We start from the raw sequence: 115,343 nt of genomic DNA, 5'->3' as shown, positions 1-115,343 counted from the left end.
AGTGCCGTAGCCATGCGTTTCCATGGCGCGAAGAGACCTTTATCAGCAACCAGGGCGAGCGGTTTCTCAACCTGCGGCTGGATGTCGAGGGCCAGATGGCCGCCTTTGCCATTACCCAGGTGGTGCTGGATGAAGCTTCGCTGTTTAATATCGCTGTCGATCCGGCGTATCAACGGCGCGGCTTCGGGCGGGCGCTGCTGCAGCATTTAATCGATCAACTGCTTGCACGCGATGTGATGACGCTGTGGCTGGAGGTGCGTGCGTCCAATGCACCGGCCATCGCGCTGTACGAACAGCTGGATTTCAACCAGGTCAGCCGCCGTCCCAACTATTACCCTTGCGCCAGTGGCCGTGAAGATGCCTTGATCATGGCGCTGACGCTGTAGCCGCTTGTAAGGAATGTCGATGTTAGATAACTGGGATTGCATTCTGTTTGATGCAGATGACACGCTGTTTCACTTTGATTCGTATGCCGGCCTGCAACGCCTGTTTGCCGGGTACGATGTCCGGTTTACCGACCAGGATTTTGCAGATTACCAGGCGGTCAACAAGCCGTTATGGGTGGAATACCAGAATGGCCAGTTATCCGCACTGGAGCTTCAGACTCGCCGCTTTGCCGGCTGGGGGCAAAAACTGAGCGTGGCGCCCGCCATTCTTAACGATGGCTTTCTGTCAGCGATGGCGGAAATTTGCCTGCCGCTGGAGGGCGCAGACAGCCTGATGACGCTGCTGCACGGCCGCGTCAAAATGGGCATCATTACCAACGGTTTTACCGCCCTGCAGCAGCGCCGTCTGGAGCGTACCGGCTTTCTTGATTACTTCTCTGCGCTGGTGGTGTCAGAAGAAGTGGGCGTGCCTAAGCCTGACGCCAGAATCTTTGACTATGCGCTCGCGCAGCTGGGAAACCCACCGCGCGATCGGGTGCTGATGGTCGGCGATACGCCGGAATCCGATATCCTCGGCGGCATGAATGCCGGTATTAAAACCTGTTGGGTTGACCATGGGACGCGCCCCTTGCCTGACGCAATTAAACCCGACTGGCGGGTGAACACGTTATCAGAGCTGGAAGCGCTGCTCAGAAGCTGACTCTCGCCCGAAGTGCAACGTCAGTAAGGCCCGTGAAACGGGCCTTTTACATTGGGCTAAGCGTTAAGCAAGGCAGGAGAGGGCTGTCAGACGTTGACCTGTAAACCCTTCCGTCACGCGGAGGGTTTCGCGGCGTCGTCTTTTTTCTCGTCCTCTTCGTCATCCTCTTTCACAGGCGTACTGGCCGTGAGCAGAAACGGAGACTGCTGCCAGCGCGTGCGACGGTCGCGCAGTAACGTGCGACTCAGGATGATGCCAATGGCCAGCGCCAGCAGCATCATCAGGCGCAGAATATTGGTGGTGTTATCCACCTGGCGTGATTCGGTGACCAGCACGTGCGTATCCAGCGTAACGCGCAGAAAGCCAGCAGGGCCATTGCTGCCGCTGAGCGGCTGGACAATTTGATGATTAAAGTAACTGCCCGCGCGCTTGCCATCCAGCGCCAGCCGATCGCGCACGTTGATATTTTCGCCGCTGTGCGCCACCAGGCTGCCATCGCCTGCATAGACAGACGCATCCAGAATACGGCTGTTGTCGGTCATCTGACTGATGATGGCCTCAATCTGGCTACGATTGTCTTCGCTGTTATCCATCAAGGGTTTCAGACTGAAAGCCACTTGCCGGGTCAGCGTCTGGGCCAGCTCTTCTGCCTGTTCAGAACGGGCCATTTGATGGCCAAGGCTAAACCAGGATGCGCCTTGCATAAGCACCACTAACAGCGCCAGTGAAATCAAAACAATCACCGTGCGATGTAAGCGAAATTTCAGTGCGGTTTTAGCCATTAATTATCCGAATCACGTGACGACAGAAAGCCTGGATATTATGTTGCCAGAAGCAGCGCAGACAAGGTAGCCTCTTGCGTGGTTTTGTTGTTCCTACAGGAGCCCTGATGTCAAATCATCTTACCTGGTGCGATCTGCCTGCTGATGTCTCTCTCTGGCCGGGGTTGCCCCTTTCACTGAGCGGTGATGAAGTCATGCCGCTGGATTACCGTGCTGGCCGAACCGGCTGGTTACTCTATGGTCGCGGTCTGGATAAACAGCGTCTGACCGATTACCAGCATCAGCTTGGAGCCGCCATGGTGATCGTCAGCGCCTGGAACGTTGACGACTATCAGGTCATCCGCCTGGCGGGCTCCCTGACGCCGTTTGCCAGCAAACTGGCGCACGAGCTGGCGCTGGACGTAGCGCCGCTGGGGAAAATCCCCCACCTGAAAACGCCGGGCCTGCTGGTTATGGACATGGATTCCACCGCCATCCAAATCGAATGTATTGATGAGATAGCCAAACTGGCGGGCTGCGGCGAGCAGGTGGCAGAAGTCACCGAGCGGGCGATGCGCGGCGAGCTGGATTTTACCGCCAGCCTGCGCCAGCGCGTGGCGACGCTGAAAGGGGCGGATGCCAATATTCTTAAGCAGGTGCGCGACGAACTGCCCTTAATGCCGGGTCTGACCACGCTGACCAAAAAATTACAGGCGCTGGGCTGGCAGGTCGCGATTGCCTCAGGTGGCTTCACCTATTTTGCCGAGTTCCTGCGCGATAAGCTGCATCTGGCGGCAATAGCCGCTAATGAACTGGAAATCCGGGACGGAAAACTCACCGGCGAGGTGCTGGGTCCTGTCGTTGACGCACAGTACAAAGCAGAGACGTTGAAAAAGCTGGCGAAGCGTTTTGAGATTGCGCCAGAGCAGACCGTGGCGATCGGCGACGGTGCCAATGATTTGCTGATGATAAAAGCGTCGGCGCTGGGCATTGCTTACCATGCCAAACCGAAAGTCAATGAGCAAACCGCCGTCACGATTCGCCATGCCGATTTGATGGGCGTGTTTTGCATCCTGACCGGTAGCCTGATTCACGAAGAGCGTTAACTGAGGAGTTGTTTTGGCCAAAGCGGCAAAACGCGCATTTGTCTGTAACGAGTGCGGCGCAGATTATCCACGCTGGCAGGGGCAGTGCAGCGCCTGTCACGCCTGGAACACGATTACCGAGGTCCGTATTGCGGCCTCACCGGCGGCGGCGCGCAATGAGCGCCTCAGCGGTTATGCAGGCAATGCCGGAACCAGTCGGGTGCAAAAGCTGTCCGAAATCAGTCTGGAAGCCTTGCCCCGTTTTTCGACCAGTTTTAAAGAGTTTGACCGCGTGCTGGGTGGCGGTGTGGTACCGGGCAGTGCCATTCTGATTGGCGGTAACCCCGGCGCCGGGAAATCGACGCTGCTGTTGCAGGTGATGTGCCGTTTAGCCGAGAGCATGAAAACCCTTTACGTCACCGGGGAGGAGTCATTACAGCAGGTCGCTATGCGCGCCCATCGTCTGGGATTGCCGAGTGACAATCTGAACATGCTGTCGGAAACCAGCATTGAGCAGATCTGCCTTATTGCGGAGCAGGAGCAGCCGCAAATCATGGTGATCGACTCGATTCAGGTGATGCACATGGCGGATATCCAGTCGTCGCCGGGCAGCGTGGCGCAGGTGCGTGAAACGGCCGCCTATCTGACGCGTTTCGCTAAAACCCGTGGCGTGGCAATTATCATGGTGGGCCATGTGACCAAAGACGGATCGCTGGCCGGGCCAAAAGTTCTGGAGCACTGCATTGACTGCTCCGTCCTGCTGGACGGCGATGCCGATTCCCGCTTCCGGACGTTACGTAGCCATAAAAACCGCTTTGGTGCCGTCAATGAACTTGGCGTATTTGCCATGACCGAGCAGGGCATGCGTGAGGTGAGCAACCCGTCCGCCATTTTCCTGTCGCGTGGTGAAGAGATCACGTCCGGCAGTTCGGTCATGGTGTTATGGGAAGGCACCCGTCCTTTACTGGTTGAGATTCAGGCGCTGGTGGATCATTCGATGATGGGCAATCCGCGTCGGGTTGCGGTCGGTCTGGAACAGAACCGCCTGGCCATTCTGCTGGCAGTGCTGCATCGTCATGGCGGTTTGCAAATGGCGGATCAGGATGTGTTCGTCAACGTGGTCGGCGGCGTGAAAGTCACGGAAACCAGTGCTGACCTGGCCCTGATGCTGTCGATGGTGTCCAGCCTGCGCGATCGCCCTTTGCCGCAGGATCTGGTTATCTTTGGCGAGGTCGGACTGGCCGGAGAGATTCGTCCGGTGCCCAGCGGACAGGAGCGCATTGCTGAAGCGGCTAAACATGGCTTTAAGCGGGCGATCGTGCCGGCGGGTAACGCACCGAAAAAGCCGATTGAGGGCATGCGCGTATACAGCGCGAAGAAGCTGGCGGATGCGTTGGCTATCCTTGATGATCTCTAAGCGAGTCCGTTTGTCCGGTGGCCGTATGGTCACCGGGCAGACGACAGGCTACGCTCTTCCCCTCGTTGAACATTGCTTGCAGGAGGCACCACATGTCGGCGTTTGATTATTTAAAAACGGCGATTCGCCAGCAGGGCCACACGCTTCAACAGGTGGCCGATGCCAGTGGCATGACCAAAGGGTATTTAAGCCAACTGCTTAACGCGAAAATTAAAAGCCCCAGCGCGCAAAAGCTGGAGGCACTGCACCGTTTTCTCGGCCTGGAATTCCCCCGTCGCGATAAAAAAATAGGGGTGATTTTTGGCAAGTTTTATCCGCTCCATACTGGCCATATCTATCTGATTCAGCGCGCCTGTAGTCAGGTCGATGAGCTGCATATCATCATGGGCTACGACGAGCCGCGCGATCTGAGCCTGTTTGAAAACAGCGCCATGTCGCAGCAGCCCACCGTCAGTGATCGTCTGCGTTGGTTACTGCAAACCTTTAAGTACCAGAAAAATATTCGCATTCACGCCTTCGATGAAGAGGGGATTGAGCCCTATCCTCATGGCTGGGATGTGTGGAGCGCAGGGGTAAAGATCTTTCTGGAAGAGCAGGGGATTGCGGCAGACTGCGTCTATACCAGTGAGGCACCTGATGCTGAGATGTATCAACAGCATCTGGGCATTCAAACCATACTGATCGATCCGAACCGATCGTTTATGAATATCAGCGGCGCGCAGATTCGTCAGGATCCTTTCCGCTTCTGGGATTACATCCCCACCGAAGTGAAGCCCTTCTTTGTGCGCACCGTGGCCATTCTGGGCGGTGAGTCGAGTGGGAAATCGATGCTGGTGAATAAGCTGGCGAACATCTTTAACACGTCCAGCGCCTGGGAATATGGCCGCGACTATGTCTTTTCACATCTGGGCGGCGATGAGATGGCGCTTCAGTATTCAGACTACGACAAGATCGCGCTGGGCCATGCACAGTACATCGATTTTGCGGTGAAATATGCTAATAAAGTGGCATTTATTGATACCGATTTCGTCACGACCCAGGCATTTTGTAAAAAGTATGAAGGCCGTGAGCATCCGTTTGTTCAGGCCATGATTGACGAGTATCGCTTCGATCTGGTGATCCTGCTGGAAAACAACGTACCCTGGGTAGCGGACGGGTTACGCAGCCTGGGCAGCTCTGTCGATCGCCGCGAGTTCCAGAGCATGTTGATAGCGATGTTAGGTGAAAACAACATCGACTTCGTTCATGTGCAGGAAGAAGATTATGACGCGCGCTTCCTGCGCTGTATTGAACTGGTGAAAGGTATGCTGGGCGAACAAAGCGCCCTTTGAGGTTTTTGCCTGCACGCCGGGGCGGTGAGGGGACACCCTGCCGCTCCTCACGTCCTGTTTTCTGCGCCTGTTATTTTCCCGCCTTTTTGATTACAAAAAATAATGCTTTGCGAAATACCGCGCCCTCCAAATAAGGTACGTAACATACACAAACAAAATAAAGAATTTTGAATTCCTGAGTAACATTATTTCGTATTTAAAGTCTGAAATTATTTTATTTCTTCTGTTTGTTTATGTTAAATGTAAGTTCAATATTATTTACTGGCTTATATTAAGGGAGCATTCATAAGACAGAAATAAGGATATATCCGGATTTAATAATATGAAAAAGATAAGTATTGGTAATGAAGTGGTTTTTTATCCTGGGAAAAGGGAAATTGTTGGTAATAATCAGGTGCTGAAGCTGCATTCTTCAGTCTCATATTGTTTTGAATTGCTGATCGCGCGGCAGGGCGAAATTGTCGATCATGAGGCGTTTTATCAGTATGCCTGGCGACGGTTTGGGATGGAGGTCAGTGCCAATGCGTTATATCAAAGTATTTCGCTCATCAGAAAAGCGCTGTTGGCATGCAATATCCGTCAGGATGTGATCAGGACCATTCCACGCCGTGGCTTCATGCTGGCAAATGCGATTCTTATTGAGGAGTCGACAATTGCGCCTGCTGATGAGGACGCTGGGGCAGGAAAAAACGACCAGAAAGACGAACAGAATATTCCGCCCTTCGCTACGTCCGGTGAAGAGACGAGTGCGTGCGATACAACGGAATCCGTTATTCAGGATGATGAGGATATTTCAGAAAACCTTATTAAGAACGCACCGTATTCTGAGCCAGAATCTCAACAGCCCATCAGCCGTCCTGATCCTGCTGAATTCACTGTCAGCAAAGGCGCTTATCGCTATGCTATTTCGACACGGCATCTTTTTATCACGGGACTGGCGGTGATGACGATACTGGTTTGTGGTTTTGCCATCATGACCTTTTCACTTCACCGCAACGAGATGATTTTTATTAAACGGTTTGATATGAATGGATGTGAAATATACGCCAATGAAAAAGCCGGTAATGGCCTGGTCGCGCGCATCGCCGTTGACAGTAAAGTCAGTTGTACAGAACGACGAAAGATTTATATCACGGCATTTACCAATGGTGAACGCATTTCGGTACTGCAATGTAAAAATGCACTCTCGTTTTTCGGTTCCCCCGACTGTATTTCGTATTATTATATAAGGAGTAAGTAGTGAAGTTAACCTTTCTGTTGGCTGTAATCGTGATGACAGCAGCAGGCATTGTCGTGTTTTTATTCAGACAGGATTCTGTCCATTGTATTGCAAACAGTAATTACATCAGAAATGGTGAGACATTTTCCGTCATCACCTCTCATGATATGCGAGAGGGTCACGGTGTTATCGCCATCACCGGTCGACTCACCGATCACGATAATAACGTTACCCGTCTGAGCAAAATTATCCGGTTTACTTATCAGCGCGAGGGCGATCTGTACCTTGCCCGGTCAACATTAATCGAATCGTCCCCGGATAATCAAATGTCCCAGCAGGAACAGCAAAAGTGGCTGCCGGCATTTTTTATTAACGTGGGGGCGACGTTTCCCTTTGTCATCAAAAGGACGGGTATTGACACCTGGACATTTTATTCGGGCCCTGTTCCGCTTTACCTCTGCGAAAAATAAGCCATAAAACGTGGCGATCGTTAATGTTCTTTGTGGGTTCCCGGCCTGTGGTTATCTTAAGGGGACTCTCATTTCAGTAACAGAGGATTAACACCATCTAATTGAATTTAAATATCTTTCTATTTGATGGTGCATTCCTTCACATAAGCTCAGAACACTTCACACACCGTTCCCCTGCCGTGCGCCTTATGATCCTCGCCGCCAATGCGCATCTTTATTCATCAAAAATCATAAGAGGGAATCAATGAAAGCCAGCTCTTTTTCACGCTGCATGACGCTTGTTGTTTGTAGTGCGAGTTTAATGTCTTGCCATGTTTTTGCAGCCTCAGAAAATACAATTCGCTTTCAGGGCGAGGTCAATGCACAAACCTGTAACGTTAATGTTAATGATGCAACCGGCAGCCCGATTATTTTGCTGCCGACCGTTTCAACGGCCGAGCTGAGTACAGCAAAATCAACCGCCGGTAAAACACCTTTTACGATTAACTTAACCGGTTGCGTCGCACCGGACGCCGGATCAACACAGGCAATGGCAATTAATCTGGCTGGCAATAATATTTCACCCACCGGCGATTTACTCAATACCGGCACCGCCGAAAACGTGGCGCTGCGTTTACTGGACAGTAATGACAACGCGATAGATTTGTCGGGTGGGACGGCCAGGGTCACCGGTATGACGCTGGAAAGCGGAAGCACCAGCGCATCGCAAAACTTTTCAGTCGTCTATTACAGCGACTCTGGAAAGGCGGGCGCCGGTACGGTTTTAAGTAGCGTTCAATATTCTGTCAGCTATCCCTAATCATCAGGCCCCCTTATTTTAAGGGGGCAGGAGAACCCTGTGTTGAAGTCTCTTGTTCTTCTTTTTCTGGCCTTTTCAGCCATGTTTTGTCAGGCAAGCGTCGTATTAAATGGCACGCGCGTCATTGTAGAGGGTGCGAAAAAAGAAAAAACGCTTCAGTTTACGAATACTGGCGATCAGCCAGCGCTGATTCAGATTCAGGCGATCAATCTCAATAATCATTCTGTCCCCCTTTTGTGGCGTTGCCGCAAATATTCAGGATTGCTCCTGAAGCCGGCCAAACGGTAAAGCTCAACGTGACGGAGAATAATCTTCCTCAGGACAGAGAGTCACTGTTTTATATGGATTACACCGAGATCCCCTCGTTAAAAAAAGGGCTGGAGGATAAGAATAAACTCTATTTGATTATTAAGAACAGAGTAAAGGTTATCGTTCGCCCAAATGGACTGAATTTTTCCATGGATAACCTGAAGAATGCGCTCTCATACCATATTCAGGGACATGACATCATCTTCCGCAATGCCTCGCCCTTTTACGCCAATATTCGATCTTTTGCGTTGGTTAAAGGAAATAACCGTGTTCCCTGGCATGAAGCCGTGACGCTGGCACCGTTTAGTGAGCAGCGTATTACGTTAAAAGGCCAGTCATCCCTTCAGGGATATACGCTTAACGCCGTTCTTATTAATGATTTTGGTGCCGACGAAAGAATAAACGTGAACGAAAAGTAACAGAAATGAATATAGTCTCATTATTCTTATTGTTCGCTTTGAGTCTGCTTTTCCTCCGGGGCGGTCAGGCGGCTGAAGGTCAGGATGACTATCTGTTTGATCCTGCTTTAGTGCGCGAAATGCTGCCTGGACAGATTGCGATGCCTGACAATGTGCAGGACGCCTGGTTCCAGCCCGGCCGCTATGATGTCGATCTTTATCTCAACGGTAAATTTCAACAGTCCACGTCGGTTGATATCGTTCGTGCGGGCAGAGCGCTTTCGGTATGCCTGCCGTTGTCCTTTTATCAGGCCTTTGGCGTCAAAGCCCACTATCTCACTGCGCTCAAGGCGAAAGACTGTGCCAGGCCCGATGCGCTTTTGACGGGCGCGTCAGTTAACGTGAATACGGGCAGCCTGCGTGTAGACGTTACCGTCCCACAGGCGATGCGGGTTCAGCGGCCCGTCGGCTATATCGCGCCCGAAAACCTGACGGCGGGCACGACCATGGGGTTCGTGAATTACAATCTGAACCAGTTCTATTCCGATTATAAAAATGCGCAGCGTTTCGAATCCACGTATCTGGGTATTAACAGTGGCATCAATGTCGGCATGTGGCGTTTTCGTCAACAGGGAAACTTTACGCATGACGAGGTCGGCAATCGCTGGCAAAGCGCCAGGGCCTGGGTACAACGTGCGCTGCCGTCATTACGAAGTGAGGCGGGCATAGGCGAGCTTTTCAGTAACGGCGATCTGTTTACGGCGGTCAGTTTCAACGGGGTCAGTCTGGACTCTGATGACCGTATGTTGCCGGATTCTGTTCGGGGTTATGCACCGCTGGTGCGCGGCGTGGCAAACAGCAATGCCCGCGTGACGGTCTGGCAGGGCAAGCAACGGATATATCAGACAACCGTGCCGCCAGGGCCGTTTACGATCAATGACCTGAGCCCGGTGAGCTATGGCGGCGATCTCAGCGTGGAGGTTCAGGAGTCTGACGGCAGCCTGCATCGTTTTAGCGTGCCGTATGCGGTCTTACCGCAGTCGCTGCGTCCAGGCCGGACAGACTACAACTTTGCCGCCGGTAAAGTCAGGGATTACAGCAAAGCCAACACCTTTACTGAGTTAACCGTCAGGCACGGCCTGAGCAATGCCATTACGCTGAACGGCGGCGTCAGGCTGGGCGAACGCTATCATGCCGTGCTGGCTGGCGGCGTCTGGGCTTCAGACATAGGGGCCGTGGGATTTAACAGCGCGTATTCCAGCGCGGTTCTGAACGGCGGTGAGTCGACCCAGGGATGGCGTTACGCACTGAGTTACAGCCGAACCTTTCAGCCCACGAATACCACTCTGACGTTTGCGGGCTACCAGTATTCCACCCAGGGTTACCGCGATCTCAACGACGTGATTGCACTGAATAATGCGGAAACACCGGGCCGCAACAGTATTACCAGCGAATATATGCAGCGTACCCGCCTGCAGATGACCCTGAATCAGACGCTGGGGCAGTGGGGCAACATCTATCTCTCCGGCTCGAAGCAAAATTACTATGACGGTCGCTCGCGGACGACACAGTTTCAGGTCGGTTATGGCACGGTGCTGCCCAAAAACATCGCACTGAATATTTCCCTGTCCCGCCAGTATTCGCGTAGAGCCTATGCCACCGATCCGCGCAGAGCTGTCATGGCTCAGTACGCAGACGAGACGTTTTATAAAGATACCCAGTTACAGGTCAGCGTCTCTGTGCCGCTGGGCACGGACGCCACTTCACCTTACCTGGCTCTGGGGGGATCCCGTGGAAGCCAGAACGGCAGTAATTACACAGCGTCGCTCAGCGGGCTGAGTGGTGAGAGCGGCACCAGCTACAGCCTGAATGTGAATCGCGATCAGCAGCAGCGTGACACGACAGTAAGCGGCAGCCTGGGCAAAACCTTTTCTGAGGCCAGCGTGACCGGTACTGCCTCGACCTCTTCACGGTTTAATCAGATGTCCGTTAACGCCATGGGGGCGGCGGTGCTCCACAGCGGTGGCGTGACGTTAGGCCATTATCTGGGCGATACCTTCGCTCTCGTCGAGGCGAAAGGGGCCAGGGGCGCACGCATCCTGAACAGCCAGGGCAGTGAAATCGATCGCTTTGGCTATGCGCTGGTTCCTTCGCTCAACCCGTATCACTACAACACCATTACGCTGGGTGCCAGCGGCAGCGACGGTCATGTGGAAATTCAGGACAGCGAAAAAAGTGTCGCGCCTTATGCCGGTGCGATGGTGAAGGTGTCGTTCAGAACCTTACGCGGTTATCCCCTGATGCTGAAAACCCGCACGAATCGCGATGCTATGGTGCCTGTGGGCTCGGATCTGCTGGATGAGACGGGCAAGCGCGTGGGCACGTTTGGCCAGGGCGGCAATGCCTGGTTACGTGTGGCGAAAACCCAGGGCCGACTGAAAGCCGTCTGGGGTGACGATGCGCAATCGTCCTGTGTGATGGATTACCACATTCCTCAACCTGAACCTGACGCGGTGATGACCTACGCGGATGCCGTCTGTCGTTTTTAGATTCTAAGGTGTTAATGATGAAACGCGTTTTAGCGGTAATGACATTCTTTTTTTTGACCGCATGGCTCCCGGCTTACGCGACCTGCACCCGGGTAAACCCGGTCGATCAGGGCTGTGATGCCTGCGGTGCGCCACTTAACTTCGGCAATATCGCATTAATGAATCTGCGTTATCAGCCGGCCGGCACGGTGCTGGCCCGCTCGGTGTTTCGGGTCGTACCGGCTGTCAATAACAGCAATCCCGACCGTGTGTTGTACCAGTGTGATCTTGCCGATAAAGATCAGCTGTATGAGGTCTTCGCCACCAATGGCGACAGTAACGTTGGCGGCGCCTGGGACATGGGGAACAGTTATTTCCAGACCTACTTTCCCTATACCGCGTTAAAACTGGTTCATGTGCGCAGTGGCAGGCCCTTTACCCGTATCTGGCAAAAAGTACCGCTCACCCAGTATGAAATACAGGGAAATAAAATCCTGATCCGGGGACGCGACTTCAGCCCCATCAGTGCGGAGCTCATTCGTACCGACAGAAACAACCGCACGCCGGGTTACGCGTCGTGGGGCTGCCTCTGGGCGGCGGCTGATAATTACACTGGCTCCTACAGTTGCAACCAGCCCAATGGCTATGTGGTGTTTATGGGGCCGGGGATGAATGTGCCCGAAGCGGGTCAGGACAGCTGGAACCATTTTGAAACCTGGGGAACCGGACGGTACATGGCCTTTGGGATGAATACCGCGCCGGTCGCCACTCTGACGCAAAATATGACCCAGGGCTGCCGGGTGGAGAATTATACCGCAAACGTCCTTTTCCCCGGCATCAGCATCAATGCGCTCAATGAGGGCCAGGCGGTGACGGCGCCGCTCAGCATTACGCTGGCCTGTGCGAACGGAACCGAAAACCTCTCTGGCGTTCAGTCGGGTCAGCTGTCTCTGGGGTTTCAACCGAGCTACGCCGCGTGGCTGCAGGCGCAGCAGTTGGGACTGACGACGGGAGACGGTCTTTCGCGCTACCTGGTGTCCGATCATTACGACAGTTTACCGTCGCTGGCGAAAGGCGTGGGCATTCAGCTGGAAACGTCAGGTGGCCAGCCCGTCTCCTTTTTAAGCTGGAGTAGCTTCAGCGGGAGTGCGGGCTGGCGACCGGTGCTGGAGGACGCGCAGGTGATCAGCGGCAGTCAGCAGAATGACGAGAAACTGTATCAGCGTACTTTCAACGCCCGTCTGGCAAAGCTCCCGGGTAAAACGGTGACGGCGGGCCATGTTGATGCAACCGCATCTATCCTCATTCGGCTGCAATAAGATGAAAACGTTTCTTTGGTTATGGATGTGTATCGTGATTAACGCCCAGGCCGCGGTAATTCCGCAGCAAAGCCGACTGATCTTCCATCCCGGCGAGGTGCAAATCCCGTTACTGCTGGTTAACAGCGGCGACACACCCGTGTTGATCCAGACCTGGGTCGACAGCGGCGCACCGGAAAAATCGCCGGGCAGTAAAGCCTTTCCTTTTGTCGCGCTTCCCGGCGTTTTTACGCTGAACAAAGATGAAAAAAAACAGATTACCGTTTTGCGCACTGAGCTGGCCGCAACGCTGCCACAGGATCGGGAATCCCTTTACTGGCTCAATCTGTACGAAATCAGCGCCGTAAAAAAAGGAACGATACAGCCGGGCAGCGATAAGATCAGCATGGCGCTGAATACCCAACTTAAAGTGATCAACAGACCGTTTAAGAAGGCGATACCGTTTACGGCACGGGTGAACGCCGTCACCTTTCAGGTCAGGAAAATGCAGGGGCAGGTTTTCATTCGTGCCACCAACCGTAGTGGCTACTTTTTCACGCCGGGCAAAATGACCGTGCGGGCAGGCGGAAAAGGCTACACCGTTTATCTGGACGGGGATAAAACGCTCGCGCCTTTTTCCAGCAAAGAGTATCCCCTGATGGGAAACGCGTCGCCTTCCGCGGCGAGCCAGATCCTTGTTGATTACACGGCGCTGGACGATGAGGGGAACCCGCAGGCTTTTACCGCGCCTGTGGCTCCCTCCGAGGAAGCCCCGTGAAACGGGGCGAGCGGATGCCGCACGGACCGGCATCCGCAGGTGATCAGTAAACCATGACCACTTTGCCGCGCATATGGCCTTCCAGTACACGCTGGTGGGCCGCTTCCAGGGTTTCCACACTTAACCCGTGCAGGGTTTCACTCAGGGTGGTTTGCAGCTTTCCGTCATCTAACAGGCGGGCAACGCTGTTCAGAATCTCACCCTGTTGCGCCATATCCGGCGTGGTGAACATGCTGCGAGTGTACATAAACTCAAAGTGCAGCGAGGCGCTCTTAAGCTTCAGTTGATCCATTGACAGCGGATGTTCGTTCTCGACGATGGTGCAGATATGACCCTGGGGCGCGATGAGCTGGCTCATGGTTTCCCAGTGGCCGTCAGTGTCGTTAAGGCAGAAAATGTAGTCGACCTGCTTAATGCCGTGCTTTTCCAGCTCAGCGGGCATGTCTTTATAGTTGATCACCAGGTCGGCCCCGCGATCGCGGCACCACTGGGCAGAGTCTTCCCGTGACGCGGTGGCAATCACTTTCGCCTTGCTGCGCATTTTCGCCAGCGGAATCGCCAGAGAGCCTACACCGCCAGCGCCGCCAACGATCAAAAGCGTTTGATCGTCACGCGCGGCTGCCATATCCAGTCGCTCGAACAAACCTTCCCAGGCGGTAAGCGCCGTTAAAGGAATCGCCGCAGAGGCCGCCCAGTCGAGCGTTTTCGGCTTATGGCCAGTGATACGGGAATCGACTAACTGTTCGGTGCTGTTACTGCCCGGGCGGGTAATATCACCCGCATAGTACACTTCATCCCCGGGCTTGAAGCCCGTGACTTTGCTGCCGGTTTCCAGCACCACGCCGCTGGCATCCCAGCCGAGGATACGCGGCACCTGCAAACCATTTTTGATCGCGCCTTTATGCACCTTGGTATCCACCGGGTTGACCGAGGCGGCTTTTACCTGGACACGCAGGTCATACTCGCCGGGTACAGGCGTTTCCGGGAAAATTTCGGTGAAGTTTTTTGGGTTTTCGGGATCAACAGCAATCGCGCGGACAGACATAATTTATTCTCCTGTAGTGTTTCTTCAAGTGTAGAACCCCACCGCCAGGCTGATAAGATGGACAATAGTTATTAGAGTGTTCGTCTGAGGTGAACAATGGCGTTTCGTGAGTGGCAGGATATGGCGCTGTTTGCGCTGGTGGCGGAGTGCGGCAGCTTTACCGCTGCGGCAGAGCGGGCAGGTTTGCCCAAATCCAGCGTCAGTCAACGTATCAGCCAGCTTGAGCAGCGGCTGGGCATCCGGCTGTTAAACCGGACGACGCGCCAGCTTAACCTGACCTTTGCCGGGGAGCGTTATCTGCTGCACTGTCAGGAGATGATGCAGGCCAGCGAACGCGCCGAACAGGCGATTGCCAACCTGCGGGAAAATCCCAGCGGTCGCCTGCGCATCACCAGTCCGGCGGGCATTGGGGCAACCCTACTGGCGCGCTGTAACGCCGCGTTTTTACGGCGTTATCCTGATGTCACGCTGGACATTTCCGTTTCAGACGAGATTCGCGACCTGGTACAGGATGGCTTTGATCTTGCCTTACGCACCGGCCAGCCACAGGAATCGTCTCTGATTGGGCGGCGTGTCGGCTACTGCGAGCGATTGCTGGTGGCCTCGCAGACTTATCTCGATCAGCATCCGCCGGTTACTCATCCGCAGCAGCTGGCTGAACATCGCTGTATCGCGCACCGCGCCTGGAACGAGTGGGTGCTTAAACGCGACAGTCAGTATCATCGCTGGCTGCTGCCGCCCGCGCACCTGACCGACAATTTGCTCTATGCCCGCGAATCGGCGCTGGGGCATGCCGGCATTACGCTACTGCCGCGTTTCTTAACGGACGGGGAGATGCGCGATGCGCGCCTGGTGCAGGTGTTACCCGAATGGACGGTTGAGGGAAACGAGCTGTGGCTGGTCTATCCCAGTCGTAAACTGAATTCGCCCGCGCTGATGAGGTTTATTGAATTTGCGTTGCAGTCGCCGGTGTTTCGCGACTTTTACCGCTGAGGAAAAGAAAAGGGCGGCATTGCTGCCGCCCCTGAATCATTTGGCAATACGCTTGTACTTGATGCGCTTCGGCTCCAGCGCATCCGCGCCCAGCGTGCGTTTCTTGTACTCTTCGTATTCGGTAAAGTTACCTTCGAAGAACTCGATCTTCCCTTCATCCTGGTAGTCCAGAATGTGCGTCGCGATGCGGTCAAGGAACCAACGGTCATGCGAGATCACCATGGCACAGCCAGGGAATTCAAGCAGGGCGTTTTCCAGCGCGCGCAGGGTTTCAATGTCCAGGTCGTTGGTCGGTTCATCGAGCAGCAGCATGTTGCCGCCAACCTGCAGCAGTTTTGCCAGATGCAGACGGCCCCGCTCACCACCGGATAACTCACCGACGCGTTTGCCCTGATCGACGCCTTTAAAGTTAAAGCGTCCGACATAGGCGCGGCTTGGCATTTCCGTGTTGCCGATACGCATGATGTCCTGGCCGCCGGAGACTTCTTCCCACACGGTTTTGGCGTTATCCATGCTGTCACGGAACTGATCGACAGAGGCCAGCTTCACGGTTTCACCCAGCACGATCTCACCGGAATCCGGTTGTTCCTGACCGGACATCATGCGGAACAGCGTGGATTTACCGGCCCCGTTCGGACCGATAATGCCGACGATGGCACCTTTCGGTACCGAGAACGACAGATCGTCAATCAGCACGCGGTCACCGTAGGATTTACGCAGGTGGCTGACTTCCAGCACCTTATCACCCAGGCGGGCACCCGGCGGAATAAACAGTTCGTTGGTTTCGTTACGTTTCTGGTAGTCGGTATTGTTCAGCTCTTCAAAGCGTGCCAGACGGGCTTTGCCTTTAGACTGCTGGCCTTTTGGCCCTTTACGTACCCACTCCAGCTCTTTCTCGATAGATTTACGACGGGCCGCTTCAGTCGAGGCTTCCTGTGCCAGACGGGCATCTTTCTGCTCCAGCCATGAAGAGTAGTTACCTTCCCACGGAATCCCCTCACCACGGTCGAGTTCCAGGATCCAGCCGGCAACGTTATCCAGGAAGTAACGGTCGTGGGTAATCGCGACCACGGTGCCTTCGAAGTCATGCAGGAAGCGCTCCAGCCAGGCGACCGATTCGGCGTCCAGGTGGTTCGTCGGTTCGTCCAGCAGCAGCATGTCTGGCTTTTCCAGCAGCAGGCGGCACAGCGCAACACGGCGGCGTTCACCACCGGACAGGTTCGCGATTTTGGCGTCCCAGTCTGGCAGGCGCAGCGCATCGGCTGCACGTTCCAGCTGTGTGTTCAGGTTATGACCATCGTGGGCCTGAATGATCTCTTCCAGACGTCCCTGCTCAGCTGCCAGCTTGTCAAAATCCGCATCTTCTTCGGCGTAAAGCGCATAAACCTCATCAAGGCGTTTCAGCGCGCCAACCACTTCCGACAGCGCTTCTTCAACGGATTCACGCACGGTGTGCTCAAGGTTGAGCTGCGGTTCCTGCGGCAGGTAACCAATTTTGATACCGGGCTGTGGACGGGCTTCCCCTTCGATGTCTTTATCGATGCCTGCCATGATGCGCAGCAGCGTCGATTTACCGGCACCGTTCAGGCCGAGTACGCCAATTTTCGCACCGGGGAAGAAGCTGAGGGAGATGTTTTTCAGAATATGACGCTTTGGCGGTACCACTTTGCCAACGCGATGCATGCTATAGACGAATTGAGCCACGTTGTATTGAGCCTCTGGGTCTGTTTGTCGTTTGGATGATGTCGAAGTTTAGCCTTTTTCGCCGCCTAATCACAGCCGAGGGGACGGGATTATTCGATGGCGGCCGCGGGTTCAGAATAACTGTTTGATTTATGTCCGTTGTCAGACCGACCCGGCACAGGGCAACGCGCATCAGAACGCCGGTGGACAGGCTGAAGTCAGGGCAGCCGCACGGGAATAGACTGTTGCGCTAACCACTGACTCAGCGTGGCATCTGGCGCGCTGTCGCTGACCAGCAGGTCGAAGCGTGAAAGTGCGCCAATCCGGGCCGGTAACACTTTCCCATATTTGCTGCTGTCCGCCACCAGAACTCGCTGGCGCGCGCGCCGCATGGCATGGTGTTTCATGGGCAGTTCATTAAGGTTATAACAGGTCGCGCCCTGATCGTGGCTGACGCCTGCCGCAGAAATAAAGGCCAGGTCAGGGCACAGGTCATCCAGAATGCACTGTCCGCCCACCGGCGTGAATAAGGCGTTATCCGCATGGAATTCACCGCCGCTCAGGATGACATGGCAGGCGGGCTTTTCTTTTAACGCCAGAAAAGTATTCATGGCACAGCAGATGGCGGTGAAGGGCAGGGCATCCGGAATGGCATCCACCACATAGGGCAAGGTCGTCCCGCAGTCGAAAAAGACGGTATCGTTCTCCCCGATCAGACCTGCCGCCGCCTGCGCCAGCTGCTGTTTGCGGGTGGCGTTTTGCCCGTGCTGATCGGAGACAAAATAGTGACCGGGCTGGCTTCTGGGATCGCTGACGATATAGCCGCCGAGCAGGACGACGCTGGACGTGGGTTCGCTCAGATCCCGGCGAATCGTCATCTCTGAGACGTCCAGCAACCGGGCGGCATCCTTCAGGTGAAGTTTATCGGTGCGCTTCAGTGCCAGAGCGAGTTTGCGCAGACGTTCGTCGCGGCGGGTTTCCATTGTCATCTCTGAACCTGTATTCCTTGAGGAGGACGTTATGCGTTTGAGCCTGTCACCGTATTATCGTACAGGAGGGAGAGTCTTAAACCGCAGCGTTTTTACCCGGGCCAGGACAAATTACAACAGAGTTAAGGCGTTGGAGGCTTCCTGAACACGATTTTTATCTTAACCCGCCTTGCTGTCATCCCGCAAACGTTGGCAGAGCGGCTGCCCGGGCGTTCATGATGTTGAGCCTGACCCGTATCATCTGACCTTTCCTGCCCCTTTACTTTGCCAATGCTGAACGGCTCAGACGTTTTTTTTGTGACAAGTATCACATTTTTGTTCATTAGCCTCATTTATGAGATGTATTACCATTCCATTGTTTGAATGATAATGATTATTATTAATAATCACATTATCGTTATAAGATGCTAACTAAAGCCTTATAAACCACACTAAATGTAATTTTTAACCTTTTAGGGGTCATAAGTTCTTAACCTTATTGATCACATGGGATAGCGGTCCTGCTGAAGGGTTAGTCAATCTGAACTGACACGTGCGGTCTGGCACGATCTGCTGCCCTTTTACCGGGGCGGCCAGGCGACTTACGTCTTAAACAAAGGAACAGGATATGGTGTTACGTAAGCAAACTTTGTCGGTCCCTCGCCGACATCTGTCTGAAGATATTCCTGCGGCTCAGGACGTCATCTTTAACGAGGCGCAGATTACGGCGTGGCAGCAGCAAACGCACGCGGCGCTGGCGCTGATCAGCAGCACGGTGCAGCGCGTGGAGAAGCCGTTCAGCGGAATCCTGCCCCATGAGCTGGCCCCGGCGTTCAGCGCCGTCGACCTTGATCAGCCTCTGGGCAGCAACGAAGCCGCGTTGGAAGAGCTGCGGTCACTTTACCTGCGCGATGCCGTCTGGTTCCACCACCCCAAATATGTCGCCCATCTTAACTGCCCGGTTGTGCTGCCCTCGCTGCTGGCAGAGCAGATCATGGCGGCGGTAAACAGCTCCGTCGATACCTGGGACCAAAGCGCGGGCGGCACGCTGATTGAGCAGAAGGTCATTGACTGGACGCTGGGCCGTATCGGCCTGCCTGCGAGCGCAGACGGCATCTTTACCAGTGGCGGTACGCAGTCCAATCTGATGGCGATGCTGCTGGCGCGGGACAGCTGGTGCGCCACGCACCATCCGGGTCACCTGATCAAGCATAAGGGGTTGCCGACGGAGGCCGCGAAATGGCGCGTGCTGACCTCCCGACTGAGTCATTTCAGTATTCAGAAGTCGATGGCGATTCTTGGCCTGGGCTACGATGCGGTGATTTCCGTGGATTACGACGAACACTACCGCATGGACAGCGTACAGCTTGAGCGCGAAATTGAGCACTGCCATGCGCAGGGCCTGATTCCCATCGCCGTCGTGGCCACCAGTGGCACCACCGATTTTGGCAGTATCGATCCGCTGAACGCTATCGCGGATCTGTGTCAGCAGCACGGCATCTGGATGCACGTCGATGCGGCTTACGGCTGTGGCCTGCTGGTATCTGAAACGCAGCGGCAGCGCCTCAGTGGTATCGAAAAAGCGGACTCGGTGACGGTGGATTATCACAAGTCATTCTTCCAGACCGTCAGTTGCGGGGCGTTTTTCGTGCGCGATAAACAGCACCTCAGCCATGTAACGCACCATGCCGATTACCTCAATCCGCTCAGCGCCCAGCAGGAAGGGACGCCAAACCTGGTCAACAAAAGTATTCAGACGACGCGCCGGTTTGACGCGCTGAAAATGTGGCTGACGTTGCGCATCATGGGCCCGGCGGCGCTGGGGGAAGCATTCGATACCATCCTGACGTTGACCGAGGCAACCCATCAGTTGCTGAAAGCCCATCCGTCCATTGAGGTGCTGCATGCGCCTGAACTGACCACACAAATCTTCCGTTTCGTACCCCGGCCTGACATGCGGGCCGCACAGCTGGATGCCATCAATGCCGGTATCCGCAAGGCGTTGTTCCGCTCGGGTAACGCGGTGATCGCCGGTACGAAAGTCGAGGGTCACCAGTACCTCAAATTTACCCTGCTGAATCCCACCACTACGGTGGCTGACATGGAAGACGTCATTGCCCTGATTGTCCATTACGGCCGGGAGCAGGCACGTGACCTGACTTTGCAAGCCGCTAACCAGTGAGAACGGTACGATGAACGACAACATTTATGACTTTATCGGAATTGGCATCGGTCCTTTCAATCTCAGCCTGGCCTGTCTGAGTGAACCTGTTGAAGGGCTGAATGGCCTCTTTCTGGATCAGAATCCGGGCTTTGACTGGCATACCGGCATGATGCTGGAAAGTGCGCATCTGCAAACGCCGTTTATGGCCGATTTGGTGACGCTGGCCGATCCCACCAGTCCTTACAGTCTGCTGAATTATATGAAGCAGAAAGGAAAACTGTATTCGTTCTATATCCGCGAAGACTTTTTCCTGATGCGTAAAGAGTACAACCAGTACTGTCAGTGGGCCTGTTCAAAGCTGAGTAACCTGCGCTGGAACACGCGCGTGGACTATGTGAGCTACGACGAAGCGTTGCAGTGCTACCGCGTGCGGGCAGTCGATACGGTCAGTGGGCAGCAGCAGGACTGGCTGACCCGCAGGCTGGTGTTGGGCACCGGTCCTGAAGCCTGGCTGCCTGCCTGCAGCCATCCATACCGGTCGCGTTTTACGCACTCCAGTCAGTATCTGGCGAATAAGGCGGATTTGCAGAAAAAACCGTCCATTACCGTACTGGGTAGCGGGCAGAGCGCGGCAGAGATCTATTACGATCTGCTTACGGAGATCGATCGGTTTGGCTATCAGCTGAACTGGATAACCCGTGCGCCACGCTTTTATCCGCTGGAATATACCAAACTGACGCTGGAGATGACTTCGCCAGAATGGGTGGACTATTTCCACGCGCTGCCGGGTGAGAAACGCGATGCGCTGAATGCGCGCCACAAAAATCTCTATAAAGGCATCAACAGCACGCTGATCAACGCTATCTACGACCTGATGTACGTTAAGCAACTGGATGGCGCGCTGAACGTTAACCTGTTCACCCATTCAGAACTGACCGGAATGCGCGCGTTACCCAACGGAGAGTTCGAGCTCGCGCTGCATCAGCAGGAGCAGGATTGTGCCTTTACCCGCCGTACGCACGGTCTGGTGATGGCAACGGGCTATCAGTATCGTCCGCCGATGTTTATTGAAGGCATCAGCCAGCGTCTGCGCTGGGACGAGAAGGGCCGTTACGACGTTCAGCGTAACTACAGCATTGATCGCCACAACCAGATCTTCGTGCAGAACGCGGAGCTGCACACGCACGGCTTCGTTACACCGGATCTGGGCATGGCCTGCTATCGCAATTCGGTGCTGCTGCGTGAAATCACCGGCAAAGAGATCTATCCCGTCGAACGGCAGATTGCCTTCCAGACTTTCCCGGCTCAATCGGAATCGTAATATGTCACAGTTAACGCTTTTCACTGCCGCCCGCCCGGCAGGCCAGTTTACCCTCCGCCCTATGCAGGCCGCTGACGCCACGCTGATTCATCGCTGGGTGACGCGCGACTATGCCCGCTTCTGGGGAATGCAGAATGACACACCAGAGCAGGTCGCCGACTTTTACCACCAGCTGACGGCCAGGGATCCGCATGCGGCGTTGATCGGCTGCTGCAATGGTGAACCGGCCTTCCTTGTCGAATGCTATCGCGCCCGCGAGGATGAAGTAGGTAAATACTATCCCGCTCAGCCGGACGACTACGGCATGCATATTCTGATCGCGCCCGCGGAAACCCCGGTCAGGGAATTTAGCTGGCAGGTCTTCAGCACCGTTATGGACTACCTGTTCAGCCGCCCCGAGGTCAGTCGCGTGGTGGTCGAACCGGATGTGCGCAACGACAAAATTCATCGCCTGAACAAACGTGCGGGTTTTCGCTACCAGCACACCATTGATATGGGCCACAAAACCGCCTGGCTCGCCTTCTGTCAGCGCGACGATTATCAACAGGCATTACTGCAGGACTCACGAATGAATCACGCCACCTCACTGTTAACCGGTGCCCATCTCACCGGACCTCACTGGCTGCAGGCTAACCGTTTACTGATTCGTAAAGCGATTGCCGAATTCGCGCATGAAAAGCTGATCGTCCCCGACGAAATGCACCCAGGACGTTATCGCCTGGCCGTGCCGGGTGCCGAGGCAGAGTACCATTTTTCCGCTCAGCGTCTGGCGCTGGACCACTGGGATATCGACGTTGCCTCACTGGAAAAGCAGGAGAATGGTCGGGCGTTACCGCTGGATGCGCTGCAGTTTATTGAGGAGTTTAATGCGCAGATCGGCATTCCTCAGGCGCTGTTAGCCACCTACATGGAAGAGATCAGCAGCACCTTATGCAGCAGCGTATTTAAGTTGCAGAAGCAGAATCCAGACAGCCAGGCGCTGGTAAAAGCGGACTTCCAGACCGTGGAATCCTCCATGACGGAAGGGCATCCCTGCTTCGTCGCCAATAACGGCCGCATCGGCTTCGATGCGCGGGATTACCTGGCTTATGCTCCAGAGGCCGCCGCGCCGGTAAATCTCATCTGGGTAGCCGTGCATCGTCGTCATGCCCATTTCTCCAGCCTCAGCGCGCTGAGCTATACGCAGTTGCTGCAGGAGGAGCTAGGGCAGTCCATTCTGGATCGGTTCGCGGCTCAGCTGACAAGCCACGGGGTGGAACCCGAGGACTATATCTTTATGCCCGTGCATCCGTGGCAGTGGCAGAACAAGCTGCTGACGGTGTTTGCGGCGGATATTGCCAGTCGGGACATTATTTATCTGGGCATCGGTGATGACCAGTATCAGGCGCAGCAGTCGATTCGTACCTTCTTTAACCGCAGCCAGCCCCACAAGCGTTATGTGAAAACTGCCCTGTCGGTGCTCAACATGGGCTTTATGCGCGGCTTGTCGCCGTACTATATGGCGACCACGCCTGCGATTAATGAATGGCTGGAAACGCTGGTGGCAAACGACAGCTGGCTTCAGCGCTGCAACTTCCGCATCCTGCGCGAGGTGGCCGCCGTGGGCTATCACAACCGCCATTACGAACGTGCCATTAAGGGCGATTCCGCCTATAAGAAAATGTTTGCGGCCCTGTGGCGCGATAATCCGGTTCCTGATTTGCAGCCCGGCCAGCGCTTGATGACCATGGCGGCGTTCCTGCATGTTGATCATCATCAGCAGCCGTTACTGCCCGCACTGATCGCCGACTCAGGCCTGCCCGCGGCACAGTGGGTTGAACGTTACCTTAACTGTTACCTCAGTCCGCTGCTGCACTGCTTCTATCAACACGATCTGGTGTTTATGCCCCACGGCGAAAATCTGATCCTGCTGCTGGAAAACAATGTGCCGGTCAGCGCCTACATGAAAGACATTGGCGAAGAAATCGCCGTCATGAACCCGGAGGCGGTACTGCCGGAGAACGTCCAGCGTCTGGCGGTAGACGTGCCTGAAGAACTGAAGCTGTTGTCGATTTTTACCGACGTCTTTGACTGTATCTTCCGCTTTATCAGCGCGATTTTGCACCAGTCAGGTACGCTGCCCGAGAGTCAGTTCTGGCAGTTGGTGGCACAGTGCGTGAAGGATTATCAGCAGGCGCATCCGCAGCTGGCCAGTAAATTTGCCCGCTACGATATGTTTGCGCCCACCTTTACCCGCTCCTGTCTGAACCGCCTGCAGCTGGCCAATAATCAGCAGATGATCAACCTGTCCGATCCTGCCGAAAACCTCAAGTTTGCCGGCACGCTGGAGAATCCTGTCGCCCGGTGGCGTTAACGGGATCATCATCGCCTTTCCCATCAGCGCGGTCGCCCTGGCGGCCGCGTTTTTCTCGTTTTACTGGATAATACTGACGATGGCTCGTTTTCAACCTGTCTCGCGCCTGACGCGACGACATCTGTTATTTCCTTTATCGCTGGTGCTGTTTGAGTTTGCCACCTATCTCGCGCATGACATGATTCAGCCCGGCATGCTGCGGGTCACACAGGCTTTTCACGTGGGCCCGGAGTGGGTGGCCACCTCGTTGACCGCCTATCTGATGGGCGGGATGCTGTTACAGTGGCTCCTGGGGCCGCTGTCCGACAAGATGGGCCGCCGTCCGGTCCTGCTGACCGGTGTTGCGTTTTTTATGCTGACCTGTCTGGCGACGCACTGGGTGCAGGGCATCGGGCCCTTTATCCTGCTGCGCTTTCTGCAGGGCATCAGCCTGTGCTTTATCGGTGCGGTGGGCTATGCCGCCATTCAGGAGGCTTTTGACGAGGCACTCAGCGTAAAGATGATGGCGCTGATGGCGAACGTTGCGCTGCTGGCTCCGCTGGCCGGGCCGCTGGCGGGTACGGCGTTTCTGGCCGTCGCAGACTGGCGCACACTGTTTCTGTTTTTCGCTGCTCTGGCCGCGCTGTCGCTCATTGGCCTGGGCCTGTCGATGCCGGAAACCGCAGGTGACAGACGCACCTCCGTATCGCTGCCGTCGCTGGCGGCGGGCTATTATGCGTTGCTAAAAGACCGCCAGGTGATGTGCGGTTCGCTGGCTATTGGCCTGGTGACGATTCCCTGCCTGACATGGGTCGCGCTTTCGCCTGTTATCCTGATTCACGGTCTGGGCCTGAGCCGACTGGATTACGCACTGCTTCAACTGCCGGTCTTTATGGCAATGATTGCCGGGAATCTCACGCTGGGACGACTGGCCAGCCGTCTCTCCGTCGAGCAGCCGTTACGGTTGGGGGCCTGGCCTGTGGTTACAGGGCTTTTGATCGCTGTGCTGAGCACGTTATGGCAGGCGGACAGCTACATTGGGCTCACGGCTGGCCTCAGCCTTTACGGCTTCGGCAGCGGAATGGTCAATGCCGGACTGTACCGACTGACGTTATTTTCCAGTCAGGCAGGGAAGGGCAGCGTGGCAGCGATGCTGGGCATGGTCAGTATGGTGGTCTTTGCTTTTGGGATTGAGGCAGGCAAAGCGGCCTATTTTCATGGCGGTACCGCAGGCTTCAGCCTGTTGAACCTGATCTGTGGTGTGCTGTGGCTGTGGTTAGTACGTGTTTTTCTGCGAGAAAAACAGCGGCGACATTACGCCGCTGTGGCATAAGCGGTGACAGGCGGCACGGATTGCCGCCCTGGCAGGGATCAGAAATCGTAGCCGACGGTCGCCACCACGGTGCGCTCTGCGCCCCAGTAGCAGAAGCCCGTGCCGTAGCAGGCAGAAACGTAGTCGCGATCGGTCAGGTTATTGGCATTAAGCTGCACAAACGCGCCTTTGAGGCTGCTGTTCCAGGCACCTAAATCAGCGCGGACCGAGGCGTCAAACAGCGTAGCGGAAGGCAGACGTGTGGTGTTCTCATTGTCTGCCCACTGCCGACCAATGTAACGCACGCCAGCACCGACGCTGATTCCCGCATCAAACTGGTATTTCGCCCAGGCAGACGCCATCGAGTCAGGCGTCACGTAAGGCGTGTGGCCGTTATTGCCGTCGATGGAATCTTTGAAGCGCACATGGTTCACCGTCACGCTCGCCAGCGTGCTCAGTCGCGGGGTGAGCTGATTATGCGCTTCCAGTTCGAGGCCCTGAGAGTGCACTTTGCCAGCCGGTTCATAATAGGAGCCCACTACCACGCGGTTACCGACATCATTCTGTGTCAGGTCGTAGATCGCGGCGGAGTAGAGATCGGACGTGCCCACGGGCTGGTACTTAATGCCGGTCTCATACTGCTCCGAGGTCGTTGGCTTCAGCAGGTTGCCATCCCGTCCGGAAAGGGATTGTGGCGTAATCGCCTGGCTATAGCTGACGTAGGGCGAAATCCCGTTATCGAAGGCATACAGCAGCGCCGCCCGGCCACTGACGTGATCATCCTGACGACGATATTGGGTATCGGTGCTGTACTGGCGGTTTTCAGACACGATGCGATCGTAGCGGCCTGAGAGATCCAGATGCCATTTGTCCCATTTCAGCTCATCCTGCAGGTACACGCCGGTTTGATAGTAACGACGCTGTGAATTTGTAAACACGTAAGCCGGATTCACGCCCATGGCCTGACCTGTCAGCGCATTGAGTGAACTGGCCGGGCCGCTGGCACCCCGTAAATCGTTCGTGTACTGATGGTATTCCGCACCCAGCACCACCTTGTGATCCACCGGACCGGTATCAAAGTCGGCTTCCAGCTGGTTATCAATCGCGTACGCCTGCAGCGACGAACGCGAGCCGGAATAGTTGCGATTGAGCAGTTCTGACTGCGGTGATGCCCAGCCAATCTGATAAACCTGATCCAGATCGACATTGGAATGGGAGTAGCTGGCATTCGAGCGAAACGCCCAGGTTTCATTAAAGCGGTGAGCGAATTCCGCGCTGTAAATTTGCTCCCGCCGCTTAAACTGATCCAGCGCGCTGTCGCCATCATAGAAACCGGTGCTGAGCTTACGCCCGTTATGTTCGGTGATGCTGCCGTCCCCTGGCACGGCACTGTGATAGCCGCCGGACGGATCTTTTTGCAGATAAGCGCGCAGCAGGAGTGACGTATCCTCATCAGGTTGCCACAGCAGTGAAGGCGAAATCGCATATTTTTCTTCGCGTGTGTGATCGTACTGTGTATCACTGTTGCGCGTTATGCCGGTCAGACGAAACGCCCACTGATCGTTGATGGCATTGGTGTAATCAAACGCAGCGCTGTTGGTGTTATGGTTGCCGGTAGACAAACGGAAATGTCCCTCAGGCGCATACTGCGGACGTCTGGAGCTTTCCATCACTAAGCCACCCGGCACCGTCTGTCCATACAGGGCAGAAGAGGGGCCTTTGATCACATCAATACGGTCGAGGAACCAGGGATCGACCTGCAGCACGTTATAGCTGCCGGGATCGCTCATCAGGCGCAGACCGTCCAGGAAAATGTTATCGACATCGCCGCCGTGGAAGCCGCGCAGAGAGACCGTGTCGTAGCGGGTGGCTGCGCCAGCGAAGTTCGTGAAGGCACCGGCGGTGTAGTTAAGCGCCTGATTCACATCCATTGCGCCCTGATCGGCCATTTGCTGGCGCGTCACGACCGAAACGGACTGACCGGTGGTGATCAAAGGACGATCGGTTTTGGTTGCCCCTTTACTGACGGTCGACGTGTAGCCTTCAGTGGGCGTGGTCGATGTTTCTTCCGGCTTTGCTGTCACCACCAGCGTATCGGCGGCAAAGGAGACCGCAGGGGCGGCAATGGCGATGGAACACAGTAGCGCTAACCGTTTCGGGCCAAAAGGCATTCTCATTGTTTATCCCTTACAAAGGCAAATACAACGCGCCCGGCAGAAGAAAGGCGCAGAAAGTCATGTGACAAAGGTGTTATGCACATTGAATGCAAATGAGAATTATTATACTTACTGTTATTTATTACAAGATGTCTTGTGCGTTATTACACAAGAATTTAACGACGGAAAAGAAACGGGCCGGTCACGGATGCGTACCGTGGGCGTGCATGGCTCAGGTGGGAAGAAAGCGCAGGGTGCCGCGATCCAGGCAGGTCAGCCTGCGCGCCGACCTGCCTGACAGGAGGAGAATCAGATGGCGACCAGGCTCCGCACGTTATCCGTTTCCATCTCTTCACCGCGCCCGCGCTGGATAATTTCACCGCGCGACATGACCAGATAGCGGTCGGCCAGGTCCGCGGCAAAATCATAAAACTGCTCGACCAGCAGAATCGCCATGTCGCCGCGCTGTGCCAGTTGGCGGATCACCAGGCCAATCTCTTTGATCACTGAAGGCTGAATCCCTTCGGTAGGCTCGTCGAGGATCAGCAACTGTGGACGGCTGGCCAGCGCCCGGCCAATGGCCAACTGCTGTTGCTGGCCGCCGGACAGATCGCCGCCCCGGCGGGATTTCATATCGAACAATACCGGAAACAGCTGGTAAATCTCTTCAGGCACCTGCTTTGCCTGCGAGGATGAAAAGCGTGACAGGCCCATCAGCAGATTTTCTTCAACCGTCAGACGCGGAAAAATCTCCCGCCCCTGCGGCACGTAAGCCATGCCGGCCTGCACGCGCTGGTGGGGCTTTCGCCCGTTGATAATATTGTCCTGCCAGCGCACCTCGCCCGATTTAGCCGGTATTAAGCCCATCAGGCATTTCAGCAGCGTGGTTTTCCCCACACCGTTGCGGCCGAGCAGGCAGGTGACTTCACCCTGTTTAACCTCAAAAGACAGGCCACGCAGAATGTGGCTGCCGCCATAATACTGATGCAGTTCAGATACCTGTAACATTTAGCGCCCCAAATAAACGTCAATGACCTGCTCGTTGGCCTGTACCTCGCGCAGGGAACCTTCTGCCAGTACGGCTCCCTGATGCAAAACGGTGACGTGATCGGCAATGGTTTCCACGAAGCCCATATCGTGCTCAACCACCATAAGTGAATGCTTGCCTGCCAGACTGCGAAACAGTTCGGCAGTGTAGTCAGTTTCCGCATCGGTCATGCCCGCAGCGGGCTCATCAAGCAGCAGCAGGTGCGGTTCCTGCACCAGCAGCATGCCGATTTCAAGAAATTGCTTTTGGCCATGCGACAGCAGACCTGCCGGTCGCTGGCGGGCGGCGCTAAGCCGCAGCAGCGTCAGGATCTCATCGATCCGATCCCGTTGCGCGCTGTCAAGGCGCGCACGCAGGCTGGCCCAGACGGTTTTGGTGGTTTTCAGAGCAATCTCCAGATTCTCAAATACCGTCAGCGCTTCAAACACTGTCGGCTTCTGAAATTTGCGCCCAATTCCGCTACGGGCAATCTCGACCGGCGACAGGGCGATGAGGTTTTTATCCTGATCGTAAATGACCTGCCCTGTGTCGGGACGCGTTTTGCCGGTAATAACGTCCATCAGCGTAGTTTTACCTGCGCCATTAGGGCCAATGATGCAGCGCAGTTCACCGACGCCAATCTGTAAAGAGAGATTGTTAAGCGCACGAAAGCCCTCAAAGGTTACGGTGATGTTAGCCAACTGCAGGACCGGATCGCGCCGGGCACGATAACGATCGGCTGGCAGAGTTTGGGTGAACAGGGTCTCAGTCATCTTTTCTCCGGCGCAGTAAACCCATCACGCCACGCGGCAGAAACAGCGTGACCAAAATAAACATCATCCCCAGGAAAAACAGCCAGTACTCCGGAAAAGCCACGGTGAAGACGCTCTTCGCGCCGTTGACGATGGCGGCCCCGAGCAGCGGACCGATAAGCGTACCGCGCCCGCCAAGTGCGACCCAGATAGCGGCTTCAATGGAGTTGGTCGGGGACATTTCACTGGGGTTAATAATGCCAACCTGGGGCACATAGAGCGCGCCTGCCAGGCCACATAACATGGCCGAGAGGGTCCAGATGAACAGCTTAAAACCCCGGGGATCGTAACCGCAGAACATCAGGCGGTTTTCGGCATCCCGAACAGCGGTCAGCACCCGGCCAAATTTACTGCGGGCCAGCGCGAAGCCCAGCACCAGGCTTGCTAACAGCAGCATGACGGTAGCAATAAACAAGCCGATGCGCGTGTTGGTTGAGGTCACACTAAAGCCCAGCAGGGTCGTAAAACCGGTAAAGCCGTTGTTACCGCCAAAACCGGTTTCGTTGCGAAAGAACAGCAGCATGCCGGCATAGGTCAGCGCCTGGGTCATGATTGAGAAATACACGCCTTTGATTTTCGAGCGGAAGGCAAAGAAACCAAACATCAGCGCCAGCAGGCCCGGCACGAGGACAATCAGACACAGCGCCCAGGCGAAATGCTGCGTGCCTGCCCAAAACCACGGCAGCCGATCCCAGGACAGGAAGGTCATAAACGCGGGCAGGCTGTCCCCGGAGGCCTGGCGCATCAGGTACATGCCCATCGCATAGCCGCCCAGCGCAAAAAACAGGCCATGCCCCAGAGAAAGTAAGCCCGCATAACCCCACACCAGATCCAGCGCCACCGCGACCACGGCGTAGCACAGAATTTTACCGACCAGCGTTAAGGTATAGGTGGAGATCGCCAGCGGATGCGAGGCGGGCAGCAGTGCCAGGAACGGCATGATCAGCAGCAGCAGCGTAACGACTGCGCCAATGCCCAGCGTCAGGCGCGGTGCCTGACGCGTCAGACGTAAGGTGAGAGGTTGCGTCATCAGTCAGTCACCCTTCCTTTCACGGCAAACAGTCCCTGCGGACGTTTTTGAATAAACAGCACGATCAACACCAGAATAAGGATTTTCCCCAATACGGCCCCCATCTGCGGCTCCAGCACTTTGTTGAGAATGCCCAGTCCCAGTGCGGCGACCACGGTTCCGGCAAGCTGGCCGACGCCGCCCAGCACCACCACCAGGAAAGAGTCGATGATGTAGCCCTGGCCCAGTTCTGGCCCGACATTGCCTAACTGCGACAGGGCGACGCCGCCCAGCCCCGCGATACCGGAACCCAGACCAAATGCCAGCATGTCCACGCGGCCCGTCGGCACGCCACAGCAGTCGGCCATGGCCCGGTTTTGGGTGACGGCGCGCACGTTCATCCCCAGCCGCGTACGGTTGAGGAGCAGCCAGGTTAGTATCAGCACAAACACCACGAACAGGATGACTGCAATGCGGTTCCAGGGCAGAACCAGATTGGGCAGCACCTGCAATCCGCCCGACAGCCAGGCGGGATTGGCGACCTCCAGGTTCTGCGCACCAAACAGCATACGCACCAGCTGAATCAGCATCAGGCTGATGCCCCAGGTCGCGAGCAGGGTTTCCAGCGGGCGGCCATACAAATGGCGAATGATAGTGCGCTCCAGCGCCATTCCAATGGCTGCCGTCATCAGAAACGCGACCGGCAGCGCCAGCAGCGGATACCAGGCGATATACTGCGGAGCAAACTGCTGAAACAGGTTTTGTACCAGCCAGGTGGCGTACGCGCCCAGCATCAGCATTTCACCGTGCGCCATATTGATCACCCCCAGCAGACCGTAGGTGATGGCCAGGCCCAGCGCGGCCAGCAGCAGGATCGATCCCAGCGAGAGCCCGCTGAATGCCTGTCCCAGCAGATCGCCCCACATCAGGCGACTTTTCATCTGCTTCAGGCTGTCTGCCGCTGCCTCGCGTACCGTTTCATCGGGCTCGGCTGCGGGCTGCGTCAGGCGCTGCAGGCTGGCCTGAGTATTAGGATCGCTGGATTCGCCCAGCAGTTTGACCGCTCTAAGCCGCACTATCGGCTGCGGGCTGGTCAGCTGCAGACTGGCCGCCGTCATGGCCAGCGCAGCATGAACCTGAGGATCCGTTTCAACACTGAGGCGTTTCTCTATGAGCGGAAGCAGGTCAGCGGCCGCGTCGTTTTGTAACTGTTGCGCCGCACGCAGGCGCACGCCGGCATCAGGGCTTACCAGCTGATGGGCGGCGAGAGCACTGGCGACCAGTACACGCAGACGGTTGTTCATAAACAGCTTTTTAACGTCGCCGTTGGGCTGTGCGGCGTCATCCAGGGGCTGAAGCGTATTCCCGGTTTTACTAAAGGGATGGTGGTCCTGATCCGTCACGACGGTTTCGGCTTTTAACGCTTCCAGCAAGGGTAAACGGCGGGCATCTGGCGCAGCGGCCCACTGTTGCAGCAGATCGGCCTGCTGAGTTCGGCTGGCGGCGGCAAAGTCCGTAGCGGGTCCGGCGCTGGCAAACAGCGGCAGAAGCAGCAATAACGCTAAAAAATTCAGGCGAAGCATCATGGTGAGCCTCATCAAAAGGGCGAGCATAGGATGTCCTGACGGCCGCCCTCACAGCCAGCGCGAGGGCAGTCTGAGTTTTACTGCGTCGTTTTCACGGGATGATCCGGTTTTTTATCATTGCCGGGAATATACGGGCTCCAGGGCTGGGCGCGTACCGGTTTGTCCGTCTGCCAGACCACGTTAAACTGACCGTTTTCTTCAACTTCGCCAATCATCACGGGTTTGTGCAGATGGTGGTTGGTCTGATCCATCGTCAGGGTAAACCCGTCCGGGGCCTTAAAGGTCTGACCGGCCATGGCCGCACGCACTTTATCCACATTGGTCGTACCGGCTTTCTCGACGGCCTGCGCCCACATATGAATGCCTACGTAGGTGGCTTCCATCGGGTCATTGGTTACCACGGTGCTGGCATTCGGCAGATTGTGCGCTTTTGCATAAGCCCGATAGTCGGCAACAAATTTCGCGTTGGTCGGATTATCTAAGGATTCAAAATAGTTCCAGGCTGCCAACTGACCGACCAGCGGTTTAGTATCAATCCCACGAAGTTCCTCTTCACCCACCGAGAAGGCTACGACCGGGATATCGGTGGCTTTGATGCCCTGGTTAGCCAGTTCCTTGTAGAACGGTACGTTGGAATCGCCATTGATGGTGGAGACCACCGCGGTTTTGCCGCCAGCGGCGAACGTCTTGATATTAGAGACGATGGTCTGGTAATCGCTGTAGCCAAACGGGGTGTACACTTCCTCGATATCTTTATCCTGCACGCCTTTTGAATGCAGGAAGGCGCGTAAAATCTTGTTGGTGGTGCGGGGATAAACATAATCTGTTCCCAGCAGGAAGAAACGTTTGGCCCCGCCGCCATCCTGGCTCATCAGGTATTCCACCGCCGGAATCGCCTGCTGGTTTGGTGCTGCACCGGTATAAAAGACGTTCGGCGACATCTCTTCACCTTCGTACTGCACCGGATAGAAGAGCAGACCATTCAGTTCTTCAAAGACCGGCAGCACGGATTTGCGCGATACCGAGGTCCAGCAACCAAACACCACAGCCACTTTGTCCTGGGTCAGCAGTTGCCGGGCTTTCTCGGCGAACAGCGGCCAGTTTGAGGCCGGATCCACCACTACGGGCTCCAGTTTTTTCCCCAGCACGCCGCCTTTGGCGTTAATTTCATCGATGGTCATCAGGGCGACATCTTTAAGTGGCGTTTCAGAAATGGCCATGGTGCCGGAAAGGGAGTGCATGATGCCTACTTTGATGGTGTCAGCCGCCTGAGCGCTCCAGGCGAACCCCATGCCCGCGACGGTAGCTGAGAGAGCAAAAGCTTTAAGCAATGAACGTCTTTTCATCGATGGTAAACCCCTAATGGTATGGATACGTTATTCAATGGGTTGAAGCCGGGCCTGCTGGAGCATGTGTAGCGTGATTTTTCTGACCTCCGCTTTACTGACGGCAATGTGCCCGGTCAGGATCTGGCGGGCGTCGCGGGTCTCTTGCAATAAAATGGCCCGCAAAATCTGTGCGTGTTCGCGATAGGTCGCCGCGATACGATCTTCCCGGGTAAAATCAAGCCGCCGGATAATGCGGATTTTTTCTGTCAGCTCGGCATGGATCCGCGCCATTTCCGCATTGCCCGCAGCGGCGACCAGCGTCATATGAAACGCCTCATCATGCTGTGAAACCCGCTTGCCATCTTCCACCTGCGCGGCTTCGCACCAGAACTGATACAGCTCGCGTAGCCGGTCGGCGCACTGGGTCGGCGGCAACGCACACAGGCGCGTGACCGCCTCGCACTCCAGGACGGTACGCAAATCGTACAGATCTTCGAAGTAGGCAAAATCAAAGGCTTTCACCTGCCAGCCGCTGCGAAACCACACGTCGACATAGCCTTCACGCTCCAGCCAGAACAGGGCCTGGCGAACCGGAGTGCGGCTGACCGCCATGCGCTCTGCAATCTCACTTTCGCTGAAGCGATCGCCGGGCATCAGGCGGAACTCAAAAATGTCGTTTTTCAGTGCCAGGTAAACCCGTTCTGCCAATGCTTCCGGGCGGGCTTTGCTTCGTGTTGATCGGGTCGTCATCGGCGCTCCTTATTCCAGCCACAGCAGCGTGTCGCCAGGGCTGACAGGGCGGCCGGCCTGGCAGGCCACACGTTTCACCCGTCCCGCGCAGGGAGCCGTAATGGCCAGTTCCATTTTCATTGCCTCAACAATCACCAGCGTTTGTCCGGCGCTCACCGTCTCGCCCGCCTGCACCAGCACTTTCCAGATATTGCCGTTCATATCTGCCTGTACAGCCTGCGCGCTGTTATCCTCAGCGGGCGCGTCTGACTCGGCCTCAGTGGAAGCGGGGGCTTCCGGCTCCTCCTGCGACCAGAGCCGGACCTCCTGCTCAAATGCCGCGGCCTGGCGATGGCGAAACGCCGCAATGTCGTCGGCGTTCGCCGCCAGAAACGCCTGGTGAGCGGCAAAATCGAATTCCGTTTCTTCGATACGCAGCGCAGCACGGCCCTCGCGGAAATCATCACGAAGTTGCGCCAGTTCCTCTTCGCTCACCGGATAGAAGCGCACCTGATCGAAGAAGCGCAGGAGCCAGGGCTCACCGGCACCGAACTGCGGGTTTTTCAGGAAGGTGTTCCAGATGGGTAACGTACGGCCGACCAGCTGGTAACCGCCGGGAGAGTCCATGCCGTAAATGCACATGTACATGCCGCCGATGCCGACGGTGCCCTCTGCGGTAAAGGTACGGGCCGGACTGTACTTGGAGCTGAGCAGGCGATGGCGAGGATCAATCGGCACCGCGCAGGGTGCACCAAGATAAACATCGCCCAGGCCCAAAATCAGGTAGCTGGCATTGAACAGCGTATCGCGGACCTGTTCACGATCGGATAATCCATTGATACGTTGAATAAAATCGACGTTATTGGGTAGCCAGGGCGCGCTGGCGCGCACGGTTTCTTTATAACGTTCGACGGCACCGAGCGTGGCGCTGTCTTCAAACGCCATCGGCATCCAGACAATGCGAGAGGGCACTTTCAGCGTGCTGACATCACCGAGCATGGCTTCCCGGGCCAGCAGCTCGGACATTAACTGGGGCTGCGACAGGGTAAGGCTGTCATAGCGAATTTGCAGTGAACGCACGCCGGGGGAGAGCTCTTTGATGCCGTCAACCGGTCGCTCACGCAGCGACGCCATCAGCAGATGAACACGGAGGCGGAGCGCCAGATCCAGCACGTTGTCGCCATATTCGATCAGAATGTATTTATCGCCGGCCTGACGATACACCGCCTGCGGTGTGGTGTCGGTGGCTGCAACGGCGGCGAGCACGGTAGCGGAGCCAAAGCGGTTGTCGGCCAGCGACGGCACGTCAAACATCTGCGCCGTGTGCGGACGCAACGTGGCGATGACCTGCAACCGGGCATTTTCCAGCGCGACGGCTTCTTCGACGCTGATGGGATGGAAGCGAATTTTATCGCCCGGTTTGACCTGGCCGACCTTCCACAGTTCGGCTTTGGCTATCGTCACCGGGCAGACAAAGCCGCCGAGGCTGGGACCGTCGTGGGTCAGGATGACCGGAAAGTCACCGGTGAAGTTGATTGCGCCAATCGCGTATTCACAGTCGTGCACGTTGGACGGATGCAGGCCCGCTTCACCGCCGTTAGCGCGCGTCCAGGTCGGTTTAGGCCCGACCAGACGTACACCAAGGCGGTTGGAGTTGTAGTGAACCTGCCAGTCGCTGGCAAAGAATTCATCGATGGCGGCCTGGGTGAAAAAGTCAGGTGCGCCGTGCGGTCCGTACAGGACACCAATGTGCCATTCGCTGGTGTACGTTGGGATCAGCGCCGGGCTGAGTGCCTGCGGAGCGCTGACCGGCGCGGGCGTGGTGCAGGCTGCCAGTGACGGTTGCGAGACAGGCAGCATATCGGCAACCCGAAGCGTGCGACCGGCGTGCCCGCCAAACTGGCCCAGAGAAAAGGTGGAACGACTGCCAAGGTATTCCGGGACATCAAAGCCGTTACGGATAGCCAGATAACAGCGGCAACCGCGCTGGGCGCGACCCAGTGTCAGCGTTTGGCCAGCATTGACCGTTATCGGCTGCCAGTTGCTGACAGGGATGCCATCCAGCGTGGCACCGCAGTCTGCCCCTGTGAGAGCAAGGGTCGCCGCGCAATGAAAGCGCAGCGTTGGGCCCTGCAGGGTAAATTCCAGCCCGGCCGCCGACTCGTGATTCCCGACGATGCGGTTGGCAAGGCGGAAGGCATAATCATCCATTGGACCTGACGGCGGTACGCCGATATTCCAGTAACCCAGACGGCCCGGCACGTCCTGGATGGAGCTGAACGTGCCCGCCTGCAGCACTTCGACTACGGCTGCCGCGGGCGTAAAGCTGTCCAGAAAACGTGTCCAGACCTTGCCGCTACGGAACGCCTCGGTGGCCACGACCTGCCGCAGATAATCAAGATTGGTGGCGATACCGTGCAGTTGTGTGGCGTTCAGTGCGCATTGCAGTTTTTCCAGCGCCGCCTCTCGCGTGTCCGCATGGACGATGAGCTTGGCGATCATCGGATCGTAATAGCTGGAAACCTCGCTGCCGGTCGTCACCCAACTGTCCACACGGACATCGTCAGGAAAACTGACATGCGTGAGCACGCCGGGGCTGGGCTGGAAGTTTTTTAACGGATCTTCGGCGTACAAACGGACTTCAATCGACGCGCCCTGCGGTGCCTGCTGCAGGCGCGGCCAGTCGATCGCTTCGTCAGCGGCGACGCGCAACATGCATTCCACCAGGTCGAGGCCGGTGACGCATTCGGTGACCGGATGCTCAACCTGCAGGCGGGTATTCACTTCCAGGAAATAGAAGGCGTCCTGCTGTGCATCATAAATGTATTCCACGGTCCCCGCGCTGCGGTAATTGACTACCTCACCCAGCCGAACGGCCGAGGCGAGCAACGCCGCGCGCGTGGCCGCGGGCAGGCAGGGCGCGGGGGTTTCCTCCACCACTTTCTGGTTGCGGCGTTGCAGCGAACAGTCGCGCTCACCCAGCGCCACCACGGTGCCCTTGCCATCACCGAAGATCTGCACTTCCACGTGGCGGGCATGATCGATACAGCGTTCGAGGAAAACGCCGGCATCACTAAAGAATTGTTCGCCCAGTCGACGGACGCTCTCCCAGGCATTGCGCAGTGCCCCGGCGTCGGCACAGCGCGTCAGCCCAATGCCTCCGCCGCCTGCCGTGCTTTTTAACATCACCGGATAACCGATGGATTCGGCTGCGCTGAGGGCGTCATCAAGTGTGTTGAGCAGCGGCGTGCCTGGCGTCATCGGTACTCCGGCCTGCGCGGCTAACTCACGCGCGCGATGTTTCAGCCCAAACTCGCCAATCTGCGCAGCCGTGGGACCGACAAACACGATACCGGCCTCTTCACAGGCGGCAGCAAAGGGCAGACTCTCTGACAGAAAACCATAGCCGGGCCAGACCGCCTGGGCGCCCGTTTCCTGCGCCGCCGCCAGAATTTTGTCGATGCGCAGATAGCTGTCACTGGATTTGTCGCCGCCCAGACCCACGGCGATATCCGCCTCTTTCACATGCTGCGCGTTGCGGTCGGCATCGGAAAACACGGCCACGCTTTTAATGCCCAGACGTTTCAGCGTGCGGATGGCGCGACAGGCAATTTCACCCCGGTTAGCAATCAGGACTGTGCTGAACATAATTAGTTACTCCCAGGCGAGGCAAGCCAGTTACGCCAGCCGCCAAATTCAGTGATTTCCAGCGCGCCGGTTAGCGCTGCACCTTCACAAATAAAGCCTTTCACCACACGTCCATCGGCAAGCGTCAGATTGCCAATGCCCAGTGGGGCAGGGATTTCCGCCACAAACTCACCGAAGCGCGCCAGCGGGATATCCCAGAGTTCAACGGTAATGGCCGCCCCCTGTTCTGTGCGCATCAGGCCGGGTTTCTTAATCGGACCCTCTAATAAGGCAAACAGACGATACTGGCTGGCGGTCTGCGTCTCTTCCACCAGAACGGCCTGACGCGTGGTGAGCTGGAAATTAAGGGCCATCCCGGTCAGGTGTGCGCCGACGACGGCCACACGAACATGATCGTGGGATGGAGGAAGCGCCATCGGGGAGGGCGGCAGTGGCAGGCCGGTTGCGCCGAGAGGCAGGGCCAGAGCCTGCTGCCAGCGCAGTCCAAACTGCGCCAGCGCGCGGTCATGCCAGGCGGGAGCGATGAGCGTAATGCCCGCCGGCAGGTCGTCGTTTCTGAACGGGGCGGGCAGGGCCAGTGCAGCAAGATCGGCCAGATTAGTGAAGTTGGTATAAGTGCCAAAATGCGCGTTATACGGCACCGGCTCCTGCTGCATTTCGTCCAGCGTGTAAATGGTGGGCGAGGTGGGCACCACCAGCGCATCAAACGAGGCCAGAACCTGCTGAATGTGCCGGGCCAGTTCGGCACGCTGGTATTCGGCCTGCCAGGCATCCACGGCGCTGTACTTCAGGCCATTCGCCACAATGCCGTGGACCACCGGATCCATGTTCTCTGGCTGGTTAAGCATCTCGCCTACGGCGACGGTGCGCTCGGCGACCCACGGACCCTGATAAAGCTGCTCGGCGAGCTGGCGGAAAGGGGTAAAGTCAATGGGATGCAGCGTCGCGCCGGTCGCCTTCAGTGCGCTGAGCGCGGCATCCCAGGCGGCTTCGGCGGCGGCATCATCGTAAAATTCCGGTGTAGCCGGAATGGCGAAATCAGGACGGGCTTTCATGCCTGCCGGTGCCGTACGGGGATTTACGCGCGAATAGGCGTCTTTCTCGTCGTAGCCACCGGCCAGGCTGGCCACGGTAAAGGCGTCTTCAACCGTCAGCGCAAACACCGAAATCGTATCGTTCAGGCGACAGGCCGGGACCACACCACGGGCAGAGAACCAGCCCTTTGTCGGTTTCAGGCCGACAATATTGTTAAACCCTGCCGGCACCCGACCTGACCCGGCGGTGTCAGTGCCGAGTGAGAAAGCCACCAGGCCACGCGCCAGTACCGAGGCCGATCCGGAACTGGATCCGCCACTGACAAAATCCGGATCAAAGGTATTACACACCGCGCCATAAGGTGACCGTGTGCCCACCAGGCCGGTTGCAAACTGATCAAGGTTGGTTTTGCCGATGACCACCGCACCTGCTGCTTTCAGACGCGCCACCACAAAGGCATCCTCTTCAGCGGTGTAGCTAAACGCCGGGCAGGCGGCGGTGGTCGGCCAGCCTGCGACATCAATATTGTCTTTGACCGCGAACGGCACACCGAACAAAGGAAGCGCGTCGGGATCCTGCTGATAGCGTGCCAGAAGCGGCGTGATTTGTGCTTCGAGCTGCGCCGGACTGGCAAGACAGATCCAGGCATTATCACTGGGTTCCTGTTCCGCCAGGTGGGTTGCCAGCAACGTGTGAAGCTGCTGTGGGTGCTGCCGGGCGCGTTGCTGCCATTCGCTAAGGGTCAAGCCAGATGTTGAAGCCATGCAATAAATTCCAACTGGTATACAAGATGGCATTCAACAGAGCAAAGGCTGTGCCAGATTTTTAACTTGATGAATCAAAGAGATAAAGCGGCATGCCATAAGTTTATGTGATGATAAAATGCACAGCCGTAGCGCAGAACGTGTGACATCGCGGTGCGCCACGCCTGCGCAAAGGTAAATTTTGTGAAGAACATGGCAAGAGTGGCTTCCCCTGGTTAGCATGAATAACGTCTGGCACCCTGCCAGGGCCCAGCAACAGAGGAGATTTACGTGGAGAAGTGGCGTAACGGGATGATAGGGTTCTGCCTGGTGAGCATGGCCGGCAGCGCATGGGCTGATTCGCTTGATCAACAACGGCAACGATATCAACAGATTAAACAGGCGTGGGACAGTAACCAGATGGCGACAGTCGATCAACTGTTACCGACGCTGCAGGATTATCCGCTTTATCCCTACTTAGAATACCGTTTGCTGGCGCAGGATCTGGATCAGGAAACCAGCCTGGCGGTGCAGAACTTCATTCAAAAGTACCCCACCTTGCCCCCGGCACGGTCGCTGAAAACACGGTTTGTGAACGTGCTGGCCCATCGTCAGGACTGGCAAGGCGTACTGAATTTCAGTCCGGATGAACCGACGCCGGTGCAGGCGCGCTGCAACTGGTATTACGCAAAATGGTCTACCGGTCAGCAGCAGGCGGCCTTTGCGGGCGCAAAAGCGATTTGGCTGCGCGGCACCGCCTTGCCGAATGACTGTGACAAGCTGTTTTCAGTCTGGCAGGCCTCAGGGCAGCTCTCGCCTATTACGGTGCTGGAACGCATTCGTCTGGCGATGAAAGCGGGCAATGACAGCCTGGTCAGCTATCTGGCGAAGATGCTGCCCGCTGATTATAAGACGATGTCGGATGCCTTACTGACGCTGCAGAAAGATCCCCAGTCCGTAACGACTTTTGCCAACAGCGTTGGCGCCACCGACTTTACGCGCCAGGCCACTATCTTTGCCTTCGCCCGTGTGGCGCGTGCCGATATGGAAAATGCCCGCAGCATGATTCCCGAACTGGTCCGGGCGCAAAAAATGGGGCCGGAGGATGAACAGGCGCTGAAGGAGATTGTGGTCTGGCGCATGATGGGCAGCGATCTGACTTCTGAGCAAGCGCGCTGGCGCGATGCGGTGGTGATGAACAGCGAATCAACTGCCTTGCTGGAGCGGCGCGTCCGCCTGGCGCTGAGTGAAAATGACCGTCGTGGCCTGAATACCTGGATTGCCCGTCTGCCGGTAGAAGCGAAAGAGAAAGACGAATGGCAATACTGGCAGGCCGATCTGCTCTATTCCAAAGATCGCAAAGAAGAAGCCGATGAGATTCTGCGCAAACTGATGACGTCACGCGGCTTTTACCCGATGGTGGCTGCACAGCGTCTGGGCGTGAATTATCCTCTGCAGGTAGATGCCGCACCGAAACCCGACAGCGCCACGATACAGGGGCCCGAGCTGGCCCGGGTACGCGAGCTGATGTACTGGGGGCTGGATAATCTGGCGCGAAGCGAATGGGCCAACCTGATTAACAGCAAAACCCATGTCCAGCAGCAGATGCTGGCGCGTTACGCAAGCGAGCAGGACTGGTGGGATCTCAGCGTACAGGCCACCATCACCGCAAAAATGTGGGACAGCCTGAAAGAACGTTTCCCGCTGGCATGGCAGGATCTGTATAAGCAGAACACACAGGGGAAAACCATTCCGCAGAGCTATGCGATGGCGATTTCCCGTCAGGAAAGTGCGTGGAACCCGAAAGCGCGTTCCCCGGTCGGTGCGAGTGGCCTGATGCAAATTATGCCCGCCACCGCCACGCATACCGTGAAGATGTTTAGCATTCCTGGCTATGTGAATCCGTCTCAGCTGTTCGATCCGCAAACCAATATCCAGATTGGCACGCAGTATCTGGATTATGTCTATCAGCAGTTTGATAAGAACCGGATCTTCGCCTCGGCGGCCTACAACGCCGGGCCCGGTCGCGTACGGACCTGGCAAAACAGCACCGCGGGCAATCTGAGTGCCGTCGCCTTCATCGAAACCATTCCGTTTTCCGAAACGCGGGGTTACGTGAAGAATGTGCTGGCTTATGATGCCTACTATCGCTACTTCCTGGGCCAGCCTGACAAGATCCTGTCAGATGCTGAGTGGAATCGCCGTTACTAGCTGTGTTAAGCTTCCGTACTCTTTAGTGAGTACGGAAGCCCTCTCATGAACCAACCTGCTGTGCCACCCGAAACTGAACAGGCTGCGGAGTCGAACTGGCTACGTTTTGTTGATCTGATTCAGCAGGCGTTTGCCGACCAGCATGCGTTACCGCTCCTGCAACTCATGATGACGCCCGATGAGCGAGAAGCCTTTGGCACACGTCTGCGTATCATCGAATCGCTGCTGAACGGCGACATGAGCCAGCGTGAGTTGAAAAATGAGCTTGGCGTCGGCATCGCGACCATCACCCGGGGATCGAACAGCCTGAAAGAGGCGCCTCCCGCACTCAAGCGCTGGCTGGAGGCCCAATTGCGCCACCCGGAGTCGATTACGCGTAATAAGGATGTGTAAACGGGCAGAGCGCCAGAATTAACGCCTGATGATACACACTGGAGCGGCTGAGCAGACCATGGGTTAACGTGCCTATCGCACCGCCTTTGTGTTTAATGTTTTCTATGCCGGTCAGGCGCGCCATCTCGTCGCCCAGTTCACGGCCTTCACGTAAACCCGCCATCACGGGCGGCGGCAGCGTAAAGCTGGCTGAACGTGATTCACCCCGCTGCTTGTGGTTTTCCACCACTATCCAGGCAAACGCACTCTCTTCTTCAATGCCTGCTTCAATCGCGACCCAAAAATCGGCTTCCGGGCGAACCTGACGGGCATTCATGACGCGCTGACGTGCGCCGGTGCGGGTTTCAAGATTAGAGAGGGGCTGTGCTGCCACGCCGCTCTCGACCTCCACCCCTTCTGTATGGCAGGATCCCTCGCCGAAAACGTCGTTGAATGCCTGAGCAATCGCACGAATCTTCGCTGGATTGGTGGTAGCTGCGACGACATGGTACATAATTAATTGAACCCTCAGGTAATAAAGGCGATTTTGGTCGCAGTATAACGGAAACTACGCATGCTACAGGTCTATCTTGTTCGTCACGGTGAAACGGTATGGAATGCAGAACGCCGCATTCAAGGGCACTCCGACAGTCCGCTGACGGCAAAAGGCGAGCACCAGGCCCGTCAGGTCGGTGAACGGATTAAACACGCAGGTATCACCCATATCATTTCCAGCGACTTAGGACGTACCCGACGTACGGCAGAAATCATTGCCGATGCCTGCGGCTGCGATGTCACCTTTGACGCCCGCCTGCGCGAACTGAATATGGGCGTGCTGGAAAAACGCCTGCTGGACGAGTTGAGTGCGGAAGAAGAGGGCTGGCGCGCGTCGCTGGTTAACGGCACTGAGGGTGGCCGTATTCCGCAGGGCGAATCCATGACAGAACTGGCGCAGCGTATGCAGGATGCCCTGAATGCCTGCCTGGCGTTACCGGCTGGCAGCCGCCCCTTGATTGTCAGCCATGGTATGGCGCTGGGCGTGCTGGTGAGCACCATTCTGGGATTGCCTGCGTATGCGGAACGTCGTCTTCGTCTGCGTAACTGTTCGATTTCCCGCGTTGATCATCAACAAAGCGCCTGGCTGGCAGCGGGCTGGGTGGTCGAAACCGCGGGAGATATTTCGCATCTTGACGAGCCCGCGCTGGACGAACTCCAGCGGTAAGTTGACAGATTATGCCGTCATCGCGACGGCATAATCACAAACGCGATTAACGGCGAATCGGGATCAGATACTCGCACTTAATATCTGCTGGGGGTTCGGTCCGTTTCTTTCCGCCATGGGTAATAAAACGTTCAATATCCTGGCCCTGACGGCGAGTCAGTCCCAGTGTCGGCATGCAGGTGCCATACAGTAACAGGATAAATTCCTGCAAATCTACGCGGGGACCTGCATAGTTGAACTGCACATAGTCGCCTGCTTCCAGGCTGACGTTCTGCCCGGAGTGCATATTCGTTGCGCTGTCCACAGGCACCGCCGTGGTATACAGAATCTCCTGCTCATCATCCTTTTCATGACTGGCACGGACCTGGTGCAGACCGTAAAGCACTGGCGGCACCGTATCCGTTTCCAGCAGAAACTGCCGCCAGAAGTGGAGGCGCATTTCATCACGATATTTGGAAATTTGTTCCAGCGTGCAGGTGTAGCTCTGTGTCTGACCAAACAGTACGGTTTCCGGCAGCGTAACGAACTGGTGTTCCGGCAGCGTGTCATTGCCCAGGCGAATCGGTGGGCGAATGCCGAAGGAGTTCCAGTCAGATGAACGGCGATACCATGCAGGGGTTTGATTAAACTGCTTTTTAAAGGCACGCGTAAAGGTCTGCTGGGAATCGAACCGATACTGTAAGGCGATATCAAGAATCGGGCGACTGGTCAGGCGAAGCGCGACGGCGGCTTTAGAAAGACGCCGTGCCCGGATGTAAGCGCCGATGGCGTGCCCGGTGACATCTTTGAACATCCGTTGTAGATGCCATTTAGAATAACCTGCCTTAATGGAAACGTTATCCAGTGAAAGGGGTTGATCCAAATGGCTCTCCAGCCAGGCAAGCAAATCGCGAATGATACCGGCTTGGTCCATAAAACATCCTCATACTCTGGTGGCGCAGCTAAATGAAGTCGACGAATAATAGTACTTATAGCGTAAAGACGTGATCGGCTTTGATTGGGGTAGTTGTACTATTCACTAACGCGGGAGTTTATACCCTTTTTGCATTGGTTATTGTATCAATTGACAGTACATTACATGCTCATCTATTACATTTGCAATGGTAACTCATGACAATAACTCGTCTTGCGATCGCCACCTTCGCCGGTCTGCTATTTTCCAGTTCGCTGCTGGCCGAAGAGATCGGCTCGGTCGATACCGTATTTAAGATGTTTGGGCCGGACCACAAAATTGTGGTGGAAGCGTTCGATGATCCTGATGTTAAAAATGTAACCTGCTATATCAGTCGGGCGAAAACGGGCGGGATTAAGGGCGGACTGGGACTCGCAGAGGACACGTCTGACGCCGCTATTTCCTGTCAGCAAACCGGACCGATTGAGTTAAGTGATAAGATCGCCAAAGGAAAAGCGCAGGGTGACGTTGTGTTTCGCCAGCGTACTTCCCTGATTTTTAAGAAGTTGCAGGTTGTTCGCTTCTTTGACAGCAAGCGCAATGCGCTGGTCTACCTGGCGTATTCGGATAAGGTGGTGGATGGTTCGCCGAAAAATGCGCTGAGTGCCGTGCCGATTATGCCCTGGCATTAACGCATAAAAAAACGCCCGAAAGGGCGTTTTTCTGAAGCAGTTACTCTTGCAGGTCACCGCAGAAACGATAGCCTTCACCGTGAATGGTAGCGATGATTTCTGGCGTATCCGGTGTGGATTCGAAATGTTTACGAATACGGCGGATGGTGACGTCAACGGTACGATCGTGAGGTTTCAGGTCGCGTCCGGTCATTTTTTTCAGCAAATCAGCACGGGTCTGAATTTTGCCGGGATTTTCGCAGAAGTGCAGCATGGCGCGGAACTCACTGCGCGGCAGTTTGTACTGCTCACCGTTGGGATTGATCAATGAACGGCTGTTGATATCCAGCTCCCAGCCGTTGAACTTATAGCTCTCGACCTGACGACGCTCTTCATTAGGCAGCGGTAAGTTCATGGTGCGTAACAGCAGATTACGTGCACGAATAGTTAACTCACGCGGATTAAATGGCTTCGTGATGTAGTCGTCTGCGCCAATTTCCAGTCCAAGGATCTTATCAACTTCGTTATCGCGTCCTGTCAGGAACATTAATGCCACATTAGCTTGCTCACGCAGTTCACGCGCCAGTAACAGGCCGTTTTTGCCCGGCAGGTTGATGTCCATGATAACCAGGTTGACATCATTGTCGGTCAATACCTGATGCATTTCTGCACCATCGGTCGCTTCATACACGACATAACCTTCCGCCTCAAAAATACTTTTGAGGGTATTACGCGTGACCAGTTCGTCTTCAACGATGAGAATGTGCGGGGTCTGCATGTTTAGCTACCTAATTTTGCCAACTAAATTGAAAACAGGGCGTACAGCGGTTAGGTGCTCTCCAGTGCGGAGAACGGCAAGCTTTGCTGAACCGTTGTACGAAAGTCATTGTGATAAGCTTTTATCAAGGTCAACAACCGTGTTCGCTCAGCCAGCCGTAACGACAATTCCATGCCCTGCGGAATAATAAATTGAAACATATACTAACTGTCTTAACAGCAACCTAACAGCAATAACAACAACTGCTAAGCATAAAAACAACGCTTCGTTGACTTATATCAAATGCAATTGTAGCACGTTAACATTTCTGTGAAAAACATCCCGAAAAATTGACGCAGAAGGCGATTACACGTCATTTTTGTACCGACAGGCACAGCACAGCACAAAACGGGATGTTAGAAACTTACTATCACAGGGGGCTGAATTGAAAGGCTTTTATTTTGAAGTTTCTGATAATGTGCACTTTATGGTAAAAAAGGACGCAATGGCTTTTTTTAACGTGTTTTAACATGTATTTCAGGGTGTTAACCTCAAAGCTTATACCTCTTAATATCACGCTACATGTTACACTGCACCGTCTACATTTACTGATGGAATGATCATGCTTTTTCCTCTTATCCTCGTCTCGCCCGCCCGGCCGGAAAATATCGGCGCAGCAGCCCGTGCCATGAAAACCATGGGTTTTAGTGAACTGCGCATTGTCGCCAGCGATGCCTGGCAGGACCCGGCTGCACGCCGTGTGGCGCACGGCGCGGGGGACATCCTGGATAACGTGAAAACATTTGCTACGCTGGCTGATGCGCTGGCGGATATCGATTTTTCCGTCGCCACCACCGCGCGCAGTCGCGCCAGGTTCCGTTACTACGCCACGCCCCAGCAGGTTGAAGCCCGGTTGCTTGAAAAGCGGCAGTGGGTAAACAGCATGGCGCTGGTGTTTGGTCGCGAAGACAGTGGGCTGACCAACGAGGAACTGGATCAGGTTGACCTGCTCACCGGGATCCCTATGGCGCAGGACTATCCTTCATTAAACCTGGGGCAGGCGGTGATGGTGTACTGTTATCAGTTAGCGGCCCTTAACCAGGTCACAGCACCCGTTACGCCGCTTGCCGATGCGCAGCAATTGCATGCGTTGCGCCAGCGTCTGACGCAGCTACTCCAGCAACTGGATGTCAGCGACGACATCAAAATGTCAGACTGGATTAATCAGCGTATTGGTTTGCTGGAACAGCGCGACAGTGCAATGCTGCATCGCCTGTTACATGATGTGGAAAAAAAGCTCGCAGAGAAATCCTCGGGGAATGCGTAACTATTTAGTGACAGATGTTAATTAAGCGCACGATACCAAACGATTCGCCAGGTTTTTTTCCTGCAATCACACGCTAAGCATGGCGAGTTTTTTTTGCACAAAGGATAAAACCGTTGACTTGATGTGCGCTTTGATTTACTTCTTAGAACCAGACGGACAATCAATGACAGACAGAAAATAAATCTGAATGCGTAATCACAGCCTGAACACCACAATTATTACCACCACCATTACCATGGGTAACGGGGCGGGCTGACGCATCCAGGAAAAACAAAAAAAGAAGCCCGCACCTCACGAGTGCGGGTTTTTTTTTGACTCAAAATCAGGAGAGTTGACATCATGCGAGTGCTGAAATTCGGTGGGACCTCGGTGGCCAATGCAGAGCGTTTTCTGCGCGTCGCCGATATTCTGGAAAGTAATGCGCAACAGGGACAGGTTGCTACCGTGCTTTCTGCACCTGCAAAGATTACCAACCACCTGGTTGCGATGATTGAAAAAACCATCAGCGGTCAGGATGCGTTGCCCAATTTGAGTGATGCGACGCGCATCTTCGCAGAACTGCTGCAGGGGCTGGCCGAGGCACAACCCGGTTTCGACTATGAGGGGCTGAAGAGCCGTGTTGACAGCGAATTTGCGCAACTTAAACAGGTTCTGCACGGCATCAGCCTGTTAGGACAGTGCCCTGACAGCGTCAATGCGGCCATTATCTGTCGGGGCGAGAAGCTCTCCATTGCCATTATGGAAAAGCTGTTAGAAGCCCGTGGCTATGGCGTCAGCGTGATCGACCCGGTCGAAAAACTGCTGGCCATCGGTCATTATCTGGAATCAACCGTGGATATCGCCGAGTCAACCCGCCGCATTGAAGCCAGTCAGATCCCAACAGAAAACATGATCTTGATGGCCGGTTTCACCGCCGGTAACGAACGCGGTGAACTTGTGGTGCTGGGCCGCAACGGTTCTGACTATTCAGCGGCGGTGCTGGCGGCCTGCCTGCGGGCCGATTGCTGTGAGATCTGGACCGATGTGGACGGGGTTTATACCTGCGATCCCCGCCAGGTTCCGGACGCGCGCCTGCTCAAATCCATGTCTTACCAGGAAGCAATGGAGCTGTCCTATTTCGGGGCCAAAGTTCTGCATCCTCGCACTATCGCACCTATCGCGCAGTTTCAAATCCCTTGCCTGATCAAAAACACGGCCAATCCCCAGGCGCCAGGTACGCTGATTAGCGGCAACGGCGAGCAGGATGAGTATCCGGTCAAAGGCATCACCAACCTGAACAATATGGCGATGTTTAACGTCTCCGGCCCGGGCATGAAAGGCATGGTGGGCATGGCGGCCCGCGTCTTTGCCACCATGTCGCGCACCGGCATTTCTGTGGTGCTCATTACCCAGTCTTCGTCTGAATACAGCATCAGCTTCTGCGTTCCTCAGAGCGAGCAGGCCCGCGCCCGTCGCGTGCTGGAGGACGAATTCTATCTTGAACTGAAAGATGGTCTGCTGGATGCGCTGGACGTTATCGAAAATCTGGCGGTGATCTCGGTCGTGGGTGACGGAATGCGTACCCTGCGCGGGATTTCAGCCAAGTTCTTCTCTGCGCTGGCGCGGGCCAATATCAATATCATTGCGATTGCTCAGGGTTCGTCTGAACGATCGATTTCCGTCGTGGTAAACAATGACGACGCCACCACCGGTGTTCGCGTGGTGCACCAGATGCTGTTTGCCACCGATCAGGTGATTGAAGTCTTCGTGGTGGGCGTTGGCGGTGTGGGCGGCGCGCTGCTGGATCAGTTGCATCGCCAGCAGGCCTGGCTCAAACAGAAGCATATCGACTTGCGCGTATGCGGTATCGCCAATTCCCGTGCGCTGTTAACCAATGTACACGGTATTGATCTCAGTAACTGGAAAGGCGAGATGGAGCAGGCCAAAGAGCCGTTCAATCTGGGACGCTTAATTCGTCTGGTAAAAGAGTATCATTTGCTCAATCCGGTCATTGTGGACTGCACATCAAGTCAGGCGGTGGCCGACCAGTACGCGGATTTCCTGGCTGAGGGCTTCCACGTAGTGACGCCGAATAAAAAGGCGAATACCGCGTCATGGGAATATTACCAAAAGATGCGCGCCGCCGCTGCCGGATCGCGCCGTAAGTTCCTGTACGACACTAACGTGGGCGCCGGTTTGCCCGTCATTGAAAATTTGCAAAATTTGCTGAATGCAGGCGATGAATTGATCCGCTTCTCCGGTATTCTGTCGGGATCGCTGTCGTATATTTTTGGCAAACTGGATGAAGGTGTCTCGCTGTCGGAGGCCACGCGCATGGCGCGCGAAATGGGATTCACTGAGCCGGATCCGCGTGACGATTTATCCGGCACGGATGTCGCGCGTAAGCTGCTCATTCTGGCCCGCGAAGCCGGCTATCAACACGAAATGCACGACATTGAGATTGAGCCGTTGCTGCCAGCGCACCTGACCGCCATCGCCGATGTTGAGCAGTTTATGCAGCAACTGCCCGACGTCGATGCGGCGATTGCCGCCCGAGTGGCGCAGGCGCGTGAGGCGGGCAAAGTGTTGCGTCTGGTCGGCGTGATCGAAGAAGGTGGGGCGTGCAAAGTCAAGATCGAGGCAGTAGACAGTAACGATCCGCTTTTTAAAGTGAAAAACGGTGAGAATGCACTGGCTTTTTACAGCCGCTATTATCAGCCCATTCCGTTGGTGTTGCGCGGATACGGTGCAGGAAATGACGTGACAGCAGCGGGCGTGTTCGCCGATCTGCTGCGCACACTGTCGTGGAAGTTGGGAGTGTAATGATGGTAAAAATTCATGCGCCGGCCTCAATAGGCAATGTCAGCGTGGGCTTTGATGTGCTGGGCGCGGCGGTCTCGCCAGTGGATGGTTCATTGCTGGGAGATTGCGTCTCGGTCGAGGCGGCCGACAGCTTTAGCCTGAGCAATACTGGCCGCTTTGTCAGTAAACTGCCCAGCGATCCTAAAGAGAATATCGTTTATCAGTGCTGGGAGCGGTTCTGCGAAGCCATTGGCAAAAGCGTGCCGGTGGCGATCACGCTGGAAAAAAACATGCCTATAGGCTCGGGGCTGGGCTCCAGCGCCTGTTCCGTGGTTGCGGGTCTGATGGCCATGAACGAATTTTGTGGCAAACCGCTGGATGACAACCAGCTCCTGACGTTAATGGGGGAGCTGGAAGGGCGCATTTCCGGTAGCGTACATTACGATAATGTCGCGCCGTGCTTCCTTGGCGGTATTCAACTGATGATCGAGGAAAATGGGATCATTACCCAGGCGGTGCCAGGCTTTGACGACTGGCTGTGGGTGATGGCCTATCCGGGCATCAAAGTGTCAACAGCGGAGGCGCGGGCGATTTTACCGGCGCAGTACGCGAAGCAGGACTGCATCAAGCACGGCCGACTGCTGGCCGGATTCATTCATGCCTGCCATACGCGCCAACCCGCGCTGGCGGCTAAACTGATGCAGGATGTGATTGCTGAGCCGTACCGGACTCAGCTGTTACCGGGCTTTGCCCAGGCACGTCAGGCTGCTCAGGATATCGGGGCGCTGGCCTGCGGTATTTCGGGCTCTGGCCCCACGCTCTTTGCCATTTGCAACCAGATGGAAACGGCACAGCAGATGGCCGACTGGCTGAGCCAGCACTATCTGCAGAACGATGAAGGCTTCGTCCATATCTGCCGTCTTGATACGGCTGGCGCACGTAAACTGGGATAACGCATGAAACTCTACAATCTTAAGGATCATAACGAGCAGGTCAGCTTCGCCCAGGCGGTGAAACAAGGTCTGGGTTCACAGCAAGGGCTGTTTTTCCCGCTTGAGCTGCCTGAATTTGAACTGACCGACATCGATGCCATGCTGGAGATGGATTTTGTTACACGCAGCAGCAAAATCCTCTCTGCCTATATTGGCGACGAAGTGCCGGCGGCGCACCTGACTGAACGCCTGAAAACGGCCTTTACCTTTCCGGCACCGATCAAAGCGGTGACCGATGATGTCGCCTGTCTTGAACTGTTCCACGGCCCAACCCTGGCGTTCAAAGACTTTGGCGGCCGTTTTATGGCGCAGATGCTGTCCTATGTAAGTGGTTCAGATGAGCAGATCACGATTCTGACGGCAACCTCTGGCGATACCGGTGCCGCCGTCGCCCATGCGTTTTACGGCATGGAAAATGTGCGCGTCGTGATCCTGTATCCGCAGGGGAAAATCAGCCCGTTGCAGGAGAAATTGTTCTGTACGCTGGGCGGCAACATTGAAACCATTGCGATTGACGGCGATTTTGATGCCTGCCAGGCATTGGTCAAACAGGCCTTTGATGATCAGGAACTGAAGAAAGCTATCGGCCTGAACTCAGCCAACTCCATCAACATCAGCCGTCTGCTGGCGCAGATTTGTTATTACTTTGAAGCCGTCGCGCAGCTGCCGCAGGAAAAACGTAATCAACTGGTCGTCTCTGTACCAAGTGGCAACTTTGGTGATTTGACGGCAGGTCTGCTGGCGAAGTCACTTGGGCTGCCGATCAAGCGGTTTATTGCGGCAACGAATGCCAATGACACGGTGCCGCGCTTTCTTGGCAACGGCGAATGGCAGCCTAACGCGACCGTCGCGACATTGTCGAACGCCATGGATGTGAGCCAGCCGAATAACTGGCCGCGCGTTGAGGAGCTGTTCCGTCGCAAAACCTGGCGCCTGAGTGATTTAGCCTACGGCGCGGTATCCGACGCGGTGACGGGCGAAGCGATGCGTGATCTGGCGAAACTGGGTTACGTATCAGAGCCGCACGCGGCGATTGCCTGGCGCTTGCTGCGTGACCAGTTACAGGACGGCGAGTACGGCTTATTCCTTGGCACGGCGCACCCGGCGAAGTTCCTGGAGAGCGTGGAAAGTATTCTGGAGCAGAAGCTGGCGCTGCCGACTGAACTGGCAGAGCGTGCCGATCTGCCGTTGCTGTCGCATACCATGAAGGCAGATTTTGCCTCACTGCGTGCCTTTTTGCTGAAATAAAAGAAAGGTGGCTCGTGCCACCTTCCTGCATTCCGTCGCGCGTCGGGCAGGTTTACTGTTCGGCGCGTTTAAACACCAGTTCGTTGTCTCTGCTTTCCTCTGCTGCAAACCGATAACCCTCAAGGTCAAACCGGGTTAACTGCTCAGGTTGGGTCAGGCGCTGCTGAATAATAAAGCGGCTCATCAATCCCCGGGCCTTCTTCGCATAGAAACTGATGACTTTATATTTGCCGTTTTTCTCATCCAGAAACACCGGCTTGATCAGGCGCGCCTGCAGCTTTTTCGGTTTGATCGCTTTGAAGTATTCGTCTGACGCCAGATTAATCAATACGTCATCGCCCTGGCGGGCAAGGGCTTCATTCAGTTTTTCAGTGAGCAGGTCGCCCCAGAAGCTGTAAAGATCCTGGCCTGCCGGATTCGCCAGCTTGATGCCCATCTCCAGGCGATACGGCTGCATCAGATCCAGCGGACGCAGTAAACCGTATAAGCCCGACAGCATCCGCAGATGTTGCTGCGCAAAGTCGAAATCGTGTTCGCTAAAGGTTTCAGCCTGCAAACCGGTGTAGACATCGCCTTTGAACGCCAGAATAGCCTGACGGGCATTGTCCAGGCTGAAGTCGGGATGCCAGCTGTTGAAACGTTCGGCGTTCAGATGGGCCAGTTTATCGCTGATACTCATTAATGACGCGATCTGCGCAGGCGACAGCGTACGCGCAATCTGAATCAACTGTTGTGACTTTTCTAACAGGGCAGGTTGGGTAAAGTGCTGCGTGGCCAGGGGGCTTTCATAATCCAGCGTTTTGGCGGGCGAGATCACCATCAACATCGTCGCGTCCTCAGTAAGTCCCTTTCAGAAAGGGGAGAGCCAGTCATTGTTGCTGCGAGTGTAGCAAAAAAGCCGCAAGGATCGGCAAATCACTCCCATTCGTTCGCGCTATCGTAAACGGCATTCCCCGACCTTGCACCGCCGTTGCCGCGTGATATTATCCCAACAGCCTTTTATCACCCTGACAGTTAACTAAGAGAAAAGAACATGACGGACAAACTGACCTCCCTGCGTCAACTGACCACCGTAGTGGCCGACACCGGTGATATCGCAGCGATGAAGCTGTATCAACCCCAGGATGCCACCACCAACCCTTCTCTGATTCTTAACGCTGCTCAAATCCCTGAATACCGTAAACTGATTGATGAAGCGATCGCGTGGGCACGTCAGCAGAGCAACGATAAAGAGCAACAACTGCAACTGGTCTCTGACAAACTGGCCGTAAACATTGGTCTGGAAATCCTTAAACTGGTCCCGGGCCGCATTTCGACCGAAGTGGATGCGCGTCTTTCTTACGACACAGAAGCCAGCATTGCCAAGGCACGCAGCCTGATCAAACTCTATAACGATGCCGGTATCAGCAACGATCGTATCCTGATCAAACTGGCGTCAACCTGGCAGGGTATTCGTGCAGCAGAACAGCTGGAAAAAGAAGGCATCAACTGTAACCTGACGCTGCTGTTCTCCTTCGCCCAGGCGCGTGCCTGTGCGGAAGCGGGCGTGTATCTGATTTCGCCTTTTGTAGGCCGTATCCTCGACTGGTACAAAGCGAACACCGACAAAAAAGAGTACGCGCCACACGAAGATCCAGGCGTGGTATCCGTCTCTGAAATCTATAACTACTACAAGCAACACGGTTATGAAACGGTGGTTATGGGGGCAAGCTTCCGTAACGTCGGTGAAATCATTGAGCTGGCTGGCTGTGACCGTCTGACCATTTCACCTGCGCTGCTGAAGGAGCTGGCTGAAAGCGAGGGCACGCTGGAGCGTAAGCTGAGCTACAGCGGTGAAGTGAAAGCGCGTCCGGAGAAAATGACCGAGTCAGAGTTCCTGTGGCAGCACAACCAGGATCCGATGGCGGTGACCAAGCTGGCGGAAGGTATCCGCAACTTTGCCATCGACCAGGGCAAACTTGAGAAGATGCTGGCAGAAATGCTGTAATCGTTCACCGTGGCGGCACCGTCGCCACGGTTTTCCCTTTCCGTCACGGTTTGTTATTCTTTTCACTACGTCCTTTCCTTATCACCGCACTGCGGTAAACCACAGCGAACAACATCATGAACACATTACGTATCGGATTGATCTCGGTTTCCGATCGCGCAGCGAACGGCATTTATCAGGATCAGGGCATTCCGGCTCTGGAAGCCTGGCTGAGCGGTGCGATCAGCACGCCTTTTGAACTGGAAACGCGACTGGTCCCGGATGAGCAGCCCATGATTGAGCAGGCCATTTGCGAGCTGGTGGACGAACGCTTCTGTCATCTGGTGCTGACCACCGGTGGAACCGGTCCGGCACGTCGTGATGTGACGCCGGATGCGACGTTAGCGGTGGCCGATCGCGAGATGCCAGGATTTGGCGAGCAGATGCGGCAAATCAGCCTGAAGTTTGTGCCGACCGCGATTTTATCGCGCCAGGTGGGCGTGATTCGTAAACAATCCCTGATCCTTAACCTGCCCGGTCAGCCGAAATCCATTAAAGAAACGCTGGAGGGGCTGAAAGACGCGCAGGGCAACGTCCTGGTCCCAGGTATTTTTGCAGCTGTACCTTATTGTTTACAGTTGCTCGACGGACCTTATGTCGAAACCCACGCGGAATGTGTAGCAGCTTTTCGCCCAAAAAGCGCCATACGTGAGATAAATAACTAAATATTCTGCTTTTCAGGAATAAGCTACAGCCTGGCTGGTGTGGTGATAAATTGACGGTATAGTAAGCACAGCTTTACAACCGTTCTCTTTATCTCTGGACGCCTATGACCACACTTGAGACGCCGCGCCTGAAACCTCAGGACTATAAAACGCTGGCACTGGCTGCGCTGGGTGGCGCGCTGGAATTTTACGACTTTATCATCTTCGTTTTTTTCGCCGCCGTTATCGGTGAACTCTTCTTTCCCGCCGATATCCCCGACTGGCTTCGCCAGTTACAGACGTTCGCCATTTTTGCCGCGGGTTATCTGGCGCGTCCGCTTGGTGGCATCATCATGGCGCACTTTGGCGACAAAGTGGGCCGTAAAAAAATGTTCAGCCTGAGCATATTGCTGATGGCCTTACCCACCCTGGCAATGGGCGCGTTGCCCACCTGGTCGTCGATTGGTCTTGCCGCGCCGCTGTTGATGCTGCTTCTGCGCATGCTGCAGGGGGCGGCTATCGGTGGTGAAGTGCCTGGTGCATGGGTGTTTGTGGCGGAGCATGTACCTTACAAACGCATTGGTATTGCCTGCGGCACGCTGACCGCCGGACTGACGATTGGCATCCTGTTGGGATCGGTGGTGGCAACCTTAATTAATACAACGCTGACGCAACAGGCGATTCACGATGGCGGCTGGCGCATTCCTTTCTTTCTGGGCGGGGCGTTTGGCTTAGGCGCCATGTATTTACGCCGCTGGCTGCATGAAACGCCGGTTTTCGTGGAGATGCAGCAGCGCAAAACGCTGGCGCAGGAACTGCCGCTGAAAACCGTGGTCATGAAACATCGAAAATCGGTAGCGATTTCAATTCTGCTGACCTGGATGCTGTCGGCCTGTATCGTTGTGGTGATTTTGATGGCACCGGTCTGGTTGCAGAAACAGCATGGAATGGCGCCGGCGCTGACCTTAAAAGCCAACAGCATTGCGATTATTATGCTGTGTGTGGGCTGTATCGTATCCGGACTGCTGGTGGACCGCTTCGGTACCAGCCGGACATTAAGCACAGGAAGCGTATTGCTCGCACTGTGCAGCGGGCTGTTCTATTCGCTGGCACCGCAGCATCCTGATTACCTGTTTTTGCTTTACGGGCTGGCAGGTCTTAGCGTGGGTGTTGTCGGGATTGTGCCCTTTGTCATGGTGCGCGCGTTCCCCGCCGAGGTTCGCTTCACCGGCCTGTCTTTTTCCTACAACCTTTCCTATGCGGTGTTTGGCGGGCTGACGCCGATTTGCGTAACATTGCTAATGAATGTGTCTCCCCTGGCGCCTGGCTGGTATGTCATGGCGCTGGCGCTGGTGGGACTGATCGTCAGCGTCTGGCTGAGACAGGATATCAGCCACGAGCCTTGCCTGAGTAAAGGCATCAAGCAGGCCTGAACCCTGTACGCGGAGCCCGGCTCCGCGCTTTCTTTTTCTCTGCCAGCCGCGGCGTGCAGTCTGATGCTCGCCGCCGCGCCCTGCGCCAGATAAAAGCGTACCGTACCCGGACTGCCCATTGTATGGATGAACAGAACCGAAACGTGGACTGTTTCGAGGCGGCATTTTGCCGCACTCTCATCAGGGAGCGCGTCAGTTTATTATCTTGGTTAAGGCAGCCTGAGCGGCCGTTGAAAATTTTTTTTCATTTAACCCTTGATGCGCTTCTAAGCGACCCCATTTACTTGTCATCGAGCGTTGTGGACGTTGGAAAAAAAAGCATGTGAGGTCGGGTTGAATGTCATCAACCTGCCCACATAAAAGGTTCACAACCCAAACTGGCAACGAATTTAAGTGGGAGATGTTTAGATGGGTAAGATTATTGGTATTGACCTGGGTACAACCAACTCTTGTGTTGCGGTCATGGACGGCACCAAAGCGCGTGTGCTTGAGAACGCCGAAGGCGATCGCACCACGCCTTCGATCATCGCTTACACACAGGATGGTGAAACTCTGGTCGGACAACCGGCTAAACGTCAGGCTGTGACCAACCCGCAGAATACCCTGTTTGCGATCAAGCGTCTGATTGGCCGTCGCTTCCAGGACGAAGAAGTACAGCGTGATATCAAAATCATGCCTTACAAAATTGTGGGTGCTGATAACGGCGACGCATGGCTGGAAGTGAAAGGCCAGAAAATGGCACCGCCGCAGATTTCTGCGGAAGTGCTGAAAAAAATGAAGAAAACGGCTGAAGATTTCCTGGGTGAGCCCGTAACTGAAGCGGTTATCACCGTTCCGGCTTACTTCAACGATGCTCAGCGTCAGGCAACCAAAGATGCTGGCCGTATCGCAGGTCTGGAAGTCAAACGTATCATCAACGAACCGACGGCAGCGGCGCTGGCGTATGGCCTGGATAAAGGCCAGGGCAACCGCACCATCGCAGTTTATGACCTGGGTGGCGGCACCTTCGATATCTCTATCATCGAAATCGACGACGTTGATGGCGAAAAGACCTTTGAAGTTCTGGCAACCAACGGTGATACGCACCTGGGTGGTGAAGACTTCGACAGCCGCCTGATCAACTATCTGGTGGCAGAATTTAAGAAAGACCAGGGCATCGATCTGCACAACGATCCACTGGCGATGCAGCGCCTGAAAGAAGCGGCCGAGAAAGCCAAGATCGAGCTGTCTTCTGCGCAGCAGACCGATGTTAACCTGCCGTACATTACGGCGGATGCTACCGGTCCTAAACACCTGAACATCAAAGTGACCCGTTCTAAACTGGAGTCGCTGGTTGAAGATCTGGTTGCGCGCTCTATCGAGCCGCTGAAAGTCGCACTGCAGGATGCAGGCCTGTCCGTTTCGGACATCAACGACGTTATCCTGGTGGGTGGTCAGACACGTATGCCACTGGTTCAGGCTAAAGTGACTGAGTTCTTTGGCAAAGAGCCACGTAAAGACGTGAACCCGGATGAAGCGGTGGCGGTCGGTGCTGCGGTACAGGGCGGTGTGTTAGGTGGCGACGTGAAAGACGTTCTGCTGCTGGACGTGACTCCGCTGTCACTGGGTATCGAAACCATGGGCGGCGTGATGACTTCGCTGATCAGCAAGAACACCACCATCCCAACCAAGCACAGCCAGGTGTTCTCGACGGCAGAAGACAACCAGTCTGCGGTGACGATTCACGTGCTGCAGGGTGAGCGTAAGCGTGCCAGCGACAACAAGTCACTGGGCCAGTTTAACCTGGACGGCATTCAGCCTGCGCCACGCGGTATGCCGCAGATCGAAGTGACCTTCGACATTGATGCGGATGGTATTCTGCACGTATCAGCGAAGGACAAAAACAGCGGTAAAGAGCAGAAGATCACCATTAAAGCGTCTTCCGGCCTGAACGAGGACGAGATTGCGAAAATGGTGCGTGATGCTGAAGCGAACGCGGAATCTGACCGTAAGTTCGAAGAGCTGGTGCAGACCCGCAACCAGGGTGACCAGATCGCTCACAGCACACGTAAGCAGCTGGATGAAGTGGGAGACAAACTGTCAGCGGATGACAAAGCCCCAATCGAAGCGGCGCTGAGCGCGCTGGAAACGGCGCTGAAAGGCGAAGATAAAGCAGAGATCGATGCCAAAATGCAGGCGCTGATGGAAGTTTCCAGCAAACTGATGGAAGCCGCACAGCAGTCTCAGGCGGGTGCAGCGGATGCCCACGATGCGTCAGCGAAGAAAGATGACGATGTGGTCGATGCTGAATTCGAAGAAGTAAAAGACAATAAGAAATAATTGCCCCTGACCGGGCGCGACGGTTGCCCTGACAGCCGTTGAAACCAGCACGGGCGTAGGAGTTTTCTCCACGCCCGTGCGATCATGTTAAGGGCTAAATAAATGGCGAAGAGTGATTACTACGAGATTTTAGGCGTCGCCAAATCTGCAGACGAGCGTGAAATCAAAAAGGCGTACAAACGCCTGGCGATGAAATATCACCCGGACCGTAATCCAGGCGATAAAGACGCCGAAACCAAGTTTAAAGAAGCAAAAGAAGCCTACGAAATCTTAACGGACGCCCAGAAGCGCGCGGCCTACGATCAGTACGGTCATGCCGCCTTTGAACAAGGCGGTATGGGCGGAGGTGGATTCGGCGGCGGCTTTGGCGGCGGCGGTGCAGATTTCAGCGATATCTTTGGCGACGTTTTCGGTGACATCTTTGGTGGTGGCCGCCGTCAGCGCGCAGCCCGTGGTTCAGATTTGCGCTACAACATGGAGCTGACGCTGGAAGAAGCGGTTCGCGGCGTGACCAAAGAGATCCGTATTCCGACGTTAGAAGAGTGCGATGTCTGCCACGGCAGCGGTGCCAAAGCGGGGACCAAACCGCAAACCTGTTCGACCTGTCATGGCGCAGGCCAGGTGCAAATGCGTCAGGGCTTCTTCACCGTGCAGCAGGCCTGTCCAACCTGTCATGGCCGGGGTTCGGTGATCAAAGATCCGTGCAACGCCTGTCATGGTCATGGCCGCGTCGAGAAATCCAAAACGCTGTCGGTGAAAATTCCGGCGGGCGTCGACACGGGCGACCGTATTCGGTTGAGCGGTGAAGGTGAAGCCGGTGAGCAGGGCGCACCCGCGGGCGATCTGTACGTTCAGGTGACGGTGAAAAAACACCCGATCTTTGAACGTGAAGAGAACAACCTCTACTGCGAAGTGCCGATCAACTTTGCCATGGCGGCGCTGGGCGGTGAGATTGAAGTGCCTACCCTGGACGGACGCGTGAAGCTGAAGGTACCGGCAGAAACCCAGACCGGTAAGCTGTTCCGCATGCGCGGTCGCGGTGTGAAATCGGTGCGCGGTGGTGCGGTAGGTGACCTGCTGTGCCGTGTCGTGGTGGAAACCCCAGTCAGCCTGAATGACAAGCAAAAAGCGCTGCTGCGTGAACTGGAAGAGAGCTTTGGTGGACCCAGCGGCGAGCACAACAGCCCGCGTTCCAAAAGCTTCTTTGACGGCGTGAAAAAGTTTTTTGACGATTTAACCCGCTAATCGCACGGACGTATGTCACTAAAGCGGAGAGGACATTCTCCGCTTTTTTTATGCCAGCACCAGGGCGGAGGTACGCCGTTACTTAGGGCCCTGTCTTCTCTTGCCTGCTTTCCTTCTTCTCTTTGCTGTCGCCAAAATGTCGACATTACGTAAAAGCGGATAAATTAGCTTTTTATCAGGTTCAGTGAATCGTTACACTGCTCAGCATTGTGTTTTCCGCTCAGGAGGAGTGCATTTTGTCAAAACCTCGTCGTATCAGGCATTTAATTAAAAGTTTTATTGAGAGTGATGCCAGCAACGGTATGGTGTTAATTCTGGCTGCCGTGGTGGCGATGGTTCTCGCGAACAGTGCGTCTACCGCTCAGGGCTACCAGGCGCTGCTGGAGACACCGGTGCAGATTCGCTTCGGTGAGCTGGATATCAGCAAAAATCTGTTGTTATGGATCAATGACGCCCTGATGGCGCTGTTCTTCCTGCTGATTGGTCTGGAGGTGAAGCGTGAACTCATCTCGGGTGAACTGGCCAGCCGCGATCGGGCCGTCTTCCCGGTTATTGCCGCCTTAGGGGGAATGGCGGCGCCTGCCATCCTGTTTTTACTGTTTAATCACGGTGATGAGATCGCCCGCAATGGCTGGGCCATTCCCACCGCGACGGATATCGCTTTTGCGCTGGGCGTGCTGGCCCTGCTGGGCAGCCGTGTCCCGACGGCCCTGAAAGTTTTTTTGATGGCGCTGGCAATTATCGATGACCTGGGGGCGATTATCATTATCGCGCTGTTCTATACCAGCGATCTCTCAGTCACGTCCCTCAGCGTGGCGGTAGGAGCCATTGTCGTGCTGGCCATCCTGAACCGGTGTAATGTGCGTAATATCGCCGTTTATATGCTGGTCGGGCTGGTGCTGTGGACTGCGGTACTGAAGTCCGGCGTCCATGCAACGCTTGCGGGCGTCGTCGTCGGCTTCTTTGTCCCGCTGGAAGAGAAAGACGGTCACTCGCCGGCTGAACATCTGGCGCATGGCTTGATGCCTTGGGTGAACTGGCTGATTCTGCCGCTGTTTGCCTTCGCCAACGCCGGGATTTCCCTGACAGGGATTACCTTTGGCGATGTGCTGTCACCCGAGCCGCTGGGCATCATCCTTGGCCTGCTGATCGGTAAGCCATTAGGGATTACCCTGTTCTGTTGGCTGGCGGTAACGCTGAGGCTGGCGGTGCTGCCCAATGGCACGACGTTGCGCGATATCATGGCGATTGGCGTGCTGTGCGGCATTGGTTTTACGATGTCGATCTTTATCAGCTCGCTGGCTTTTGATGCGGCTCATGAAAAGCTGGTGACATTCTCGAAGCTGGGGATTCTGAGCGGTTCACTGCTCTCGGCCGTGCTGGGTTACACGTTATTGCGATATAAACTGCGGTAAACGAAAGGAGGCGTAAGCCTCCTTTTTGCCTTCCCCGACGCGGTTATGCAGCCAGGGCGAATATAACAGATTACCTTTTTGCGTAAGGGGATAACGCGAAAAGGGCAGATATCGGATCGGGACGGCACAGGCTGAATTATGGGCACCTACCGCTTATGCCTGATAGCGTTTTCCCGTCGTCCGTGGGCTATCCGTTGTCACAGAAAGGCGAGCTTTGAAGCGGTTCGCCATCTGCGCGGGCTGTCCGGCAAGGAAGCGGGAAAGAGGAAGGTCAGCGGTGAATCGCAGACATAAAAAAACCGGCTCAGAGCCGGTTCTTTCAACAAAGCGATAAACAAAAGGCGATTAAGCCAGTTTGTTGATCTGTGCAGTCAGGTTTGCTTTATAACGTGCAGCTTTGTTTTTGTGGATCAGACCTTTAGCAGCCTGACGGTCCACGATTGGTTGCATTTCATTAAATGCATTCTGCGCAGCAGCTTTGTCGCCTGAAGCGATCGCCGCGTATACTTTCTTAACGAAGGTACGCATCATAGAGCGACGGCTTGCGTTATGCTTGCGACGTTTCTCAGATGTTACGGCACGTTTCTTAGCTGATTTGATATTAGCCAAGGTCCAACTCCCAAATATGTTCGATAGAGACAAATCAAAGGCCGAGGACTATGCCTTTTGGACCTTCTGTTGTCAATGGATTTGTGCAAATAAGCGTCGTTCACAAGTGATAACCTGCACGACACTCGGTTACGTATTTGATGGCGCAAGATTCTACCAGCTTCTGTGTCCTGAATACAGTATTTCGCAACAAAATTCTCTTTGTGGCTCTGCGTGCCGGTAAATACGGCCTGTTACGCATGAAAGGCGTGTTCACGGGTTAACCTCGGCGGCTTTCGAGGGTATAATCCGCCGATTTCCACCGGTTTGAGTCAGCCATGAAGTTTATCCGCGGTATTCATAATCTTAATGCGCAGCATCACGGCTGCGTTCTGACCATTGGTAATTTCGATGGTGTGCACCGCGGCCATCAGGCGCTGATGGGGCGGTTGATGGAAGAAGGCCGGAAGCGTCAATTGCCGGTCATGGTGATGGTGTTTGAACCTCAGCCGCTGGAACTGTTTGCCGGTGGCAATGCCCCTGCCAGACTGACCCGCCTGCGCGAAAAACTCAGGTACCTGGCAGAAATCGGCGTGGATTATGTGCTGTGCGTGCGGTTCGATCATCGCTTCGCCGCACTCTCGGCGCAAAGTTTTATCAGCGAATTGCTGGTGAGCAAACTGGGCGTGAACTACCTGGCCGTTGGGGATGATTTCCGCTTTGGCGCTGGTCGGCAGGGGGATTTCCTGCTATTACAGAAAGCCGGAGTAGAATACGGTTTCGACGTCGTCAGCACAGAAACGTTTTGCGACGGCGGTAAACGCATCAGCAGCACGGCGGTGCGTCAGGCGCTGGCTGAGGACAATCTGGCGCTGGCGCAGTCGCTGTTGGGCCATCCTTTCAGTATCTCAGGGCGCGTGGTGCACGGTGATGCACTGGGACGCACGCTGGGATTCCCTACTGCCAATCTCCCTTTACGCCGCTGCGTCTCGCCGGTCAAAGGCGTGTATGCGGTAGAAGTCGAGGGCCTGGGGCCGAAACCCCTGCCCGGCGTCGCCAACATTGGCACGCGCCCGACAGTAAAAGGTTTACGCCAACAGCTTGAAGTTCACCTGTTGGACATCAATATGGATCTCTATGGTCGCCACATTGATGTGGTATTGAAGCAGAAAATACGAAACGAGCAGCGCTTTGCTTCACTGGACGCGTTGAAAGAGCAAATTGCGAAAGACACGGTAACGGCCCGACAATTTTTTGGCCTGTAACCTGAGCAAAAAACGGAATCGAGAATCTGATGAGTGACTATAAATCTACCCTGAATTTGCCGGAAACGGGGTTCCCCATGCGTGGCGATCTGGCCAAACGCGAACCGGGAATGCTGCAGCGTTGGTATGATGACAATCTTTACGGCATCATCCGCGAAGCCAAAAAAGGGAAAAAAACCTTTATCCTGCATGATGGCCCTCCTTATGCGAACGGCAGCATTCATATTGGTCACTCTGTTAACAAGATTCTGAAAGACATTATCGTCAAGTCGAAAGGCATGGCGGGCTACGATTCACCGTATGTGCCGGGCTGGGACTGTCACGGTTTGCCTATCGAGCACAAAGTTGAGCAGATGATCGGTAAGCCGGGCGAGAAAGTCACCGCCGCCGAATTCCGCGAAGCCTGCCGTAAATACGCGGCCGAACAGGTTGAAGGACAGAAAGCCGACTTCATTCGTCTGGGCGTGCTGGGCGACTGGGATCGTCCTTACCTGACGATGGATTTCACGACCGAAGCGAATATCATTCGTGCGCTGGGCAAAATCATCGGTAATGGCCACCTGCACAAAGGCGCCAAGCCGGTGCACTGGTGCATGGATTGCCGCTCTGCGCTGGCGGAAGCGGAAGTTGAGTATTATGACAAAACGTCGCCTTCCATCGATGTCATGTTTAATGCCGTGGATGCGGATGCCGTGCGTGCGGCATTTGGGGTAACGGCCTCAGAAGGCCCCGTTTCGCTGGTCATCTGGACAACCACGCCGTGGACCATGCCTGCTAACCGCGGCATCTCTCTGCACCCCGAATTTGACTATCAGCTGTTGCAGATTGAGGGCCGCAGCCTAATCCTGGCGAAGGATCTGGTTGAGAGCGTCATGAAACGCGCGGGCGTCAGCCACTGGACTGTGCTGGGCACCTGCCAGGGCGCAGCACTGGAGCTTCAACTGTTCCAGCACCCTTTCCTGGCGCAGATCCAGTCGAAGGTGGTTCTGGGCGATCACGTGACGCTGGATGCCGGTACCGGTGCGGTTCACACAGCACCGGGTCACGGTCCGGATGACTATGTGATCGGTCAGAAATACGGTCTGGAAACGGCGAATCCGGTTGGGCCTGATGGCGCTTACCTGCCCGGTACCTATCCCGGGCTTGACGGCATTAACGTCTTTAAAGCTAACGAGTTGATCGTTGAACTGCTGAAAGAGAAGGGCGCGTTGCTGCATGTTGAAAAACTGCTGCACAGCTACCCGCACTGCTGGCGCCATAAAACCCCGATCATCTTCCGTGCTACCCCGCAGTGGTTTATCAGCATGGATCAGAAAGGCCTGCGCGCGCAGTCCCTGAAAGAGATTAAAGGCGTTCAGTGGATCCCGGACTGGGGCCAGGCGCGTATTGAATCCATGGTCGCCAACCGTCCTGACTGGTGTATTTCCCGTCAGCGTACCTGGGGCGTCCCAATGGCGCTGTTCGTCCATAAAGAGACCGAAGAACTGCACCCGGACACTCTGTCGTTGATGGAAAAAGTGGCGCAGCGCGTTGAGCAGGACGGTATTCAGGCATGGTGGGATCTCGATCCCCGCGATCTGATGGGCGATGATGCCGACAACTATGTGAAGGTGCCGGATACGCTGGACGTCTGGTTCGATTCAGGATCGACCAGCTATTCCGTCGTGGATGCGCGCCCGGAATTTGGCGGTAATACGCCGGATATGTATCTGGAAGGATCGGATCAGCACCGTGGCTGGTTTATGTCCTCGCTCATGATCTCGACAGCGATGAAAGGCAAAGCGCCTTATCGTCAGGTGCTGACGCATGGCTTTACCGTTGATGGTCAGGGCCGCAAAATGTCCAAATCCATTGGTAATACCGTTGCGCCGCAGGATGTGATGGATAAGCTCGGGGCAGACATTCTGCGCCTGTGGGTTGCTTCGACCGATTACTCGGGCGAAATGGCCGTTTCTGACGAAATCCTGAAGCGCTCTGCCGATGCCTATCGTCGTATCCGTAACACGGCGCGTTTCCTGTTAGCGAACCTGAGCGGCTTCAATCCGGCCACCGCTCTGGTTAAACCGGAAGAGATGGTGGTGGTCGATCGCTGGGCGGTAGGACGTGCGCAGGCGGCGCAGGCGGATATCGTGGCTTCCTACGAGCACTACGATTTTCACGAAGTGATTCAGCGCCTGATGCAGTTCTGCTCCATTGAGATGGGCTCCTTCTATCTGGATATCATCAAAGACCGTCAGTACACCGCGAAAGGTGACAGTCTGGCGCGCCGTAGCTGTCAGTCTGCGCTGTGGCACATTGTGGAAGCACTGGTGCGCTGGATGGCGCCGATCATGTCTTTCACAGCCGATGAGATCTGGGGCTATTTGCCGGGCGAGCGCGCGAAGTATGTGTTCACTGAAGAGTGGTACACCGGCCTGTTTGGTTTGCCTGAAAACGAAGCGCTGAACGATGCGTACTGGGCTGAACTGCTTAAAGTGCGCGGTGAAGTGAACAAGGTGATTGAGCAGGCACGTAGCGATAAACGCATTGGTGGCGCGCTGGAAGCCTCTGTCACGCTGTATGCTGATGCCGAGCTGGCGGCGAAGCTGAAGGCGCTGGGTAATGAGCTGCGCTTTGTGCTGCTGACCTCCGGTGCTGAGGTTGCCGACTATGCTCAGGCCGACGCTGATGCGCAGCAGAGTGAACTGGTAAAAGGTCTGAAAATCGGCCTGCACAAAGCAGAAGGCGAGAAATGTCCGCGCTGCTGGCACTACACTACTGACGTCGGTCAGAACCCTGAGCACGCTGCGGTGTGCGGTCGCTGTTACACTAACGTAGCCGGAAACGGTGAAGAGCGTAAGTTTGCCTGATGAGTAGACCTGTTTTCTCCACCGGATTGCGCTGGCTGTGGCTGGTGCTGGTTGTTATCGTTGTTGATTTTGTCAGCAAGCAGTGGGTAATGAACAACATGATGCTGCATGAAACGCAGCCGCTGATGCCGTTCCTTAACCTGTTTTACGCGCACAATTACGGCGCGGCGTTCAGTTTCCTCGCGGATAAAGGCGGCTGGCAGCGCTGGTTCTTCGCCGGTATTGCGCTGGCGATTGTGGTGTCGCTGCTGGTGATGATGTATCGCAACAGCGCTCAACAGAAGATCGCCAACAGTGCTTATGCGCTCATTATCGGCGGCGCTGTCGGTAATCTGTTTGATCGTGCGTATCATGGCTTCGTGGTGGATTTTATCGATTTCTATATCGGTAACTGGCACTTTGCTACATTTAATATCGCTGACTGCGGCATCTGTATCGGTGCGGCGTTGGTGGTGCTGGAGGGATTTTTTAATCCGTCCAGCAAGCAGGTTAAAAAAGGGTAAACCATGACTGAGTCTGTACAGCGCGACAGCGCGGTGTTGTTGCATTTCGTTCTGAAGCTGGAAGATGGCTCAGTGGCGGAATCCACCCGCGCCAGCGGTAAACCTGCGCTGTTTCGTCTGGGTGACGGTAGCCTGTCCGGCGCGCTGGAACAGGCACTGCTGGGCTTAAAAGCCGGGGATAAACATCAGTTCTCACTGGCACCGGAAGAGGCGTTTGGCGGTGTCAGTCCTGATCTGATCCAGTACTTTTCGCGTCGCGACTTTAATGAAGCGGGCGAGCCTGAGATTGGGGCTATTATGCTGTTTACCGGCATGGGCGGCAGTGAAATGCCGGGCGTGATTCGCGAAATCAATGGTGATTCAATCACCGTTGATTTTAACCATCCGCTGGCAGGCCATCGCGTTCAGTTTGACATTGAGGTGCTGGAAATCGATCCGGTACTGGAGGCGAACCATGCAAATTCTGCTGGCTAATCCACGTGGTTTTTGTGCTGGCGTCGATCGCGCCATCAGCATTGTTGAAAACGCACTGACGCTGTTTGGTGCGCCGGTCTATGTGCGTCATGAAGTGGTACATAACCGCTACGTGGTGGACAGCCTGCGCCAGCGCGGCGCAATTTTTATTGAGCAAATCAGCGAAGTGCCGGATGGTGCTATCCTGATTTTCTCTGCCCATGGCGTTTCTCAGGCGGTACGTAACGAAGCGAAAAGCCGTGATCTCACGGTCTTTGATGCGACCTGCCCCCTGGTGACCAAGGTGCACATGGAAGTCGCGCGCGCCAGCCGCCGGGGCGAAGAGTCGGTGCTGATTGGTCACGCCGGGCACCCGGAAGTCGAAGGCACCATGGGGCAGTACAATAACCCCAAGGGCGGCATGTATCTGGTGGAGTCCCCGGATGACGTCTGGAAACTGGACGTTAAAGATCATGACCGGCTGTCTTTCATGACGCAAACCACGCTGTCGGTCGATGATACCTCTGAAGTGATTGATGCGTTGCGTGCCCGTTTCCCGAAAATTGTCGGCCCACGTAAAGATGATATCTGCTATGCCACGACAAACCGGCAGGAAGCGGTAAGGGCACTCGCTGAAGAGGCGGATGTCGTGCTGGTAGTCGGATCTAAAAACTCGTCAAACTCTAACCGTCTGGCCGAACTGGCGCAGCGCATGGGTAAAGCGGCTTATCTGATCGACGATGCAGAGGATATCCAGCCCGAATGGATCGCCGCGGCCTGCTGTGTTGGCGTCACCGCGGGTGCATCGGCACCGGATATTCTGGTGCAGAATGTTATCAGCCGTCTGCAGGCGTTAGGTGGCGGCGAAGCCAGAGTCCTGGAAGGGCGGGAAGAAAATATCGTGTTTGAAGTCCCCAAAGAGTTGCGGGTTGATGTCCGCAACGTGCAGTGACAACAAACCTGTAGTAGCAAAAAGGCCGACTCTGTTCGGCCTTTTTGCTATCCGCCGCCCGGCCAACGACGAGGTGAAATTGCTTTTACTGATAATCGCCTTCGCCTGGCATAAAAATTCTTATTATCCCCGAGAAAAAGTGGCGCAGTTGTTATCTCATGGTTAACCTGATTGCGCTTGCATGCATAGTTTTGTTTTAGGAATGAATAAATATGAAGAATATCCGCATTGCCATCGTGGGTGCGCCGGGACGCATGGGCCGTAACCTGATTCAGGCGGTCGTTCATGCCAACGGCGTGGATCTGGGCGCGGCACTGGCACGTCCGGGCTCGTCATTAATCGGCACCGATGCTGGTGAACTGGCGGGCGTGGGCAAACTGGACGTTCCCGTTGTCGATGATCTGCGTGCTGTGATGGATGATTTTGACGTCTTAATCGATTTCACCCGTCCCGAAGGGACGCTGGCCTACCTGGCACTGTGCCGTGAACACCGCAAGGCAATGATTATTGGTACGACCGGATTTGACGAAGCCGGTAAGGCGGCGATTCGTGATGCGGCAACAGAGACGGGGATTGTCTTTGCGGCGAACTTCAGCGTTGGCGTCAATCTGGTTCTGAAGCTGCTGGAGAAAGCCGCTACCGTGATGGGCGATTATGCGGATATTGAGATTATCGAAGCGCATCATCGTCACAAAGTGGACGCTCCTTCAGGAACGGCGCTGGCCATGGGGGAAGCCATTGCCGACGCCATGGACTGGAAACTGGCTGATCATGCCGTTTACAGTCGCGAAGGGCACACCGGCGAACGTAAGGCTCAAACCATTGGTTTTGCAACAGTGCGAGCCGGTGACATTGTCGGCGAACACACGGCCATGTTTGCAGACGAGGGAGAGCGTGTAGAGATTACTCATAAGGCGTCAAGCCGTATGACGTTTGCTAATGGCGCGGTTAAGGCGGCATTATGGGTAAGTGCGAAGAAAAAAGGGCTTTACGATATGCGTGATGTCCTTGATTTAGCCAGTTTGTAATGGGTTTTACCTGTGTGATGTGGTGATTTCAATCGCTAATTCATTGATTGAAAAAGGGCAATAATATTATTGCCCTTAATTTTGTAAAAAAATAAGCCTCTTGTTTATTTTTTCTATATAAATGCTCATAAACTTATTTCTTCTCTCTTCATCTTAACGGTAAACCTGTTAATTTTGACCATTTGGTCAAAATTCATAGCCTTCTAAGGCAGAATAATGCTTCTCCACGATGAGCAAACGATTATTCGATGATGTTTGTCCCTGTTTTTGTCCCTTATCCTCTTTTTTTCCGCTCTGAGCCTGAAAAGATGTTAAAAAAGTGGCTTCAGGGTGGACAAGTAGCAGAGCGATCATTAGAATGCGCGCAATTTGCCAAAAATTGACCACTCAGGCCGTTTTTGCATTGATTCAGATCATCATTATGAATTAATATGCAGATATTGTGACTGTTTATTCCCTGGAGGATGTTTTGATTAAGTCAGCGCTCTTGGTTCTGGAAGACGGAACCCAATTCCACGGTCGGGCCATCGGGGCTACAGGGTCGGCAGTGGGGGAAGTCGTTTTCAATACGTCAATGACTGGTTATCAAGAAATCCTCACTGATCCTTCCTATTCTCGTCAAATCGTTACTCTCACTTATCCCCATATCGGCAACGTTGGTGCCAACCCCGCCGATGAAGAATCCAGTCAGATTCACGCTCAGGGGCTTGTCATTCGCGACCTGCCACTTATTGCCAGCAACTACCGCAGCGAAGAGAGCCTGTCAGCCTATCTGCAGCGCAATAACATTGTTGCTATTGCCGATATTGATACACGTAAGCTGACGCGTCTGCTGCGCGAGAAAGGCGCACAGAATGGCTGCATTATCGCGGGCGACAATCCGGATGCCGCTCTGGCCTTACAGAAAGCGCAGGCCTTCCCGGGGTTGAAAGGGATGGATCTGGCGAAGGAAGTGACGACGGCAGAAACCTATACCTGGTTGCAGGGGAGCTGGACGCTGGAAGGGGATTTACCTGCGCAGACGTCAGCAGAAGCGCTGCCCTACCATGTTGTGGCTTACGATTATGGTGCTAAGCGCAATATTCTGCGCATGCTGGTCGACCGCGGCTGCCGTCTGACGGTTGTCCCGGCTAAAACGCCCGCCGAAACCGTTCTGGCGATGAATCCGGATGGTATCTTCCTGTCAAACGGTCCGGGTGATCCGGAGCCCTGCGATTACGCCATCGAGGCGATTGAAGCCTTTCTGAAAACCGACATTCCGGTGTTTGGCATTTGCCTTGGCCACCAGTTGCTGGCACTGGCCAGCGGCGCAAAAACCGTAAAAATGAAGCTGGGTCACCACGGTGGTAACCACCCGGTGAAAGATCTCGATAACAATCGCGTCATGATTACGGCACAGAACCACGGCTTTGCGGTGGATGAAACCCATCTGCCCGCCAGTCTGCGGGTAACGCATATTTCGCTGTTTGATAAAACCGTGCAGGGTATCCATCGCACCGACAAGCCTGCGTTCAGCTTCCAGGGCCATCCTGAAGCCAGCCCGGGGCCGGGTGATGCCGCACCGTTATTTGACCACTTTATCGAGTTGATTGACGCATTCCGTTCGAAAGCAAAGTAATCAGGAGCTAATCATGCCAAAACGTACAGATATAAAATCCATCCTGATTCTTGGTGCCGGTCCGATTGTGATCGGTCAGGCCTGCGAATTCGACTATTCCGGTGCCCAGGCCTGTAAAGCCCTGCGCGAAGAGGGTTACCGCGTCATTCTGGTGAACTCGAACCCGGCGACCATTATGACCGACCCGGAAATGGCCGATGCAACCTACATCGAGCCGATTCACTGGGAAGTAGTACGTAAGATTATTGAGAAAGAGCGCCCGGATGCGGTGTTGCCAACCATGGGCGGCCAGACGGCGCTGAACTGTGCGCTGGAGCTGGAACGTCAGGGCGTTCTTGACGAGTTTGGCGTAACCATGATCGGTGCCACGGCCGATGCGATTGATAAAGCGGAAGACCGCCGCCGCTTCGACGTGGCGATGAAAAGCATTGGTCTGGATACGGCGCGCTCCGGTATCGCACATACGATGGAAGAAGCGCTGGCGGTGGCTGCCGATGTCGGCTTCCCCTGCATTATTCGTCCGTCGTTCACTATGGGCGGCACCGGTGGCGGTATCGCGTATAACCGCGAAGAGTTTGAAGAGATCTGCGAACGCGGACTCGATCTTTCGCCCACCAACGAGCTGTTAATCGACGAATCGCTGATTGGCTGGAAAGAGTATGAGATGGAAGTTGTGCGTGACAAAAACGACAACTGCATCATTGTCTGCTCTATCGAAAACTTTGACGCCATGGGCATTCACACCGGTGACTCCATTACGGTGGCGCCCGCACAGACGCTGACCGACAAAGAGTACCAGATCATGCGTAACGCCTCGCTGGCGGTACTGCGTGAGATCGGCGTGGAAACCGGTGGCTCCAACGTCCAGTTCGCGGTGAACCCGAAAAATGGCCGTCTGATCGTCATCGAGATGAACCCGCGTGTGTCACGCTCTTCAGCGCTGGCATCGAAGGCCACCGGATTCCCGATTGCCAAAGTGGCCGCGAAACTGGCGGTAGGCTTTACGCTGGATGAGCTGATGAACGATATCACTGGGGGACGCACACCAGCCTCGTTCGAGCCGTCTATCGATTATGTCGTGACAAAAATTCCTCGCTTCAACTTTGAAAAATTTGCCGGTGCGAATGACCGTCTGACCACCCAGATGAAATCGGTGGGTGAAGTCATGGCGATTGGCCGTACTTTCCAGGAGTCGGTGCAGAAAGCACTGCGTGGTCTGGAAGTGGGAGCTAATGGTTTTGACCCGAAAGTGCATCTGGATGATGCGGAAGCGTTGACCCGCATTCGTCGTGAGCTGAAAGATGCCGGTTCGGATCGTATCTGGTACATCGCGGACGCGTTCCGTGCAGGCATGTCGGTCGATGGCGTATTTAATCTTACCAATATTGATCGCTGGTTCCTGGTGCAGATTGAAGAGCTGGTTCGCCTGGAAGAGCAGGTAGCGCGTGAAGGCATCAATGGCCTTAACGCGGATTTCCTGCGCGCGCTGAAGCGCAAAGGTTTTGCCGACGCACGTCTGGCAGCCCTGGCGGGCGTCGCGGAAGGCGAGATTCGTAAACTGCGTCAGCAGCATCATCTTCACCCAGTCTATAAGCGCGTGGATACCTGTGCGGCGGAATTTGCAACAGACACCGCTTATATGTACTCCACCTATGAAGAAGAGTGCGAAGCTCATCCTAATCAGGATCGCGACAAGATTATGGTGCTGGGTGGCGGACCAAACCGTATTGGTCAGGGCATTGAGTTTGACTACTGCTGTGTCCACGCAGCACTGGCGCTGCGTGAAGATGGCTATGAAACCATCATGGTCAACTGTAACCCGGAAACCGTGTCCACCGATTACGACACTTCTGACCGCCTCTACTTTGAACCTGTCACGCTGGAAGACGTGCTGGAAATCGTGCGCATCGAAAAACCGAAAGGCGTTATCGTGCAGTACGGTGGACAAACGCCACTGAAACTGGCTCGCGCGCTGGAAGCGGCAGGTGTGCCGGTCATTGGCACCAGCCCGGATGCCATCGATCGCGCAGAAGACCGTGAACGTTTTCAGCAGGCGGTTGACCGTCTGAGTCTGAAGCAGCCAGCTAACGCCACCGTCACCACGCTGGAGCAGGCGGTTGAAAAAGCGGCGGGCATTGGTTATCCGCTGGTGGTCCGCCCGTCTTATGTCCTGGGCGGACGCGCCATGGAAATTGTCTACGACGAAATCGACCTGAAACGCTATTTCCAGACGGCGGTGTCAGTGTCCAACGATGCGCCGGTCTTGCTGGATCGCTTCCTGGATGATGCCGTCGAAGTCGATGTGGATGCTATCTGCGACGGTGAGCGCGTGCTGATCGGCGGTATCATGGAACATATCGAGCAGGCTGGCGTTCACTCGGGTGACTCGGCCTGTTCTCTGCCGGCCTACACTTTGAGTCAGGATATTCAGAATGTCATGCGTCAGCAGGTTGAAAAACTGGCGTTTGAGCTGAATGTGCGTGGCCTGATGAACGTACAGTTTGCGGTCAAAGACAACGAAGTTTACCTGATTGAAGTTAACCCGCGTGCGGCGCGTACCGTCCCGTTCGTGTCAAAAGCAACCGGCGTTCCGCTGGCAAAAGTGGCAGCCCGCGTAATGGCAGGCAAAACGCTGGCGGAGCAGGGCGTCACCAAAGAGGTGATTCCACCTTACTACTCTGTCAAAGAAGTGGTGCTGCCGTTTAACAAATTCCAGGGCGTTGACCCGATTCTGGGACCTGAAATGCGTTCAACCGGGGAAGTCATGGGCGTGGGCCGTACCTTTGCCGAGGCGTTTGCCAAGGCGATGCTGGGTGCGCAAAGCAACATGAAGAAAACCGGACGTGCGCTGCTGTCCGTTCGTGAAGGCGACAAGAAACGTATCGTTGACCTCGCGGCGAAGTTGCAGAAGTTTGGTTTTGAACTGGATGCGACGCACGGTACGGCTGTGGTACTGGGCGAGGCCGGTATTAACCCGCGTTTGGTGAATAAGGTTCACGAAGGCCGCCCGCACATTCAGGACCGCCTGAAAAACGGTGAGTACGCCTATATCGTAAATACCACAGCAGGTCGTCAGGCGATTGAAGACTCCAAGCTGATTCGTCGCAGCGCACTGCAATATAAGGTGCATTACGACACGACGCTGAACGGTGGCTTCGCAACGGCAATGGCGCTAAATGCCGATCCAACCGAAAAAGTCATTTCGGTGCAGGAGATGCATGCGCAAATCCTTGCGCATAAATAGCGCAGACTGAGCGCTCAGGCCCCTGTCGGGAGCATCTGCCATAAGCAGAGCACTTCTGGCAGGGGCTTTTTTTTGCAGTACGTCCAGTTCACATCGCATGTGTTTACACGATGTGCCTGTAAAGCTGATGCAGAGAGTGTTGTATTGCAACAGCCTGACCAGCGCGCCTTTTCTGTCTCACGCCACCATTCGCACCCCGTCTAAATGCGGCTGTGGCTCTCGGCCATGCGTCATCACAGCCCACAGGTTTAAACGGCGCTGTAATATTCCAGATCTGCTCTGAATCAGATGAAAAGTTTATTTTATAAAAAATAAGAATGCTGTGTTGCCAATGGATCATCCATTTAAAAAAGATTAATTATAAGTTAATTTGTTTTTCATATTTAATTGGTTTTAGCTAGCTATTCATCAAATTGTTTATTTTTCTCGTTACTCTTGTTTTTAATATTACTCGTCAGGTTTCGCCCTGTTATTTTAAACCATTGCTAAAAAATCAACGAAATCTAAACGGGAGGCCATTATTATATAAAGTCGCGAATAACAAACTGTTCTGTTGTTGTGCTTAACATTACAATGCGGAATTGGTTAAGGCCATGCTGTTCCGGCGTGCCGACAGGTACTGTGAACCTTTTTCGCTAATATAAGTGCGTATTTGCCATGTTGATCCCCAAATTTTTCAAATGGGAGCAGTGCTCTTTTAACGACTATCAAAAAGCGTGTGATGATTTTGGGTACAACTGTGAGTCAGCGCCGGAATTTATCGCTTTCCGGATGCGCCATCAGCAGCCTTTCACGTTTTATGCCTATAAGGTGAAAGGGACTGTGGCAGGGAGCGTTTGCGTTGAAAAAGGCTGGCTCGCTAACGATGGTAAAAACCCTCAGCGTTCGCTTCCTGCGCTACTGACTCCATCAACATCCGTTTATATACCCTTTTGTCGCGACACCAAAACAAAGGTCCTTTTGCCTTTTCGTTGTAAGTCGTTGCATCATCTGCACGGTAATACGTTTCTTAATGCGTCTTATCGTTTGTTGAGCAAGAATAAAGCAGCATTGACGAAAAATCCTGCTGTCGACTTCTCACGAAAAACTGTCTCAACCCGCGAACGCGAATTAAGAAAATTCCTCGCTGATGGCGGAAGTTTGCTTAATGTAAATCATCTTGAGGGTGAGCATATTTTTGAGGTTTTCGAAGCGTTATATCGCGCGAGACGGGAGCAGCCAATTGCTGAAAGAGACATCAATAAAGCCTTTTTCCGTGAGTTCCAGCACTGCTTCAAAGGGCATATGATGTTCCTGAACAATGAGCCAATCGGGCTGCAATTACTGGTCTCTGTAAATAGCCAGGTTGGCATGTTTGTGGACTTTATCAATATTGGCTACCGGATGGACAGCAATGCGGGCGCAGTGGGGACGATGCTGATGTGGAAGAATCTTACCTCTTTGCATCAGGAGGCGTCTGATAAACAGGTTCCTCTCTATTATTCCTATGGTTCGATGTCAGGAGAGTACAAAAACAGATGGTGCCATGCTGTGCCTAATGGACGCGTCATTATCTGAAGTCAGTGCGTTATGAGAACGCGTCTTATCTTCAATAACAGTTACCAGGCGTGCCTGTTTCTCTTACCGTTTTTCAGGAAATGACTGAAGCAAAAAAGCCGTACGATGTCTGATACGATTCCGGCAAAAGAGAGAGGTGGGTAAACAATTTAAGAAATTTGATTTAAATATTATCAAATCATGCCTGATTCGCTTTTTCGCACAAATTTATAATACAAAGTACTACCAAGTCATGCATGGCCAATGTAATATCCTGCCCGCTCATGAAGAGAGCGTAAACAGGATATTCATAACAATGAAAGCGCGTAATTTTGCACTGAGTGCAGTGGCTGCACTGTTGGCTCTGGTCACGTTTTCCAGCCAGGCTGAAATCACTCTTCTTAAACAAGACCCACAAGCAGGCGATCCCCTTAGCCGTCTCGATTTCAAATTTGGTGGCAGCATTCGCCCCCAGTTTAATCATCAAACCGGCGTCAACGATAAATCTTACAAGCGTAATGGCTTTGACGGCGGATCCCGTTTCCGTTTCAGCGCCGACTACTACCTGTTCGATGATATTAGCTGGACCAGCTACTATGAACTGGGCGTTAATATTCCGGCCGTGTTCAACTGGGATAATCACTACGCTAAAGGTGCGCACGAGACTACTCGCCGCCAGCTTTATACCGGCCTGAAAAGTAAGACCTGGGGCCAGTTAACCTTTGGTCAGCAGAACAGCGTTTATTACGATGTTGTGGGTGCCAAGACGGATATCTGGGATTACGACATGCTGGCCCAGGCACCGGTCAACGGCATTAACGGTGATTACGATGGTTCCTACCGTTCTCGTAAGCAGCTGAAATACAAAAACAGTTATGGGGCAGTCGATCTTTACGCCTCTTACCTGTTTAGCGATAACGAGTATCTGCCGGGCAACGGGCTGCGCTATAAGCGCCAGGGCGGTGGCTCGCTGGGTGTGAATTACAATATTACGCCTACCCTGGCATGGGGCACGGCCTGGAACTACACCCGCGCCAGCATGCGTAATCCTGCTACTGGCAACAGTAAAGATTACGACCAAAATATTTTTGGAACAGCATTGAGCTGGACGCCAGGTAACTGGACCCTGTCAGCAGGGGGGGGCTGGTACCAAAACTTCATGACCACCAAACAGCGCAACGTGAATAACTATTTTGCGGATGATGCCTGGGGCATCGAATATTACGCCGGATATAAAATCCCGGTGGCGCAATATGGTGTCAAAGCCGTTCAGCCTTATGTCATGGGTGACCGTTTAGAATATGCGAATGGCCGTAACTACCAGCGCATCGACAATGGTCTGGGCGTAACGCTGTTCCTTGACTATGGTTTCCGTGTGGATTACGAACATGTCTTCACGTCCAGCACGGATAATCAGGGCGACATGAATCTGGTTCGCTTCCGCTACGATTTCTGATAATCCCAACGGCTCCGTCTGGAGCCGTTTTATTCTCTGTGTTTATCACGCACTCGCGTCATTATCTGGCGATTTAAGGGTTATAACCGCGATTTTTGCGGAGTAAAACCCTGTACAAACTCTGAAAGGCGGTGTCTATGCCGCTTTATTTAAGAAGCCCGTTCCTGCTATCGACGAAGGTTTAACCTTTACGTATCATGGCGCCTGTTTTTTTTCAGCGAGCTTTTTAACATGATTAGTCTTATCGCGGCATTAGCAGCAGATCGCATTATTGGAATGGAAAACGCCATGCCGTGGGACCTGCCTGCAGATCTGGCGTGGTTTAAGCGCAACACACTAAAAAAGCCCGTCATTATGGGCAGGCTGACTTTTGAATCGATCGGCCGGCCTTTACCGGGCCGGTTGAATATTGTGGTCAGCAGTAAACCCGGTCACGCAGAAGGCGTTACCTGGGTAACGTCGCTGGATGACGCAGTAAATGCTGCGGGTGAAGCTGAAGAGATCATGGTCATTGGCGGCGGCCGCATTTATGAACAGATGTTAGCCCGCGCTGACCGCCTTTATCTGACGCATATTGATGCTGAAGTAGAAGGGGATACCCAGTTCCCGGACTACGAACCGGATGAATGGCATTCTACCTTTAGCGAATTCCATGACGCTGACGAGCAGAATTCGCACAGCTACTGCTTCGAGATCCTCGAACGACGTCGTTAATGGGGGATCGAAAAATGCCTTGTTGTTGGGACAAGGCGTTTTTATGGCGGTGGATCAGCTGGCTGACTGTTGGGGTGACAGATCGTCTGGTACAGAAAGCTGGCGGTTGGAAGGCTGAACATAATAACGCTGCGTTTCCCAGTGCAGCAGGGTCAGATTCCCACCCCAGCAGCAACCGGTATCCAGACCGATAATGCCCTCTGGTGTCCCTTTGCCTTCCAGTGATGCCCAGTGCCCAAACACAATGGTGTGATCGCGGGCAACGGGCCCTTCAATCGTAAACCAGGGTTTAAGCGGTGGCGGCGCTGATTCAGGCGCATCCTTACAAATCATATCGAGCTGTCCGTTTGGGAAGCAAAAACGCATACGGGTCAGCGCGTTAGTAGAGAAACGTAGCCGCGCCAGGCCGGACAGGGATTCGCTCCAGTTATTCGGCATGTCGCCATACATGGCATCAAGGAACAGCGGATAGCTGTCACTGGCCAGGACGGCTTCGACTTCACGCGCGCAGCGTTGCGCCGTCTCCAGATCCCACTGCGGCGTAATGCCCGCATGGCCCATCACCAGCTTCTTTTCTTCATCAACCTGCAGCAGAGGCTGCCGACGTAGCCAGTTGATCAATTCATCTGCGTCTTCCGCTTCCAGCAGTGGCGTCAGGCGATCTTTAGGTTTATTGCGGCTGATGCCGGCATAAACGGCCAGCAAATGCAGATCGTGATTGCCCAGAACCAGGCGAACGCTGTCTCCCAGCGATTTGACGTAGCGTAGTACCTCCAGCGAGCCGGGCCCACGTGCGACCAGATCACCTGTCAGCCACAAGGTATCCTGACCAGGATCATAGTTCACCTGGTTTAGCAGAGCACGTAATTCATCATAACAACCGTGAACGTCGCCAATCAGGTAAGTATTCATTGTGAATTATCCAACTAAAAACAGTCGCCCGTTAGTCGGGCGAAAGGCATCAGGTTCAGTGAATATGGCTTTCAACAGCCAGGCGGAAAACGGGGATGTCGACGTGAAACGTATCGCCTTGCTCATCCACCATCACATAGTGGCCCTGCATCGTGCCCATAGGCGTTTCAAGCACCGCGCCACTGGTATATTGGTATTCACTACCGGACGCAATGTGTGGTTGTTCACCGATTACGCCTTCACCCTGAACTTCTGTTTCACGTCCATTGCCGTTGGTGATCAACCAGTAGCGCCCGAGCAGTTGCACAGAGGAGCGGCCTAAATTGCGGATCGTAACGGTATAAGCAAAAACATAACGCTCTTCTTCCGGTGAGGATTGCGAGGCGACATAAAGGCTTTGGACGTGGATCGATACGCGGGCCGGTTCACTCATAGGTTACTCCTGCGGTTTATCCAGATGGTCTGCCAACCAGTTTGCTAACTGACAATATTGCGCAACCGACACGTTTTCTGCACGCAGGCCCGTATCGATCGACAAGTCTTCCAGCGCACCCGCAGTCACCATATGGCTCAGGCTGTTACGCAGCGTTTTACGACGTTGGCCGAACGCTTCCGTGGTAATACGGCTTAAAATACGCACGTCTTTTACCGGATGCGGTGGCGTCATAAAAGGCACCAAACGTACTACCGCTGAATCCACCTTAGGAGGCGGCGTAAAAGCGTGCGGTGGCACTTCCAGCACCGGGATGACCTGGCAGTAATACTGCGCCATGACGCTCAGGCGACCATATGCTTTGCTGCCCGGACCGGCCACCAGGCGATTAACCACTTCTTTCTGCAGCATGAAGTGCATATCTTTAATCGAACCAGTATAGCTGAACAGATGAAACATCAGCGGGGTCGAAATGTTGTAGGGCAGATTACCAAAGACGCGTAGCGGCTGGCCTTTCTCTTTAGCCAGCGCGGCAAAATCAAAAGTCATGGCATCCTGCTGATAAATCGTCAGCTTAGGACCTAAAAACGGATGTGTCTGCAGGCGGGCTGCCAGATCGCGGTCAAGCTCCACAACCGTTAAGCTGTCGAGACGTTCGCCGACCGGTTCTGTCAGGGCACCGAGGCCCGGCCCAATCTCGACTAACGCTTCGTCGCGTTGCGGATGAATGGCGGAGACAATGCTGTCGATAATGTATTGATCGTTCAGGAAGTTCTGCCCGAAACGTTTACGGGCGAAGTGCCCCTGATGGACGCGATTATTCATTACTGCTCTTGATCATAGTGATGGCGAGATTAAGCGCCGTGATAAAGCTGCCCGCGTCAGCCTGACCCAGCCCGGCTAGTTCAAGCGCGGTGCCGTGATCGACTGAGGTACGGATAAACGGCAGGCCGAGGGTAATATTCACCGCGCGACCAAATCCCTGAAATTTGAGGACCGGTAAGCCCTGATCGTGATACATCGCCAGCACCGCATCGGCATGTTGCAGATATTTGGGCTGGAAAAGTGTGTCCGCGGGCAATGGGCCAGTCAGCTGAATACCCTGCTGGCGGAGTTCATTCAGTGCCGGGATAATCGTGTCTATCTCTTCCCGACCCATGTGGCCGCCTTCACCCGCATGAGGATTCAGCCCACAGACAAAAATATGCGGCTGGGCGATCGCGAATTTCTCTTTGAGATCCTGATGCAGGATCGTGATCACTTCATGCAGGCAATCCCGGGTGACGGCGTCAGCGACCGCTTTTAACGGCAGGTGCGTGGTCGCAAGCGCGACGCGTAACTGCTCTGTTGCCAGCATCATGACCACGCGGTGCGCGCCTGCACGCTCGGCAAAGAATTCGGTATGGCCTGTAAACGGTATCCCCGCGTCATTGATCACGCCCTTATGCACAGGGCCGGTAATCAATGCAGCAAACTCACCGGACAAGCAGCCGTCGCAGGCGCGAGCCAGCGTTTCCAGTACATAGTGACCGTTGTCGACACAAAGCGTACCGGGTGTGACGGGCTGCGGGAGTTCAACGGGAAGGACGGTGAGTGTACCGGCCTGCTGGGGCACTGGAGGCTCGGCAGAATCGTAAAGACGAAGGGTCAGAGGCAAACCCAGCAATGCGGCGCGCTGCAGCAAGAGCTGGGGAGACGCACAAACGACCAGCTCAACAGGCCAGGCCTGTTGAGCCAGTTGCACAGCCAGATCGGGACCAATCCCGGCGGGTTCGCCGGGCGTAATCACCACACGACAATCACTGCGCATTGTTATCCAAAATTTTCACGTAAGCCCCTGCACGTTGCTCCTGCATCCAGGTCTGCGCTTCTTCCGCGAACTTGCGGTTGAACAGCATGCGGTAAGCACGCTCTTTCTGGGCTGCATCCGTTTTATCAACCTGACGCGTGTCCAGCAACTGAATCAAATGCCAGCCGAAAGAGGAATGAACGGGCTGGCTAATTTCCCCTTTTTTCAGGCGTAGTAGCGCATCGCGGAACGCCGGGTCAAAGACTTCAGGCGAGGTCCATCCCAGATCGCCGCCCTGGTTAGCCGAGCCCGGATCGTCAGAGAATTGTTTTGCGGCGGCCGCAAAAGTGGTTTTACCGCTGCGGATATCGGCGGCAATTTGTTCCAGCTTCGCGCGGGCCTGATCGTCAGTCATGATCGGTGACGGCTTCAGCAGAATATGGCGTGCATGCACCTCGGTGACAGAGATGTTTTTGCTTTCGCCACGCAAATCGTTCACTTTCAGAATATGGAAGCCCACACCGGAACGAATCGGACCAACGATATCGCCTTTTTTCGCCGTGGCCAGAGCCTGAGCAAACAGCGTCGGCAGCTCTTCAATTTTTGACCAGCCCATATTGCCGCCTTTCAGGGCCTGGGAGTCAGCGGAGTAGGTAACGGCCAGTTTGCCGAAATCAGCACCGCCCTTCAGTTCGCTCACCAGCTGTTTTGCCAGTTTTTCCTGGTCGTCAACCTGCTGTTGTGTCGGGTTTTCAGGCAGCGGCAGAAGAATGGTGCTGATATTCATCTCAGTCCCTTGAGTATTCTGCGCACCCACCTGTTTTGCCAGCGTATCCACTTCCTGCGGCAGGATGGTGACGCGACGGCGGACTTCGTTATTACGGACTTCAGAGATCAGCATCTCTTTACGAATCTGCGACCGATACGTGTTGTAGTCCATACCGTCATAGGCCAGACGACTGCGCAGTTGATCGAGGGTCATGTGGTTTTGTGCGGCAATATTCTGAATGGCCTGATCCAGCTGCTGATCGCTGATTTGCAAACCGGCTTTATCGCCTAACTGCAGAATGATCGCGTCCATAATCTCACGCTCAAGGATCTGATGGCGTAAGGTTTTATCGTCCGGTAGCTGCTGGCCGGCCTGTTTCGCCTGAGATTTAACGGTGTTCATCATGCTGTCCACGTCACTCTCAAGGACCACGCCGTTATTAACCACAGCTGCAACTTTATCAACCACTTGTGGTGCTGCGAACACGGTGTTGGCACTGATCGCCACACCAAGAATCAGCATTCTCCAGTTCTTCATACTTTATCCATTATTGGTTCCGCACTGCGGGATTGCCTGTCAAACATCACAACATCAGAATGCACGCTGGTAAGGGATGATCCCCTGACTCAGCATCTGGCCAGTGCCCAGGCCATAATTCGAGCTCAGGCCACGTAACTCAATGTTGAATGAGATTTGGTTGTCGTACTTACTGTCGTTGTTTTCCCAACCGTTGATTTTACGTTCATATCCCAGACGAATCGCGTAGCAACACGAGCTGTACTGCAGGCCAACCAGCTGTGATGCCGGGCGATTATTGCGCGTATCGTAGTAATACGCGCCAACCACCGACCAGGCATCATGAATTGGCCAACTTGCCGTGGTGCCAACCTGTGAAATCCCGTTTTTATAAATCGGGTTATTCACCAGTGAGCTGTCGTTAAGCGCAGAAGCAACATACTCCGGGCTGCTGTAACGGTAGCTCAACTGCACCATACGGTCAGCATCACGACGGTATTCCAGCACGGTATTGCCCTGCGCCACGTTATTCAGGCGGGTATCGTATTGCAGCCCGCCACGCACGCCCCAGCGTTCGCTGATCTTCCAGTACGTATCCCCGGCCCAAAGAAGACTGCCGGTATCGTCATCTTTATTGGTCTGGTTAACGCCTGTACGCGAAGGCGTGAACGAATAGATTTGACCCACAGAAACGTTAAAACGTTCAACCAGATCATTATCATAAATTCGTGTAGTCACACCGGTCGCGACCTGGTTCGCTGAGGCGATGCGATCCAGACCGCTGTAAGAGCGATCGCGGAACAGGCCGGTGTAGTCCGTTTGCAGCAGCGTGGAGTCGTAAGGATAGATGTCGCTCTGGTCCCGATACGGGATATACAGGTACTGAACCCTTGGCTCCAGCGTTTGGGTGTAACCCTGCGCCCAGTCCATATCACGATCAAATACCATGCGCCCATCGACTTTAAACTGCGGTAATGTGCGGTTGACGGAGTCTTTCAGGACACCGCTGGTAGTGCTGGTGGGGGCAAAGTTAGCGTTGTAGTAATCAACATCTTTTTGCTGATAGTGCGTGGCCAGAAATTTGGCTTCAGTATCCAGGCTGGCCCAGCTGTTTGATAACGGCAGATCGAGCGTAGGTTCAACATGTAAACGCGTGGTTTCAGGGAACTTGCTGTTTACATTGACAAATTTCACAGCCTGAGCATAGACCCGCGTGTCGAACGGACCGACATCGTTCTGGTACCAGTTCAGGTCAAGTTGCGGGAAGGCACGATAGACATTGCTGTTACTGGTATTACCAAAAATCTGGAAATCTTTGGTCGACAGGGTTGCGTCCCAGTTAGTATCCGCATAACCGACGCTAAATTTCTGTGAGGCATAGCCGTCGGTGGACGTGTAATAGGGTGACGTCAAATCGTTGAAATAGAACGGATCGCTGACTTTGGTATAGTCGGCGTTAAAGCGCCAGTGCTGGTCATATACACCGGCATGACGCCAGTAAAACAACCAGCGATCAGAACTGTCGTTCTGCGCGATTTGACGTAACGCTTTATCATTGTCGTACTGCTTGTCTGAGGCCAGATAGTCAAATTCGACCAGGCCTGCGCCCGCTTCTGTGAGGTAACGGAATTCGTTCTGCAATTGCAGACCACGTTTACTCATATAGTGCGGCGTAATGGTGGCATCGGCCTGAGGCGCGATGTTCCAGTAGTAAGGCAGAATAAACTCGAAACCGTTACTGCTGCCGTATTTGGCATTAGGGATCAGGAAGCCTGAGCGGCGCCGATCGCCCAGCGGCAACTGCAGATACGGGCTGTAAAACACCGGAACCGGGCCAAGCTTAAAGCGCGCGTTCCAGATCTCTGCCACTTCTTCCTGGCGATCCTGAATGATTTCGGACCCCGCCACGCTCCAGCTGTTACTGCCGGGCAGACAGGACGTGAAGGTGCCGTTTTCCATGATGGTGTAACGGTTTTGTCCACGCAGCTTCATTTGATCGCCTGTACCCCGCCCCTGGCGGCCGACCATCTGATAATCACCGTCCCAGACGTTAGTATCTTTGGTGTTAAGATTCGACCAGGCTTTCGGACCTTTCAGGATGACCTGATTATCGTCGTAGTGCACATTACCTAGCGCATCGACGGTCCGGACGGGCGTCGTCTGACCTTCTGGCTGGCGTTGGTGAAGTTGCACCTCATCAGCCAGCATGCGGCTGTTGCCCTGGCTGACGTCTACATCACCTTTGAAAATGGCATCATCAGGATAGTTGCCTTTCACGGAATCCGAGTGAATAGTAACGGGCAACTGATTGGGATCGCCATTGACCAGAGGGCGATTATAACTCGGCACGCCTAACATACACTGCGACATTAAATCGTCGGCGAAGGCTTGCTGGCTAATGGCTGCGCCGATCAGGGTGGCCAGCAGAGTAGGTATACGTTTTTTCATACGCGGTATCGAGAATTCCATGAAAACTGGCATCATGCCGACAATCGGGTCAGAGACTAACGCACTGCCTGGCGTTGCGCCAGTGTTAATCCTTTTCTGTCCGCGCTGCCGTTAGGCGCTGAGATAAATGACAGGTATGATAATGCAATTTTCAGCCGTAAGCATGGCGAATTGAGGAGTTTATGCGCTACTGGGGAAAAGTTATAGGTCTGGTGCTGGGATTATTGTCTGGCGCGGGCTTTTGGGGAATTGTAATCGGCCTGATCATTGGGCATGGATTTGACAAGGTTCGCGGCGCACAAAGCAAGGCGTACTTTTCAAACACCCAGACCCGACAGTCACTGTTTTTCAGCACCACGTTTCAGGTGATGGGGCATTTAACCAAATCGAAAGGGCGCGTAACGGAAGCGGACATCCAGATTGCGTCTCTGTTTATGGACCGCATGCAGCTTCACGGTGAGGCGCGTACTGCCGCACAACGTGCTTTTCGTGAGGGCAAACAGGGCGAATATCCGTTGCGGACCAAACTGCGCGAATTACGCAGTGCCTGCTTTGGTCGTTTTGACCTGATTCGGATGTTTCTGGAAATTCAGATTCAGGCCGCGTTTGCCGACGGCACACTGCATCCCAACGAACGTCAGGTCCTGTACGTTATTGGTGAAGAGTTGGGCATTTCACACAGCCAGTTCGATCAGTTTCTGCGCATGATGGAAGGCGGCCAGCAGTTTGGCGGCGGCCGCAGTTATTCTCAAGGCGGTTTCCAGCAGGCACAACGCGGTCCTACGCTGGACGATGCCTGTAATGTGCTGGGCGTGAAAAGCAGTGATGATGCCACTACCATCAAGCGAGCCTATCGCAAACTGATGAGTGAGCACCATCCCGATAAGCTGGTGGCAAAAGGATTACCGCCAGAAATGATGGAAATGGCCAAACAGAAAGCGCAGGACATTCAGTCGGCTTACGATCTGATTCGCAAAGAAAAAGGCTTTAAGTAAGCGGCGGCGCCCCGGTGATTCATCCGCGGGGCGCGAGTCATAAACGGGCCGGTCAGAAATCGGCGGGCTGCTTGAAGGTCATCGCACTGCCAAAAGCAGGATGCGTGATGGTCAGCGATTCGGCATGCAGCAGAAGCCGGCTTGCCATTGCCCTGGCTTCTGGGTGAGCATAAAACCCGTCCCCAAGTATCGGATGGCCCAGCGCCAGCATATGCACGCGCAACTGGTGCGAACGGCCGGTAATGGGCTTCAACGTGACGCGTGCGCTGTTATCGTCCCGATATTCCACCACCTGATACTCGGTTTGTGCCGACTTACCCGTCTCAAAACACACTTTCTGTTTTGGCCGGTTGGGCCAGTCACAAATCAAGGGCAAATCCACCAGGCCTTTTTCCTCTGCCAGATGTCCCCAGACCTGAGCGACATAGGTTTTGGCGGGCTCGCGCTCGCGAAACTGACGTTTTAGTTCACGCTCAGCGGCTTTCGTCAGTGCGACGACAATCACGCCGCTGGTGGCCATATCCAGCCGATGCACCGATTCGGCTTCAGGATAATCCCGCTGGATCCGCGTCATCACGCTGTCTTTGTGCGCCTCAAGTCGACCCGGCACGGAAAGCAGGCCGCTGGGCTTATTCACCACCATGATGTGCGCATCCTGATAGAGAATGTGCAGCCAGGGCTCAAGCGGCGGATTATAGGGTTCCATACATTATTCCAAAAAAGAGGGCCTTGCGGCCCTGAACTTACTGATGCGTAACCACAATCAGACGCAGCGCATCCAGGCGCCAGGTGGCTTCATCCAGACTTTCCAGCACCTGCTCACGATTGCTTTCCAGCGCGTCAACTTCATCGTCACGAATATTGGGGTTGACGGCTTTCAGGGCTTCCAGACGCGATAACTCGGCCCCCAGCTTTTCACTCGCTTCACGCCGTGCCGTATCGATTATGGCACGTGCTTCACTGACGACTTCTTTTTCCGCCAGGGTAAGAATAGCGTGAACATCCTGCTGGACGGCGTTCACCAGCTTACTGCCTGTGTGGCGGTTGACCGCATTCAACTGACGGTTGAAGCTCTCGAACTCCACTTTACCTGCCAGGTTAGTGCCCTTGCGATCTAACAGCAAACGCACAGGCGTTGGCGGCAGGAAACGGGTTAACTGCAGATGCTTAGGTGCCTGAGATTCCACCACGTAAATCAGTTCTACCAGCAGCGTGCCGACAGGCAATGCCTTATTCTTCAGCAGCGACAGCGCACAACTGCCCGTGTCGCCCGACAGGATCAGATCCAGGCCGTTACGGATCAGCGGATGTTCCCAGGTAATAAACTGGGTATCTTCACGCGACAGGGCCTGATCGCGGTTGAACGTGATGGTGCAACCGTCTTCAGGTAAGCCCGGGAAATCCGGGACTAGCATATGATCTGACGGCGTCAGCACAATCAGGTTATCGCTACGATCTTCCTGATTGATGCCCACGATATCAAACAGATTCAGGGCAAAGTTGACCAGCTCGGTGTCGTTATCCTGCTCGGCAATGGTATTCGCCAGCATCTGCGCGGCGTCGCCGCCGTTCGAGTTCAACTCCAGTAACCGATCCCGACCTTGTTCAAGCTGAGATTTCAGCGCGTCATGCTGTTTACGGCAGGCGTCGATAAAGTCATCAAAGCCTTCACTGTTTTCCGGCGCAGCCAGATAATTAATCAGTTCAGCGTGCACGCTGTCATAGAGGGTTCTGCCGGTCGGACAGGTGTGCTCAAAGGCATCCAGCCCTTCGTGATACCAGCGCAGCAGGACCGCCTGAGCGGTTTTTTCCAGCCATGGCACCAGAATCTGAATGTCATGCGCCTGACCGATACGATCCAGACGACCGATGCGCTGCTCCAGCAGATCCGGGTTAAACGGCAGATCGAACATAACCAGGCGGCTGGCGAACTGGAAGTTACGGCCTTCAGAGCCGATTTCTGAACACAGCAGAACCTGTGCGCCGTTTTCTTCTGAGGCAAACCAGGCCGCAGCCCGATCGCGTTCAATAATCGACAGCCCTTCGTGGAACACGGCGGCACGGATACCTTCACGCTCGCGTAATACCTGCTCCAGTTGCAGAGCGGTTGCGGCCTGCGCGCAAATCACCAGCACCTTCTCTTTACGGTTGCTGGTCAGATAGCCCATAAGCCATTCTACACGTGGATCGAAGTTCCACCAGGTGCCGGTGTCGCCTTCAAACTCTTGATAAATCTGCTCCGGATAGAGCAGGTCGCGCGCGCGTTCTTCGGCGCTTTTACGCGCGCCCATGATGCTGGAAACTTTGATGGCCGTCTGGTACTGAGCTGGCAACGGCAGGCGAATGGTATGCAATTCCCGTTTCGGGAAGCCCTTCACGCCGTTACGGGTGTTACGGAACAACACGCGGCTGGTGCCGTGGCGATCCATCAGCATGGAAATGAGTTCCTGGCGCGCCTCTTGTTTGCCCTCGCGGTCACTGTTGGCGACCTGTAGCAGCGGTTCGATATCCTGCTCGCCAACCAGCTCATTGATCATATTCATCTCGTCTTGCGAGATGGGATTATCCGCCAGCAGGGAGGTGACCGCATCGGCAATCGGACGGAAATGCTGTTGCTCTTCGACGAAGGCGGCGAAGTCGTGGAAACGATCGGGATCGAGCAGGCGCAGGCGTGCGAAGTGGCTTTCCATGCCCAGTTGTTCTGGCGTGGCGGTCAGTAGCAGGACGCCTGGTGTGTTTTCGGCGAGCTTTTCAATGACCTGGTATTCACGACTTGGCTCACCTTCAGACCAGGCCAGGTGATGCGCTTCATCGACCACCAGGAGATCCCAGTCCGCGTCGGCCAGCTTATCAAGACGCAGCTTATTGCGACGAACAAAGTCCAGCGAACAGATAATCAGTTGTTCCGTATCGAAGGCATTGTCGCTGTCGTGCTGGGCTTCGGCGTAACGATCGTCATCGAACAGCGCAAAGCGCAGGTTGAAGCGGCGCAGCATTTCAACCAGCCACTGATGTTGCAGCGTTTCTGGTACCACAATCAGTACGCGCTCAGCGCGGCCAGCCAACAGCTGCTGCTGAATGATCATACCGGCTTCGATGGTTTTACCCAGACCCACTTCATCCGCCAGCAGAACGCGCGGTGCATGGCGACGGCCCACATCATGGGCGATATGCAACTGGTGGGGAATCAGGTTGGTACGCATCCCACGCAGGCCACTGACGGGCAGGCGGTACTGTTCACTTTGATATTTACGCGCACGAAAACGCAGGGCGAAGCGATCCATGCGATCGAGCTGGCCAGCGAACAGACGATCCTGGGGCTTGCTGAACACCAGTTTGCTGTCGAGCATGACTTCACGCAGCATCACGTTGGTTTCTTCAGTATCCAGGCGCGTACCGATATAGGTTATCAGGTCATTGTCATTACGGACTTCATCCACCCGCATTTGCCAGCCCTCATGGCTGGTCACGGTATCGCCCGGGTTAAAAATCACGCGGGTGACGGGCGAGTCGCTGCGAGCGTAGAGGCGATTTTCCCCTGTGGCCGGGAAGAGCAGCGTGATCATGCGAGTATCGATCGCCACCACGGTACCTAATCCCAGTTCACTTTCTGTATCACTAATCCAACGCTGACCTAATGTAAAAACCATATAATTTTTGCTCGAATTTTTAACGTTTTTGAAGGTGTTCCCCATTCTCAGGCAATAGCATGTCAACCAGGCAAAAGGGGCCTGGTGCGTATGTCAGAGCAGTGAGTTTTGAGGAAGGGCGTTATGGTACTGGATGGCAGGGCATTCGTCACCTGTCAAAAAAGCCCCAGTTGCCCGGTAATCAGTGTAGCAAAGTCACCCTCGACGAAAGGCAAAATGCCTTCGGCAACAGGTTGCAGCTGTTTCGTGACGTAGTGATCGTAGTCGAGCGGCGTGGTCCGGGCTTCAACGGGTTCGGGGCCGCCCGTCGCTATCACATAGCGAATGCGGCCACCGGTCTGATATTGCAGCGGCCGACCCAGTTTACGGTTGTGTTCATCCGCCAGACGGGCGGCGCGCACGTGAGGCGGCACATTGCGTTCATACTCCTTCAGCGGACGACGCAGGCGTTTCTTATAAATGAGCTGATCGTCCAGTTCGCCCGCCAGCAGCTGTGTTACGGTTGTGCGGACGTACTCTTCCCAGGGCTGACGATGAAATATCCGGCTGTAGAGTTCCTGCTGAAACTGCTGCGCCAGTGGCGTCCAGTCGGTCCGGACGGACTCCAGCCCTTTAAACACCATACGTTCACTGTCGCCTTCACGAATTAATCCCGCGTAGCGTTTCTTACTGCCCTGTTCCGCACCGCGAATGGTTGGCATCAGGAAACGGCAAAAGTGATTTTCATATTCCAGTTCGAGTGCGCTCATCAGGCCATATTGCTGCTGGAGATGTTCACGCCACCAGTCATTGACCTTCGCGGCCAGTGCGCGGCCTGTTGCTTCCGCCTCGGCTTCATCCCGGGCGGACTTCAGCCAGACAAAGGTAGAATCCGTATCGCCATAAATCACATCATAGCCTTCTGCTTCAATAAGCTCGCGGGTTTGCTGCATGATGGCATGACCGCGCAGCGTAATCGACGAGGCCAGGCGAGGATCAAAAAAGCGGCAGGCGCTGGTGCCCAGCACGCCATAAAACGCATTCATAATGATTTTCAGGGCCTGCGACAGGGGCTTATTGCCCTGTTTTTTCGCGGTTTCGCGTCCCTGCCAAATCTGTTCCACAATCGCGGGCAGGCAATGCGTTTCGCGTGAGAAGCGCGCCTCACGAAAGCCGGGCACCGAATCCGCATCCGTTGGGTGCGCCAGCCCTTCGATGAGGCCGACGGGATCGATCAGAAAGGTGCGGATAATCGAGGGATAAAGACTTTTGTAATCCAGCACCAAAACGGAATCATACAGGCCTGGCCGGGAATCCATCACATAGCCGCCGGGGCTGGCTTCCGGCGCAACATCGCCGAGATTGGGGGCGACAAAACCGACCCGATGCATGCGGGGAATATACAGATGGCTGAAGGCCGCCACAGAGCCGCCGTGGCGATCGACCGCCAGCCCGTTAACGGCGGCGCGCTCCAGCAAAAACGGCATGATCTCGGTTTTATGGAAGATGCGTGTGACCAGCTCGCAGTCCTTCAGGTTATAGCGTGCCAGCGCCGGTTTATCGTTGGCAAAACGCCAGTTTATCTCTTCCATGCGCTGCCACGGGTTATCAATAGCTTTGCCTTCGCCGAGCAGTTGTTGTGAAACCGACTCCAGACTAAAAGAGGGGAAATCCCAGAAGGCGGATTTCAGCGCATCAATACCGTCAATGATCAGCCGACCTGTCGCCTGGGCAAAAAACACGCCGGGTTTAAAACCGTGCTCACGCCATTCTAGTACAGCCTGCTGGCGGCCCAGGCGTAACGGAATGCCATAGCGGTCGGCATGTTTCTGCAGAACGCGCAGGTCAAACTGCACCACGTTCCAGCCGATCACCACATCGGGGTCGTGGTCGGCAAACCAGCGATTGAGCGCCTCCAGCAGTTGAGGGCGGGTTTCCAGGTAAATGAGTTCGAAATCCAGTGCGCTGGCATCGCCGTTAGGCGGTCCCAGCATGTAAACCTGACGCTGGCCGCAGCCTTCAAGGCCAATGCAGTAAAGCTCGCCATGCTGGGTGGTTTCGATATCCAGTGAGACCCATTTCAGCGGTGGGCGGTAGTCAGGATGCGGTTTGAGCCGGGCGTTAACCAGCGCATCGCCCTGCGCGTCACCATCGAACCACACGGGCGCGGTGATAAACCGTTCCATCAGATAGCGTTCAGGCGGACGAATATCGGATTCGTAAAGGGGAATGCCGTTTTCGCGCAGTTTCTTTTCAATCCACTGAAGCTGGCGATGCTGGCGGCAGTAAAGGCCAAATACCGGCCGGCGGCGAAAATCGGTTAACTGGAGAGGCTGCATGCGCACCTGGCGCTCGTCCTGTAGCAGCGTTTCGACCTGCGCCTGGTACTCGCAGGGAATAAACGTCACCGATTCCTGCACGGGCAGCACGACGCGCTGAGCACCGTCATCGGTGGCCAGCCAGAGCGTAATTTCGGTGCCTTGCGGCGTATCGCGCCAGTGACGGCTCAGCAGAAACCCTGCGCGGGGCTTATTCACGTATTCTCCAGGCTGATAGCGAATCGGACATGCGGTTAAAAAGTATAACATGGATATTTATACAGTGTCTCCCGGTGCGTTTTGTCAATATTGGCCTACAATTCTTGCCTTGACGCTGTGATGTCTGCTCTGGACAATCCAGCCTTCTGCTTTTTCTGAGGATTGATATGGAAGCCTGGGTTCAACACCTGATTACACAGTCGCTGGAGTGGGCGCTGTTTGCCGTGGCGCTGGTGACGTTTCTGGAGTCACTGGCGTTTGTGGGGCTGCTGCTCCCCGGCACCGTGATGATGGCGAGCCTTGGCGCGCTGGTGGGCAGTGGGCAGATCGGTTTGTATCCCGCATGGGCCGCTGGCTTCGTCGGTTGTCTGCTTGGCGACTGGGTTTCTTACGGGATTGGCTGGAAATTTCAGGGGCCGCTTCATCGCTGGAAATACCTGCAAAAATACAATGGGCTGCTGGATAAAACCGAACATGCGCTGTATCAGCACAGCATGTTTACCATTCTGGTCGGCCGTTTTGTGGGACCCACTCGCCCGCTGATCCCGCTGGCGGCAGGTATGCTGGAATTGCCGGTACGCAAGTTTCTGCCCCCCAATCTGATCGGCTGTATTTTATGGCCCCCGCTTTATCTGTTGCCGGGGATTCTGGCAGGCGTGGCGATTGATGTCCCGAAAGAAGCCCAGGGCGGTCACTTTATCTGGCTGCTGGTTGCCGTTGCCCTTGTGGTGTGGCTGGGATGCTGGCTGTGCTGGCGCTGGTGGCGCGGTGAAAAGACCCGCGACTGGGCCACCGCGTATTTGCCGCCTGAACGACTGCGCTGGCTCGCGCCACTGGGCCTGGTCGTGGCCGTTGCGGCCTTCGTCGGTATTCAGTTTCACCCGATGATGCCAGTTTTCCGCCACCTGCTGTGGCAGGTCTTTATCGGTTAACGACGTGGGATGCCGAGCACATCGGCTTCCCGCACGTCCCCTGACAGCAGCCGGTCCGTTGCGCCATCCCAGTAAACCCGTCCATCTACCACCACCACGCTGCGTGGCGCAATCTGCTGCGCATCTTCAAGACTGTGCGACACCATAAGTAATGTGATTTCACGGGCTTCGCAGACGGTACGCACCAGGTTGAGCATCTCGCCACGCAGTGCCGGATCAAGCGCCGAGAAAGGTTCATCCAGCAGTAATACCGGCCGCTCGCGCAGCAGGCAGCGTGCCAGCGCTACGCGCTGACGTTGTCCACCTGAGAGCTGGCCTGGCAGGCGCGACAGCATCTCACTGAGCCCGACCTGCTGTGCAATGGTGGCGACCTGCTGACGCTGGTCCGCAGTCAGCCTGAGCCCGGGATGTAAGCCCAGCCCCAGATTCTGTTCCACGCTGAGATGCGGAAACAGGTTGTTTTCCTGAAACAGCATCGATACCGGGCGCTGAGCGGGCACGCTTTGGGTATGATCGACGCCATCCATCATCAGACTGCCCTGGCTGACGGGCAGAAAGCCGGCAATCAGATTTAACAACGTACTCTTACCCGCGCCGCTTGGACCAAGAATCGCCAGCCGTTCGCCGCGCCCGGCGTGAAGGCAAAAACGCATCGGCAAATGCTGATACAGGTAAGTCAGATTATTCAGTGTCAGCATGGCGACCCGGTAATTTTTCCATCAGAGTAAACAGAGACAGGCAGAGCACCAGCAACAGTAATGCGGTAACGGCTCCGTCGGCCCCGCGATAGGCACCAATCTGCTGATAGAGGTAGAACGGCAGCGTACGGAAATCGGCGTTACCGAACAGCGCCACGACGCCAAAGTCTCCAATTGACAGTACGCAGGCAAACGCCAGCGCCTGTGCCAGTGGCCGCTTCAGTGCACGGAGTTCTATCAGCGTCAGGCGGTTCCAGCCGCTGATCCCTAATGCACCGCACAGGTGGTTGTAGCGTTCTGCGATATCCCGCATCGGGTTTTCCAGCACTTTCAGGGCATAGGGAATGGCGATCAGTGCATTGGCGAACATCACTATGCCATCTGCCGCATCGGGCAGCCCTGTAGTGGCATTCAGCAGCAGGAAAAAGCCGGTTGCCAGCACGATACCCGGCATGGCCAGAATCAGCATGCCGCTGGTGTCCATAAATTGTGCGGCAAGTTTACGCTGGCGCAGGCGCAGTTCGCGGCTGCTCCAGAGCAGCATGGTCGTCAGTAACACGCACAGCACGCCAGCGCCCAGGGCGATGCGCAGTGAGGTGAATGTTGCCTGCCACAACGCCGGTTGTTGCAAGGCGCCGCGCAGTCCGCCGTCCAGGCCATTAATAATCACTGCGATCAGGGGCGGTAGCAGTAACAGCAAGGCTAAACCGATGAGAGCAATGTCGCTGATGCGCGCCAGCACGGAATCCTGCGGATCGCGCCAGCCCTGGCGCTGCGTGTTGCCAGCGGGAATGGCGTGACTGAAGCGCTGACTGAGAAGCACCAGCACCAGGCAGCAGCAAAGCTGAATCAACGCCAGGAGTGCGGCGCGTCCCGGATCGTAGTCATAACTTAAAGCCTGAAAAATGGCCAGTTCGATAGTGGTGGCCCGCGGCCCGCCACCCAGTGAAAGAACCGTGGCAAAACTGGCGAAGCAGAGCATGAAAATCAACGCACCGGTAGGCAGTAACTGGCGACGTAGCCACGGCCATTCAAGGAGCCGAAAGTGATGCCAGCCACGGATATTCAGCTGTGCAGCAAGCTGACGCTGTTCGGCCGGAATGCTTTCCAGCGCCTGCAGCATCAGGCGCGTGGCCAGCGGCAGGTTGAAAAAAACATGGGCCAGCAAAATGCCCTGAAGCCCGTAAGGCGAGAAGTGATAGTCCACGCCAAGCCAGGCGCAAAGCCGGGCCAGCCAGCCCATCCGACCATAGACAGTGAGCAGACCAAATACCGCGACCAGCACCGGCAAGACCAGCGTCATGGCGCACAGGCGTAATAATCCCTGACGGCCAGGAAAACGGCGTCGATAGAGAGCTCGGGACAGCGGAATGGCCGGCAGCAAAGAGAGCAGGGCGGAGAGCAGCGCCTGCGTAAATGAAAAGCCAATCACATGATGCAGATAGGTATCCTGCAGAACCGCGCGCCAGTCGATCGCCGGGGCCGCCATCCACAGTGCAGCAAAAGCTGACAACGCCACGCTGCAAAGCAGCAACGTGGCGAGTGAACCCGGAATCAGCCAGAAGGGGATCAGCGACTCACGGCGCGTTGCCATTGGCTGACCCATTGTGAACGGTGGCTGGCGACGGCTTCAGGCGAAAACTGTAATGCCGTCTTCGGCACGCTGAGTGAAGCAAAGCCTGCAGGCAGGTCGGTTTTGATCACCGGGTACATCCAGTTGCCGGTTGGAATCGTATTCTGGAAAGCGGGCGTGACCATGAACTGCATAAACTGCTCTGCCAGTTTTGGTTGTTTGCTGTTAGCCAGGCGGGCTGCCACTTCCACCTGCAGATAGTTGCCTTCGGCAAACGGTGCCGCGGCATAGTTATCCTTCTTCTCTTCAATAATGTGATAAGCCGGCGACGTGGTATAGCTCAACACCAGATCGCTCTCGCCTTTCAGAAACAGACCGTAGGCTTCACTCCACCCTTTGGTCACCGTGACGGTTTTCTTTGCCAGCTTTTGCCAGGCTTCAGGCGCCTTGTCCCCGTAGACTTTTTGCATCCACAGCAGCAGGCCAAGGCCCGGCGTGCTGGTGCGGGGATCTTCATAAATCACGCGCCATTTTTCGGGGCTTTCGACCAGTTCTTTCAGGCTCTTTGGTGGGTTTTTCAGCGTGTTTTTGTTATAGACGAACGCGAAGTAGCCGTAATCGAAGGGCACAAAGGTGGTGTCCTTCCAGCCGCCGGGAACCTGCAATTTACCGGTATCAACGTCGCTTTTGGCAAACAGCCCGGTTTGTTGCGCGGCCTGCAGGAGGTTGTTATCCAGCCCTAAGACCACATCGGCCTTGCTGTTCTTGCCTTCCAGACGGACGCGATTCAGCAGCGAACCCCCGTCTTCCAGGGCCACATATTTCAGTTCGCAACCGCACTGGGTTTCAAAGGCTTTTTTAACGGCCGGACCGGGTCCCCAGTCAGCGGAAAACGAATCATAGGTGTAAACCGTCAGGACAGGTTTGGCCGCGAAGACCGGGGCAGAGAGTAACAGCAGCACGGGCAGGACGTTTTTTAACACTTTGCGCTCCTATAGCGGCAGGGTTGAGTCGCAAAGGATCTGAGCAAAGTTGCCTCTCAAATCCCTACGTCGGCATTAACCGATTCAGGTTCGACGGGTATATCTCAGCGCTCTGACATGATGGAAAGAGGCACCCCGTTGAGAACGTCACATTCTAGTCACTTAATGCCCGCCGGGAAAGGATCACAGCGTGGGCGGTGCAAACCAGGCGGATTTAAAGTCAAACCACCCCAGCGTATTCATCCGTACCCCGCGCATACTGCGCTGGCCTTCCAGCAGCAGCCAGTGATGAAACAACGGATGAAGCCAGTTGCTTTCAACCAGCTGTTTCGCCCATTCAGCAAGGGGGAGCGTTTTCTCACGCCAGCGCGCAGCATCCTGCTGCCAGTTCACCGGCAGGCAGTGCTGCAACAACGGGACTTCGTATAACAGCGCAAACAGAGAATAGTCCAGGGGCAGGGTAAAGTTGACGCTGCCGAGCCAGATATCGCTTTCACCTGTGCCCTGATGCCAGGATTCATAACTGACCTCACGCACGTCCAGCGTCACGTCGTGTTGCGCCAGTAGTGGACGCAAGGCATCGGTGATACTGACGTGCTCAATGTGCTGGTTATAAACGGTCAGCGTCAGGTGTGTCAGGCCTGCGGGTTTTTCTACCGGTGTCAAATCACGCCGGTGGTGCCAGCGGGGCAGCAGGCCGTAAGCAGGAAACCAGTAACGCTGGTAGCCCAGATCCGCATTGTTCAGTAAGGCAATGGGGTTAAGCAGGAAGCTAAGCCAGCGTCGAATGCCCGGTTCGCCTGCCTTCGCGGAGCGCTGGTCAAACAGTAAAAAGTAGCAGCCCTCTTCAAGCCGACTCTCTTCCTGTTTCTCATCGGCCTGTTCGCCCTGCAGGCGAACACCGGCATAAACCACTTCGTCACTGATTTCGGGCAGCACCCATACCGACACGTCATCGATCAAGGCGCGATAGCCAAAGTAGTCGTCGAAGGCTTCGATCTTCAGCTGACTTTGCTGATTGCGGATGACCCGATAGGGCCCTGTCCCTATGGGCTGACGGGCAAAATCGCGCATATCGGGCCACTCGCGCGGCAGAATCATGGCGCTGACGCTGCCCAACAGCCAGGGTAGCCAGCGGTCGGGCTGATCTAAATAGATATCCAGCGTCCAGGGGGCAGGGGAGTCAAGTCGCTGAAGATGGCAAAACAGCGGATGCTGGCGCAGGCGCTCAAGGCTGGCAATCACATCGTCCATGTCGAGTTCCCGGCCATGATGGAAACGGATAGCCGGACGTAAATAAAAGCGCCAGTGTCGATCCGAATGTTGCTGCCAGTGATGAGCGATATCGGCTTCGATTTCCCCCTTTTCCTCATTTATGCGTGTCAGACCGCTAAAAATCTGGCGAGCGATATGGGTTTCTGACCGACGCAGGGGCGATCCAGGCAGCAGATTGAGCAGAGGGCGATAGTAGAGAACGCGCAGAATATGTTTTCCCTGCCGGAAACTGCGGCCCAGATGCGCGCTGATCATCTGTCTGACCTGATCTTTATCGCCGACAAGCTGCACCAGTTGATCAATACGATCCTGTTCCAGCAGGTCTTTAGCGCGCTGCTGCTGCAGGGTTAGTCCGGTGTAGCAGAAGGTGAGCACGGATCGCTTGCCCCGTCCGGCCTCCGCCTGCCAGGTGAGCCAGCCGGCTTCCTGCATCCTGTTAAGCAGGTTCCGCATATGGCGACGTGAACAGTGCAGGGCGTCGGCCAGTTCACCCAGGGTGGTTTCCTGCGATTGCCCCTGACAGCTCTGCCACAGACGAATGAACTGCTGCTTCAGACGTGATGACGACATAAAAGAGGAACTCCCTCTGAAACCTGCTCTGTTTTTCCTGCCCTATTTTAGAGGCAAACTTTCTCGCATTGGAAGAGCGGGAGGCATTCAGCGATGGATGGCGCTCTGACATGGACGGCAGCGATGCCCGTCCCTTCTGAGTAGTGTGCTACGATTTTGCCAGCAGAGTTATTCTGCTGGTTTTTTTTACGTTGCAGGTTATGGTCGGGGGACACGCTTCCCGTTTCTATTGTTGTTCTGTCAGGGATAAGGCATGAAATCTTTATTAGCATTCTCGCGCCGTTTCAATCCAGTGTTTTTCGCTTTTATGGTGACCGCCTTTATCCTCGGCGTAGCGGGCGCGCTTCAGGCACCGACGCTGAGCCTGTTTTTATCGCGAGAAGTGCAGGTGCCGCCGCTGTGGGTTGGGCTGTTTTTTACCCTCAATGCCGTTGCCGGGATTGTGGTGAGCATGATGATCGCAAAACGTTCCGACCGGGTCGGCGATCGCCGCAATATCATCTTGCTGTGCTGCATGCTGGCATTGGCAAACGCACTCCTGTTCGCCTTTACCCGCCATTATCTGACGCTGATAACGCTGGGCGTACTGCTGTCGTCGCTGGCGAATGTCGCCATGCCGCAGCTTTTTGCCCTGGCGCGTGAATATGCCGACAGTGCTTCGCGCGAAGTGGTGATGTTCAGCTCTGTCATGCGTGCTCAGGTCTCGCTGGCCTGGGTGATTGGCCCGCCATTGTCATTTGCGCTGGCGCTGAATTTTGGCTTTGTCACGTTGTTCAGCGTGGCCGCCGGGCTGTTTTTTCTCTGTTTTCTGCTGATCTGGTTCACGGTGCCCTCGGTGCCGCGCACCGCGTCCCTGATGCAGTCAGGCGGAATTCCGCTGAGTGGCTGGCGTATTCGTGATGTGCGTATTTTGTTTGCCGCATCGACGCTGATGTGGACCTGCAACACCATGTATATCATCGACATGCCGTTATGGATCAGTACGGATCTGGGCTTACCTGAAAATCTGGCCGGAATCTTAATGGGCACGGCTGCCGGGCTGGAGATCCCGGTCATGATCGTGGCGGGCTTTTACGCCAAACGATGGGGCAAGCGGAATATGATGGCCGCCGCCGTGGCTGCTGCCGTCGTGTTCTACAGCGGCCTTATCCTGTTTCACAGCCATCTGGCGCTGCTGATCCTGCAGGTGTTTAACGCCCTGTTTATCGGCGTGGTCGCAGGCATTGGCATGTTGTGGTTTCAGGATCTGATGCCTGGACGGGCGGGCGCGGCCACCACCCTGTTTACTAACAGCATTTCGACCGGGATTATCCTGGCGGGGCTATGTCAGGGTGCGCTGGTTGAACATTTTGGGCACGGCAGTGTGTACTGGGTGATTGCAGCGATTTCGCTGGTTACGTTGGTGATGATCAGAAGAGTCAAAGAGGCGTGATCCGCGCCTGTGAGATGCGCAGGGCAAAAAAAAGCCCGGTCAGCAGACCGGGCCGTACGGTGATAACGAAGCTTAGCGCATAAAGGCAGGCTGGTTATTTTCGTAAGCTGAAATCGCGCTTTCGTGCTGCAGCGTCAGGCCGATGCTGTCCAGTCCGTTCAGCATGCAGTGGCGACGGAAATCATCAATCTTAAAGCTGAAGGTCTTGTCGCCGGCTTTAACCACCTGCGCTTCCAGATCCACTTCGAAGCGGATGCCCGGACGGGCTTTTACCAGGGTAAACAATTCGTCTACCTGCTCCTCAGTCAACGTGACCGGCAGCAGTTGGTTATTAAAGCTGTTGCCATAAAAAATATCGGCAAAGCTCGGCGCGATGACGACTTTAAAACCGTAATCGGTCAGTGCCCATGGCGCATGCTCACGTGACGAACCACAGCCAAAGTTTTCACGTGCCAGCAGGATGGATGCCCCTTTGTACTCCGGGAAGTTGAGCACGAAATCCGGATTAGGCTCCAGGCCGTGATCGTCCAGGAAACGCCAGTCGTTAAACAGATGCGCACCGAAACCAACACGCGTCACTTTCTGCAAAAACTGCTTTGGAATGATGGCGTCGGTGTCGACGTTAGCGGCATCCAGTGGCACCACCAAACCCGTATGTTGCGTAAATTTTTCTGCCATGATGGCGTCCTTATGTCAGGCTGCGAATATCAGCGAAATGGCCATTAACGGCAGCAGCAGCGGCCATCGCCGGGCTGACTAAATGTGTCCGTCCGCCACGGCCCTGGCGGCCTTCGAAGTTACGGTTACTGGTTGAAGCACAACGCTCGCCGGGATTCAGGCGGTCGTTATTCATCGCCAGACACATGGAGCAGCCAGGCAGGCGCCATTCAAATCCGGCCTCAATAAAGATCTTATCCAGCCCTTCGGCTTCGGCCTGGGCTTTAACCGGGCCTGAACCTGGCACCACCAGAGCCTGAACGCCCGGCGCAACTTTACGCCCTTTGGCAATCGCGGCGGCGGCGCGCAGATCTTCAATGCGCGAGTTAGTGCAGGAACCAATAAAGACTTTATCGATGCTGACGTCGGTCAGTTTGATACCGGGTTGCAGGTTCATATAAGCCAGCGCCTTCTCTGCGGATGCCCGCTCCACGGGATCCGCAAACGAGGCCGGGTCGGGAATCTGCGCATCCACCGCGATAACCTGCCCAGGGTTCGTTCCCCAGGTAACCTGCGGGGCGATCTCTTCTGCACGCAGCGTCACGACGCGGTCAAATTTCGCGTCCGGATCGGATTTCAGCGTGCGCCAGTATTCAACGGCCTGCGCCCATTTCTCACCTTCCGGTGAAAACTGACGTCCTTTCAGGTAGGCGAAGGTGGTTTCATCGGGGGCCACCAGACCGGCTTTTGCGCCCATCTCGATAGCCATGTTACACAGCGTCATGCGGCCTTCCATGCTCAGCGCTTCGATCGCGGAACCACAGAATTCGACAACATGGCCGGTACCGCCCGCGCTGCCGGTTTTGCCGATAATGGCCAGCACGATATCTTTCGCCGTAATGCCCGGGGCAACCGTACCTGTCACTTCAATCTTCATGGTTTTAGCACGGCCCTGTTTCAGGGTTTGGGTGGCAAAAACATGCTCGACTTCAGAGGTACCGATACCGAAGGCCAGCGAGCCAAAAGCGCCGTGTGTAGCCGTGTGCGAGTCACCGCAGACAATGGTCATGCCCGGTAAGGTCATGCCTTGTTCCGGACCGATGACGTGCACGATGCCCTGGAACGGGTGATTCAGGTCATATAACTGCACGCCAAATTCCGCACAGTTCTTGATCAGCTCCTGCATCTGAATACGGGCCATTTCACCCGAGGCATGAATATCTTTGGTCTGGGTAGAAACGTTGTGATCCATGGTGGCGAAGGTTTTCGACGGCTGGCGCACTTTACGACCGTGCGCCCGCAAGCCATCAAACGCCTGCGGTGAGGTCACCTCATGAATCAGGTGACGGTCAATATAGAGCAGCGGCGTTTCATTCGGCGCTTCGTGAACGACATGTGCATCAAATAACTTCTGGTATAAAGTTTTCATTTTATTATTTTTCCTCGGCGACAAAGCGAGCAATGATGCTGCCCATCTCATCGGTGCTAATCGCAGGGCCATCACCGGCTAAATCTTTGGTGCGGTAACCTTCGGCTAACGCACGGCTGATGGCGCGTTCAATACTGGCAGCGGCCTCATCGGCGTTCAGGCTGTAGCGCAGCAGCAGTGACAGCGACAAAATCTGAGCAATCGGGTTGGCAATGTTCTGCCCGGCGATATCCGGTGCGGAGCCGCCAGCCGGTTCGTAGAGGCCAAAGCCGTCTTCGCTCAGGCTGGCTGAGGGCAGCATGCCCATAGAACCGGTGATCATCGCGCACTCGTCTGACAGAATGTCGCCAAACAGGTTTGAGCACAGCAGCACGTCGAACTGAGAAGGATCTTTAATCAGCTGCATGGTGGCATTGTCGATGTACATATGGCTCAACTGCACATCGGGATAATCTTTCGCAATCTCGTTGACGATCTCGCGCCACATGACCGAGGTTTGCAGTACGTTGGCTTTATCCACGGAGGTCACTTTGTTGCGGCGCTTGCGGGCGGACTCGAAAGCCTGACGTGCAATACGTTCGATTTCAAAGCGATGGTAGACTTCGGTATCAAACGCGCGTTCATGCGGACCGCTGCCTTCACGTCCTTTCGGCTGACCAAAATAGATGCCGCCGGTCAGTTCACGGACACACAGAATGTCGAAACCGCGTGCCGCGATATCGCTGCGCAGTGGACAAAACGCTTCAAGACCGCTGTACAGCGCCGCTGGGCGCAGGTTACTGAACAGTTTAAAATGCTTACGCAGGGGAAGCAGCGCGCCACGTTCGGGCTGGGAAGCCGGGGGCAGGTGCTCCCATTTTGGCCCGCCCACGGAACCGAACAGAATCGCATTAGCCTGCTCACAACCGGCTACAGTGGCCGGGGGGAGCGGTTCACCATGGCGGTCAATGGCGATGCCACCCACATCGTATTCGCTGGTGGTAATACGCAGATTAAAGCGCTGACGAACGGCATCTAATACCTTGATAGCCTGCGCCATCACTTCCGGGCCGATACCGTCGCCCGCCAGTACTGCGATATGTGAAGAGTTTGACATGATTACACCGTTTCCTTCTGATCTTTAGACTTGCGCTGTAACTCTTTCTCGACCTGTTTGGCTCGCCAGATGTTGTTTAAGGCGTTCACCATCGCTTTGGCAGACGATTCGACGATATCTGTCGCCAGACCAACGCCGTGGAATTTGCGGTTGTTGTAGCTCACCACAATATCGACCTGGCCCAGGGCATTTTCGCCGTGGCCTTTTGCCGTCAGCTTGTAATTAACCAGCTCGGCATTGAACTGGGTAATTCGGTTAATGGCCTGATAAACCGCATCAACCGGACCGTTCCCGGTCGCCGCTTCTGATTTCGTCTGTTCGCCACAACCCAGATTGACCGACGCGGTCGCCGTAATACTGGAGCCTGACTGCACAGTGAAATCATTCAGTTGGAAAAATTCAGGCTCTTCGTTTTGTTTGTCGATGAAAGCCAGCGCTTCCAGGTCGTAGTCAAAAACCTGACCTTTCTTGTCCGCCAGTTTCAGGAAAGCGTCATACAGGGAATCCAGATTGTATTCGCTCTCTGTATAGCCCATCTCTTCCATGCGATGTTTTACCGCTGCACGACCGGAACGGGATGTCAGATTAAGCTGAATTTTATGCAGGCCAATGGATTCTGGCGTCAGGATTTCATAGTTTTCACGATTCTTAATCACGCCGTCCTGATGAATGCCCGACGAGTGGGCAAACGCGTTCGATCCGACAACCGCTTTGTTGGCCGGAATCGGCATATTGCAGATCTGGCTAATCATCTGGCTGGTACGATAAATTTCATGATGGTGAATGTTGGTATGAACATTCATGATCTGCTGGCGGGTTTTAATCGCCATGATCACTTCTTCCAGCGCACAGTTACCGGCACGTTCGCCCAGGCCGTTCAATGTCCCTTCCACCTGACGCGCCCCGGCCTGCACCGCTGCAATCGCATTACCGGTGGCCATGCCTAAATCGTCGTGCGTGTGCACAGACAGAATCGCTTTGTCGATATTCGGTACGCGGTTGATTAACTGGCTGATAATGTTGGCGTATTCATTCGGCAGGGTATAGCCAACGGTATCAGGGATATTGATGGTGGTTGCGCCCGCATTTATGGCGGCTTCGACCATGCGGCACAGGTCGTCAATGGGCGTACGACCACCGTCTTCACAGGAGAATTCAACATCGTCCGTATAGTTACGGGCACGTTTTACCATGCGCACCGCCCGCTCAATTACCTCGGGTAAGGTGCTGCGCAGTTTCGTGGCGATATGCATCGGCGAGGTGGCAATAAAGGTATGGATTCGGAAGGCCTCGGCAACCCGCAATGATTCGTAGGCGGCATCAATGTCCTGCTCAACGCAGCGCGCCAGGCCGCAAACCCGACTGTTTTTAATAGTACGCGCAATGGTTTGTACGGATTCAAAATCACCTGGTGACGAGACGGGGAAGCCGACTTCCATCACATCAACGCCCATACGTTCCAGCGCTAACGCAATCTGCAGTTTTTCTTTCACACTCAGGCTGGCCTGTAAGGCCTGTTCACCATCACGCAGAGTGGTATCGAAAATAATAACTTGCTGGCTCATCGTGTTCATCCTTTTGCGTTTCTTGCCTTGCAACGAGCATAAAAAAACCCGCGACAGGCGCGGGTTTTTAACTTTTAGCAGGTTCGAATCAGTGTTTGATTTCGCCCACAAGTCTACCGCGCAGAGAATTTGCGATAAGTAGTAGACCTGATAGACGAAAAGAACGTGACATGTTTCAAACCCCGTGAATTTTTTGCTGCATCTATTGGTACTGGAATCAACAATCGATGTCAACCATAAGCGAAGGGTTATTTTCAGCCGCCACAAAGAAAAATGTTCTGACATTTTTGACGCTCACAGAGTATTAAACGAGGCGGACAGAACCCATGACGTTCATTACTGCTGATACGGGGTTACAGAAGAAAGGCTGCTTTTTAAGGTGATGAAATATAATGATAAATTAATATTCCAGTATCGCTTTATCCATAATCAGGCCATCTCAGGCAGCATAATCTCATGCGCTTTAAATTTTTATAAGATAATTACGCCATAAAAACGCATGAGGAAAAGATGGCTGGCTGAGTCCGTTCGTAATAGTTTTTTTTTATTTCTTAGATATGGCTACAAAAAATATCATTCACAGCATTTTCCTCTGCCATTATTGAACGTATTTAGTTTAATAATCGCAGGCAAAAGTTGGCGGGCAGAGGCTTTGAATCCCGCCGCCTTTCATCAAATGCGTTTGGCGTTTGCCAGCCCGTTTTTCTACGGTTATGGTAATCGACCTACTCTTAGAAAAATTAACCCAGCAGAATTCTCTGTATCTGGATCGCAGAAATGAGTTCTGCGGTCTTAGCAAAAACATAAGGTTTTGATTTTAATTGGCGAAACAGGGCAGGATGCATATGGCTAGCGGAAAAGCCGTCGCCAGTGGATTCAGTTCCTCAAGCCGGGAGGCAGAAAATGGAGATGTTGTCAGGAGCCGAAATGGTCGTCCGGTCGTTGATCGACCAGGGCGTGAAGCAAGTGTTCGGTTATCCGGGTGGCGCAGTACTCGATATCTATGATGCACTGCAAACTGTGGGGGGCATCGACCATGTTCTGGTCCGCCACGAGCAGGGTGCGGTCCACATGGCCGATGGTCTGGCACGCGCAACCGGTGAAGTCGGTGTGGTGCTGGTGACGTCCGGGCCGGGTGCAACCAATGCGATCACCGGTATCGCGACCGCCTATATGGATTCTATTCCATTAGTCATTCTGTCGGGTCAGGTGCCGTCTTCGCTGATTGGTTATGATGCCTTCCAGGAATGTGACATGGTGGGGATTTCCCGCCCGGTGGTGAAACACAGTTTTCTGGTGAAAAACACCGAAGAGATCCCGACGGTACTGAAAAAAGCTTTCTGGCTGGCATCCAGCGGTCGCCCGGGACCGGTGGTTATCGATCTGCCAAAAGATATCCTTAATCCTGCGAATAAGCTGCCTTATCACTATCCGCAGGAAGTGAGCATGCGCTCGTATAATCCGACAATTCAGGGCCATAAAGGCCAGATTAAGCGTGCGTTACAAACCTTACTGGCGGCGCATAAGCCGGTTATCTATGCCGGCGGCGGTGCCATTACGTCGTCGTGTGAAGCCGAGCTGTTGCAGCTGGCTGAGCGCCTGAATATTCCGGTCACGACTTCACTGATGGGGCTGGGCGCGTTCCCTGGCAGCCATCGCCAGTGCGTAGGTATGCTCGGTATGCACGGCACCTACGAAGCGAATATGACGATGCACAATGCCGATTTGATCTTCGGCGTTGGTGTACGTTTTGACGATCGCACCACCAACAATCTGGCAAAATACTGCCCGAACGCCACCGTGATGCATATTGATATCGATCCGACGTCGATTTCCAAAACGGTCTCCGCGGATATTCCGATTGTGGGCGATGCAAAACAGACGTTACAGCAGATGCTGGAACTGCTTGATCACACGGAGGCGAAGCAGCAGTTAGACAGTCTGCGTGACTGGTGGCAGTCGATTGAGACCTGGCGCGGACGTCAGTGCCTTGCCTACGATCGTACCAGTGACAAAATCAAACCCCAGGCCGTGATCGAAACCATCTGCCGTCTTACTAATGGTGATGCTTACGTGACATCGGACGTAGGGCAGCATCAGATGTTTGCCGCGCTCTACTACACCTTTGATAAACCCCGTCGCTGGATTAACTCTGGTGGCCTCGGCACCATGGGCTTCGGCCTGCCTGCCGCGCTGGGTGTCAAAATGGCGCTGCCTGACGAAACGGTGATTTGCGTGACGGGCGATGGCAGTATTCAGATGAACATTCAGGAGCTTTCGACCGCGCTCCAGTATGATCTGCCGGTATTAGTGCTGAACCTGAACAACCGCTTCCTGGGCATGGTGAAACAGTGGCAGGACATGATTTACTCTGGCCGCCATTCTCAGTCTTATATGGAATCATTGCCTGATTTCGTTCGCCTGGCGGAGGCCTATGGTCACGTAGGCATTGCCATCAGTCATCCTGCGGAGCTGGAAGAGAAGCTGACGCTGGCACTGGAAACTCTGGCAAAAGGACGACTGGTGTTTGTTGATGTTAACGTTGACGGCAGTGAGCATGTTTACCCGATGCAGATTCGCGGTGGCAGTATGGATGAGATGTGGTTGAGCAAAACGGAGAGGACTTAATTATGCGTCGCATTTTATCGGTTTTGCTGGAAAACGAATCCGGCGCATTGTCTCGTGTTGTTGGCCTGTTTTCACAGCGTGGCTACAACATTGAGAGCCTGACGGTTGCACCCACGGACGATCCTACGCTGTCACGCATGACGATTCAGACTGTTGGCGACCAGAAAGTCCTGGAGCAGATTGAGAAACAGCTGCACAAGCTGGTCGATGTTTTGCGTGTGACCGAGTTAGGGCAGGGCGCTTACGTCGAACGTGAAATTATGCTGGTGAAAATTCAGGCGACAGGTTATGGCCGCGAAGAGGTAAAGCGCAGCGCAGAAATTTTCCGGGGCCAGATTATTGATGTGACGCCTTCGCTTTACACGGTTCAGCTGGCAGGCACCAGTGATAAGCTGGATGCATTCTTAAGCACGGTACGCGAAGTGGCTGAAATTGTAGAAGTCGCGCGCTCCGGCATCGTTGGTGTTTCACGTGGCGAACGGATAATGCGTTAATCACGCGCCGTAACGATCTAAAACGAATGTAACCCGGCGAAATGCCGGGTTTTTTCTTTTTTGTGCAGAACAAGGTTCACCATCAGAAAAGCGGTTGCTCCGCGCACTTTTCTGCTGTTAGATGTGATAAAAGAATGTCCATAGCTTATCTGCGGGTTATCAGACCCGCTTAACGGTGGGGTTACAGTGAAACTGGATGAAATTGCGCGCCTGGCGGGTGTATCGCGCACCACGGCCAGTTACGTCATTAATGGAAAGGCACGGCAGTATCGTGTCAGCGATAAAACTGTTGAGAAAGTCATGGCGGTGGTCCGCGAGCATAACTATCATCCTAATGCTGTGGCGGCAGGGCTGCGCGCCGGGCGCACGCGCTCGATCGGTCTGGTGATTCCCGATCTGGAAAACACCAGTTATACACGTATTGCTAACTATCTTGAGCGTCAGGCCCGCCAGCGTGGCTACCAGTTATTGATCGCCTGTTCTGAAGATCAGCCTGACAATGAAATGCGCTGTATTGAGCATCTGCTGCAACGCCAGGTGGACGCCATTATCGTATCCACTTCACTTCCTCCTGAGCATCCTTTTTATCAGCGCTGGATTAACAATCCCCTGCCCATTATCGCACTGGACCGCGCGCTGGATCGTGAACACTTTACCAGCGTGGTCGGTGCTGACCAGGACGATGCTTATGCCCTGGCGGCTGAACTGCGTCAGCTTAAGGTCAGCAACGTTCTGTTCATGGGCGCGTTACCAGAATTATCGGTCAGCTTTCTGCGTGAACTGGGATTCAGAGAAGCCTGGAAAGGGGATGAGCGTCCCATCGACTTCCTCTATTGCAATAGTTTTGAGCGTACGGCGTCGGCCGCCGTGTTCGAAAAGTATTTGCAGGATCACTCAATGCCAGACGCGCTGTTCACCACGTCATTCGGCCTGTTACAGGGTGTGATGGATGTGACTCTGAAGCGTAACGGCCGCCTGCCGTCCAATCTGGCGATCGCCACCTTTGGCGATCATGAACTGCTGGACTTCCTGGAGTGCCCGGTGTTATCGGTAGGTCAGCGTCATCGTGATGTAGCCGAACGGGTACTGGAATTAGTATTAGCGTCTCTCGATGAACCGCGTAAACCCAAGCCTGGATTAACGCGTATTCGCCGCAATTTATTACGTCGCGGACAATTAAGCAGAATTTCTAATTAATAATACGGGCAGCGATTTGTCTGCCCCGATGTTTAAATGCTGTTTTTAAACTCTTTCTTATCCAAAGTAAAAAAGCGTAAGCGTTTAACATTCATTCTAACAAATTAAGTTAACAGACCATTCTTGTTTACTTACAACTTAACGCTGGTTTAGCCCCTTAACATCAGGCGAGTGGCTAGGCTTCCGTTAAGAAATCCCCTAAAATGCGTCCCCTGTCTCAAAACGGCATCGGGTTATTCAACCGTAATAAACGTGTTAATTTTCGCCGTTTTTTTTCAGAGCTGAATTTTTTATTCAATTATTCATTAGTTTAATTTTGATTAATCATCTTCCGGCGTTTTGAAACCTTTTCAGTGTTAATTCCCGCCTCGGTAAATAATCATATTCTACTGCCGCTCCGGCTTGACAATGATTTCCTACGATCCTTAAACTCGTTTTGTGGTAAAAAGTGGGATAAAGTGGTGCAAATGGGTAACTGAGGGGTGAGACTGACATGTTCCGTGGAGCAACGTTAGTCAATCTCGACAGCAAAGGACGACTGGCGGTACCAACCCGTTACCGTAATTTGCTGAACGAGGAATCGCAGGGGCAGATGGTTTGTACCATCGACCTCCATCAGCCATGCCTGTTGCTTTACACCTTACCCGCATGGGAAATCATTGAGAAAAAACTGGCGAGTCTGTCCAGCATGAATCCGATGGAGCGCCGCGTGCAGCGTTTACTGTTGGGACATGCCAGTGAGTGTCAGATGGATAATGCGGGCCGCTTATTGCTGGCGAATACCCTTCGCCAGCATGCAAATTTAAGCAAAGAAGTGATGCTGGTTGGGCAGTTCAACAAGTTTGAACTGTGGGATGAACAGACCTGGTATCAACAAGTCAGGGATGATATTGACGCAGAACAGTCAGCTCAGTCGCCTTTATCTGAGCGGTTGCAGGATTTATCGCTATAGCTATGCAGGAAAATTATAAACACACCACCGTGCTGTTGGATGAGGCAGTGAATGGCCTCAACATCAAGGAAGACGGAATCTATATTGACGGCACCTTTGGTCGTGGCGGTCACTCACGCTTGATTCTGGCGCAGCTTGGCGCCAACGGAAAGCTCATCGCCATTGACCGTGATCCGCAAGCTATCGCCGCGGCCGCTGAAATAAAGGATCCGCGTTTTTCCATTGTTCATGGCCCCTTTTCCGCGCTGGCGGAGTATGTGGCAGAGCGTGAACTGGCAGGTCAGATTGACGGCATATTACTGGATCTGGGCGTGTCGTCCCCGCAGTTGGATGATGCCGAACGCGGGTTTTCATTTATGCGCGACGGGCCGCTGGATATGCGCATGGACCCCACGCGCGGCCACTCTGCCGCCGAATGGTTGATGCAGGCAGAAGAGGCCGATATCGCCTTTGTGCTGAAAACCTATGGTGAAGAACGATTTGCGAAGCGGATTGCGCGGGCGATTGTGGAACGCAACCGGGATGAACCGATGACGCGCACGAAAGAACTGGCAGAGGTGATTGCCGCAGCAACACCGGTTAAAGACAAGTTCAAACACCCGGCGACCCGTAGTTTCCAGGCCATTCGCATCTGGATCAACAGCGAACTGGAAGAGATCGACACCGCATTAAAAGGTGCAGTCGATGTGCTGGCTCCGCAAGGGCGTTTGTCTGTCATCAGCTTCCATTCGCTGGAAGACCGGTTGGTGAAGCGGTTTATGCGCGATCAGAGCCGCGGGCCGCAGGTGCCTCATGGCTTACCCATGACCGAGCAGCAACTGAATGCACTGGGTGGGCGTCAGTTGAAGCTGCTGGGCAAAATGGTACCTGGCGACACGGAGGTGAAAGAGAATCCCCGTGCGCGCAGTTCCGTTTTACGAATTGCGGAGCGAACTGACGCATGATTGGCAACGAACGGCACAGCTTACCCGCTGTCATCGCGGGCGACATTATGCGTAAAGGGAAACTCCCTTTTCTGTTGCTGATTGCTGTGCTGGTTTCTGCCGTGCTGGTCGTGACAACGACGCACAAAACACGCTTGCTGACTGCCCAGCGAGAGCAACTGGTGCTTGAGCGTGATGCGCTGGACATTGAGTGGCGCAACTTAATTCTGGAAGAGAATGCCCTTGGCGATCACAGCCGCGTTGAGCGGATCGCCACCGAGAAGCTGCAGATGCAGCACGTTGATCCTTCGCAGGAAAACATCGTGGTGCAAAAATAAGGACCTGTTACTGCTAATGAGCGGCGTAAAAAGAACGCTGAAGTTAAAAAAACCAGAAGATAAAGCCAGCTTTGTAAGCTGGCGTTTTGCGTTGTTATGCGGTTGCATTTTACTGGCCTTAGGTGGGCTGTTATCACGCGTGGCCTGGCTGCAGGTGATTAATCCGGACAAACTGGTTAAAGAGGGCGATTTACGTTCACTGCGCGTTCAGGCCGTGCCCACCTCGCGGGGGATGATCAGCGACCGCGGCGGGCGTCCGCTGGCGGTCAGCGTGCCGGTTAACGCTATCTGGGCCGATCCCAAAGAGCTGCATGATGCGGGCGGTGTCACGCTCGACAGTCGCTGGCGTGCGCTCTCAGATGCGCTTTCTGTTCCCATTGATCAACTGGCCGCCCGCGTGAATGCCAATCCTAAAGGCCGGTTCATCTATCTGGCCCGCCAGGTCAATCCCGCCATTGGTGAATACGTCAAAAAACTCAAGCTGCCCGGTATCCATCTGCGCGAAGAATCACGCCGTTATTACCCTGCCGGACAGGTCACCTCACATCTGATTGGCTTCACCAATATCGATGGTCAGGGAATCGAAGGCATCGAAAAGAGCTTTGACAAATGGCTGACGGGTGAACCCGGCGAGCGTACCGTGCGTAAAGATCGCTATGGGCGCGTTATCGAAGACATTTCATCGGTGGACAGTCGTGCGGCACATAACCTCACTCTGAGTATTGACGAGCGTTTACAGGCGCTGGTGTACCGTGAGCTGAATAATGCGGTCGCCTTTAACAAAGCCGAATCGGGAACGGCGGTTCTGGTGGATGTGAATACCGGTGAGGTCCTGGCGATGGCGAACAGCCCTGCCTATAACCCCAATAACCTCAGCGACACGCCAAAAGATCTGATGCGCAACCGGGCCATCACCGACATTTTCGAACCCGGCTCGACGGTAAAACCGATGGTGGTGATGACCGCGCTGCAACGCGGCGTGGTGAAAGAGAACAGCGTTTTGAACACCGTGCCGTATCGCGTAAATGGTCATGAGATTAAAGACGTAGCGCGCTATAACGAACTCACGCTGACTGGCGTACTACAGAAATCGAGTAACGTCGGTGTTTCCCGACTGGCGTTAGCGATGCCCTCCTCAGCGCTGGTAGAAACTTACTCGCGCTTTGGTCTGGGTAAACCGACCAATTTGGGGCTGGTCGGGGAAAGCAGTGGCTTATACCCTAAAAAACAACGGTGGTCTGACATAGAGAGGGCCACCTTCTCTTTCGGCTACGGGCTAATGGTAACGCCGTTACAGTTAGCGCGAGTCTACGCAACGATTGGCAGCTTTGGTATCGCCCGCCCGCTCTCAATTACCAAAGTGGATCCGCCGGTGGGCGGTGAGCGTGTATTTCCTGAAGCTCTGGTGAAAACCGTGGTGCATATGATGGAAAGCGTTGCATTGCCGGGCGGGGGCGGCGTGAAAGCCGCCATTAAAGGTTATCGCGTCGCCATTAAAACCGGTACGGCGAAAAAAGTCGGACCGGACGGGCGTTATGTGAACAAATACATCGCCTATACCGCAGGCGTGGCACCTGCCAGCCGTCCTCGTTTTGCGCTTGTTGTGGTCATCAACGATCCTCAGGCCGGTAAATATTATGGTGGTGCGGTTTCTGCACCGGTGTTTGGTGCCATCATGGGCGGCGTACTGCGCACCATGAACATCGAGCCGGATGCGCTGCCGACCAATGACAAGAACGAGTTGGTGACAAACAGAAGTGAGGAAACAAGTGACAGATCGTAACCTGCGCGACTTACTCGGACCGTGGGTGCCCGGTGCACCTGCGCGCCCGTTGCGTGACATGACGCTGGACAGTCGCGTGGCGGCTGCGGGTGATCTGTTTGTCGCTATCGCCGGCCATCAGGTTGATGGACGCCGCTTCATTCCTCAGGCCATTGCCCAGGGCGTGGCTGCCGTGATTGCGGAAGCCGAAGGGGAAGCGAGCGACGGTGAAATACGCGAAATGCACGGCGTGCCGGTTATCTATCTTGCACAGTTACCCCAGCGTCTTTCCGCTCTGGCGGGGCGTTTTTACCAACAGCCGGGCGAAAGACAAAAACTGATTGGCATCACCGGCACTAATGGCAAAACGACCACGAGTCAGCTGCTGGCCCAGTGGGCTGAGCTGATGGGTGAAACCAGCGCGGTGATGGGGACGGTGGGAAATGGTCTGGTCGGCCAGCTCGTGCCTGCCGAAAACACCACCGGCTCCGCTGTGGACGTCCAGCATACTCTGGATGAACTGGCCAGGAAGGGCGCGTCGCTGACCGCCATGGAAATCTCCTCCCACGGTCTGGTGCAGCATCGTGTTGCAGCCTTGCCGTTCTCTGCCGCTGTCTTTACCAACCTCAGTCGTGATCACCTGGATTATCACGGCGATATGCAACAGTACGAGTCAGCTAAATGGCTGCTCTTCTCTGAACATCAGGTGGGCGTGGCCATCCTGAATGCCGACGATGAAGTCGGACGCCGCTGGCTGGCAAACCTGCCTGATGCGGTTGCTGTCTCGATGGAAAATAACCTGCAGCCTGGCTGCCACGGTCGCTGGCTTCGCGCAACCGAGGTGAACTATCACGACAATGGTGCCCACATTCGTTTCCGCTCCAGTTGGGGCGATGGTGAACTGGACAGTCGTCTGATGGGGGCTTTTAACGTCAGTAACGTGTTGCTGGCGCTGGCCACACTGCTGGCGCTGGGTTATGCACTGGATGATTTACTGCGCGTTGCCGCAAAACTGCAGCCGGTTACCGGGCGTATGGAAGTCTTCTCCGCGCCGGGCAAACCCACTGTCGTGGTGGATTATGCCCACACGCCCGACGCATTAGAGAAAGCACTGGCCGCCGCCCGCCTGCATTGTAAAGGTAAACTATGGTGTCTGTTCGGCTGTGGCGGCGATCGCGATAAAGGTAAGCGCCCACTTATGGGTGCCATTGCGGAACAGTTTGCCGATGTGGTCGTGATTACTGACGATAATCCGCGCAGCGAAGATCCTGCGGCAATTGTGCAGGACATTCTGAGCGGCCTCCTTGATCCGGGCCGCGCTCGCGTTGTCGCGGGCCGTGCACAGGCAGTCACCAGCACTATTATGCAGGCTCAGCCCGACGACATTGTGTTAGTCGCCGGTAAAGGCCATGAAGATTATCAAATTATTGGTCATCAGCGGCTGGACTACTCCGATCGTGCTACGGTCGCCACGCTGTTAGGAGGCATTGCATGATTCCGGTTTCATTACGCACCTTAGCGCAGGTCACCAGCGGTACGCTGCACGGCGACGATTTGACGTTCAACACCGTCACGACAGACACCCGCAAGGTCACCGCAGACAGTCTGTTTGTTGCCATTGTGGGTGAGCGCTTCGATGCACATGACTTTGCCGAGGATGCGATTGCCAAGGGCGCGAAAGCCTTGCTGGTAAGTAAGCATTTACCTGTGTCGGTGCCGCAGGTCGTTGTCAAAGACACGCGCATCGCCTTTGGTAAGCTGGCGTCCTGGGTGCGTCAGCAGGTCAGTGCCCGCGTTGTTGCGCTGACCGGCTCATCCGGTAAAACGTCAGTGAAAGAAATGACCGCGGCGATTTTACGCCAGTGCGGCGAAACGCTGCATACCGCCGGTAACCTGAATAACGATTTTGGCGTGCCCATGACCCTGCTGCGTCTCACGCCAGAACATCAGTATGCCGTGATTGAGCTTGGCGCTAATCATCAGGGTGAAATCGCCTATACCACCGACCTGGTTCGTCCGGAAGCGGCGCTGGTCAATAATCTGGCTGCCGCGCACCTTGAGGGTTTCGGATCGCTTGAAGGTGTCGCAAAAGCGAAGGGTGAAATTTTTTATGGCCTGCCCGCAAAGGGAACGGCGATTTTAAATGCTGACAGCAATGACTGGCCACGCTGGCAGGAGAACCTGCACGGTAAAACGGTATGGCGCTTCTCGCCGCAGGCCGCAGACTGCGACTTTGGTGCGCGCGATATCCGTATTCGCCAGGATGGCACCCATTTTGTCATGCATACGCCCCGTGGTGACATCGACATCATTCTGCCTCTGCCCGGTCGGCACAATATCGCCAATGCTCTGGCGGCGGCGGCGCTTGCGTTGTCAGTCGATGCACCGCTTAGCGCGGTGCAGACCGGGCTGAAAAGCCTGCAGTCCGTTCCTGGTCGCTTATTTCCTGTCCGGCTCTCAGATCATCAACTGCTCCTGGATGACAGCTATAACGCCAATGTAGGATCGATGGTTGCGGCGGCACAGGTGCTGTCTGAAATGCCTGGCTACCGTGTGATGGTGGTGGGCGATATGGCTGAATTAGGGGATGAAAGTGAACAACTTCATCGCGAAGTTGGTCTGGCGGCCAAAGCTGCGGGCGTTGACCGGGTATTAAGCACCGGGCAGTTCAGCCACTTTATGAGTGAAAGTAGCGAAGTTGGCGAACATTTCAGCGATAAAACGGCGCTGACTGAACGATTACGCCAGTTGCTGTCCGAACACAAAGAAATGACCGTATTGATTAAAGGTTCGCGTAGTGCCGCCATGGAGCAGGTAGTACAGAGCTTACAGGAGAAAGGAACATGTTAGTTTGGCTGGCCGAGCATCTGGTCGCATTTTATTCCGGTTTTAACGTCTTTTCGTATTTGACGTTTCGCGCCATTGTCAGCCTGCTGACCGCACTGTTTATTTCGCTGTGGATGGGGCCGCGTCTGATTGCCTGGCTGCAAAAGCTGCAGATCGGGCAGGTTGTCCGTAATGATGGTCCCGAATCGCACTTCAGCAAGCGGGGAACGCCGACGATGGGCGGCATCATGATTCTGACGTCGATTACGTTGTCGGTGCTGATGTGGGCTTATCCTTCTAATCCCTACGTCTGGTGCGTGCTGGTGGTGCTGGTGGGCTTTGGCGTCATTGGCTTTGTTGATGATTACCGTAAAGTGGTTCGCAAGGATACCAGGGGGCTGATTGCCCGCTGGAAATACTTCTGGATGTCGGTGATTTCGCTCGGTGTCGCCTTTGCGCTCTATCTGGCTGGTAAAGATACGCCTGCGACGGAACTCGTGGTGCCGTTTTTCAAAGATGTGATGCCACAGCTTGGCCTGTTTTACATTGTGCTGGCCTATTTCGTCATCGTCGGTACCGGCAATGCCGTCAACCTGACTGATGGGCTGGATGGTCTGGCCATTATGCCGACAGTGTTTGTTGCGGCCGGTTTCGCCCTGGTCGCCTGGGCGACCGGTAACGTGAAGTTCGCCGATTACCTGCACATTCCTTATCTGCGTCACGCAGGTGAGCTGGTTATCGTCTGTACGGCGATTGTTGGGGCTGGATTAGGTTTCCTCTGGTTTAACACTTATCCGGCTCAGGTCTTTATGGGCGATGTCGGCTCGCTGGCACTGGGCGGCGCGCTCGGTACT

92 protein-coding genes, 1 riboswitch and 1 other annotated feature (2 of these 94 cut by a window edge) are annotated in these 115,343 nt (G+C 54.9%); of the genes, 57 read left to right on the top strand and 35 right to left on the bottom strand.

Annotation, left to right across the window (positions count from 1 at the left end; genetic code table 11):
- Together rimI and yjjG are read left to right on the top strand one after the other, a co-directional pair.
- On the top strand, nt 1–386 hold the 3' portion of the coding sequence (gene rimI, locus GC090_RS17360) for a ribosomal protein S18-alanine N-acetyltransferase (protein ID WP_006121834.1). 55 nt of this gene lie to the left of the window's left edge; the window shows 386 of its 441 coding nt (coding positions 56–441); its start codon lies off the left edge, out of view; its stop codon occupies nt 384–386.
- Between the two features lie 19 nt (nt 387–405).
- On the top strand, nt 406–1,086 hold the full coding sequence (gene yjjG, locus GC090_RS17355) for a pyrimidine 5'-nucleotidase (protein ID WP_164482920.1): 681 nt from the start codon (nt 406–408) through the stop codon (nt 1,084–1,086).
- Between the two features lie 113 nt (nt 1,087–1,199).
- On the opposite strand, the gene GC090_RS17350 is transcribed toward yjjG, so the two are convergent.
- Nucleotides 1,200–1,868 carry a YtjB family periplasmic protein gene (locus tag GC090_RS17350; protein WP_033740187.1) on the bottom strand — a complete coding sequence of 223 codons (669 nt, stop codon included), beginning with the start codon at nt 1,866–1,868 and terminating at the stop codon, nt 1,200–1,202.
- A 107-nt stretch (nt 1,869–1,975) separates the two neighbouring features.
- On the opposite strand from GC090_RS17350, the gene serB reads away from it, so the two are divergent.
- The 11 genes from serB (at nt 1,976) to GC090_RS17295 (ending at nt 13,479) form a co-directional block, all read left to right on the top strand.
- Nucleotides 1,976–2,953, top strand: a complete 978-nt coding sequence (gene serB / locus GC090_RS17345; RefSeq protein ID WP_033740188.1) for a phosphoserine phosphatase — start codon at nt 1,976–1,978, stop codon at nt 2,951–2,953.
- A gap of 13 nt (nt 2,954–2,966) precedes the next feature.
- Nucleotides 2,967–4,349, top strand: coding sequence for a DNA repair protein RadA (gene radA, locus GC090_RS17340; protein WP_006121838.1), 1,383 nt, complete (start codon nt 2,967–2,969; stop codon nt 4,347–4,349).
- A gap of 92 nt (nt 4,350–4,441) precedes the next feature.
- Nucleotides 4,442–5,680: a multifunctional transcriptional regulator/nicotinamide-nucleotide adenylyltransferase/ribosylnicotinamide kinase NadR gene (gene nadR / locus GC090_RS17335; protein ID WP_006121839.1), complete on the top strand. Its 1,239-nt coding sequence runs from the start codon at nt 4,442–4,444 to the stop codon at nt 5,678–5,680.
- 322 nt (nt 5,681–6,002) lie between these two features.
- On the top strand, nt 6,003–6,920 hold the full coding sequence (locus GC090_RS17330; protein WP_205959174.1) for a winged helix-turn-helix domain-containing protein: 918 nt from the start codon (nt 6,003–6,005) through the stop codon (nt 6,918–6,920).
- Nucleotides 6,920–7,369: a YqeJ family protein gene (locus tag GC090_RS17325; protein ID WP_006121842.1), complete on the top strand. Its 450-nt coding sequence runs from the start codon at nt 6,920–6,922 to the stop codon at nt 7,367–7,369. Before GC090_RS17330 ends, GC090_RS17325 begins: the two co-directional genes overlap by 1 nt.
- A 301-nt stretch (nt 7,370–7,670) precedes the next feature.
- Nucleotides 7,671–8,168 (top strand): fimbrial protein, encoded by a 498-nt coding sequence (locus GC090_RS17320; RefSeq protein WP_226374626.1) that lies wholly within the window; start codon nt 7,671–7,673, stop codon nt 8,166–8,168.
- Nucleotides 8,169–8,249: 81 nt separating this feature from the next.
- Nucleotides 8,250–8,456 (top strand): fimbria/pilus periplasmic chaperone, encoded by a 207-nt coding sequence (locus GC090_RS17315; RefSeq protein WP_324021616.1) that lies wholly within the window; start codon nt 8,250–8,252, stop codon nt 8,454–8,456.
- The gene (locus GC090_RS17310; RefSeq protein WP_324020549.1) at nt 8,405–8,896 is read left to right on the top strand and encodes a fimbrial biogenesis chaperone; all 492 of its coding nucleotides are present in this window, start codon (nt 8,405–8,407) and stop codon (nt 8,894–8,896) included. Before GC090_RS17315 ends, GC090_RS17310 begins: the two co-directional genes overlap by 52 nt.
- 5 nt (nt 8,897–8,901) lie before the next feature.
- Complete coding sequence (locus tag GC090_RS17305; RefSeq protein ID WP_324020547.1) at nt 8,902–11,424, top strand: fimbria/pilus outer membrane usher protein; 2,523 nt, start codon at nt 8,902–8,904, stop codon at nt 11,422–11,424.
- A gap of 14 nt (nt 11,425–11,438) precedes the next feature.
- Complete coding sequence (locus GC090_RS17300; protein ID WP_324020545.1) at nt 11,439–12,722, top strand: fimbrial protein; 1,284 nt, start codon at nt 11,439–11,441, stop codon at nt 12,720–12,722.
- Between the two features lies 1 nt (nt 12,723).
- Entirely contained in the window at nt 12,724–13,479 is a 756-nt protein-coding gene (locus GC090_RS17295; protein WP_324020543.1) for a fimbrial biogenesis chaperone, read from the top strand.
- Nucleotides 13,480–13,522: 43 nt separating this feature from the next.
- Here the strand turns inward: GC090_RS17295 and GC090_RS17290 are convergent, their stop codons facing one another.
- Nucleotides 13,523–14,524 carry a zinc-binding alcohol dehydrogenase family protein gene (locus GC090_RS17290; RefSeq protein WP_006118291.1) on the bottom strand — a complete coding sequence of 334 codons (1,002 nt, stop codon included), beginning with the start codon at nt 14,522–14,524 and terminating at the stop codon, nt 13,523–13,525.
- Nucleotides 14,525–14,620: 96 nt separating this feature from the next.
- Between GC090_RS17290 and GC090_RS17285 the strand changes: the two genes are divergently transcribed.
- Entirely contained in the window at nt 14,621–15,517 is an 897-nt protein-coding gene (locus tag GC090_RS17285) for a LysR family transcriptional regulator (RefSeq protein ID WP_039338795.1), read from the top strand.
- A 36-nt stretch (nt 15,518–15,553) separates the two neighbouring features.
- On the opposite strand, the gene ettA is transcribed toward GC090_RS17285, so the two are convergent.
- The gene (gene ettA, locus GC090_RS17280) at nt 15,554–17,221 is read right to left on the bottom strand and encodes an energy-dependent translational throttle protein EttA (RefSeq protein ID WP_006118292.1); all 1,668 of its coding nucleotides are present in this window, start codon (nt 17,219–17,221) and stop codon (nt 15,554–15,556) included.
- A 197-nt stretch (nt 17,222–17,418) separates the two neighbouring features.
- Nucleotides 17,419–18,183 (bottom strand): DNA-binding transcriptional repressor DeoR, encoded by a 765-nt coding sequence (gene deoR / locus GC090_RS17275; RefSeq protein WP_006118293.1) that lies wholly within the window; start codon nt 18,181–18,183, stop codon nt 17,419–17,421.
- Between the two features lie 613 nt (nt 18,184–18,796).
- Here deoR and GC090_RS17270 point away from each other — a divergent pair.
- The 4 genes from GC090_RS17270 to GC090_RS17255 all read left to right on the top strand — a co-directional run bounded on the left by GC090_RS17270 (nt 18,797) and on the right by GC090_RS17255 (nt 25,318).
- Nucleotides 18,797–20,350 carry a pyridoxal phosphate-dependent decarboxylase family protein gene (locus GC090_RS17270; protein ID WP_324020541.1) on the top strand — a complete coding sequence of 518 codons (1,554 nt, stop codon included), beginning with the start codon at nt 18,797–18,799 and terminating at the stop codon, nt 20,348–20,350.
- A gap of 10 nt (nt 20,351–20,360) precedes the next feature.
- Nucleotides 20,361–21,653 carry a lysine N(6)-hydroxylase/L-ornithine N(5)-oxygenase family protein gene (locus GC090_RS17265; RefSeq protein WP_039338790.1) on the top strand — a complete coding sequence of 431 codons (1,293 nt, stop codon included), beginning with the start codon at nt 20,361–20,363 and terminating at the stop codon, nt 21,651–21,653.
- Nucleotide 21,654: 1 nt separating this feature from the next.
- Nucleotides 21,655–24,006 (top strand): GNAT family N-acetyltransferase, encoded by a 2,352-nt coding sequence (locus tag GC090_RS17260; protein WP_058702087.1) that lies wholly within the window; start codon nt 21,655–21,657, stop codon nt 24,004–24,006.
- Between the two features lie 79 nt (nt 24,007–24,085).
- Complete coding sequence (locus GC090_RS17255; RefSeq protein ID WP_324021613.1) at nt 24,086–25,318, top strand: MFS transporter; 1,233 nt, start codon at nt 24,086–24,088, stop codon at nt 25,316–25,318.
- A 38-nt stretch (nt 25,319–25,356) separates the two neighbouring features.
- Here GC090_RS17255 and GC090_RS17250 read toward each other — a convergent pair whose 3' ends face one another.
- The 9 genes from GC090_RS17250 to atzF form a co-directional block, all read right to left on the bottom strand.
- Nucleotides 25,357–27,474: a TonB-dependent siderophore receptor gene (locus GC090_RS17250; protein WP_324020537.1), complete on the bottom strand. Its 2,118-nt coding sequence runs from the start codon at nt 27,472–27,474 to the stop codon at nt 25,357–25,359.
- Between the two features lie 288 nt (nt 27,475–27,762).
- The gene (gene urtE, locus GC090_RS17245) at nt 27,763–28,461 is read right to left on the bottom strand and encodes an urea ABC transporter ATP-binding subunit UrtE (RefSeq protein ID WP_033740208.1); all 699 of its coding nucleotides are present in this window, start codon (nt 28,459–28,461) and stop codon (nt 27,763–27,765) included.
- Nucleotides 28,462–29,253, bottom strand: coding sequence for an urea ABC transporter ATP-binding protein UrtD (gene urtD / locus GC090_RS17240; RefSeq protein WP_039338787.1), 792 nt, complete (start codon nt 29,251–29,253; stop codon nt 28,462–28,464).
- The gene (gene urtC, locus GC090_RS17235) at nt 29,246–30,322 is read right to left on the bottom strand and encodes an urea ABC transporter permease subunit UrtC (RefSeq protein WP_324020535.1); all 1,077 of its coding nucleotides are present in this window, start codon (nt 30,320–30,322) and stop codon (nt 29,246–29,248) included. Before urtC ends, urtD begins: the two co-directional genes overlap by 8 nt.
- On the bottom strand, nt 30,322–31,887 hold the full coding sequence (urtB, locus tag GC090_RS17230; RefSeq protein ID WP_110268091.1) for an urea ABC transporter permease subunit UrtB: 1,566 nt from the start codon (nt 31,885–31,887) through the stop codon (nt 30,322–30,324). Before urtB ends, urtC begins: the two co-directional genes overlap by 1 nt.
- A 77-nt stretch (nt 31,888–31,964) precedes the next feature.
- Nucleotides 31,965–33,233: an urea ABC transporter substrate-binding protein gene (urtA, locus tag GC090_RS17225; RefSeq protein WP_033740212.1), complete on the bottom strand. Its 1,269-nt coding sequence runs from the start codon at nt 33,231–33,233 to the stop codon at nt 31,965–31,967.
- Nucleotides 33,234–33,263: 30 nt separating this feature from the next.
- Nucleotides 33,264–33,965 (bottom strand): GntR family transcriptional regulator, encoded by a 702-nt coding sequence (locus tag GC090_RS17220; RefSeq protein ID WP_324020532.1) that lies wholly within the window; start codon nt 33,963–33,965, stop codon nt 33,264–33,266.
- Between the two features lie 9 nt (nt 33,966–33,974).
- Nucleotides 33,975–37,592: an urea carboxylase gene (uca, locus tag GC090_RS17215; RefSeq protein ID WP_324020530.1), complete on the bottom strand. Its 3,618-nt coding sequence runs from the start codon at nt 37,590–37,592 to the stop codon at nt 33,975–33,977.
- Nucleotides 37,593–37,594: 2 nt separating this feature from the next.
- Entirely contained in the window at nt 37,595–39,391 is a 1,797-nt protein-coding gene (gene atzF / locus GC090_RS17210; protein WP_324020528.1) for an allophanate hydrolase, read from the bottom strand.
- Nucleotides 39,392–39,661: 270 nt separating this feature from the next.
- Here atzF and sltY point away from each other — a divergent pair, with 270 nt between their 5' ends.
- Entirely contained in the window at nt 39,662–41,581 is a 1,920-nt protein-coding gene (sltY, locus tag GC090_RS17205) for a murein transglycosylase (protein ID WP_054634519.1), read from the top strand.
- Between the two features lie 45 nt (nt 41,582–41,626).
- Complete coding sequence (gene trpR, locus GC090_RS17200; protein ID WP_033740217.1) at nt 41,627–41,974, top strand: trp operon repressor; 348 nt, start codon at nt 41,627–41,629, stop codon at nt 41,972–41,974.
- Here the strand turns inward: trpR and yjjX are convergent.
- Nucleotides 41,952–42,467, bottom strand: coding sequence for an inosine/xanthosine triphosphatase (gene yjjX / locus GC090_RS17195; RefSeq protein WP_006117615.1), 516 nt, complete (start codon nt 42,465–42,467; stop codon nt 41,952–41,954). The genes trpR and yjjX overlap by 23 nt on opposite strands.
- A gap of 60 nt (nt 42,468–42,527) precedes the next feature.
- On the opposite strand from yjjX, the gene gpmB reads away from it, so the two are divergent.
- Nucleotides 42,528–43,175: a 2,3-diphosphoglycerate-dependent phosphoglycerate mutase GpmB gene (gene gpmB / locus GC090_RS17190; RefSeq protein WP_033740218.1), complete on the top strand. Its 648-nt coding sequence runs from the start codon at nt 42,528–42,530 to the stop codon at nt 43,173–43,175.
- A gap of 46 nt (nt 43,176–43,221) precedes the next feature.
- On the opposite strand, the gene robA is transcribed toward gpmB, so the two are convergent.
- Nucleotides 43,222–44,088, bottom strand: a complete 867-nt coding sequence (robA, locus tag GC090_RS17185) for an MDR efflux pump AcrAB transcriptional activator RobA (RefSeq protein ID WP_006117617.1) — start codon at nt 44,086–44,088, stop codon at nt 43,222–43,224.
- Nucleotides 44,089–44,285: 197 nt separating this feature from the next.
- Here robA and creA point away from each other — a divergent pair, with 197 nt between their 5' ends.
- A complete protein-coding gene (gene creA / locus GC090_RS17180) occupies nt 44,286–44,759 on the top strand; it encodes a protein CreA (protein ID WP_039338781.1) in 474 nt (157 codons plus the stop codon).
- A 40-nt stretch (nt 44,760–44,799) separates the two neighbouring features.
- On the opposite strand, the gene arcA is transcribed toward creA, so the two are convergent.
- The gene (gene arcA, locus GC090_RS17175; protein WP_006117620.1) at nt 44,800–45,516 is read right to left on the bottom strand and encodes a two-component system response regulator ArcA; all 717 of its coding nucleotides are present in this window, start codon (nt 45,514–45,516) and stop codon (nt 44,800–44,802) included.
- Between the two features lie 601 nt (nt 45,517–46,117).
- Between arcA and GC090_RS17170 the strand changes: the two genes are divergently transcribed.
- The 5 genes from GC090_RS17170 to thrC all read left to right on the top strand — a co-directional run bounded on the left by GC090_RS17170 (nt 46,118) and on the right by thrC (nt 51,843).
- Entirely contained in the window at nt 46,118–46,822 is a 705-nt protein-coding gene (locus GC090_RS17170) for a tRNA/rRNA methyltransferase (protein ID WP_006117621.1), read from the top strand.
- Nucleotides 46,823–47,009: 187 nt separating this feature from the next.
- Nucleotides 47,010–47,078, top strand: a complete 69-nt coding sequence (gene thrL, locus GC090_RS23280; RefSeq protein WP_071988721.1) for a thr operon leader peptide — start codon at nt 47,010–47,012, stop codon at nt 47,076–47,078.
- Nucleotides 47,017–47,136 (top strand) — a sequence feature (Thr leader region). Its footprint overlaps the gene before it by 62 nt.
- Before the next feature lie 25 nt (nt 47,137–47,161).
- Entirely contained in the window at nt 47,162–49,624 is a 2,463-nt protein-coding gene (thrA, locus tag GC090_RS17165; protein ID WP_033740220.1) for a bifunctional aspartate kinase/homoserine dehydrogenase I, read from the top strand.
- Between the two features lie 2 nt (nt 49,625–49,626).
- Nucleotides 49,627–50,556, top strand: coding sequence for a homoserine kinase (gene thrB / locus GC090_RS17160; protein WP_006117623.1), 930 nt, complete (start codon nt 49,627–49,629; stop codon nt 50,554–50,556).
- Nucleotides 50,557–50,559: 3 nt separating this feature from the next.
- Nucleotides 50,560–51,843: a threonine synthase gene (gene thrC / locus GC090_RS17155; RefSeq protein WP_324020519.1), complete on the top strand. Its 1,284-nt coding sequence runs from the start codon at nt 50,560–50,562 to the stop codon at nt 51,841–51,843.
- Between the two features lie 52 nt (nt 51,844–51,895).
- Here thrC and yaaA read toward each other — a convergent pair whose 3' ends face one another.
- Nucleotides 51,896–52,669 carry a peroxide stress protein YaaA gene (gene yaaA / locus GC090_RS17150; protein WP_054634518.1) on the bottom strand — a complete coding sequence of 258 codons (774 nt, stop codon included), beginning with the start codon at nt 52,667–52,669 and terminating at the stop codon, nt 51,896–51,898.
- A 207-nt stretch (nt 52,670–52,876) separates the two neighbouring features.
- On the opposite strand from yaaA, the gene tal reads away from it, so the two are divergent.
- From tal to nhaA, 6 genes are all read left to right on the top strand, one after another.
- Nucleotides 52,877–53,830 carry a transaldolase gene (gene tal / locus GC090_RS17145; RefSeq protein WP_033740221.1) on the top strand — a complete coding sequence of 318 codons (954 nt, stop codon included), beginning with the start codon at nt 52,877–52,879 and terminating at the stop codon, nt 53,828–53,830.
- A 116-nt stretch (nt 53,831–53,946) separates the two neighbouring features.
- Complete coding sequence (mog, locus tag GC090_RS17140; RefSeq protein ID WP_006117627.1) at nt 53,947–54,534, top strand: molybdopterin adenylyltransferase; 588 nt, start codon at nt 53,947–53,949, stop codon at nt 54,532–54,534.
- A 104-nt stretch (nt 54,535–54,638) separates the two neighbouring features.
- Nucleotides 54,639–55,946 carry an MFS transporter gene (locus tag GC090_RS17135; protein WP_324020517.1) on the top strand — a complete coding sequence of 436 codons (1,308 nt, stop codon included), beginning with the start codon at nt 54,639–54,641 and terminating at the stop codon, nt 55,944–55,946.
- 408 nt (nt 55,947–56,354) lie between these two features.
- Complete coding sequence (gene dnaK, locus GC090_RS17130) at nt 56,355–58,265, top strand: molecular chaperone DnaK (protein WP_164482935.1); 1,911 nt, start codon at nt 56,355–56,357, stop codon at nt 58,263–58,265.
- A 102-nt stretch (nt 58,266–58,367) separates the two neighbouring features.
- Nucleotides 58,368–59,510: a molecular chaperone DnaJ gene (gene dnaJ / locus GC090_RS17125; protein ID WP_006117631.1), complete on the top strand. Its 1,143-nt coding sequence runs from the start codon at nt 58,368–58,370 to the stop codon at nt 59,508–59,510.
- 236 nt (nt 59,511–59,746) lie between these two features.
- A complete protein-coding gene (gene nhaA, locus GC090_RS17120) occupies nt 59,747–60,925 on the top strand; it encodes a Na+/H+ antiporter NhaA (protein WP_324020515.1) in 1,179 nt (392 codons plus the stop codon).
- 345 nt (nt 60,926–61,270) lie between these two features.
- Here nhaA and rpsT read toward each other — a convergent pair whose 3' ends face one another.
- Nucleotides 61,271–61,534 carry a 30S ribosomal protein S20 gene (gene rpsT, locus GC090_RS17115; protein WP_006117633.1) on the bottom strand — a complete coding sequence of 88 codons (264 nt, stop codon included), beginning with the start codon at nt 61,532–61,534 and terminating at the stop codon, nt 61,271–61,273.
- 317 nt (nt 61,535–61,851) lie between these two features.
- Here rpsT and ribF point away from each other — a divergent pair, with 317 nt between their 5' ends.
- The 11 genes from ribF to folA all read left to right on the top strand — a co-directional run bounded on the left by ribF (nt 61,852) and on the right by folA (nt 77,131).
- Nucleotides 61,852–62,778 carry a bifunctional riboflavin kinase/FAD synthetase gene (gene ribF, locus GC090_RS17110; RefSeq protein ID WP_006117634.1) on the top strand — a complete coding sequence of 309 codons (927 nt, stop codon included), beginning with the start codon at nt 61,852–61,854 and terminating at the stop codon, nt 62,776–62,778.
- Nucleotides 62,779–62,807: 29 nt separating this feature from the next.
- Nucleotides 62,808–65,627, top strand: coding sequence for an isoleucine--tRNA ligase (gene ileS, locus GC090_RS17105; protein WP_324020509.1), 2,820 nt, complete (start codon nt 62,808–62,810; stop codon nt 65,625–65,627).
- Nucleotides 65,627–66,130, top strand: coding sequence for a signal peptidase II (lspA, locus tag GC090_RS17100; protein WP_006117636.1), 504 nt, complete (start codon nt 65,627–65,629; stop codon nt 66,128–66,130). Before ileS ends, lspA begins: the two co-directional genes overlap by 1 nt.
- A 3-nt stretch (nt 66,131–66,133) precedes the next feature.
- Nucleotides 66,134–66,604, top strand: a complete 471-nt coding sequence (gene fkpB / locus GC090_RS17095) for an FKBP-type peptidyl-prolyl cis-trans isomerase (protein WP_033740226.1) — start codon at nt 66,134–66,136, stop codon at nt 66,602–66,604.
- On the top strand, nt 66,585–67,535 hold the full coding sequence (gene ispH, locus GC090_RS17090) for a 4-hydroxy-3-methylbut-2-enyl diphosphate reductase (protein ID WP_324020508.1): 951 nt from the start codon (nt 66,585–66,587) through the stop codon (nt 67,533–67,535). Before fkpB ends, ispH begins: the two co-directional genes overlap by 20 nt.
- A 212-nt stretch (nt 67,536–67,747) precedes the next feature.
- Nucleotides 67,748–68,563 carry a 4-hydroxy-tetrahydrodipicolinate reductase gene (dapB, locus tag GC090_RS17085; protein WP_185199924.1) on the top strand — a complete coding sequence of 272 codons (816 nt, stop codon included), beginning with the start codon at nt 67,748–67,750 and terminating at the stop codon, nt 68,561–68,563.
- A gap of 469 nt (nt 68,564–69,032) precedes the next feature.
- Nucleotides 69,033–70,181 (top strand): glutamine-hydrolyzing carbamoyl-phosphate synthase small subunit, encoded by a 1,149-nt coding sequence (gene carA, locus GC090_RS17080; protein ID WP_054634512.1) that lies wholly within the window; start codon nt 69,033–69,035, stop codon nt 70,179–70,181.
- 13 nt (nt 70,182–70,194) lie between these two features.
- Nucleotides 70,195–73,425 carry a carbamoyl-phosphate synthase large subunit gene (carB, locus tag GC090_RS17075; protein WP_006117641.1) on the top strand — a complete coding sequence of 1,077 codons (3,231 nt, stop codon included), beginning with the start codon at nt 70,195–70,197 and terminating at the stop codon, nt 73,423–73,425.
- Nucleotides 73,426–74,082: 657 nt separating this feature from the next.
- Nucleotides 74,083–74,982: a GNAT family protein gene (locus GC090_RS17070; protein WP_324020505.1), complete on the top strand. Its 900-nt coding sequence runs from the start codon at nt 74,083–74,085 to the stop codon at nt 74,980–74,982.
- Between the two features lie 295 nt (nt 74,983–75,277).
- Nucleotides 75,278–76,417, top strand: coding sequence for a porin (locus tag GC090_RS17065; RefSeq protein WP_039338767.1), 1,140 nt, complete (start codon nt 75,278–75,280; stop codon nt 76,415–76,417).
- Between the two features lie 231 nt (nt 76,418–76,648).
- Nucleotides 76,649–77,131 (top strand): type 3 dihydrofolate reductase, encoded by a 483-nt coding sequence (gene folA / locus GC090_RS17060; RefSeq protein ID WP_006117643.1) that lies wholly within the window; start codon nt 76,649–76,651, stop codon nt 77,129–77,131.
- A gap of 54 nt (nt 77,132–77,185) precedes the next feature.
- On the opposite strand, the gene apaH is transcribed toward folA, so the two are convergent.
- The 6 genes from apaH to lptD are packed head-to-tail and all read right to left on the bottom strand — an operon-like array spanning nt 77,186 to nt 83,998.
- Nucleotides 77,186–78,043 carry a bis(5'-nucleosyl)-tetraphosphatase (symmetrical) ApaH gene (gene apaH / locus GC090_RS17055; RefSeq protein WP_033740231.1) on the bottom strand — a complete coding sequence of 286 codons (858 nt, stop codon included), beginning with the start codon at nt 78,041–78,043 and terminating at the stop codon, nt 77,186–77,188.
- 55 nt (nt 78,044–78,098) lie between these two features.
- Nucleotides 78,099–78,476: a Co2+/Mg2+ efflux facilitator ApaG/CorD gene (apaG, locus tag GC090_RS17050; protein WP_006117645.1), complete on the bottom strand. Its 378-nt coding sequence runs from the start codon at nt 78,474–78,476 to the stop codon at nt 78,099–78,101.
- A gap of 3 nt (nt 78,477–78,479) precedes the next feature.
- Nucleotides 78,480–79,301 carry a 16S rRNA (adenine(1518)-N(6)/adenine(1519)-N(6))-dimethyltransferase RsmA gene (gene rsmA, locus GC090_RS17045; protein ID WP_324020503.1) on the bottom strand — a complete coding sequence of 274 codons (822 nt, stop codon included), beginning with the start codon at nt 79,299–79,301 and terminating at the stop codon, nt 78,480–78,482.
- The gene (gene pdxA / locus GC090_RS17040) at nt 79,294–80,286 is read right to left on the bottom strand and encodes a 4-hydroxythreonine-4-phosphate dehydrogenase PdxA (RefSeq protein ID WP_054634510.1); all 993 of its coding nucleotides are present in this window, start codon (nt 80,284–80,286) and stop codon (nt 79,294–79,296) included. Before pdxA ends, rsmA begins: the two co-directional genes overlap by 8 nt.
- Entirely contained in the window at nt 80,276–81,571 is a 1,296-nt protein-coding gene (surA, locus tag GC090_RS17035; protein WP_054634509.1) for a peptidylprolyl isomerase SurA, read from the bottom strand. The genes pdxA and surA overlap by 11 nt, the downstream gene beginning before the upstream one ends.
- Nucleotides 81,572–81,625: 54 nt before the next feature.
- Complete coding sequence (lptD, locus tag GC090_RS17030; protein WP_054688462.1) at nt 81,626–83,998, bottom strand: LPS assembly protein LptD; 2,373 nt, start codon at nt 83,996–83,998, stop codon at nt 81,626–81,628.
- A gap of 182 nt (nt 83,999–84,180) precedes the next feature.
- On the opposite strand from lptD, the gene djlA reads away from it, so the two are divergent.
- A complete protein-coding gene (gene djlA, locus GC090_RS17025; protein ID WP_006117650.1) occupies nt 84,181–84,993 on the top strand; it encodes a co-chaperone DjlA in 813 nt (270 codons plus the stop codon).
- Nucleotides 84,994–85,045: 52 nt separating this feature from the next.
- On the opposite strand, the gene rluA is transcribed toward djlA, so the two are convergent.
- From rluA to polB, 3 genes are all read right to left on the bottom strand, one after another.
- Nucleotides 85,046–85,699, bottom strand: coding sequence for a bifunctional tRNA pseudouridine(32) synthase/23S rRNA pseudouridine(746) synthase RluA (gene rluA, locus GC090_RS17020; protein ID WP_324020501.1), 654 nt, complete (start codon nt 85,697–85,699; stop codon nt 85,046–85,048).
- A 37-nt stretch (nt 85,700–85,736) separates the two neighbouring features.
- Entirely contained in the window at nt 85,737–88,643 is a 2,907-nt protein-coding gene (gene rapA / locus GC090_RS17015; protein WP_033740345.1) for an RNA polymerase-associated protein RapA, read from the bottom strand.
- A gap of 155 nt (nt 88,644–88,798) precedes the next feature.
- Nucleotides 88,799–91,159 carry a DNA polymerase II gene (gene polB, locus GC090_RS17010; protein WP_324020499.1) on the bottom strand — a complete coding sequence of 787 codons (2,361 nt, stop codon included), beginning with the start codon at nt 91,157–91,159 and terminating at the stop codon, nt 88,799–88,801.
- 167 nt (nt 91,160–91,326) lie between these two features.
- Between polB and GC090_RS17005 the strand changes: the two genes are divergently transcribed.
- Complete coding sequence (locus GC090_RS17005) at nt 91,327–92,091, top strand: DedA family protein (RefSeq protein WP_324020497.1); 765 nt, start codon at nt 91,327–91,329, stop codon at nt 92,089–92,091.
- Here the strand turns inward: GC090_RS17005 and thiQ are convergent.
- From thiQ to sgrR, 4 genes are all read right to left on the bottom strand, one after another.
- Complete coding sequence (thiQ, locus tag GC090_RS17000) at nt 92,088–92,789, bottom strand: thiamine ABC transporter ATP-binding protein ThiQ (protein ID WP_324020495.1); 702 nt, start codon at nt 92,787–92,789, stop codon at nt 92,088–92,090. The two genes, GC090_RS17005 and thiQ, sit on opposite strands and share 4 nt — an antisense overlap.
- Nucleotides 92,773–94,383 carry a thiamine/thiamine pyrophosphate ABC transporter permease ThiP gene (gene thiP, locus GC090_RS16995; RefSeq protein ID WP_324020492.1) on the bottom strand — a complete coding sequence of 537 codons (1,611 nt, stop codon included), beginning with the start codon at nt 94,381–94,383 and terminating at the stop codon, nt 92,773–92,775. The genes thiQ and thiP overlap by 17 nt, the downstream gene beginning before the upstream one ends.
- Entirely contained in the window at nt 94,359–95,345 is a 987-nt protein-coding gene (thiB, locus tag GC090_RS16990) for a thiamine ABC transporter substrate binding subunit (protein ID WP_324020491.1), read from the bottom strand. Before thiB ends, thiP begins: the two co-directional genes overlap by 25 nt.
- A gap of 43 nt (nt 95,346–95,388) precedes the next feature.
- Nucleotides 95,389–95,493: riboswitch (TPP riboswitch) on the bottom strand.
- A 35-nt stretch (nt 95,494–95,528) separates the two neighbouring features.
- Complete coding sequence (sgrR, locus tag GC090_RS16985) at nt 95,529–97,190, bottom strand: HTH-type transcriptional regulator SgrR (protein WP_324020489.1); 1,662 nt, start codon at nt 97,188–97,190, stop codon at nt 95,529–95,531.
- A gap of 253 nt (nt 97,191–97,443) precedes the next feature.
- Between sgrR and GC090_RS16980 the strand changes: the two genes are divergently transcribed.
- Nucleotides 97,444–98,622 carry an MFS transporter gene (locus GC090_RS16980; RefSeq protein WP_033740244.1) on the top strand — a complete coding sequence of 393 codons (1,179 nt, stop codon included), beginning with the start codon at nt 97,444–97,446 and terminating at the stop codon, nt 98,620–98,622.
- A 72-nt stretch (nt 98,623–98,694) separates the two neighbouring features.
- Here GC090_RS16980 and leuD read toward each other — a convergent pair whose 3' ends face one another.
- Genes leuD through leuA form a run of 4 tightly spaced genes read right to left on the bottom strand, consistent with a single transcriptional unit; the run spans nt 98,695 to nt 103,369 of the window.
- Nucleotides 98,695–99,300 (bottom strand): 3-isopropylmalate dehydratase small subunit, encoded by a 606-nt coding sequence (leuD, locus tag GC090_RS16975; protein ID WP_324020487.1) that lies wholly within the window; start codon nt 99,298–99,300, stop codon nt 98,695–98,697.
- A gap of 10 nt (nt 99,301–99,310) precedes the next feature.
- Nucleotides 99,311–100,708, bottom strand: coding sequence for a 3-isopropylmalate dehydratase large subunit (leuC, locus tag GC090_RS16970; protein ID WP_006117660.1), 1,398 nt, complete (start codon nt 100,706–100,708; stop codon nt 99,311–99,313).
- 4 nt (nt 100,709–100,712) lie between these two features.
- Nucleotides 100,713–101,804, bottom strand: coding sequence for a 3-isopropylmalate dehydrogenase (leuB, locus tag GC090_RS16965; RefSeq protein ID WP_006117661.1), 1,092 nt, complete (start codon nt 101,802–101,804; stop codon nt 100,713–100,715).
- A 2-nt stretch (nt 101,805–101,806) separates the two neighbouring features.
- Nucleotides 101,807–103,369 carry a 2-isopropylmalate synthase gene (gene leuA, locus GC090_RS16960; RefSeq protein ID WP_006117662.1) on the bottom strand — a complete coding sequence of 521 codons (1,563 nt, stop codon included), beginning with the start codon at nt 103,367–103,369 and terminating at the stop codon, nt 101,807–101,809.
- Between the two features lie 903 nt (nt 103,370–104,272).
- Here leuA and ilvI point away from each other — a divergent pair.
- The 10 genes from ilvI to mraY form a co-directional block, all read left to right on the top strand.
- On the top strand, nt 104,273–105,997 hold the full coding sequence (ilvI, locus tag GC090_RS16955; RefSeq protein ID WP_006117663.1) for an acetolactate synthase 3 large subunit: 1,725 nt from the start codon (nt 104,273–104,275) through the stop codon (nt 105,995–105,997).
- Nucleotides 105,998–105,999: 2 nt separating this feature from the next.
- Nucleotides 106,000–106,491 (top strand): acetolactate synthase small subunit, encoded by a 492-nt coding sequence (gene ilvN, locus GC090_RS16950; RefSeq protein WP_006117664.1) that lies wholly within the window; start codon nt 106,000–106,002, stop codon nt 106,489–106,491.
- 186 nt (nt 106,492–106,677) lie between these two features.
- A complete protein-coding gene (cra, locus tag GC090_RS16945) occupies nt 106,678–107,688 on the top strand; it encodes a catabolite repressor/activator (RefSeq protein ID WP_006117666.1) in 1,011 nt (336 codons plus the stop codon).
- A gap of 493 nt (nt 107,689–108,181) precedes the next feature.
- Entirely contained in the window at nt 108,182–108,640 is a 459-nt protein-coding gene (gene mraZ, locus GC090_RS16940; RefSeq protein ID WP_006117668.1) for a division/cell wall cluster transcriptional repressor MraZ, read from the top strand.
- 2 nt (nt 108,641–108,642) lie between these two features.
- A complete protein-coding gene (rsmH, locus tag GC090_RS16935) occupies nt 108,643–109,584 on the top strand; it encodes a 16S rRNA (cytosine(1402)-N(4))-methyltransferase RsmH (protein ID WP_054688155.1) in 942 nt (313 codons plus the stop codon).
- Nucleotides 109,581–109,901: a cell division protein FtsL gene (gene ftsL, locus GC090_RS16930; protein ID WP_006117670.1), complete on the top strand. Its 321-nt coding sequence runs from the start codon at nt 109,581–109,583 to the stop codon at nt 109,899–109,901. Before rsmH ends, ftsL begins: the two co-directional genes overlap by 4 nt.
- Before the next feature lie 16 nt (nt 109,902–109,917).
- Nucleotides 109,918–111,684, top strand: coding sequence for a peptidoglycan DD-transpeptidase PBP3 (locus tag GC090_RS16925; RefSeq protein ID WP_006117671.1), 1,767 nt, complete (start codon nt 109,918–109,920; stop codon nt 111,682–111,684).
- Nucleotides 111,671–113,158, top strand: a complete 1,488-nt coding sequence (gene murE / locus GC090_RS16920; RefSeq protein ID WP_324020484.1) for a UDP-N-acetylmuramoyl-L-alanyl-D-glutamate--2,6-diaminopimelate ligase — start codon at nt 111,671–111,673, stop codon at nt 113,156–113,158. The genes GC090_RS16925 and murE overlap by 14 nt, the downstream gene beginning before the upstream one ends.
- Nucleotides 113,155–114,513, top strand: a complete 1,359-nt coding sequence (murF, locus tag GC090_RS16915; RefSeq protein ID WP_006117673.1) for a UDP-N-acetylmuramoyl-tripeptide--D-alanyl-D-alanine ligase — start codon at nt 113,155–113,157, stop codon at nt 114,511–114,513. Before murE ends, murF begins: the two co-directional genes overlap by 4 nt.
- Nucleotides 114,507–115,343 carry the 5' portion of a phospho-N-acetylmuramoyl-pentapeptide-transferase gene (mraY, locus tag GC090_RS16910; RefSeq protein ID WP_033740254.1) on the top strand. Its footprint extends 246 nt past the window's final position, so the window shows 837 of its 1,083 coding nt (coding positions 1–837); the start codon lies at nt 114,507–114,509; its stop codon lies off the right edge, out of view. The genes murF and mraY overlap by 7 nt, the downstream gene beginning before the upstream one ends.

This window comes from Pantoea sp. JZ29, from assembly GCF_035190385.1.
GTDB classification, from domain to species: domain Bacteria; phylum Pseudomonadota; class Gammaproteobacteria; order Enterobacterales; family Enterobacteriaceae; genus Pantoea; species Pantoea stewartii.
The sequence above is the reverse complement of the archived record's forward strand: the minus strand, read 5'-3'. Positions and strand labels throughout refer to the sequence as shown.

What these genes read in the sequence shown, in the direction of transcription:
- yjjG (WP_164482920.1), top strand. Translation starts at nt 406, where the DNA reads ATGTTAGATAACTGGGATTGCATTCTGTTTGATGCAGATGACACGCTG.
- GC090_RS17350 (WP_033740187.1), bottom strand. Translation starts at nt 1,868, where the DNA reads ATGGCTAAAACCGCACTGAAATTTCGCTTACATCGCACGGTGATTGTT.
- serB (WP_033740188.1), top strand. Translation starts at nt 1,976, where the DNA reads ATGTCAAATCATCTTACCTGGTGCGATCTGCCTGCTGATGTCTCTCTC.
- nadR (WP_006121839.1), top strand. Translation starts at nt 4,442, where the DNA reads ATGTCGGCGTTTGATTATTTAAAAACGGCGATTCGCCAGCAGGGCCAC.
- GC090_RS17330 (WP_205959174.1), top strand. Translation starts at nt 6,003, where the DNA reads ATGAAAAAGATAAGTATTGGTAATGAAGTGGTTTTTTATCCTGGGAAA.
- GC090_RS17320 (WP_226374626.1), top strand. Translation starts at nt 7,671, where the DNA reads ATGTCTTGCCATGTTTTTGCAGCCTCAGAAAATACAATTCGCTTTCAG.
- GC090_RS17315 (WP_324021616.1), top strand. Translation starts at nt 8,250, where the DNA reads ATGTTTTGTCAGGCAAGCGTCGTATTAAATGGCACGCGCGTCATTGTA.
- GC090_RS17305 (WP_324020547.1), top strand. Translation starts at nt 8,902, where the DNA reads ATGAATATAGTCTCATTATTCTTATTGTTCGCTTTGAGTCTGCTTTTC.
- GC090_RS17300 (WP_324020545.1), top strand. Translation starts at nt 11,439, where the DNA reads ATGATGAAACGCGTTTTAGCGGTAATGACATTCTTTTTTTTGACCGCA.
- GC090_RS17295 (WP_324020543.1), top strand. Translation starts at nt 12,724, where the DNA reads ATGAAAACGTTTCTTTGGTTATGGATGTGTATCGTGATTAACGCCCAG.
- GC090_RS17290 (WP_006118291.1), bottom strand. Translation starts at nt 14,524, where the DNA reads ATGTCTGTCCGCGCGATTGCTGTTGATCCCGAAAACCCAAAAAACTTC.
- GC090_RS17285 (WP_039338795.1), top strand. Translation starts at nt 14,621, where the DNA reads ATGGCGTTTCGTGAGTGGCAGGATATGGCGCTGTTTGCGCTGGTGGCG.
- deoR (WP_006118293.1), bottom strand. Translation starts at nt 18,183, where the DNA reads ATGGAAACCCGCCGCGACGAACGTCTGCGCAAACTCGCTCTGGCACTG.
- GC090_RS17270 (WP_324020541.1), top strand. Translation starts at nt 18,797, where the DNA reads ATGGTGTTACGTAAGCAAACTTTGTCGGTCCCTCGCCGACATCTGTCT.
- GC090_RS17265 (WP_039338790.1), top strand. Translation starts at nt 20,361, where the DNA reads ATGAACGACAACATTTATGACTTTATCGGAATTGGCATCGGTCCTTTC.
- GC090_RS17260 (WP_058702087.1), top strand. Translation starts at nt 21,655, where the DNA reads ATGTCACAGTTAACGCTTTTCACTGCCGCCCGCCCGGCAGGCCAGTTT.
- GC090_RS17255 (WP_324021613.1), top strand. Translation starts at nt 24,086, where the DNA reads ATGGCTCGTTTTCAACCTGTCTCGCGCCTGACGCGACGACATCTGTTA.
- GC090_RS17250 (WP_324020537.1), bottom strand. Translation starts at nt 27,474, where the DNA reads ATGAGAATGCCTTTTGGCCCGAAACGGTTAGCGCTACTGTGTTCCATC.
- urtE (WP_033740208.1), bottom strand. Translation starts at nt 28,461, where the DNA reads ATGTTACAGGTATCTGAACTGCATCAGTATTATGGCGGCAGCCACATT.
- urtD (WP_039338787.1), bottom strand. Translation starts at nt 29,253, where the DNA reads ATGACTGAGACCCTGTTCACCCAAACTCTGCCAGCCGATCGTTATCGT.
- urtC (WP_324020535.1), bottom strand. Translation starts at nt 30,322, where the DNA reads ATGACGCAACCTCTCACCTTACGTCTGACGCGTCAGGCACCGCGCCTG.
- urtB (WP_110268091.1), bottom strand. Translation starts at nt 31,887, where the DNA reads ATGATGCTTCGCCTGAATTTTTTAGCGTTATTGCTGCTTCTGCCGCTG.
- urtA (WP_033740212.1), bottom strand. Translation starts at nt 33,233, where the DNA reads ATGAAAAGACGTTCATTGCTTAAAGCTTTTGCTCTCTCAGCTACCGTC.
- GC090_RS17220 (WP_324020532.1), bottom strand. Translation starts at nt 33,965, where the DNA reads ATGACGACCCGATCAACACGAAGCAAAGCCCGCCCGGAAGCATTGGCA.
- uca (WP_324020530.1), bottom strand. Translation starts at nt 37,592, where the DNA reads ATGTTCAGCACAGTCCTGATTGCTAACCGGGGTGAAATTGCCTGTCGC.
- atzF (WP_324020528.1), bottom strand. Translation starts at nt 39,391, where the DNA reads ATGGCTTCAACATCTGGCTTGACCCTTAGCGAATGGCAGCAACGCGCC.
- trpR (WP_033740217.1), top strand. Translation starts at nt 41,627, where the DNA reads ATGAACCAACCTGCTGTGCCACCCGAAACTGAACAGGCTGCGGAGTCG.
- yjjX (WP_006117615.1), bottom strand. Translation starts at nt 42,467, where the DNA reads ATGTACCATGTCGTCGCAGCTACCACCAATCCAGCGAAGATTCGTGCG.
- gpmB (WP_033740218.1), top strand. Translation starts at nt 42,528, where the DNA reads ATGCTACAGGTCTATCTTGTTCGTCACGGTGAAACGGTATGGAATGCA.
- robA (WP_006117617.1), bottom strand. Translation starts at nt 44,088, where the DNA reads ATGGACCAAGCCGGTATCATTCGCGATTTGCTTGCCTGGCTGGAGAGC.
- creA (WP_039338781.1), top strand. Translation starts at nt 44,286, where the DNA reads ATGACAATAACTCGTCTTGCGATCGCCACCTTCGCCGGTCTGCTATTT.
- arcA (WP_006117620.1), bottom strand. Translation starts at nt 45,516, where the DNA reads ATGCAGACCCCGCACATTCTCATCGTTGAAGACGAACTGGTCACGCGT.
- GC090_RS17170 (WP_006117621.1), top strand. Translation starts at nt 46,118, where the DNA reads ATGCTTTTTCCTCTTATCCTCGTCTCGCCCGCCCGGCCGGAAAATATC.
- thrA (WP_033740220.1), top strand. Translation starts at nt 47,162, where the DNA reads ATGCGAGTGCTGAAATTCGGTGGGACCTCGGTGGCCAATGCAGAGCGT.
- thrB (WP_006117623.1), top strand. Translation starts at nt 49,627, where the DNA reads ATGGTAAAAATTCATGCGCCGGCCTCAATAGGCAATGTCAGCGTGGGC.
- thrC (WP_324020519.1), top strand. Translation starts at nt 50,560, where the DNA reads ATGAAACTCTACAATCTTAAGGATCATAACGAGCAGGTCAGCTTCGCC.
- yaaA (WP_054634518.1), bottom strand. Translation starts at nt 52,669, where the DNA reads ATGTTGATGGTGATCTCGCCCGCCAAAACGCTGGATTATGAAAGCCCC.
- tal (WP_033740221.1), top strand. Translation starts at nt 52,877, where the DNA reads ATGACGGACAAACTGACCTCCCTGCGTCAACTGACCACCGTAGTGGCC.
- mog (WP_006117627.1), top strand. Translation starts at nt 53,947, where the DNA reads ATGAACACATTACGTATCGGATTGATCTCGGTTTCCGATCGCGCAGCG.
- GC090_RS17135 (WP_324020517.1), top strand. Translation starts at nt 54,639, where the DNA reads ATGACCACACTTGAGACGCCGCGCCTGAAACCTCAGGACTATAAAACG.
- dnaK (WP_164482935.1), top strand. Translation starts at nt 56,355, where the DNA reads ATGGGTAAGATTATTGGTATTGACCTGGGTACAACCAACTCTTGTGTT.
- dnaJ (WP_006117631.1), top strand. Translation starts at nt 58,368, where the DNA reads ATGGCGAAGAGTGATTACTACGAGATTTTAGGCGTCGCCAAATCTGCA.
- ribF (WP_006117634.1), top strand. Translation starts at nt 61,852, where the DNA reads ATGAAGTTTATCCGCGGTATTCATAATCTTAATGCGCAGCATCACGGC.
- ileS (WP_324020509.1), top strand. Translation starts at nt 62,808, where the DNA reads ATGAGTGACTATAAATCTACCCTGAATTTGCCGGAAACGGGGTTCCCC.
- lspA (WP_006117636.1), top strand. Translation starts at nt 65,627, where the DNA reads ATGAGTAGACCTGTTTTCTCCACCGGATTGCGCTGGCTGTGGCTGGTG.
- fkpB (WP_033740226.1), top strand. Translation starts at nt 66,134, where the DNA reads ATGACTGAGTCTGTACAGCGCGACAGCGCGGTGTTGTTGCATTTCGTT.
- ispH (WP_324020508.1), top strand. Translation starts at nt 66,585, where the DNA reads ATGCAAATTCTGCTGGCTAATCCACGTGGTTTTTGTGCTGGCGTCGAT.
- dapB (WP_185199924.1), top strand. Translation starts at nt 67,748, where the DNA reads ATGAAGAATATCCGCATTGCCATCGTGGGTGCGCCGGGACGCATGGGC.
- carB (WP_006117641.1), top strand. Translation starts at nt 70,195, where the DNA reads ATGCCAAAACGTACAGATATAAAATCCATCCTGATTCTTGGTGCCGGT.
- GC090_RS17070 (WP_324020505.1), top strand. Translation starts at nt 74,083, where the DNA reads ATGTTGATCCCCAAATTTTTCAAATGGGAGCAGTGCTCTTTTAACGAC.
- GC090_RS17065 (WP_039338767.1), top strand. Translation starts at nt 75,278, where the DNA reads ATGAAAGCGCGTAATTTTGCACTGAGTGCAGTGGCTGCACTGTTGGCT.
- folA (WP_006117643.1), top strand. Translation starts at nt 76,649, where the DNA reads ATGATTAGTCTTATCGCGGCATTAGCAGCAGATCGCATTATTGGAATG.
- apaH (WP_033740231.1), bottom strand. Translation starts at nt 78,043, where the DNA reads ATGAATACTTACCTGATTGGCGACGTTCACGGTTGTTATGATGAATTA.
- apaG (WP_006117645.1), bottom strand. Translation starts at nt 78,476, where the DNA reads ATGAGTGAACCGGCCCGCGTATCGATCCACGTCCAAAGCCTTTATGTC.
- rsmA (WP_324020503.1), bottom strand. Translation starts at nt 79,301, where the DNA reads ATGAATAATCGCGTCCATCAGGGGCACTTCGCCCGTAAACGTTTCGGG.
- pdxA (WP_054634510.1), bottom strand. Translation starts at nt 80,286, where the DNA reads ATGCGCAGTGATTGTCGTGTGGTGATTACGCCCGGCGAACCCGCCGGG.
- surA (WP_054634509.1), bottom strand. Translation starts at nt 81,571, where the DNA reads ATGAAGAACTGGAGAATGCTGATTCTTGGTGTGGCGATCAGTGCCAAC.
- lptD (WP_054688462.1), bottom strand. Translation starts at nt 83,998, where the DNA reads ATGAAAAAACGTATACCTACTCTGCTGGCCACCCTGATCGGCGCAGCC.
- djlA (WP_006117650.1), top strand. Translation starts at nt 84,181, where the DNA reads ATGCGCTACTGGGGAAAAGTTATAGGTCTGGTGCTGGGATTATTGTCT.
- rluA (WP_324020501.1), bottom strand. Translation starts at nt 85,699, where the DNA reads ATGGAACCCTATAATCCGCCGCTTGAGCCCTGGCTGCACATTCTCTAT.
- rapA (WP_033740345.1), bottom strand. Translation starts at nt 88,643, where the DNA reads ATGGTTTTTACATTAGGTCAGCGTTGGATTAGTGATACAGAAAGTGAA.
- GC090_RS17005 (WP_324020497.1), top strand. Translation starts at nt 91,327, where the DNA reads ATGGAAGCCTGGGTTCAACACCTGATTACACAGTCGCTGGAGTGGGCG.
- thiQ (WP_324020495.1), bottom strand. Translation starts at nt 92,789, where the DNA reads ATGCTGACACTGAATAATCTGACTTACCTGTATCAGCATTTGCCGATG.
- thiP (WP_324020492.1), bottom strand. Translation starts at nt 94,383, where the DNA reads ATGGCAACGCGCCGTGAGTCGCTGATCCCCTTCTGGCTGATTCCGGGT.
- sgrR (WP_324020489.1), bottom strand. Translation starts at nt 97,190, where the DNA reads ATGTCGTCATCACGTCTGAAGCAGCAGTTCATTCGTCTGTGGCAGAGC.
- GC090_RS16980 (WP_033740244.1), top strand. Translation starts at nt 97,444, where the DNA reads ATGAAATCTTTATTAGCATTCTCGCGCCGTTTCAATCCAGTGTTTTTC.
- leuD (WP_324020487.1), bottom strand. Translation starts at nt 99,300, where the DNA reads ATGGCAGAAAAATTTACGCAACATACGGGTTTGGTGGTGCCACTGGAT.
- leuC (WP_006117660.1), bottom strand. Translation starts at nt 100,708, where the DNA reads ATGAAAACTTTATACCAGAAGTTATTTGATGCACATGTCGTTCACGAA.
- leuB (WP_006117661.1), bottom strand. Translation starts at nt 101,804, where the DNA reads ATGTCAAACTCTTCACATATCGCAGTACTGGCGGGCGACGGTATCGGC.
- leuA (WP_006117662.1), bottom strand. Translation starts at nt 103,369, where the DNA reads ATGAGCCAGCAAGTTATTATTTTCGATACCACTCTGCGTGATGGTGAA.
- ilvI (WP_006117663.1), top strand. Translation starts at nt 104,273, where the DNA reads ATGGAGATGTTGTCAGGAGCCGAAATGGTCGTCCGGTCGTTGATCGAC.
- ilvN (WP_006117664.1), top strand. Translation starts at nt 106,000, where the DNA reads ATGCGTCGCATTTTATCGGTTTTGCTGGAAAACGAATCCGGCGCATTG.
- mraZ (WP_006117668.1), top strand. Translation starts at nt 108,182, where the DNA reads ATGTTCCGTGGAGCAACGTTAGTCAATCTCGACAGCAAAGGACGACTG.
- rsmH (WP_054688155.1), top strand. Translation starts at nt 108,643, where the DNA reads ATGCAGGAAAATTATAAACACACCACCGTGCTGTTGGATGAGGCAGTG.
- ftsL (WP_006117670.1), top strand. Translation starts at nt 109,581, where the DNA reads ATGATTGGCAACGAACGGCACAGCTTACCCGCTGTCATCGCGGGCGAC.
- GC090_RS16925 (WP_006117671.1), top strand. Translation starts at nt 109,918, where the DNA reads ATGAGCGGCGTAAAAAGAACGCTGAAGTTAAAAAAACCAGAAGATAAA.
- murF (WP_006117673.1), top strand. Translation starts at nt 113,155, where the DNA reads ATGATTCCGGTTTCATTACGCACCTTAGCGCAGGTCACCAGCGGTACG.